Below are 83,583 nucleotides of genomic sequence, written 5' to 3'. Positions count from 1 at the left end.
ACCTAGACCTGGTAACTGCGGACCCCGGCCTTCTCTGCCCCGTCCAGCTCCGCGCCGTGGGCTTCAACGACGCGGGCGAACTCCTCCCCGTCCGGCAGGGTTACCGAGATCGCCTTTCCGTCGAAATTCTGACCGGCCTTCACCTGGACGAGCGGTGTGCCCGCGCATGCCTGCACACGACCATCGAACACCATGTAGATGCCAAAGAGGCTCCTGACGATCCAGTCACTGTCCGCATCCACGACCAGCGCCATAAGCTATGGTCATTAGAGTAACTCTTCACGACGTTTTCAGGATTTATTATGCTCCTCCATACTCTCCAACGCGGTCACGCACGTATGACCGCGCCCGCCATCCTTGCAGCAGTCGCTGTCACAATCGGCGGCATGCCCGCCGCGACAGCGGGTACCGCCACCAACGAACAACCCCAGGCGTCCTCGGACATCACCTGGGAGGACTGCCCCGAACAGGTCACCGTCGACACCGCGGAATGCGGACGCATCGACGTCCCGATGTACCACGCGGAACCCGACGGTGATCAGATCTCCGTCGGTTTCGTCCGCGTCCCCGCGTCCGATCCGGAAGCACGCCGGGGCACCTTGTTTGCGGTGCCCGGTGGCCCCGGTGACGATGGCTATTCTCAAGTCGCCACTGAGGACTACCTCCTCGACTGGCCGGACGATATGAGAGCCGAATGGGACATGGTCGCCGTCCAACCCCGCGGGCTCGTCGGTTCCACCCCACTCGACTGCGACCACGAGCCTGTGGGCGTGGACCCCGTCACCGAGAACGGCGGATACCTCCAGGCGGCCTGTGAGATCGGAACCCCCGGGTACACGGATTCGCTGAACACCTCGGAAAATGCCGATGACATCGACGCCGTCCGTGCCGCTCTGGGCGAGGAGAAGATCTCCATGATGGGTGTCAGCTACGGTTCCCATCTCGGTTCAACCTACGCCACGAAGTATCCCGAGCGCGTCGACAAACTCGTCCTCGACTCCGGTTTCGACACAGACCGCGCATGGTCGGGCGTTGCCGATGACCAGACCGGCGGATACACCGGTGCGCTCCACGACTTCGCCGAATGGGCCGCCGAGAACAATGACACCTACGGCCTTGGCGAGACCCCGTTGGAGGTCTACCAGTCCTGGTCACGAGTGGTCGTGGAAGAATCCGGAACGAATCCGACCGTCGTCCCACCGCCCGCGGAAGTCGGCGATCTTCCCCCGGGACTGCAGTGGGCCGGGCAGCCCGCGGCGGATGTCCTCACTGCCGCAGGTGAACCACGGGCACGGATCGAGAACCTCCTCCGCATGGCCACCACGCCCGGAGCCCAACAGTCCAGGTCGGTCATCATCGATGCGACCGCGCGTACCCTCCCCCAACCTGATAGCTGGGGCGAACTCGCCCTTCTCGTCAACGACACCCTGGAGGCTCCCACCGTCGAGGAAGTCGAGGAGCAACAGCAGAACGCCGACCCGGATACCAACATCCCCGCCTACATGAACGCAATGATCCGCTGCAACGAGAACCAGGTTGGCCCGGATTACCTCCGGATTCCCGAGGCACTCTGGAACGCCGAGGTCGAACAGGATCCGTTCTCCCTAACCGGTGACCTGGCGATGTCCGGCATCATGTGCTCCGGCATCGAACCGGACGCCCCCTTCGTCGACATCGACGGTTCCGCGTTGGACACCCAGCCACTCCAGATCCAGGGCACCGGAGACCCGCAGACGGTTTACAGCACCTACAAGCCCATGGCCGAGGCGATGGGCAGCCACGTGATCACCGTGGACGGCCCCGGCCACGCCCAGGTCGGCGTCGGCAACGAGGTCGTCGACGATGCCGTGGTGGAGTACCTGAGGGAGGGACGCACCGACGTGACGTCCGCACCCTCGCGTCCTGTGGGGTGAGTGACGTCAGAAGTCGCCGGACAGTCGCTCGACTGGCCGCCCGGTGGCCTCGGCGATAAGTTCGAAGTCCTTGTCCACGTGCAGGACGGTGTAGCCGCCGGATTCAGCGACTGCGGCAATGAGGAGGTCCGGAACTTTCACCGCTCGGTGATGCCAGGACTCCGCCACTCCAGGCCTTCTTCATAAGGACGTTGTCCAACACGTCCCGAGCCAGCTCGAGGGACCGGAACAAGTCGCCCTTCGTCATTCTCGGCCGGTCAGACTCTTCGGCATGGCGCGCAATCTTCCTGGTTTCCCGGCGCATGTACTCACCTCCGGGAGATCCCCATCCGAGCAGCGTACCGGTCAATGGCCTTGATGTTCTCAGGGTCAACGTTGCGGATCAGTCGGTCGTGTCATCACGTGACATCACTTCTTCACCTCGGTGGTGTGCAGCTGGTCGTCGAGGTCCTCCGGATCCAGGTTCGCATCCGAGAACGCTGAGGTCAGGGGTAGGCGCAGGTCCAGGTCCGTGCCCGGGCACAGCTCGATCTTGCCCTCGGACAGGGTGAAGTCCAGGACGTGGCCGCCGATCGTCCGGTCATCGTCGATGAAGTGCACGTGGCAGCCGGGCACCGAGATACCCTTCTCGAAGATCGGGGTGCGGAATCCGGCGATCACACCGGAGACATCGGTGAACCGTTGCTCGGCATCATCACCCACGGCCTCGGTCATCGGAGGGTACGGCTTCTCCTGCCGCACCACGGTCCGGGTGGTGACCAGGGTGAAGTGCCCGGTGATGCGGACGGCGTACATGTAGTTCGCCGAGGGGGTCATCTCGTCGATGAAGTTCGACAGGTCCGCCCGCCGGATGTTCTCCGGGGCGCGGCGCCGGATCCGGGGGACGAAGTTCGTCGCCACCGCGTAGGGGCTGCGCGCGTCCAGGTCAGCGCGGGTGGCGGTGCCGTCGTGACGCAGCTGGTAGCAGGTACCGTCGATGATCACCATCTCACCGTCGAGGGCGTCGAAGGTCCCCAATCCGAAGTTTCCCTTGCCCAGGAGCTCGCCGACGCTCATCTCACCGTCGTAGATGCCGTCGAGCAACGCGGTCATCAGCGAGTTCTGGAAGATCGTGTGCCGGGTGACGGGTGAATCGTTCATGGTCCCCAGCCTACGGGGACCGCACCGACCCGGATACCCGGAGAGATGCACCCCACACCGTCCCCCGTCCCCCACCCCGGCATATTGGCGCCCAGGGTTGGTCGCGGGGCGTGAAAACACCCCTGGGCGCCAATATGCCGACGGTTGCCGACGGCAGGACAAAGCGACCTACGCGTCAGCCTTCTCGGCGGCCTTGGCTGCGGTGACCCGCTTCTTCAGGGCGCGGAACTGCTCCCAGACCTCCTCGGGCACCTTCGGCCCCAGGAAGGTGAGGTACTCGTCATTGTCCTCGATGTCGCTGGCCCACTGCTCCGGAGGCGCGGTCAGGGAGGTGCGGATGTCCTCCTCCGGCTCCGTGACACCCTCGAGGTCCAGGTCCTCGTAGCGGGCGGTGTGGCCGACCACGGTCTCGTCGGCGTCGACCTGGCCCTCGATGCGCTCCACGATCCACTTGAGCACGCGGCTGTTCTCGCCGAAGCCGGGCCACAGGAAACGGCCGTCGTCGCCGCGGCGGAACCAGTTCACCAGGAACACGGCCGGCAGCTCGCCGCCGAGCTCATCGGCCTTCTTGCCGACGTTGATCCAGTGCTGCAGGTACTCACCGGCGTTGTAGCCGATGAACGGCAGCATGGCCATCGGGTCGTGGCGCAGGGTACCGACGGAACCCTCCTGGGCGGCGGTCTGGCCGGAGGCCATCAGCGCACCGACCATGGTGGCGTGGTTCCAGTCGTAGGTCTGGGTGACCAGCGGGACGGTGTCGGCACGGCGGCCACCGAACAGGATGGCGTCGACCTTGACACCCTTCCAGTCGTCGAACTCGGGGGCGGCGGTCGGGCACTGTGCCAGCGGCACGCAGTAGCGCGAGTTCGGGTGGGCGGCCTTGTCGTCGGAGTCGGGCGTCCAGTCGTTGCCCTTCCAGTCGATGAGGTGATCGGGGGCCTCGCCGCCGATGCCCTCCCACCAGACGTCGCCGTCGTCGGTCAGGGCGACGTTGGTGTACAGGGTGTTCCCGACATCCATGGTCTCCATGGCGATCGGGTTGGAGGAACGGCTGGTGCCCGGCGCGACGCCGAAGAAGCCGTTCTCCGGGTTCACGGCGTAGAGCTGGCCGTCCTCACGGAACTTCATCCAGGCGATGTCGTCACCGACGACCTCCGCCTTCCAGCCCGGGATGGTCGGCGTGATCATCGCGAGGTTGGTCTTGCCGCAGGCTGACGGGAAGGCGCCGAGGATGTGGTAGTCCTTGCCCTCCGGGCTGGTCAGCTTGAGGATCAGCATGTGCTCGGCGAGCCAGCCCTCCTCCTTGGCCATGACGGAGGCGATGCGCAGCGCGTAGCACTTCTTGGCCAGGATGGCGTTTCCGCCGTAGCCGGAGCCGAAGGACCAGATCTCCTTGGAGTCGGGGAACTGGGTGATGTACTTGGTGGGGTTGCAGGGCCACGCGACGTCTTCCTCGCCGGGCTCCAGCGGGGCGCCGACGCTGTGCAGGCAGCGCACGAAATCGCCGTCGTCACCGATCTTGTCGAGGGCCTCGGAACCCATGCGGGTCATGATGCCCATCGACAGCACCACGTAGGCGGAGTCGGTGAGCTGCACACCCAGCTTCGGCTCCGGGTCGGAGATGGGGCCCATGCAGAACGGCACGACGTACATCGTGCGGCCCTTCATGGAGCCTTCGAAGTGCTCGGTCATCTCGGACTTCATCGCGGCCGGCGGCGCCCAGTTGTTGGTCGGGCCGGCACCCTCCTCCTTCTCGGAGCAGATGAAGGTGCGGGACTCCACGCGGGCGACGTCCGCCGGGTTGGACCGGGCGAGGAAGCTGTTGGGGCGCTTCTCCTCGTTGAGCTTGATGATCGTCCCGGCATCCACGAGTTCACCGGTCAGCCGGTCCCACTCCTCACGGGAACCGTCGACGAACACCACGCTCTCCGGCTGGAAAAGCTCCACGGCGTCCGCGATCCACGAAAGCAGTTCCTCGTTCTTGGTGGGGGGCTGGCCGGCGAGACCGGGGATGGTCATGAGTGCTCCTGAGGGTGAGTCTGGGTATGCGTTACCCCCCAGACTAACCCCACTTCCCCCGGTCCACACATTCCCAGCCGACCGTGTTCCAGTTGTCGATTCCGTTTCCGGGGGTGGCCGGGGGGACCACTCCCCCGGTCCCCCTCCCTTCCCTGGGGTTTCCCGCGATCCCGCTGTTGTCTGGTTCGCCGTGTGAACCATTCAATGTGATTGACGACACACTGGATTCGCCCGCCATACTGGCCTGCAGACGCCACGCGGACCACCCTCCGTCGAAGGTGACGACCGACATGTAGTCCACGAGTCCGTCACCGTCGGTGTCCGAGCAGATCGTCATGCCGCTGTCGTCGGTGAGGGTCACGGACTCCTCCACACCCGGGACATCCGCGGACGCCGGCAGTGCGTAGGAGACCCCGTCGAGATCGAGCAGCAAGCCGTCGCCGGGCAGCATCCCCTCCGTCCCTTCCGCCGGTTCCAGTCCCTGCGCCCCGGGCAGGCCGTCCCAGCTGTCCCAGTCGGTCATGCCGGCACCCCCACCCGCGCGCCCGGGCCGCCGAGCGGGCCGAGCGTGTCCGCGACAGCCGGGACGTCCAGCCGTGCGACGACCTCCGTCACCGTGGCCGCCCAGTGCCGCCGCAGTGCCGCTGCCCTGCGGGACGCGTCCTGCGTCCTGCGCGCCGAACGCTGCGTCCACCACCGCGCCGCGAACGTTCCCGCCGCCACGGGGACGCCAACTGCCGCGCCCAGCACCGGCGAACCCGCCATCCTGGCCACCGCAGCGGTCACGGCCAGGCCCGCCCCCACCGACGCCATCGCCGTCACCGCGCCCGCCTGACGTCCTCCGGCCGGCGACGGGGCGGGACTCTGCCCCGCAGGGTCGATCGCCGACACGTCCGCCACCGGGAGGTGGGGCATCTCCACGCCCTGCTCCAGGACGGCGACGCTGATCCTCGCCCGGAACCCGGCGTCCAACACAGCGGCATCCCCGGGGCCGACCTCCACACCGGATCCCGGGGATCCCCCGAGCAGTTCGGTGGCGATGCGTTCCGCGGCCAGACGGACGGCGATACGCACCCGGTCGAGCCGGTCCGCGTCCGCACGCCGGGCGTCCGACGTCCATCTGCCCACATCAACCCACATGCCCTGGAGCGTGTCCCGCAGCGCGTCGATGCCGGACCCGACCGTGCCGGACCAACGGCAGACGACGACACCGGGTTCGTCGATCACCGGACTGCCCCCGGTATAGAGGACGCACACGCCCATCGCGTCACGCACGGCGCGCACCACACCGGCGTCCTCCCCGCCGCCGTCACCGGCGACGACGGCGACAACACCGTCCGCCTCACCCGGCCCGGCCCCGGCCACGAAGCGGTGCGGACCACCCTGACCTCCACCCCGCAACCCCGATGCGACCTGCTCGACCACTGCCGCATCGGGTCCGACCACGGATACAACTGCCATGACTGTCCCCCTCGGTAATTCCCTGTACCGCTGTGTTCTGCCACAATGTCAGGGATGTCTAACTCCGATAATTCCCCCGCAGAGCGGTCGGGTGGCCGCGGTCGCCCCCTGCAGACCCAGTTTAACGACGGACGCGACTATCCGCGACTGGGTAGCTTCAGTTTCCGTCGCGGCACCCTGACCGACAACCAGGAGTCACTGTGGGAGGAGAACTGGCCGAGGCTCGGTATCGAGCTCACCGATGACCGCACCGACCCCATTGACCTCGACGAATGGTTCGCACGCCCCGGCCACGACACCATCGTCGAGGTCGGGTCCGGCACCGGTACGTCCACCGCGGCCATGGCGCCGCTGGAGGAGGACACCAACGTCGTCGCCGTCGAGATCTACCGCCCGGGGCTCGCGAAACTGCTCGGCGCGGTCGTCCGCGCAGGCATCGGGAACGTCCGCATGGTCAAGGGGGACGGCGTGGAGGTGCTCCAGCGCCTGTTCGCGCCCGGGAGTCTGGCGGGGGTGCGCATTTTCTTCCCCGATCCGTGGCCGAAGGCGCGTCACCACAAGCGACGCATCATCCAGACCGGTACGCTGCACCTCATCGCGTCCCGTCTGCGACCCGGCGGCATCCTGCACGTGGCCACCGACCACGCGGACTACGCTGAATGGATCGAGGAACTGGTCACCGCCGAGGACGACCTGGAGTACCTCGGCTGGCCGGCGGAGGTCCCCGTCCTCACCGACCGGCAGATCATCACCAAGTTCGAGGGCAAGGGCCTGGACAAGGAGCACACCATCCGCGAGTACCTCTGGAGACGACGATGAGCGCGAGCAGTACCGACGCACCGGGCACCCCGGTCTACCTGCTGGTCTGGGATGCCCCGAACATCGACATGGGTCTCGGATCCATCCTCGGCGGGCGCCCCGACACCGCGCACCGGCCACGCTTCGACGCGGTCGGCCGCTGGTTGATCGGACTCGCCGAGGACGCAGACGGTGGCCCTGCCCCCGAGGCGACCGTGTTCACCAACGTCGCGCCCGGCGCCGCCAACCAGCTCCGCGGCTGGGTGGACGCCCTGCGCAACGTCGGTTTCGCGGTCTTCGCCAAGCCGAAGCTCACGGAAAGCTCCGACGTCGACCCGGACATGATCGACCACATCACACGGCGCCGGGACGAAGGCGTCCTCGCCGGTGTCGTGGTCGCCAGCGCCGACGGCCAGAACTTCCGCGAACTCCTCGAGGAGCTCGACGACTCGATCCCGGTCACCGTCCTCGGCTTCCGCGAGCACACGCACTGGGCCGTGGACAGCGACACCCTGGACTTCGTCGACCTGGAGGACATCCCGGACGTCTTCCGCGCCCCGCTGCCCCGCGTCAGCCTCGACTCCCTGCCGGACGAGGGTGCCTGGCTGCAGCCCTTCCGATCCCTCTCCGACCTCATCCGCTGACCCTGAACCGCTGAAAGGAGCCTCGTGTTCACCACGTGGGGCGACATCGCCTTCCGATTCCGCCGGATCATTCCGGCGGTCATCATCCTGCTCATCGCGGTGCTCTACCTGGGGCTCGGAACCCAGCTGGGCGACCGGATGAGCCAGGAGGGGTGGGACGACCCCAACAGCGACTCCACCAGGGCCGCCCAGATCGAGCAGGAGACCTTCGGACGCGACGACGCCGGCGACGCCGTCGTCCTCGTCCACAGCGACGGCGGCGGTGACGGTGCTGACCTGCGTGATCCCGCGCTCCAGGAGAACGTCACCAGCCAGCTCAACGCCGTCGCGACGGCGAACCAGGATGCCGTCTCCGGGGTGACCAGCTTCTTCGAGACCAACCAGGACCAGATGATCACCGAGGACGCGCAGGACGGCTCCCAGTCCGCGTTCGCCGCGATCAGCCTGCAGGGCACCGAGGACGAGGTCCTGAAGAACTTCCGGGTCATCGAGGACGACCTGCACAACATCAGCGTGGACGGCGCGACCGTGGAGATCGGCGGCGCCACCGCCGTCGCCGGGGCACTGGACTCCGGCATGGCCGACGACATCTCGCGGGCCGAGCTCATCGGTCTCCCCGTCGTCGCCCTGCTGCTCCTGGTGATCTTCGGCAGCGTGGTCGCCGCCTGCATGCCGCTGATCGTCGGCGTGCTCTCCATCCTGGGGTCGATGGGCATCCTGTCGTTCCTGGCGGGCGTCACCCAGGTCAACACCTTCTCCCAGTCGGTGGTGACGATCCTCGGTCTGGGCCTGGCCATCGACTACGGGTTGTTCATGGTCTCCCGGTTCCGCGAGGAACTCGCCGAGGGGGCGGACACCAGGACGGCGGTACGCAACACCACGGCCTCGGCGGGCAAGACCGTGGTGTTCTCCGCGCTGATGGTCGCCGTCGCCCTGTCCAGCCTGCTGATGTTCCCGCAGGCCTTCCTGAAGTCCGTGGCCTACGGGGCGATCTCCGCGGTAGGGCTCGCAGCGCTGATCAGCGTGGCCGTCCTGCCGAGCATCTTCGCGATGATCGGCCCGAACATCGACAGACTCACGATCTTCCGCCGTGGCCGCACCCGCGACGCCACCGTGCACTCCTGGTGGGGGAGGATCCCCACCTTCGCGATGAAGCACGCCAAGCTGATGGTGGTGGGCATCGTGGGCCTGCTGATCGTGCTGACCATCCCGATGACCGGAATGAAGTTCGGCGGCATCAACGAAAGCTACCTGCCGCCGGACAATGACACCCGGGTGGCGCAGAACGAGTTCGACGACGCGTTCCCGGAGTTCCGCACCGAACCGGTGAAACTGGTCGTCTCCGGCGACAACGCCGCCGTCGGTGAGGTCTACCAGCAGGCCAATGCCGTCGAGGGCCTCACCGGCGACTTCCAGGTGTCCCGCCCCACCCAGGACGGGGTGACCGTCCTGTCCGCCGGCATTGCCGACCGGGACGACAACGAGGACATCGTCACGGAGCTCCGCGGCATCGAGGGCAGTATCTCCGCCGACGCCGAGGTACTGGTCGCCGGCACCCCGGCGATGGAGGTCGAGTCACTGGAGGCGTTGTTCGACCAGCTGCCGTGGATGCTGCTGTACATCATCGCGGTGACCTTCATCCTGCTGTCGCTGATCTTCGGCTCGGTGATCCTGCCGGCCAAGGCGGTGATCATGAACATCCTGGGCACCGGCGCGACGCTCGGCATCCTGACACTGCTGTTCGTCGACGGTGTCGGGGCAGACCTGTTCAACTTCTCGCCCGGCCCGCTGATGAGCCCGGTGCTGGTACTGATCGTGGCGATCATCTACGGTCTGTCCACGGACTACGAGGTGTTCCTGGTGTCCAGGATGGTGGAGGCCAGGGCCCACGGGGCCTCCACGGCACGCGCGATCAGGTTCGGGACGGCGACGACCGGCGGCATCATCACCGCCGCGGCGCTGATCATGATCGTTGTCGCCGGGGCGTTCGCGTTCTCCGACATCGTGATGATGAAGTACATCGCCTTCGGCATGATCGCGGCATTGATCATCGATGCCACGATCATCCGCATGCTGCTGGTGCCCGCGGTGATGTACCTGCTGCGTGAGGACTGCTGGTGGGCCCCGAAGTGGATCACCAGGCTGTCGCAGAAGATCGGGCACAACGAACGGCTCGAGGGCTTCAGCTCGACGGAGACGGAAGCCGCGCCGGCGGAACCCGCGATGGCGGGGGCGTCCGCGGTCCAGTCACGCGGCCCGGTACCCGAACCCGCAGCCGGATCGGACGACACAGTCAGCCCGGACACCGCGGGCGGCTCGGACAGCTCGGACGGCCCACGCGGGGCGCACAGCGGCGAGTCCGCGTCCATCCCCTTCGATGAACTGATGCGGCGTCTGGAGCGCGAGCGTCCCGACCGGAAGAAGGGGGACTGACGCCCGCGATGACCACCCCCAGCGCCCCTCACAACTCCGCCAGCGGCACCGGCCGCTCCACATGGCGGACCATCCTCCAGTGGCTCAAGGACCCCCGCGTCCGCGCACTGATCACACTGGCCCTGCTGGCTGTCATTATCTTCCTCGCCCGTGACCACTACCACTTCCTCGAGGAGGGGTGGGAGGCCATGCTCCAGGCGAACAACTGGTACATCCTCGCCGCCGTCGTGGCCATGGGACTGTCCATGGTGGCCCAGGCCGAGGTGATCGTGGTCCTGCTGCGGTCGGCGGACGTCCCGGTGAAGCGCACCAGCGCCAACGCCCTGGCGCTGTCCGCGAACGCCTGGTCGTCCTCCTTCCCCGGCGGTCCCGCCATCTCGGCGGCGATGATCTTCCGCGAGCAGATGAAGTGGGGCGCGTCCGCCGTCGTCGCCAGCTGGTACATGGTGATCTCCGGGGCACTCTCCGGGGCGGGCATGGCCATCCTGGGTTTCGGCGCGGTGTTCTTCCTGCAGGCCAACGTCCACATATTCTCGCTGACCCTGTCGATCATCGGCCTCGCCGCGCTGACCCTGGCGGCGAACTGGGTCGCCCACCACCCGGACAAGGTCAAGGCGTGGCTGCTGAAGGTCGTGACCTGGTTCAACAGGAAGCGCCACAAGCCCGAGGACCGGTTCCACGAGCAGGTCAGCGGGTTTGCGTCCCAGCTGCAGGCGGTCGACCTGACACCGAAACGGCTCGGCTACTCCATCCTGCTCTCCCTGTTCAACTGGCTGTTCGAGATCCTCTGCCTGTTCCTCTGCATCATGGCGATCGGGGCCGAGCCGAACATCGCCGGCGCAGTGATCGCCTTCATCACCGCCAAACTCGTCGGCCAGGCGCAGATCACGCCGGGGGGCCTCGGCCCTGTGGACATCATGCTCACAGGAATGTTGGTGGGGACGGCGGGACTGTCCTCCGGCCAGGCCTTCGCCGCGGTGATCGTGTTCCGGATGATCAGCTTCGTGCTGCTGACCATCATCGGCTGGCTGGTGTTCCTCTGGACGTTCGTCCGCGCCGAGGAGGCCGAGCGAAACTCCGACGACACCTCCGGCGACGACCGGCAGTCGGGCTCGTCCACGTACGGACGCACCAGCCAGGGGCCGACCGTCCGGCAGATCACCGACGGCACCGCGGCCCGGAGGATGTACGGGCCCACAGCGCAGGACGCACCCCGCGACGTGCCGGATCCCCCGGAGATCCCGCCCTACCCGGGGTCCCGCAACTCGTGGGGTCACCCGAACTCCGGGTCCACGGACTCCGGGTCCACGGAATCCGGCGACTCCTGGGGCGGCGGCGCGTCCGACGGTCCGGGCACGCCCGGTGACCAGGAAACGCCCCCCGGTGGGGAACCCGATGGCCAGCCCGGCACCTAGGATGGACGCATGACTGACGACCGCGACACCGCAGACCGTGCCGAGCCGGCCCTCCCCCACGAGCCGGCCGGCGTCTTCTCGACCACCGCGGGCGTGGGCTCCACGGTCGCCCTGGTTCTCGACGCCATCGCCGTCCTGGTCTTCGCGCTGCTCGGTAAACTCATGCACAGCGGTGACGGGGGCTTCACCCTCGGCGGCTGGCTGCAGACCGCCTGGCCGTTCCTCCTCGGACTGGCCGTCGCCTGGGGACTTCTCTACGCGGGCAAGCTCCGGCGTGCCCCCGGGACGGGCGTGCTCATCCTGCTCTCGACATGGTTCATCGGCATCGTGGTGCGCAGCATCATCAACCTCTCGGTGGCCTGGGGCTTCGTGGTGACCTCGCTGATCTTCCTCGGCATCCTGCTCATCGGCTGGCGTGCCATCGCCTACCTGGTCACGCGTTCCCGCTGACGCTCCCCCGGGCCTCTCCTGCCCTCCACGAACTCCAGGAAGGCGGCGACCGGGGGGACGAGCTCCGCACCGGACTCCCACACGATGCCCAGTTCACGTGACCGTGTGGTCGCCAACGGCACCACCGCCATACCCGGCAACCGCAGGTTCGGGTCATCCAACGGCAGCAGTGCCACCCCCAGACCGGCGGTCACCAGACCCGCGACGGTGGTCAGCTCCATCGACTCGAACACCAGCCTCGGCCGGAAACCCGCGTCCGCGGCGAGTTCGTCGAGCAGCAGGCGCGTGCCGTAGCCCTCGAGCATCGCCACGAACGGCTCACCCGCGGCCTCGGCGAAGTCGATGGTGTCCCGTTCGGCCCACCGGTGGTTGGACGGCACCGCCAGCCCCAGGCGTTGCTCGTCGAGTTCCACCCACTCCACCTGGCCGTCCCGGATCTGGGCGTCGGGACGCGGCCCGACCAGCGCCAGGTCCGCGCGCCCCGCGAGCACCTGGTCGATGAGGTCGAGCGCAGCGCCCTGCACCAGGTCGAACCGGACGGTGGGGTGGGTGGTGCGGTAGCTCCGCAGAAGGTCAGGGACCAACCACGTCCCCAGCGAATGCATGAAGGCCAGCCGGACGGAGCCCCGCTCCGGGTCGACCATGCGCTGGACCTCCTCCACGCCGGCGTGCCAGGTGGCGCGGGTGCGGGACGCGGCGTCGGCGAGGACGGCACCGCGGTGGTTCAGGACGAGGTGCCGTCCGTGCCGGTCAAAGAGGGCCGTCCCCACCCTGCGCTCCAGTTTCGCCAGTCGGCGGGACAGGGCGGACTGGCTGATGCCGGTGGCCAGGGAGGTGTCGACCATGTTGCCGGTGTCGGCGAGGTCGATGAACCAGTCGAGGTCGGTCATGTTACCTATGCTCCAATCGGGACACAGTGACTACCTTAATGCATTTTGAGACACAACGGGGTCCGGCGAGGATGGGGGCATGACAGAGACCACCGCGGACAACACAGGTCAGCCGGACACCACCGGGCAGCCGGAACGTACCGGACAGCCGGAACGTACCGGACTCGGCCCGGGCGACCCCGGCTACCGGCGCATCATGGTCGCCGCGGCCACCGCCGGACTGGCCAGTTTCAATGCCATGTACCTCACCCAGGCGCTCCTGCCGTCACTGCACGACGGGCTCGGTGTCTCGCCCAGCACCGCCGCACTGACGGTCTCCGCGCTGACCGGCATGCTCGCGCTCGCCGTCGTCCCGGTCAGCGTCCTGTCCGAGCGGTTCGGGCGGCGGCGCGTCCTGCAGGTATCCGTTCTCACCGCCACCGCACTGAGCCTGCTCCTCGCCCTGGCGCCGGGCATCGAGTCGATGATCGTGCTGCGCGCGGTCCAGGGCATCGCGGTGGCCGGGGTGCCGGCCGTCATGATGACCTTCCTGTCCGAGGAGATCCGCGGCAACCACCTGGGCCGGGTCATGGGACTCTACATCGCCGGGACCACGCTCGGTGGACTGCTGGGACGCCTGGTGCCGTCCAGCGTGCTGGGCGTCACCGACTGGCGCGGTGCCGTCCTGGCCGGCGGCCTGGTGGCGTTCGTCCTGGCGGTGGTGTGCGCGTGGGCACTGCCACCGCAGCGCAACTTCACACCGAAGAAGATCACCCTCCGCCACGAGATCAGCGCCATGCGGCGGCACTGGCGCACCCCGTCCCTGGCAGCCCTGTTCATCCTTCCGTTCCTGATGATGGGCACCTTCGTCTCCCTCTACAACTACCTCGGGTTCCGGCTGACCGGGGAGTTCGGGCTCACCGAAGTCCTCGCCGGGATGGTGTTCATCCTGTACCTCTCGGGGACGTGGTCCTCGGCACGGGCGGGGATGCTCGTGGAGAAGTACGGGGCGGGACGCGTCCTGATCCTGAGCACCATCCTGGCGACGGTGGGCCTGCTGCTCGCCCTGGTGCCGAACCTCGCCGTGACCATCGTGGGCGTGCTGGTCTACACCGCGAGTTTCTTCGCCGTGCACTCCACCGCGTCCACCCTGGTCGGGCAGCTCGCCGACCGGGACCGGGCCGAAGCATCCTCCACCTACGTGATGAGCTACTACCTGGGGTCATCGGTGGTCGGGTGGCTGGCCGGGTACGTGTTCCACGCCGGCTGGGCACCGCTGATCGGCGTGCTCGTCGCGCTGCAGATCGCCGCCCTGGCACTGTGCGTGGTGTCCGTCCGGGCCGCGGGACGCCGCGAACGGCGCAGAACGCCACACCGGACGCCGTGAAACCGCCCGGAATCGCCCTCCGGCGACCTGCGCATATACGGGCAGGGGCAATCTAGGTCACAAAAATATCCCCATTCTTTCCAGAAAACAGTTGCCGGGGGATACGATGACCGTCAGACAGCTTCACATTCACTGACAGAGGGTCGCCGCACGTGCCCCCTCACCAACGGAGGAACGAACATGGGACACATCAAGGGTAAGCGGTTCGCCGGCGTTATGGCCGTCGGCCTGCTCGCCACGGCCGGCGTCGGCGTCGCAATGGCCCAGGGTGGCCTGTCCGCCAACCTGGCCCTGTCCAACACCATCTTCGACCAGACGGTTTCCGGGCTCGACGGAACCGGTGTCTCCATCTACGGCGGAGTCGACAACCAGCACGACGGCGACACCGCCGTCTCGAAGCTGAAGTTCGAGGACGCGACCGTCACCGACCTGTGCATGGCCGCTCCGCTGTCCCTGCCCGGCGTCGGCGACAAGAAGTTCCAGATGCTGGTGCCCGGCGACGGCTTCACCGCCGACAACCTGGTCATCGGCGCCCCCGGCCTCAATGGTGGCATGACCCTGGACAAGCCGCAGATCGGTGTGGACGCCAGCCAGCTCGACGATGAGGCCGAGGCCGGCTCCTGGGGCATCTCCGCCGACGCCATCCACGCCTTCGACCAGGTCATCAAGGCCACCTCCATCAGCGCCGACCAGCTCACCGCCGCCGGTTCCAAGGTCTCCATCGTTGATGCGGACGAGAGTGAGTGCTGATGCCTGACGATTCCACCACGCCCAAGGGCGTGAACGGGGATCAGGGCGCGACGTCCGGTGACGATGACACGCAGGTCATCGACACACAGAAGGAATCTGACCCGTCGACGGACGATGCCGCCGGATCCCGGTCCGAGAAGCTGGAGAAGCAGAACCGCCGCTTCACCACGTGGCGCAGGGGTCGGCCGTTCACCGCCGGCCTGCTGATGATGCTCGCCGGGATCGTGATCATGGTCCCGACCTACCTGGACTTCACGATCTCCAACATCCAGATCCAGATCTCCTCGATGGGTGGCGTGTCCACCCTGGTCATCGGCATCCTGCTGGTGACCTGCGGCATCATGACCTGGTTCCGTGGCGAAGGACGCATCTTCGCCGGTGTCGCCGCGATCATCCTGGCCATCCTGGCGCTGTGGCAGTCCAACTTCGGCGGCTTCGGTGTCGGACTGATCCTCGGCCTGGTCGGTGGTGCCCTGGCGCTCGCCTGGGACCCGCAGCCGAAGGCCGAGTACAAGACCGAGAAGGCCGAGCGCAAGGCCGCCAAGAAGGCGAAGAAGCAGGCCAAGAAGGAGGGCAAGGCGGCGAAAGCCGGGAAGTCCGGCGCCAAGTCCGTGATCGCGGTGACGGCCGCCCTGGCCGTCGGCGTCGGCATCCAGTCGCCGCAGGCCCGTGCCCAGATCCCCGGCCTGCCGGAGCTCGACGTCCCGGACATCGAGCTGCCGCAGTTCCCGGACCCCGGTCAAGGCGACGGCAACGGTGACGGGAATGACGGCGGCGAGGGCAACGGCGGCGAGAACAACTCGCCGAACACCCCCCGACTGCCGAACCTCCCCCGTCCAGAGCTCCCGGATCTTCCGGACCTGCCTGACCTTCCGGAACCGCCGGAGCTCGACATCGACGGCAATCGACTGCAGGGCGACCTGGACCGCACCCTTGAGGATCTCGGCGTCGAGATCCCCGGCCTGAACGTGGCACCGCCGGAGCCTGTCCCCGGCATGCAGCTGCCGAACGGCAACACGTTCACCATCCAGTCGGATGCCACGGCGATGACCCCGAACATGAAGATGTCCTACGTCACCGTCGATACGATGCAGGGGCCGAAGAAGTCGCTGCGGATCGACTCCGACCAGACGATCCTTGAGAACCTCAAGGTGCAGTTCCCCAACGCTGTCGGCACCGACAAGATGCAGGACACCCTGGGTGACACCAGCACGCTGACCGGCAATTTCCACATCTTCGTGAAGAAGCTGACGATGAAGTTGGAGTTGCTCGGCCAGGACACCATGATCCCCATCACCATCGATGCGGACTGGGCGCCGGACGACATCGCCGCCGAGCTCGCGAAGGTCGGCGTGGGCCTGCCGGACCTGCTCTCGGGCGAGACCCGGGTGCTGGACGGCCGGATGGAGACCTACCTGGTCATGGCCGACAAGATGGAGTTCCCGACCAACGAGATCAAGGACTGGGAGGATACCGGCCCCTACCACGCGGTGGACTGACCGGCTGTCTGGTCCGACTCCCCCACGTTCTCTCCTCCCCGAGCCCCGGTTGCACACCGCAACCGGGGCTTTCTCCGCGCCTGGCTTCCTGGTTCGTCCCACGGGATCCGCGGGACTATCACACTGTCAGCGATTTTCATTACGCTTCCGCAGTGCCCTGACCTGCACGTCTCAAAGTATGGGAACTGCCGAAGGTGTGAAACTCGAACGGGTGGAGTCGCTGGCCGACGGCTCGTCCTCCGCCTCCCTACGACCGCGGTGCCGACCGGCCCCGGCAGATCCGTATCCCGTCCTGCAGTGTCTCCGCCAACAGGTCCAGGTCACGCAGGTGACCGTGGGTGACCCGTAGGACGTGCCACCCCAGGTTCGCCAGACTGGTGTTCACCAGGGAGTCGCGGTCCCGCCGTCCCGCCGCCAGGTGTGCGGACCCGTCGTACTGCAGCGCCAGCTTCAGCCCAGGATGACCCAGATCCAGCCGGGCGACGATGCGTCCTGCCCCTGCGTCCCCACCGTGGACGGGATCGGACACCGACCCGTCGCCGTGCACGACCAGCTGCGAGATGAAGCCAGGGAACAACCGGCCCACGAGCAGGCGCATCATGGTCTCCATCGGCGACTCCGCCCCCTGGTCGCACAGTTTCACCAACCTGCGCAGTCTGGCCGTGTCCGTCTGGTTCAGGCATGCGTCCGGCCATGCGCCCGGGGGCACGTCGAACACCTGGCTCACCGCATCGATCAACTGCACCACGCGAACCTCACTGTCAGGCAGCCCCGTCCCAGGCAACACATTCCAGCGATGCTCCCCACGTGCCAGGGAGCGAAGACAGTCGGCCAGCGCGAGTACCGGCGGCACCATCATCAGTTCCGGACACCAGGGGTCGGGCCGGTAGACCGTCACCCCGGCGTGGACCCCCTGGTTCCGGCGCCGGGTCACGTCACCGCGGTGACTGGCCAGTCGTGGGCGCCCGCCGGACAGCACGCATGTATCCGCGTCATCGCAGAAGTACGTCAACCCCCATCCCGCCAAGGCACTCCACCCGGTCGCCACCCACCCCGGATGCTCCAGCGCGATCTTCCTGATCCGCGACACGGCCCCCATGTCGTACCCGATGCCGCGGGGATGCTGTTGACTTCCGTACCTCACCTCGTCGGGTGGGCGAAAGGCTTCGTCCGGGATCCATAATCCGTCACGCTCCGTGAAACCCGGGAGCGGATCCTCCGTTGCATGCTCACCCGCATAATGCTCCGGCGTTCCCGGCGCCCGGATGCTGCGGAAAGTGGCGGGTGTACCCACTCTTCCTGTGATGTACCCGTCCAACCCCGCACCCATGTAGGCCATGGTTTCCCTCCCGGTCCCCGTGTCAGTGCACCTGATCATAACGGGATTCCGGCGGTACGGGTGCCGAAATGGTAGCTTCGCCACCATGTCCGACCCCGACCCCCTTGTCACGCTCCTCATCGCCCCGGCCGACGAAGCACGGGTGATGGACGCGATCCGTTCAGAACTCGACCGGGTCGACGATGGGCCGACCGCGGATTCCGCGGGCCTGGAGCTGGTCGACACGGAGGACGACCCGGATCTCCGCAGGCAGTGGGGTCACGAACATCCGGACGAGCCGGTCGGCGATCGCCGGGTCCGCGAGATCGTCGGCCGTGTTTCCGGGCGGAACAGGCAGCTGGTGGGTGAGACGATCATCAATGTCATCTGCCCGCACGCCCGGTACGAAGACGAGTCCCTCGACGCCGGACGGGCGTTCACGCCGACACCCGACGAGTTCCCCTGGTCGTGCCACACCTACCTCTGGGAGGAGCCCTGAGATAGGTGTCTGTCAGATTTTCACACTGTCAGCGATTTTCATTACGCGTCCGCAGCGCCCTGACCTGCACGTCTCACTATGTGGAAATCGCAGAGGGTGTGAAAATCGGCGGGGCGGGGCGGGGCGGGTTGGAGCGCAGCGGGCAGCGGGCAGCGGGACGCCAAGCTACATCGGCATGATCGTGTGCTTCTTGGCCGGCTCCACGACCTGCTTGTCCCGCAGCAGACGCAGCGACTGCCGCAGGCGCAGCCGGGTCTGTGACGGGTCGATGACCTCGTCGATGTAACCCCGCTCGGCGGCGACGTACGGACTGGTCATGTTCGCGTTGTAGAAGTCCATGAAGGTCTTCTTCGCCGCCGGGCGCTGCTCCTCCGGCAGCGCGGCCAGCTGGCGGCCCTGGATCATCACCGCGGCACCCTCGGCGCCCATCACGGCGATCTGCGAGGTCGGCCACGCCAGGTTCACGTCCGCACCGAGGTTCTTCGACCCCATCACCGCGTAGCCGCCGCCGAAGGCCTTGCGGATCACCACGGTCATCTTCGGCACAGTGGCCTCGACGATGGCGAAGCCGAGCTTCGCGCCGCGGTGGATCAGACCGAGCTTCTCCTGCTCCGCACCGGGCAGGTAGCCGGGGGTGTCCACCACGTAGACCAGCGGCACCTCGTAGGCGTCGCAGATCCGGATGAACCGGGACGCCTTGTCGGCCGCCTCGGCGTCCAGGCACCCGGCCAGCGACATCGGCTGGTTCGCCACCACACCGACCGGCCGACCGTCGATCCGGGCGAAGCCGGTGATGATGTTCTGCCCGTAGTCCGGCTGGACCTCCAGGAAGTCCTCGTCGTCGAAGATGCGGGTCAGGACGTCCATCATGTCGTAGCCGGCGTTGGGGTCGTCGGGGATCAGGTCGGCGAGTTCGGCGTCCCGCTCCGTCGGCGCGTCCGACGGTGCGGGGTGCAGCGGCGTGGACTCGAAGGCACTGGTCGGCAGGTGCGCGAGCAATTCACGGACGTAGCCGAATGCGTCGTCCTCGTCGGCGCCGACGTACTGGATGTTGCCGTTGGCGGCCTGGACGCGTGCACCGCCGAGGTCCTGCATGGAGATCTTCTCGCCGGTGACGGACTCGATGATTTGCGGACCGGTGACGAACATCGTCGTCTGCTCCTCCACCGCGACCAGGAAGTCGGTGGTCGCCGGGGCGTACACGGCACCGCCGGCGCAGTTGCCGAGCAGGATGGAGATCTGCGGCGACTGGCCCGACAGCGGCAGTTGGCGCCGGGAGATCTCCGAGTACATCGCCAGGGACATCACGGCATCCTGGATGCGGGCGCCACCGGAGTCGTTGATGCCGATGACGGGGCAGCCGATGCGGGTGGCGAAGTCCATGACCTCGCAGACCTTGTTGCCGAATGTCTCGCCGACGGACCCGCCGTACACGGTCTTGTCGTGGGCGTAGACGGCGACGGGGCGTCCGTCGATCCGTCCGTAGCCGGTCACCACACCGTCGCCGTAGGGGGCGTCCTCCACCCCGGGGGTACGCCCCAGCGCACCGATCTCAGTGAAGGAGCCCTCGTCGAGCAGCGCGTCGATGCGCTGCCGCGGGGTGCTGCGTCCTTCGGCGTCCCGCTTCTCCCGGGCGCGCTCGCTGCCGGGATCGAGGGACTCCTCCAACCTGGAGTGCAGGTCGTCGAGCTTCTCGGCGGTCGACCGTCCGGTGCCGGGCGCGTGGTGGTCCGCGGAGGCGTCCACATCCCCGAACCAGGGGTTCTCCGGTGTTCCTGTCATGGGTTCCAGGCTATCCCAACTCGTCCAGGTGCTCAGCAACCGTGGCCCCGACAATCCCGATGGACGGCTCGTCCGGCACGGCCAGGTGGTCCCCGGCGAGCTGGACCAGCTCGACGTCCACCACACCGTCCCAGCCGCCGTCGGCGGGGATGTCGGCGAAGGACGGCTCGAGCTCAATCGCACCCTCGTGCATGCCCTCGGACTTGTAGAGGGTGACCGGCGCCTTGACCTGGCTCCAGCGCTCGAAGTCGAGGGTGTTGAGGATCCGGGTGTCCACGAAGCTAGCGCGCTGGTGCTCGAGCACCCCGGCGGCCAGGCCGTGCTCGGAGGCGTCGGTGTTCTGCAGGAACATGGTCATCATGCCGATCAACGCCTCCTCGCCCTGTTCGTCGAGCAGGTCGTGCGGGACGGGCAGCTCGATGCCGTAGGTCTTCTGCGCGAACGCGGAGTAACGGTCCCAGCGGGCGTGCATCTCCTCGGTCGTGTCCGGCGCCGGGTTCGCGGGACGCACTAGGTCCAGCAGTTCGAGGTGGCCGACGGTGACCTCCCCCGCCTGCTCGAGCCGGTGGGCGACCTCGAAGGCAAGTGCGCCGCCGAAGCTCCAGCCGCCGAGGACGACCGGGTGGCCGTCGGCGAGGGCGGTGATGTCGGCGACGTAGGCGTCCGCCCGCTCATCGAGTGTGCCCTCGATGCGCTCCACACCGTAGACGGGGACGTCCCCGGGAATACGGCGGGCCAGCGGTTCGTAGACCACGCTGGAACCGCCGGCGGGGTGGAAGACGAACACGGAGGGACGCTGCGATCCTTCCGGACGGGCGCGCAGGACGCGGATATTTCCCTCGACGGAGGTCTCGAAGACCTCCCGCACGATGTTCGCCAGCGGTTCGAGGGTCTCTGCGGCAGCGACCTGGTCCGCGGTGATCTCCGCGCCGGAGCGTTCCACGAGACGGTCGGCGATCCTCTGCGCGGTTTCGGCGTCGATTTCATTGAGTTCGCTGGTCACGCCGGCGGGGGCGCTCCCCGTGAGGGTCGCCCACGTGCCGAAGACCATGCGTTCGGACGCATCGCGCGGCGCCACACCGACGCCGCCGCCGGTGGAGGACGTGGCGGGGTCGGACGTAGCGGAGTCGGACGGTGCGGGGTCAGCCGGGGCAGACTCGGGCTCCGCCTCACCGGTCGATGCAGCGCCACCGGAGTGCCGCTCCTCGATCATCTCCTCGACCAGGGCGATGACCTCGTCCACCGAGCCGTCGCGCAGGGCCTGGACGTTCAGCGGCGGCAGGTCGAAGTCGTACTCCACCCGGTTCTTGATCCGCATGCCCATCAACGAGTCCAGCCCCAGATCGATCAGCGGCAGTTCGCCCGGCAGGTCGTCGATGTCGTAGCCCATCGACTCCGAGACGATGCCCCGGAGACGGTCGGCCGCGCTCTCGCCGGACTCCGGGTCCCAGCGTTCGGAATCATCCGCCGCCGCGTCGCCGGACCGTGACGTGGGGATCCCCGGCTGGGTCGGCTGGGCAGGCGGTGTTGCAGCTGCGCTACCTGACGCAGCACCGGACTGGTTGCCGGCGCCGTCCGACGGCCTGCCCTGCAGCGTCGGCGCGAAAGCCTCCCCGGCCAGAGCGGATGTACCGTCCGCCGCGACCGTGTGCACCAGGATCGACAGCCCACCCAACGACCGGCTGACCAGGGTGGTCACCTCCCCGTCGGTGGGCAGCGTCCCGTAGGACTCCACGGCGGAGACCTCGGATCCCGGCACCACCGCAGCGGCGGCGGCTTCGGCCACGGCGTCCACGCTGGGCACGTCGGAGACCGAGCAGGAGAAGGCGACGCGGCCGTCCGGCAGGGCGACCCGCGCACCGGGCAGCCCGGCGCGTCCGGCACCTCCACCGGGGCGCGCCTCGGTCCAGTAGCGCTGCAGGTTCCAGTGCACGCCCGGGGCGTCGGCGTAACCGTCCGCGGTTCCCGGTGTCTCGAAGGCGGCGAGGTCGACGTCCGCACCGCGGGCGTAGAGCTCGGCGATGGTCGTCAGCAGCGTGTCGCCGCTGGGCTCCTTGCGCTTGAGCAGGAACATCAGGCTGGATTCGCCGGCGTTGTGGGCGAAGGCGGTGTTCATCATCGGCATCAGGGCCACCGGGTTCGGGGAGAACTCGATGAAGGTGCGGTGCCCCTCGTCGAACAGGGCGCCGGTGGCGTCGGAGAACCACACGGTGTGGCGGGTGCAGCGCACGAAGTAGTCGGCGTCGTGCACCACGGACCCCGGTTGGTGGACCACGCCGCGGTCCACGGTGCTGTACAGCGGGGTGTGCAGTGGACGCGGTGCGATGTCGGTGATCTCCGCGTGGAGCTCGCCGAGGATCGGGTCGAGCATGCTGGTGTGACCAGCACCCTTGACCTGCATCTTCCGGGCGAACTTCCCTTCGCCCTCCAGGTACTCGACCAGGTCGGTGACGGGCTTCTCCGGCCCTCCGACCGTGGTCATGCCCGGCGCGGCGTAGACCGCGGGTTCCACTGCCGCGAACTCGGGGTGCCCGACCTTGAACTCCTCGAGCTCGACCACACCGAGCTCGATCACGGCCATGGCACCGAGCTTGTCCTCGGGCAGCAGTTCCTCACCCTCGCCCATCAGGCGGGCGCGGTGGGCGGCGACGCGCAGGGCGTCCTCCATGGACAGTCCCCCGGTCGCGTAGCCGGCGGCGATCTCGCCCATGGACTGGCCGACGACGGCGGCGGGACGCAGGCCCGCGGCGAACATCAGGTCGGTCAGCGCGATCTGGATGGCGGTGATGCCGACCTGCGCGGATTCCAGGTCGAAGTTCTGCTCGTCGTCGAGGATCTTCTCCACCAGCGACCAGCCGGCCTCGTAGTCGATGACCTCATCGATCTCGCGCAGCCGGGCGGCGAACAACGGGGACAGGCCGTAGAGCTCCTTGCCCATCTTGCGGTGCTGGGAGCCGTAGCCGGAGTACACCCACACCGCGCCCTCGCGGTCGGGGCTGTCGGCGACGGCGATACCCGCGCCCTTCTTCCCCTCGGCCAGGCGGTCGAGCCCTGCCTTCGCCTCTTCGGCGTCGTGGGCCAGGACGATGCCGCGGGAGCGCCCGTGGTTGCGTCCCGCCAGGGTGCGTGCGGTGGCGTCGGGTGTCGCCTTCGCGCCCTTCTCCCCCAGCCAGGCCGCCAGGTCGGACGCGGCGGTCCGCCGCCTCGACGGCAGCAGGCCGGACACCGGCAGCAGGTGGCCGATCCCGGCACCGTTATCCTGTGCGACGGTGCGGTCGAACAGCTCGGGACGTGGGGCGTCCAGCACGTCCGACGCAGGGGCGGCACCCTCCGGTGCGACGACCACGACGTGCGCGTTCGTCCCGCCGAAGCCGAATCCGGACACGCCCGCCACCGGCGCGCCGGAGTACTCCGGCCACTCCCGCGGATCCTCGATGACCTCGATGTGGTCACGGTCGAAGTCGATGTAGGGGTTCGGCCCGGTGTAGTTCAGCGACTGCGGCAGCACGCCGTGGCGCATGGAGGTGACGACCTTGATCACGCCGGCGACGCCGGCGGCGGCCTCCGTGTGGCCGAAGTTGGTTTTCGCGGAGCCGAGCAGCAGCGGGCTGGCGGCATCACGCCCGTTGCCGAGGACCTGGCCCAGCGCCCCGGCCTCGATCGGGTCGCCGAGGATCGTGCCGGTGCCGTGGGCCTCCACGTAGTCCACCTGGGCGGGGTCGAGCTGCGCATCGGCGTAGGCCGCCTGCAGCACCTCGACCTGGGCCTCCGGGTTCGGGGCGGTCAGGCCGTTGGAGCGTCCGTCCTGGTTGACCGCGGACCCGGCGACGACGGCGAGGATGTCGTCGCCGTCGCGGCGGGCGTCCGACAGGCGCTTGAGGACGACGACGCCGGCACCGTCGGACCGCACGATGCCGTCCGCGTCCTCGGAGAACGCGCGGATACCGCCGGTGGGGCTCAGCACACCCAGCTCAGAGAAGGCGACGGTGCCGAAGGGGTTGGCCAGGATGTTCACGCCACCGGCCAGGGCAATGGTGGACTCGCCCTCGCGCAGGGACCGCACCGCCTGGTGGATCGCCACCAGGGAGGAGGAGCAGGCCGTGTCGACCGCGACCGAGGGGCCGCGCAGGTCGAGGGCGTAGGAGATCCGGTTGGCGATGATCGAGCTCGAGTTCCCGGTCAGCGCATACGGGTGCGCCGCGCTCGGGTCAGCACCGATCAGCATGCCGTAGTCGTTGTTGGTGGTGCCCATGAACACGCCGGTACGGCTGCCGCGAAGCCGGTTGGCGGGGACGTGCGCGTCCTCCAGCGCCTCCCACGCGAGCTGCAGCAGCACGCGCTGCTGCGGGTCCATGTTCGCCGCTTCGAGCGGTGACAGGCCGAAGAACTCCGCGTCGAAGGACGCGATGTCCTCCAGGTAGCCCCCGGTGAGCTGCGCCTCGTCCATGCGGCGGACGGTTTCGGGGTCACCGGAGAATTCACTCCAGCGATCCTCCGGCAGCTCGCCCACTCCGCTGCGCCCCTGCTCGAAGAGCTTCCACATCTCCGCGACGGACTCCGCCCCGGGGTAGCGACCGGACATGCCGACGATGGCGACCTGCCGGTCCTCCGGGGTCAGTGCGGAATGCCCGGCCCCGACCGCGTCCTGCCGGAAAGCGGGACCCGACCCCGCACCGTTGACCTGCGCAATGACGTAGGACGCCAGGGCGGCGATCGTGTTGTACTCGTAGGCGACCGTGGCGTCCAGCGACACCCCGGTGAGCCGCTCCAGCTCGCCGGACAGGACAACAACGTCGCGGCTGGACAGGCCGAACTCCTCCATCAGCCGGTCGTCGGTGATCTCCGGGGCGTCCAACCCGGTGGTCGTCTGCACCCAGTCGCGCAGCCACTCCCGCATCGCCGCGGCCGTGGTTGGTACGGCACCAGCTGCGCTGTTGTTCTCGGTGTCAGACATATCGGGGAGGTTCATCCTTCGGGGTAACGGATCGAGTCGGAGAGGCGGAGGGGGCGGACGTGACTAAAGGCCACCGTCAGTATGACATCGACGGTGGCCGACGCCACGCTACACAGACTGCTGTCGAATTCTAGTCGAAGCGGCCTTCCAGGTAGAGCTTCGCGCAGACCCGGCGCGCGATCTTGCTCGCCGAGGACCGCGGGATCGTGTTCTGCTCCACGATCCGGACATCGTCGGGCTGCACACCATGGGTCGAGGTTACCGCACTTCTGATATCGGAGATGACCTTCGCATCGTTCGCCGGGTCGGCCTCCGGGTCACGCTCGGCGACGATGACCAGGCCCTCCGAGCCAGAATCCCCGGCGCTGTTCACCGCGAATGCTGCGATGACTCCGGCGGGCACGTGGCCGGCCGCCGCGGCGGTGGCGGTCGCCTCGATGTCCTGCGGGTAGTGGTTGCGTCCCGCGACGACGACCAGGTCCTTGATGCGTCCGGTGATGTAGAGCTGGCCGTCGAAGACGACCGCCAGGTCACCGGTGCGCAGCCACGCGTCATCGTCCGGCGCGTCCACCGCCTTGCCCCCGGGAAGACGGTCGGCGACGGGCAGGGAGTTTCGGAAGGTCTCGGCGGTATCCTCCTCGCGGTCGAGGTAGCCGGCGGCGATGTTGCCACCGTGCAGCCAGACCTCACCCACGGTGCCGTCCTCCACCTCCTTGCCGCTGGACGGGTCGACGATGGCCATGAACAGGGATGGGCCCGGCTCGCCGACGCTCATGATCGGCACGGCGTTGCCGGTGGCGGCCAGCTCGCCGGCCACCTCCACGGCCTGGCCGTCGTTGAGCTGGGCGCGGTCGAAGACCCTCAGCTTGGGACGGTCCTCGGTCTGCGGGGTCGTGACGAACACGGTCGCCTCCGCCAGCCCGTAGGACGGGCGCATCGTGGAGCGACGGAAGCCGGCCGGGCCGAAGACCTCGCTGAACCGGTCGACCGAGGACTGGCTGACGGCCTCGGCACCGTTGATGATGCCCTCGACGTGGCTGAGGTCGACGTCCTCCAGGTCCCCGCGCTTCGCCGGGTCGGCGTAGCGGGCGGAGAGTTCGAGGGCGAAGTTCGGCACGCCGGTGTAGACGTTGGTGAACGAGCCGTCTTCGGCTGTCTTCTCCGAGAGCTGACGGATCCAGCGTCCCGGGTCCTGGATGAAGTCACGCGGCGCCATGATGTCCTGCGGCAGCCCCAGGATCAGGACGAAGGACGACAGGATGATGCCCATGTCGTGGTGGAAGGGCAGCCAGTTGACCAGGCGCAGCGGCATCTGCAGCTGGCCGGCCTGGAAGACCTGCAGGACATTGGTGACGATGCTGCGGTGCGTCAGGACCACACCGGCCGGGGTGCGGGTCGAACCCGAGGTGTACTGCAGGAACGCCGGGTCGCCGGAGTTCGGGGCGAGCTCCGGGTTCTCCATCATCTTCATCATCGGGTTCTCCCACTCCTCGGCGAGGGAGTCCGGGAGGGCGTCCACCGTCAGGATGCGCGGGCGCTCCTTGGCCGGGGTGGCGGAGAAGTGGGAGCGGACGTGGCCGGCGGAGGTCTTGTTCGTCAGAACGACCTTCGGGGTGGAGGATTCCAGCACCGCCGTCAGGTGCGCGGCGTGCCCCGGTTCCGTCGGATCGTAGAGGGGTACCGGTACCGTCCCGGCGTACAGCGCCCCCATGAACCCGAAGAGGTACTCGGGGCTGTTGTTGGCCAGGATCGCGACCCGGTCCCCGCGCTCGGTGACCTGCTGCAGCCGGACGCACACCGCCTTGATGCGGGTGTTGGTCTCGGCGCGGGTCCAGGTGACGGTCTCACCCTCGGCGCTGTCGCCGTAGTCGTGGAAGGTGATCAGCGGGTTGTCCGTGGAACCCTCCATCTGCGCCATGGTGTACAGCATTTCGCACATGGCGGACAGCGACAGCTGGTCCGGGATGACGATCTCCCCGTTCTCGTCGTAGAACTGCCCCATCGCGTCGCTGATGTCCATCAAAAATCCCTTCGTCTCGGAGGTTGTCCGTGTGATCCTGCGTGATTTCTTTCCAGAAGAAACCCTATCGCTTCACCGCGGCGGTTGGGGGATTATCGCCCCTCGTTCACGATGTCGCGCACCCAGCCCGTGATCCACTCAGGCACGGTGCCGCCGCCGTCGACGACCCCACCGTTGCTGGAGTACTGGGCGTGGATTCTGTTCGCGTCAATGAGATCGTGCGCGCGCTGGATCGCATTACCCACGTCGCGCGGGGCGCTGCACACCAGATCCGCCGGGGCGCAGAACTGCAGGGTACGGTCCTGCAGCTCACCGAAGTCCTGGGGACGGGGCCCCCGCATGGAGGCGCCCGGGACGATGGGCTGCACCAGGGGCTCGACCGAGCTCAGCGCGATCTCCGCGCCGATGCCCTCCACCTCGGGGCTCCCGATCAGCTCGCCCTTGCCGTCCTCACGGCGCCCGTCGGCGACCAGTGCGACGCCGGCCAGGGCGTCCGCGGGTACGGCGGAGTCGCCGTTGCCGATGGCGGTGGCCAGGTCACCGGACAGGACGGCACCCTGGCTGAATCCGACGATGATCATCCGGGTCTGCGGGCAGGCCTCGTTGGTGGAGACCATCTCGGCCTCGAGCTTGCTGTAGCCCTCGTTGCGGGAGTCGTCGTAGGACTTCTCCTGCAGTGCGCCGACGTTGCGGAACTCGGCACTGTAGGGCAGCGTCCAGCTCTCCAGTTGTCCACCGTCGACACCGTCGCCGAACTCCTCCTGCAGGGGCTGGGTGACGTTGAGCAGCAGGGAATGGGGGCGGGAGGACGGATGGATCGGGTCATCGTCGGCGGTGGACTCCCAGGTGCCGGGCGCGGAGAACAGGGCGTATGCCGGGCACGACTCTGGCTGGTCGGGCTGGTCGGTGCCGGTGGGTCCCGGCCCCGGTCCGGGCCCCGGACCTGCGGAGTCATCGGAGTCACGGCTCATCCAGGTGCCGACGCCGAGGACGAGCACGACGGCGAGCACCAGGGCTGCGGCGATGGTGAGGAACTTTCTCATGCCGTGTCAGCGTACCCGGTCAGGCTGGCAGGCTGCTGGGAGCACTGTGTTAACTCGCGTTGACCTGTGTCACATGCGTTCCTTTCAGCATGGCGGTCAACGCGGGCTCACTCCTCGCCGGAGTCATCCTCCGGGTCCTCCAGCGAACCGGTGACGTTCCCGTCCGCGTCCATCGTGACTGTGCCCTCCTCGAAGACCGCCTCACGGCTGCCGTCCGAGTTGACCGTCTCGTCCTCGACGAGGAAGCCGTAGGGCCCGCTCTCGTGATTGGTCGCGGCGTAGAAGTCCAGGACCCCACTGTGGAAGATCAGCACCGCACCGTGCTCCTGCGACCAGTAGATGACGCCGTTGTCGTAGTTACGGTAACGACCGGACGTTCCAGCCGGGGACTCACGGGTGGTGCCATAGTCCTTCCCCTCCCCGAGCCGGGACTTCTGCGCAGAGGTCAGGGAATCGAACTTCTCCTGGATGGCACCGGCCTCCTCGGTGACGTTCCCATCCGCGTCCGCCCGCAGCGTCCCGTTCTCGAAGACCGCCTCACGGCTGCCGTCGGCGTTGATCACCTCGTCCTCCACGAGGAAGCCGAGGTCACCACCCTCGAAGCCCTGTTCACGGTAGGCATCGTAGATCGGACCGTGGTACAGGACAGACGTCCCGTGATTCTGCGCCCAGTAGATGACACCATTGTCGAAATCGGTGTAGTTGCCGGGCACATGCGTGGTGCCGTGGTCACCGGTCGGGAAACCCAGCCGGTTGCGGTCCCCGGCACCCAGATCCAGGTAGCGCTCGGCAATGGCCCCGTGCAGCAGGCGGACATCGCCGTCCGGGGTGCGCACCGCGATACCGTTCTCGAAGTCCTGCACCTGGCCGGTCTCGCCACCGATGGTGATGTCGCGCTCCTCGGAAACCGGGTAGCCCCAGGGACCCCACTCGTATTCCGTCGTACCCCACTTCTCGAAGATGTCGTCCCTCATCGTGACCGGGCCCGCATCACCCTGGACGGCGTGCCAGTAGATGTGACCGTTCTCGAAGTGTGCCCAGGCGCCGTCATCGCGTCCCCGGGAATCCGGGGCCGTCGGCCATCCGAGCCAGGAGTCCGGGCCGCCGACCTCGCGGTACTTGCCACTGGTACGGCCCCACGTGGCAATGGCCTCGTCCTCGCCGGCCTCAGGATCATCCAGCTCACCACCCTTGAGGTAGAGCACACCGCCGCGGAAGTCCTGCGCGGTACCGTTGACCTCACCGTCATCGTCGGTGATCTCGTAGACCTCGCTGATGCAGTCGCCGAGGTCGTAGTTGTTCTCGTTGTCCCTGTAGCGCTCGACGGCCTCGTCGAACTTGCCGGTGGCCTCGCACTCGACCGAGCCGTCGGACTCGTCGAGCCCCAGGGACTCGGCCATGGGCCCCCAGGTCTGCATCATCTCGTACTCCCAATAGGGCCAGATGTGCGTTCCGTTGGGACGGAACTTCGAGATCACGTCCACCCCAGCGAGCTTCGCCGCATTCACGAAGGTCTGGCTGGTGACACGGGACGCCGCCTCCATGCCGCCACCCTGGATATTGTCCGGGCTCCCCGGGATCTGGGTGTCCTCGTCCCACGCGCCGGCCGTACCGTTGCCGGCGGCGACGTAGACGCGCGTCCCCTCCCTCTTGAAGTTGCGCACGAGCAGCTTCGGATCGTGCGCGTACCACTCCGCCGAGTAGTACGGCCCCCACATCTTCGTCGCGTCGAATCCGGCCTGCCCGGCGATCATGCCGAAAGCGTTCGCCATGCCCGGCGACGTCGAATCCAGGTAGCCGGAGAAGGACGCGGCGAAGTCGAACATCTCCGCATTGCGCCCCGCCAGCACCATCGCACCGGTCGCGCCCATCGACAGGCCATTGACCGCGCGGCGCTCATTGGTGCGCCAGCCCTGCTCCAGGATCGGAGGCAGTTCCTTGGTCAGGAAGGTCTCCCACTGGAAGTTCTTGCCGCCGTCCGGGGCCTGCCAGTCGGTGAAGAACGAGCCACCGCCGCCGATGGGCAGCACGAGGTTGACGTTCTTGTCGGCGTAGAACCGCACCGCGTCCGAGGCATAGGACCAGGCGGACTCGTTCTCGTCACTGTAGAGCGGGCCGAGCTGCCACACGGACGGGAAGGTCTTGTCCGGCTGGCTGTACCAGTCGCGTGCCAGGTGGACCTGAACCTTGACGGTCTCCTCCGGCATGGCCGCGGAGTTGATGTGGAGTTTCACCCACCGGTCGGTGATCCACTCGACCTTCTCCACGGACACTCCGTCAGGCAGGTCCGGGAGGTTCTGCTCGGTGGTCCGCATCGGGGCACGGTCCGGGGCTGGGCCCGGGTCCATGAACGCCAGCGGTGAATCGCTGGGCGGGACGACACCACGGGCGTTGTCCGGCATGTCCCGGACTTCCGGGGCATCCTGCTCGGCGTCCTGCTCTGCGTCCTGGTCGGCGTCCTGCGCGGCGGCGGGCGTCACGGCGACAACGGTGGAGGCGGCGAGGGCGAGGCTGGCGATGAGTGCGGTTGCCCTGGCACCGGGGGTGCCCAGGGCAGACGTGGTCCGACGACGGGTCGGATGCATAGGGGTCTCCTTCTCGGAAAAGTCAGTGGAGACAGTGTAGCGGCCCTACAGCCCTGAACACAGCATAAGTCCCCACCAATCCCCGGAAACACCACGACATCTCATGCGCCACTCAGGTCACATAGGTGATGTGGTCGACATCGGGGAAGGCACCGGCGCGCGAGAGCCCGCCATCGCAGGCGGTCAGGCGCCCTCGAAGAATGTCGCTCCGGCCCCCGGGAGCGACACTCTGCGATGGCACTGTGCACCTTCCGATGTCACCCCGGCACCCCCCATTCCCGGGCCTATCCGCAGTAGTGCGCCTCCGCGGCCTCGGCGATGATACGCCCGGCCTCCTCCGGATCAACGTCGGTGATGCCCTGCACCTCGAGCTGGCCGGCGATCATCGGCACCGCGAAGCTGTCGCGGCCCTCGTCGTTCGCCAGGCACTGCTCGTGGCCCGAGGCGATGATCTGATCCTCGATGTCACTGTCCTCGACGTCGATGCCGTTGTCCTTGAGCTGGGACAGGAACGCGTCGTCCTGCCCGGTGCGCGGTGCGGCCTCGCCCTGCGGGTCGACCTCCTCGACCTCGCCGTCCTGCGGGGAGGGATCGCCACCGTTGTCGGCCGCCGGATCCTCGTCCTCGGACGGTGCCGCCGATGCGGAGGTGTCCGGGGCGTCAGAACCCGCGGACGTGGCGGAGCCCTCCGTGGACCCGGCGTCCGAGGCCACGCTCGGGACGTCGGTGGAGTCATTGTCCACGGTGGAGTCGCCGCCGCAGGCCGCGAGCGAGCCCGCGAACAGCATGCCCGCCGCAGCCAGGGACATCTTCTTCAGCGCGCTCATGCTCATCGCGGATCCTTCTCGATGTTGCCGTTGACCTCGCGGATCTCGCCGTGCTCGAACTCCACGCGCTCACCGCCGGACGGGATGGACTCCTGGTCGGACGTCGGGAAGCCGAACCGTCCCTGCTCGTGGTTGTCCTCGCCCCAGGCGTCGAAGATCTTGCCCTTCTTGATGATGTTCGCGCCGGCGGAGGCGGACCAGTAGATGTTGCCGTCCTCGAACTGCGAGAATGCGCCACCCCTGATCCCGATCTCATCGGACGTCGGGAAGCCGACCCCGGAGTCCTGCGGGCCGCCGGCCTCCAGGTACTTCTCGGCGATCTTGCCCTGGACCATGTGGACCTTGCCGTCCTTGTCGCGCACGGCCACACCGTTCTGGAATTCCTGGATGGCGCCGCCGCCGTCGACCTGTTCGGCCGGGGCGGTCGGGAAACCGTAGGGCCCGGTCTCCCAATCGGACTTGCCCCACGCATCGATGACGTCCTTCTTCACCGGCACCGCGCCGAGCTCGGGGGTCCAGTAGATCGCGCCCTCCTCGAAGTTCTGCAGGAAGCCGCCCTTGATCTTCACCTCTTCACCGGTCGGGTAGCCCAGCCAGCTGTTGGAGCCGCCCATCTCGGAGTAACGGGCGCCGATGCGTCCCCATGCGGCGAAGGCCTTGTCCTCGTCCTTCTTCCAGTAGACGCGGCCGTCGCTGAAGTCCTGGACCTTGCCGCCGTCCGCGCCGTCGTACTCGTCGGTGGTGCAGGTTCCGAGGTCGTGGCTGCGCTGGCGCTTCTCGGCCTCGGCGATCTTGCCGACCGCCTTGCAGTCCACACCGCGGTCCTCCTCGGACAGGCCGAAGGTCTGGGCGATGTAGGGCCAGGACTGCGTCATCTCGTACTGCCAGTAGGGCCAGTCGTGGGTGCCGGACGGACGGTACTTGGCGATCACGTCCACACCCTCCTCCTTCGCCGCATTGACGAAGGTCTGGGTGGTCATCCGGGACATGGCCTCCAGGCCGAATGCCGCCGGGTTCGCCGGGAAGCCCGGGATGTCGCCGACCTCGTCGTAGGGCCCCGCGTTGCCGTTGCCCGCCGAGGCGTAGACGGTCGTGTCCTTCAGCTTGTCGGCGTGCTGCTTCGGGTCGTTCTCGTCCCACCGGGGTCCGCCGTAGGGGCCCCACATCTTCTGTGCGTCGTAGCCGGCCCCCTCGTTGGTGGCGTAGTTGATCGCCTGCGGGATACCGGTGGACGTGGTGTCGAGGTAGCCGGAGTAGGAGCCGACGAACTGGAAGAGGCCGGGGTTGTGCTGCGCCAGGTTCACCGCGGCGGTACCGCCCATGGAGATACCGGTGATCGCACGCTGCTCGGTGGTGCGCCAGCCCTCACGCAGGACGGCGGGGAGCTCCTGGGTCAGGAAGGTCTCCCACTTGTAGGTTTTCCCGTCCTCGGGCTGCTCGTCCCAGTCGGTGTAGAAGGACGAGTTTCCGCCGACGGGCATGACCACGTTGACGTTCTTGTCGGCGTAGAACTGCTGGATGTTTGTCATCAGCGTCCAGCCGGACTCGTCGTCGCGGGCACGCAGCCCGTCGAGGCTCCAGATCGACGGGAAGTCCCGGTCGGGCTGGCTGTACCAGTCACGGGCCAGCAGGATCTGGACCATGACCGGCTCCTCCGGCATGGACGGGGTGTTGATGTAGACGTTGGCCCAACGGTCGGAGATCCACTCGACGCGGTCGACGTCCACCCCGTCCGGCAGGCCGGGCAGGTCCTGTCCGGTGACGTCCTGGGGGACGCGCTCGGGGATCTCGTCCGGTTCGAGGTAGCTCGTGCCGGAGCCGGGGCTCGGAACCTGCGCGACGGCGGGGGTGGTCAGCGGCATGGCCAGCGCGATGGAGAGCGGAACCGCCAGAACGGCGGCGCCGATACGCCGCGACGTGCGGTTGACAGGGGACTTCCCGTAACGGGTGTTCGCGGCGATTCGCATGGTGGTTGCGTTCTTCCTTCGTGTGAGCAGTCTCTTGGCGATGGTGTCAGCGCGCCGACGGTGCGGGTGCACCACCGGTCCGCCGGGGCGGCAGCGGGTTCCCCTCCCGCTGCCGGGCCCCGGCCGGGACCAGGATCCGGCCAGTGTGTACTAGATGTATGTGATTAGGTCACCGGTCATTATGGCAACCAGCAGGACGAAACCCTGGACAACACGCCACAACTTTCAAGTTTTACTTGAGACTTAGGTTCTGTCCTGGAGCTTAGCACCGGCGGACCTAGGCGAGAACCAGCAACCAGATCGCGATGTGGTGCAGCCCCCCGGCCACGATCGTCGCGGCATGGAACACCTCGTGGAACCCGAACCACCGTGCCGACGGGTTCGGGACCTTCATCCCGTAGATCACCGCCCCCGCGGTGTACACCAGTCCCCCCAGGATGATCAGCAGGCCCGGCGCCAACGGCATCCCGTCGACGAAGCCCCCGATCTTCAGCAGCGCCAGCCACCCCAGCGCCAGGTAGACCACCACGTCCACCCAGCGCGGATGACCGATCCAGAACACGTTCAACGCGACCGCGGCGATGGCCAGCACCCAGCACACCGGCAGTATCCACAGGCCATCCGCGAAATCGTCGAAGGAGAAGACCGCCACCGGGCCGTAGGTACCGGCGATGAAGACGGCGATCATCGAGTGGTCCGCCCGCCGCCACGCCTGGACGGTCGTCACACTGCGCCACGGTGCGCGGTGGTACAACGCCGACACGGTGAACAGGCCGATCAGGCACAGGGTGTACAGGCCGGTGATCCAGGACAGCGCGGCGGTCCCGTGCAGGACGAAGGACGCGACGGTCAGTGCGGTGCCTGTACCGCCGAAGTACCATGCGGCGTTCTCGTGCAGACGCCCCCTGAGGTACGGCCGCTCGCCCCGGTCGATGGGGCGGGTCCGGGAAAGCCGTGGGCCATGTGGCGCTGATTCTGGATCCATAGTGACCCAGTGTAGAACGCAGAGGAACCCCGGAGGGTGAAATCTCTGTCGGATTCCACACTCCGGGGTTCACGCAGGTCAGCGTTTCACACGCGCGTCAACACGTGACCTTTCCGGCCCGGTAGCAGATATTCAGGGCGTCGAGGATCTCCGGACGCGCCTTCTGCAGCTCCGGCTTCCACAGCGTCCAGTTGTGGACACCGGTCGCCGGGTAGCTCACGTTCACACGGGCACCGGCCGCGCGGGCCGCCAGCTCGAAGGTGGCGGTGGTCCCGCGGGACGCCCACTCCAGTCCGATGCCGGCGACGCCGCCGGCCGGGTCGGCCATGAAGTCGTCGCGGGGGCCGGGGATGCCGCCCGCGGCGGAGATGTGCACCGGCAGACCGCTCAGCTTCGGGGCGTTGAGCAGCGGATCGTTCTCGAACCGGGTCGGGTGGAACGGGTGGCCCCACATGTCCCAGACGTTCGCACCGGGGTTACCCTCGCCCATGGCGAACTGCAGTGCCATGTACATCCCCGGGTAGGTGGTGTTCAGGTAGCCGGACAGCGACGTGGCCTGCTTGAACTGGCTGCGGTGGCGGGAGGCCAGGTTGATCGCGGCGGTGCCGCCCATCGACAGGCCGACAATCGCGTTGCGGGTCGGGCTGATGCCGAAGCCGCTCTGCAGCTGGGCCGGCAGCTCCCTGGTCAGGAAGGTCTCCCACCGGGGCTTCAGCGGCCCCTTGGAGCCGTGGTGCGGACCGACCCAGTCCGCGTAGAACTGCGACGGGCCGCCGACGGGCATGACCACGTTGACGTCGTCATTGACGAAGTCACGGTGCGCCGTGCCCTGCTTGGTCCAGCCGTTCCAGTCCTGGCGGGCGCGCAGACCGTCCAGCAGGTAGATCGCGGCGTTGCTGTTCGAGCGCTTGATCTGGACCTGGATCTCCTGGCCCATCGCGTTCGAGTAGAACCAGCAGTTCTGGACGTAGTAGTTGTCGTTGCTCCAGCGACACTTATTCGGACCGAGATTGGCACGGTCGTCGGCTGCCGCACTCGGCGCAGCAACGGTCGCGATACCCAGGGCGGTACCGATGGCCACGATGAGAGCCAGGATCTTACGGCCCATCGTCCCGGTCCCGGACCGGTGCTTTCCGGCGGCAGTCTTCATGTTTTCCTTTGCAAGCGTCTCTTGAATCAAGCCATTGGCGTCCCAGCGTACTTAGGGACGCAAACATCACCGCAGGGACGTTACCAAACAGTGATCTTCTCCACCAAGTAATCGGGGGAACGCCCCGGGGTGTTACACCCGACCCCCCCCGCACACCGGGTCTAGGTGATCGCGGGGATCAGGTAGACGGCCACCGCGATGACCGCCACCCAGGCCAACGCCAGGACCTGCAGCGTCCGGTCGTTCAACGCGATCTCGTCCGGCGCCCCGCCCTCCCCGCGGTCGACGTCCGCGGCGTACCGCAGGATCGCCACGGTGAACGGCACCATGGACACCTGGTACCAGACCGAGGCGTGCCCTGGGTGCTGCTGGCTCATGTCGAAACCCCACAGCGCGTAGAACACAACGACCGCGGTGGCGGACATCGTCCACACGAACCGCAGGTAGGTGGGGGTGTAGCTCTCCAACGACTTACGGATCTTCGCCCCGGAACGGATCGAGAGCTTCAGCTCGGCGTAACGCTTCCCGGCGGCCATGAACAGTGAGCCGAAGGCGGCGATCAGCAGGAACCACTGGGACAGTTCGATGTCGGCGGCCACGCCACCGGCCATCGTCCGCAGCATGAACCCGGAGGAGACCAGCGCGATGTCGATCACCGGCTGGTGCTTCCAACCGAAGCAGTAGCCGAGCTGCAGGGCGATGTACACGCCGATGACGATCGCCAGCGACACCCCGTTGGACGCCAGGAGACTCAACCCCAGCGCAGCGACGATCAGGATCACCGCCATCGCGTAGGCCAGGCCCACCGGAAGCACGCCGGCCGCGATCGGGCGGAAGCGCTTGGTGGGGTGCTGACGGTCGGACTCCACGTCCTTGGCGTCGTTGACCAGGTAGATCGACGATGCGCCGAGGCAGAACACCACGAAAGCGATGAGGATGTCGGTGATGACCGTGCCGTCGAACAGCAGCTCCCCGCCGGCGGCCGCGGGAGCGGCGACGACGAGGACGTTCTTCACCCACTGCTTGGGGCGCAGCGCCTTGAACATCGCCTCCGGCAGGTTCCTCGGCGCCTTCGGGGTCTTGGCCTCCGCGTCCGACGCGCCATCCGTCTCCGGCTGCGCGTAGGTCCGGTCCTCCCACTCCGCGGGCTCCTCCAGCCCCGAGGTGTGCGGTTCGGAGCCGATCAACACCGGTCGTTCATTGGTGTCCTGGCCCTCCGCCGGATCGAACTCGGGGTCGGTACCGTCAGATCCGGGGCGCGTCATCGGTTGTTCTCCTTCACGGTTCTCACAGTACTGTGCACGGCGCGCTCTGTGGCGATTCCGAGGGCGACCCCGGCGAGGACGTCGGTGGGGTAGTGTACCCCGAGCACCAGGCGGGAGAGCATCATCACCGGAATGCCCGCCAGCGGCAGCGGCGAACCGGTGATCCTGCACAGCGAGACCAGTGCGGCCGCCGTGGAGGTCGAGTGCGAGGACGGGAAACTCAGCCGGGACGGGGTGCCCACACCCACGCGGATACGGGGGTCGCTGGGCCGCTTGCGCCGCACGACCCGCTTCAGGACGACCGACGCCGCGTGTGAGGTGAAGGCGGACGCCCCGAGCTCGAGCCAGCGGTCCCGCTGTTCGGGCCGCTTCAGGTTGACCGCGGCACCTGCCCCGGCCAGCGCGAACCAGCCCAGGGCGTGCTCACCGAAGTGGCTCAGGCCGCGGGCACCGGCCTGCACGGTGGAGGCGGGGTCGGGGGTGTCCCCTGACCCGCCCAGCAGAGCGTCCTGCAGCGTGACGAGGACGTCCGCCTCACGCTCACTCATCCGTGGTCTCCTGCGCACCGTCCTGCGCAGCATCCGGCTCGAAGATCCTCGCCCAGGCATCCACGCTGGTCAGCTCCGGGTGTGCGACGCGGTAACGCTGCCGCATCTCGTCGAAGCGGGTCATGACCTCCTTCTGCAGGCGCATCGACTCCTTGACCAGATCCTTCGCCTTCTCGCGGTCACGCTTGCGGAACACCACACCGCGGCCGTCGGCGGTGGTCACGGTGACGCCGTCGAGACGCCCCAGCGAGAACCAGCGTGCCTCGATCGGGGGGAGGTTGACCTGCGGGACGTCGTGGAAGTGGGGGTCCTCGGGACGCAGGTTGTTCACCACGACCTTCGCCAGACGGCTCACCTTCTTCGCCGCCGACAGCGGGATGTCGGTGAGCTTCGCCGGTCCACCGGCGGGCGGGGGGAGTTCCGCGGCGGACGGGACGACGACGGCGTCCGGGAACTCCTTGCGCAGCGCGTTGATGCGCGGCAGGGCCGTCCCCAGGATGTCGAAGAGCTGGTCCGGGCCGGCGAGGAAGTCCTTCATGGCCTCGTTCTGGATGGCCACGGTGGAGTACTCCAGGCACATGATGTGCTTGGCGGTGGCCTTCGTCATCGAGGTGATGATGCCGTTCGGGCTGCCCTCGTGCTGCAGCGCGGCGACGATCAGCCGGTTGCGCAGGTGGAAGTAGGCCTGCCAGTCGATGGCGTCGTCCTTGTCGGACCAGGCCATGTGCCAGATCGCGATGCCGGGCCAGGAGGCGGTCGGGAAACCGTGGTCACGGGCGCGCAGCCCGAACTCACCGTCGTCCCACTTGATGAACAGCGGCAGCGGCTGGCCGACAGTGTCGGCGACCACGCGCGGGATCATGCACATCCACCAGCCGTTGTAGTCGGCGTCGATACGGCGGTGCAGGTCCTTGGAGTCCACGTACTCGCCCGACGGGGTCTCCCCGTACTCGCCGCGGTCGCGCAGCGGGTGGTTGTAGAAGTCGTGGTCGTAGTGGGTGTGCGGCGCGGCGGTCCACATGAAGCTGCCGCGGTCGATGATCTCGCCCATGGTGTGCAGGTGGGAGCGCTCCTGCAGGTTCAGCATCTGCCCGCCGACGAGCATCGGGGAGGCCGCGTAGCGGGACGCCGCCAGCGAGCGCAGGACGCTGTCCGGCTCGATGGCGATGTCATCGTCCATGTACAGGATGAAGGGGCTGTCGGTGCCGCGCTCCGGATGGCGGGCCTCGTACATGATGCGGGAGTACCCGCCGGAGCCGCCGAGGTTGCCCTGCTCCGGCATGCGCAGACGCTCACCGTAGTGGGCCTCGACCGCCGGGAAGCCCGGCTGGTCCTTCGGGTGCTTCGTTCCCTGGTCGGGCATGATCAGGGCGTCCACCACGGAATCCACGACTGGGTCGGAGGACAGCGCCTCCAGCGCGGCGACGGCGTCCTCCGGACGGTTGAACGTCGGGATGCCGACCGTCACCCGGGGCTCGCGGGCGGGGAGGACGTCCCCGGCACGCAGCGTGTTCCGCTCCCCGGTGACCTGGTCGACGACGACGGTGTCGGAGACCAGGGCCTGGCCCTCGGCGTCCTGCGTGGCGTACCAGCCCGCGTGGTGGATCGTGGTCTCCGACTCACAGGTGATGTCGAACCAGATCCAGCCGCCGTCCTCGAACGGGGCCAGGGACACGGTGAACTCCGCCAGTCCGTGGCCGGCGTCGTCGACCTCGACAATGCCGCCGGTGACGGCGATGCGGGAACCGTCGATCTTGGAACGGTAGATGTCGATGCGTGCGTCTCCGGTGAGCTCGACGCGGAGCTGCACCTCCTCCAGCTGGCTCCAGCGGCGCCAGTAGGACGCCGGGAATCCATTGAAGTAGGTCTCGAAGCTGACCTCGGCGCCGGCGGGAATACGCGCCGACGTGCGCCCCAGGGCGGTGACGCGGCCCTGGGAACCTTCGTCCTCCACGATGTAGAGGGACCGGACGTCCCGCGGTTCACCGCGCTTCGGCAGAATCACGCGGGCCAGTCGCCGCGGATCAAACTGCTGGTCGTCCCCGGTTTCCCGGGTCGGCTCCTCCTGCAGGTCAGGGGTGTCGCTCATCTCAGTGGTTGCGCTCATGTATTTCTACGCCGGCCTCCGTTAGACAGTTGTACGCCGACGATTATTCACCATAGGGGGGCTCCGGGCGTAGTCGGACGCGCTGCAAGGCCCTGTGAGTCGGCTGTGGGTTCAGCAAGGACGCTGCTCCTACACACTGTCGTCGACGTCCTGACCGGTCCTGTCGGCAACATCGTCACAGGTGTCCCGGTCGTCATTCCTGCACATCAGCATCCAGTCACCATCGGAGACCCCGACGAGCACGTCCCGGGACTGGTTCTCCCCCTCGAAGAATCCCATGTCCTCGAGCGCATCGCCGTCAGCGTCCCACACCAGGAGATCATCGTCGGGGCCGCAGACGGTGCCGTCAACACCCTGTTCGTCCGAGGGCTCCATGCAGTGCAGGTCCCATGCGTCCATCTGCTCAACGGCATCATCGATACTCTCCCAGCCCTCGTAGTCCCGGGCGGCGGCCTCGGACTCCTCAGCCTCCCGTTCCGCTTCCGCAGCCTGTCGGTCGGCCTCCTCCTGCGCTTCGTCCTGTTGCCCCCGGGAGAATTCCTCGACGGTCTGCGCGCCGTCCAATGCATCGGTGGTGAGCCCGAAGCCGGGAATGACCCGGTCGCAGTTGTCACCGGTGTTGATGCAGTATCCGGCGAAACCGTCCCCGTCGACGGTCCGGTACATGTCGCCGTACACGGTATCGTCGATGGCCCCTTCCCCGTCACGTTCCTTCGAGGTGTCGATGGCCGCCTGAGCAGCGGCCTCACCCGACTCCACCGTGTCCGTCCCGAAGACCACGAAGGTCGGATCTTCCGCGACCTTGTCGGCACCGGGGCTACAGGCCAGGCCCCCACTGAAACCGCTGTTCTGATCCTCGTCGGGGTTCTCGACGCAGTCGTAGCCCAGTTCCCCGGCTTTGTCGACGATCGCGGAGTAGTCGACTGATTCCCCCTCGGACGAGGATGCACCGGCCGAGTCACTGCCGGAGTCATCACTGCACGCGGCCAGGCTCACTGCAGTGACAACTGCCGCAGCCGCCGCAATTATACGGGCTGGGGCATGTGAATTGAATGTTGCTCTTTGGTTTTTCATGGGTACACCTCACCACGACGACTGACCCTTCGGGAACGATCAGCGGAACTTCTCGACCCCGCCCGGTTCCAAGCGCCGCATGCAGGACCGATGACGAGTGGCGGCCCGCTTGTGCAGGTGTGAAGCACATAACGGGTCCACCATGCCGGATCTTGATTTAGTATCAAAACCATGGACGCCCCGATACTCTCCCAGGACGATCTCCGTTTCCTCCTCCACGACTGGCTCCACGTCGGGGACCTCACCGGCCACGAGCGCTTCTCCGAGCATTCCCGGGAGACCTTCGACGCGATGCTCGACGCGTCCCGTGACCTGGCGGAGACCTGGTTCCGTCCGCACATGCGTGCCTCCGACCTGGAGGAACCGACCTTCGACGGCGCGACGGTGACCACCCACGGGGCGATCGCGCCCGCGCTCGCCGCCTTCGCCGAATCCGGTCTCGTGTCCGCCACCTTCAGCGCCGAGCACGGGGGCATCGATCTGCCGTTGACGGTGTCCCGGGCCTGCTTCGCCTGGATCCAGGCCGCCAACATCGCCACCGCCGCCTACCCCATGCTGACCATGGCCAACGCCGCTCTGCTCCTGGAGTACGGCACCCCGGAACAGGTGGCGACCTACGCCGAACCCCAGCTGCGCGGAGAGTTCTCGGGAACGATGTGCCTTTCCGAACCACACGCCGGATCCTCGCTGTCGGATGTGAGGACACGGGCCCGGCGCGATCCGGACGGTGGGTGGCGGATCACCGGGACGAAGATGTGGATCTCCGGCGGCGACCACGAGATGACCGGGAACATCATCCACCTCGTCCTGGCACGCACCGGCGCCGCCGGGGACGGGGTGAAGGGGCTGAGTCTGTTCATCGTCCCCAAGACCCTCGCCGACGGCCCGTACGCCGGGGAGCGCAATGACGTCGTCCTCGCCGGGCTGAACCACAAGATGGGCTACCGCGGCACCACGAACACCCTGCTCAACTTCGGGGAGGGGACCCACAGGCCCGGTGGCGCGTCCGGCCCGGACGGCGCTGTCGGCTACCTCGTCGGCGAGGAGGGCCACGGACTGCAGTACATGTTCCACATGATGAACGAGGCCCGCATCGGGGTCGGCACGGGCGCCGCCGCACTGGCGGCGACCGGGTACCTGGAGTCCCTGGAGTACGCGAGAACGCGGCCGCAGGGGCGCCCGGCGGGGGCCAAGGACCCGGCGCAGCCGCAGGTGCCCATCATCGAGCACGCCGACGTGCGGCGAATGCTGCTGGCACAGAAATCCTACGCCGAAGGGTCGATGGCCCTGTGCCTGTACGCGGCGCACCTCGTGGACCTGGCGGCGGTATCGTCCGGGGACGAGCGGAAGGGCCACGAACTACTCCTGGACGTCCTGACGCCCGTCGTGAAGAGCTGGCCCTCCCAGTACGGCCCCGCGGCCAACGACCTGGCGATCCAGGTGCTCGGCGGGGCCGGTTACACCCGGGACTACAACGTGGAGCAGTTCTACCGCGACAACCGGCTCAACCCGATCCATGAGGGCACCCACGGCATCCAGGGCCAGGACCTGCTCGGACGCAAGGTCACCATGAAGAACGGTGCCGGGCTGCGGCTGCTGGCCCAGCGGATCATGGAGACGGTCTCCTCCACGTCGGAGACCTTCCCGGAGTGGTCCGCGGCACTGGAGTCCCGGGTGGACGCCCTGATGCGCGCGACCTCCGCACTGTGGGCGGACCTGGACGTTCCGCTGGCGTTCTCCCACGCCACGGACTACCTGGAGGCCACCGGGCACATCGTGGTCGCATGGCTGTGGCTGGACATGGCCGTCGTCGCCCGGGACACCGGATCCCCCCTGGCCGCGGGTAAGGAGGCGGCGGCGTCCTACTTCTTCTCCCGGGAACTGCCGAAGGCCGATCCGGTGCTGGAGAGGCTGGCGCACCCCGACCGGCTGCTCGCCGACCTGGACCCGTCAGTGTTCTGAGGCGCCGGCCCGGGCCCCTGGGGTCACTCCCCCAGCATCTGCGCCCGGACCTCCACGCGGCGCACCTTGCCCAGCTGGTCGGCCGGCAGCTCACCGAACACCTGGAAGACGTGCGGCACCTTGTACCGGGCCAACCCCTGGCGGCAGTGGTCCTTGAGCACCTCCTCATCCAGGCGCGCACCCGGCGCGAGGACGACCCCGGCGGCCACGGTCTCCGACCCGTCCGACCGTGGCAGTCCCACCACGCTGGCCTGTCCCACAGACGGGTGCTCCGAGAGCACCTCCTCGACCTCAGCGGGGTAGACGTTGAAACCGCCGGTGACGATCATCTCCTTGATCCGTGAGACGATCCTCACGAACCCGTCGGACTCCATCACGGCCATGTCTCCGGTGCGGAACCAGTCTCCGGGAGTATCCCCGTCCCCGACGAAAGCGCCCTCGTTGGCGTCCGGCCGGTTGAGGTATCCCCCGAATACCTGCGGACCGCGCACCACGAGTTCACCGGCCTCACCGGAGGGCATGACCCGGGTCGGGTCGTCCTGCGACACAACCCTCACCTGCGTGTCGGGGAAGGGAATGCCCACGTACCCGGGGCGGCGGTCGGCACTCATCGGGTTGCCGAGGACGATCGGCGAGGTCTCGGTGAGTCCGTAGCCCTCGACGAGAAGGCCGCCGGTCATGTTCTCCCACCGCTTCACGACCTCCACCGGCAGGCTCGACGCGCCCGAGAAGCTGGCCCTCACCCCCGAAATGTCGATGCCCCGGTCCTCCGCGAGGTCCATGATCGTCTGGTACAGCGCCGGGACGCCCGGGATCCACGTCGGCCTCTGCTTCTTCATCGCCGTCGCCAGCAGGGGCTTCTCCGGGGCGGGCAGGAGGATCACCGTGCCACCGATCAGCGGCCCGAGGGTGATGTTCATCGTCAGCCCGTAGGCGTGGAAGATCGGCAGGGCCGCGAGCATCCGCTCCGGCTCCCTGCCCTCGCCCAACCCCGGCACCCATTCGCGGCCCTCGATGATCACGGCGCACAGATTCGCGTGGCTCAGCCCCGCGCCCTTGGGACTGCCGGTGGTACCGGAGGTGTAGAGCACCAGCGCGATGTCCTCCGGGGTCACCCCGGCGGTCTCGATGAGCGCACGCCCCTCGGACTCCGAGGCGTCCTGCACCAGGTCGGACCATTCCGTGAGCCCGTCGGTGTCGCCCGCGAGCTTGTCGCGCATCGCCCTGACCGGCTTGACCGGCAGCTTCAGGGCGCCCCGCAGGTACCAGGGCATCGCGCGGGTGATCGTCACCGGGATGATCTGCTCCAGCGGGGTGACGGTGCGCAGTTCGCGGGCAACGTCCACCGCCTTGTCCCAGAAGATTCCGACCTTCGCACCGTGGTCCTTGAAGGCGACGGCGAGTTCGCGGGCGGTGTACAGCGGGTTGTGGAGCGTGGCTGTCGCCCCGAGGGAGACCACGGCGTAGAAGCTGACCAGTGCCTGGGGACAGTTCGGCAGGGCGATGGCGACCTTGTCGCCTTTGCGCACACCACGGTTGTGCAGCATCGCCGCGCACTGGCGGACCTGCCGCCCGTACTCCCCGTAGGTGACGCTCATGCCGAAGAAGGTCATGGCCGGGCGCTTCGGCCACGTCCGCACGGCATGGTCGAACACCTCGGCGAGGGTGCGTTCGTGGTCCGCCGTGTAGTCGAGTTCGGGACGGACCCAGTCGGGGTAGTGCTCGAGCCAGGGCCTGTCGTTCCGGGCGGGTTCAGAGGTGGAGGGGGTGTTCTCACTCATGGTCACTGAGGCTACGCCCGGGGGTGCACCACTGGGGAGGACCGTTACGGTAGTGGGTATGGCATCGACGTTGCGCACGGGCTTTCCGCTCCTCGCCTGCACTGCGCTCCTCCTCACGGGGTGTGCACAGAGCGAGGGGACGGACGATTCCGGCGATCCAGCCCCGGCCACCGGCACGGATAAAGTCACCGTCACAGAGACCGTGCCCGGGGCAGCAACGGAACCACCACCGCCACCGGCCGAGCCGTCCCGACCCTCCTGCGAGGACACTGCCCCCACCAACCCCCTCGGCGGCGGTGACCCCCTCCCCGTGCGCTCCGCGGATGCCATGGCGCATGAGAGCCCAGCGGACGTCCACTTCCACTACTCCGTCAGCGATGACCAGATGGACCCGTGCATGCCGCTGAGCTGGGTGACGCTGGCCGGGACGAACGGAACTGACGGGCCAGGCATGACGTCCGGCAGCACAAGGGAGACCATCGCCTTCTTCGGCGACGGTCAGCTGGTCACCGACCCCGCCCCGATCCTTGCCCGGCACATCGACTCCGTGGACCGCATCGACGACAGCACGGTCCGGGTGAACTACGAGTTCTACGACGTCAATGGAGCACCCGCGGCCAGCGGGGTATTCACCCCGGGCAGCGCGACGTTCCACTGGGACGGCGAACAGTTGACAGTCACGGAGAACTCGATTCCGGTCGAACTCAACGAGCAGGCGGAGACGCTGGAGCTGGGGTAGTCGCATTGCGGCGTAGCATGGAGTGGGACACGTCACACCACCGGAAGGGGCCGTCATGTCCACCTGGATAAACCCGTACCTGATGTTCCGCGACACCGCCGCGGAGGCGCTGGACTTCTACCAGTCGGTCTTCGGCGGGACGGCCGAGACCCTCACCTTCGGTCAGGCCGGCGCGTCCGACGATGACAGCCGTGCCCATCTGGTCATGCACGGCCACCTGGAGACCGCGGACGGCTGGACCTTCATGGCCTGCGACACCGCGGAGAATAACCCCAGGGACTTCGCGTCCCCGTCGGTTGTCCTCAGTGTCGGCGGTTCGGCCGGGGAGTACGACAAGGTCGCCGGCTGGTTCGACGCCCTCGCCGACGGCGGAAGCATCACCCTCGCCCTGGAGAAGCAGCAGTGGGGAGACTGGCTCGGCCAGCTCCGCGACCGCTTCGGCGTCGCCTGGATGGTGAGCATCGAGGCCGATTAGCCCGACGCAGCTCAACCAGCCGCACCAGCCGCGTCGTCGAACACCCCCCGCACGCAGGACGTCGCCTGCCCGATGTCCGACCCCGTCATTGCCATCCACCGCAGCACGCCGCCGACGAGATTGGTGACCATGACGGCGTCCTCCTCGATGCTCGACGCGCCCCGCATACCGCCCTGCCGTCCCAGCCGCAGCGCCACCAACTCCCGGATCTCCTCGTCGATCGCGGAGATCCGCGCGGCCTGCGCCGCCAGGAGGGTCGGAGTGGTGCTGATGACCTTCATACGCTCGCGCTCGGGCGCTGAGTCCGGGAGCCTGATGACGCGGAGCACATCGGTGAGCACCGGGCCGTCGGCGAGAATGAACTCGCGGGCGGCCTTCTCGTCGATGCGCGGGTCGTCATGGCCGAGCAGCGCATCCTCCTTGACGGGGAAGTGGTTGAAGAATGTGCGCTGACTGATACCGGCGCGCTCGCAGATCTGGTCAACTGTCGTGGCGTCGTACCCCTGTTCCAGTGCGAGCTGAAGGGCGGCCTCCTCAATGGAGGCGATGGTGGTTGCTGCCCGTGGACCCGGCATGACAGTCCTACTTTCGACTCTCGGCAATGTGATCGCGGTCGGTCCCGCACATCCCCCAATGTCTCACACCGGGGGTTCCGGTCACCGCATTCGCAACATTTGACACGATTCCGGAATATGCAGATACTGTAGTTAGTTATTGCAGTTACTGCACATCGTGAAAGGGGTCGTCGTGACCACAACTGCCACAGCACCAGCGCCGGTGCTCCTCACCAAACGGCGCATCTGGCTGATCTTCAGCGCGTTGATGGCCGGAATGCTCCTCGCCAGCCTCGACCAGACCATCGTCTCCACCGCCATGCCCACCATCGTCGGCGACCTGGGCGGCGTGGAGCACCAGGTGTGGATCACCACGTCCTACCTGCTGGCCACCACCATCGTCATGCCGATCTACGGCAAGTTCGGCGACATCATCGGACGCCGTAACCTCTTCCTCGCCGCCATCAGCATCTTCACCGTCGCCTCACTGCTGTGTGCCGTCGCGACCAACTTCTGGGCCTTCGTCGTCTTCCGTGCCCTGCAGGGTTTCGGCGGTGGCGGTCTGATGATCCTCTCCCAGGCGATCATGGCGGACATCGTCCCCGCCAAGGAACGCGGCAAGTACATGGGCGCACTCGGCGCCGTCTTCGGCCTCTCCTCCGTGGCCGGTCCGCTGCTCGGCGGCTTCTTCGTCGACCACCTCACCTGGCAGTGGGGCTTCTGGATCAATATCCCGATTGGTGTTGCCGCGCTGGTCATCGCCATCACCACCCTGAAGCTCCCCAGCAAGAAGGCCCGGAAGAGCATCGACTGGCTCGGCGTCCTGCTGCTGTCGGTGACCACCACCTGCCTGATCTTCTTCACCGATTTCGGTGGCGACGACGCCTACGGCTGGACCTCGTCCACCACGCTCGCCTGGGGTGCCGGCATGCTCGTCGCCGGCGGACTGTTCATCCTGACCGAGTCCCGCGCCGAGGACCCGGTGATCCCCCTGAGCCTGTTCCGCAACAGGATCTTCGTGCAGACCGCGGTCATCGGGCTGAGCCTCGGCGTCGCGATGTTCGCGACCATCGGTTTCATGCCGACGTTCCTGCAGATGGCCTCCGGCACCTCCGCGGCCTCCTCGGGCCTGCTGATGATCCCGATGATGGCTGCCATGATGCTGACCTCAGTCGGCTCCGGTTTCCTGCTGCCGAAGGTCTCCCGCTACCGGGTGTTCCCCATCGTCGGCCTGGCCGTCACCATCGGTGCGTTGCTGCTGATGACGACAATCTCGGCGGACACCTCGATCCCGGTCATCTGTTCCTACCTGGCACTGTTCGGCTTCGGGTTGGGACTGTTCATGCAGATCATCGTCCTGCTGGCGCAGAACTCCGTGCCGGCCGACCAGGTCGGTACGGCCACCAGCACCAACAACTACTTCCGTGAGGTCGGCTCCACCCTGGGCACCGCGGTCTTCGGCGCGTTCTTCACATCGCGGCTGACCAGCGGCCTGACGGACGTGTTCACCGAGTCCGGCGCCAGTGCGGACGATGCCGCTGCCGCCACCTCGACCATCCAGCCCGAGGCCCTGAACAGCATGCCGGACACCGTACGCGACGGCATTGTCGGCGCTTACGCGGACGCCCTGGCCCCTGTGTTCTGGTACGTCATTCCGTTCCTGGTCCTCGCACTGGTCGTCTCCCTGTTCCTCAAGGAGATCCCCCTGCAGGACGAGGCGGGCATGGTCGCCCGTGGTGAAGCCGTCGCCGGGGACGAGGCGGAACGGCTGGAGGCTGCCCAGCTGGAAGCCGAGCGGTCTGCCGGGCACGACGGTGTCGAAGGTCAGGACCGGGCAGTTCCGAGGCAATAGCCAGGCCCTGTCACAGGTGAGGTGCTGGAGGCGCGGTCGATCGGAATGTGCGCGACAATCCGCGGTCGTTGCCGCCGCAGGGGAAGACCTACGGAATCGCGGAGTACCGCGAAAAGTCGCGACTCAACGGGTGACGGCGAACCCGGCGTCCCACCCGATCTTCTCGGATGCGGCGAGGGTGAGCTGAAGGAATCCGACAGACTCGAGCTCACGGGCACGGGACAATGCTCCCGCGTCAACCGCAGCGAGTCCGCCCGCCTCGATCGCAGCGATGAGGCCATTCTTGGCGTCAGCATCGTCGCCGGCAATGAGGACGGTGGTGGGCAACCCGCCGACCGTCCCTGCGGCGAGCGTGGCGGCGAAGGTGGTGTTGAACGCCTTGACGACCTTCGCATCCGGCAGTGAAGCCTGCAGCTCTGCGGCGGCGGAGCTGTCCGCCGGGACCACCAGAGAATCGAAGGTCTCGAAGTCGAGCGGGTTGGTGATGTCGACCACGGTCTTGCCGGCGAGCTGGGCGCCGTAGGTTTCAGCGATCGTCGCGAGCGCGCCGTAGGGGACAGCGAAGATCACGATGTCCCCGTCGATGCTCGCCCCGGTATCCTTGCTGCCGATGTGCTGGACGGTTGCCCCGCCCTTGGCGATTACCCCGTCGATCGCCTGTCCCATGTTCCCGCTGCCGAAGATGGTGATGGTGCTCATTGGTTCCTCCCGGATCCGCTGGTGAGTTAGATCGAGATATATGCAGTGACTGACGTGGCTGACGTCACTGACATCTCCACCATATACACGGATCTACGGGTGGCCCGGGGCTCCGGCTACAGCAGCGGGGAGACCTTGTTCTCGTACATGGTCAACGCCGAACCGATCGCCATGTGCATGTCCAGGTACTGGTAGGTGCCCAGGCGTCCACCGAAGAACACCTTGTTCGTGTCAGTTTCGGTATCCGCCAACTCGCGGTAGCGCAGCAGCTTCTCCCGGTCCTCCGGGGTGTTGATCGGGTAGTACGGCTCGTCCTCACCCTCGGCGAAGCGGCTGAACTCCTTCATGATCACCGTCTTGTCGTTCGGGTAGTTCTTGCGCTCCGGGTGGAAGTGGCGGAACTCGTGGATGCGGGTGAACGGGACGTCCGCATCGTTGTAGTTCATCACCGGGGTGCCCTGGAAATCACCGGTTTCCAGCACCTCCGTCTCGAAGTCGAGGGTGCGCCAGCCCAGCTTCCCCTCGCTGTAACCGAAGTAGAGGTCCAGCGGCCCGGTGTAGACCACCGGCGCGTCCGGCGACGCGTCCTGGATCCCGGAGCGCGCGTCGAACCAGTCCGTGTCCAGGCGCACCTCGATGTTCGGGTGCGAGGCCATGTTCTCCAGCCAGGCCGTGTAGCCCTCGACCGGCAGCCCCTCGTAGGTGTCGTTGAAGTAGCGGTTGTTGAAGGTGTAGCGCACCGGCAGCCGGGAGATGTTCGCCGCCGGCAGCTCCTTCGGGTCGGTCTGCCACTGCTTGGCGGTGTAGTCACGGACGAAAGCCTCGTAGAGGGGACGCCCGATCAGGGAGATACCCTTCTCCTCCAGGTTCGCGGCGTCCTCCGGGTTCAGCCCGTCGGTCTGCTCCTGGATCAGCTCCCGCGCCTCGGACGGACTGTAGTACCGGCCGAAGAACTGGTTGATCAGGCCCAGGCCCATGGGGAACTGGTAGGCGGTGCCGTCATGCATCGCGAAGACACGGTGCTGGTAGTCCGTGAAATCGGTGAACTTGTTGACGTAGTCCCACACCTTCTTGTTGGAGGTGTGGAACAGGTGGGCACCGTACTTGTGGATCTCGATGCCGGTCTCCGGCTCGGCCTCCGAGTACGCGTTGCCCCCGATGTGGCTGCGGCGCTCAATGACAAGCACCTTCTTGTCCTGCTGGCTCGCGGCGCGCTCCGCGACGGTCAGTCCGAAGAATCCGCTGCCGACAACGATCAGATCGTATTCGTTACTGTCGCTCATGGTGAGTCAGGGTACAGGGCACACCCCTCCGCCGTGCGGAGCCATGCCGGTCGTCCCTGTTGAATGCCTGTCGGTACGATGGTGCCCCATGAGTTCCCGCGCCGTCGAATTGCCGACCACCATGCCCGCCGTCGCCGTCACCGGCGAGTTTCCCGTCGATGATCCGCAGTGCCTGACGGATGTCGTCGTCCCCCTGCCCACGGTGGGACCCCGCGACCTGTTGGTCGAGGTCCAGGCCGTGTCCGTCAACCCGATCGACACGAAGATGCGCCGCCGCGCCGCAGACGCGGTGGGACGCGGCGAGCAGCCGATCCTGGGATACGACGCCGCCGGCGTGGTCCAGGCCGTGGGCGAGGACGTGACCCGGTTCATCCCCGGTGACCGCGTGTTCTACGCCGGCAGCCAGCTGCGTGACGGGACGAATGCCAAGTACCACGCGGTGGACGAGCGCATCGTGGGCCACCGTCCGAAGACCTGCTCGGCGGTGGAGGCCGCGTCCCTGCCGCTGACGGCCCTGACCGCCTGGGAGGCACTGTTCGACCGTCTGGGCGCATCGATCGACTCGAACGGCTCCCTGCTGATCCTGGGTGGTGCCGGCGGCGTGCCGAGCATCATGATCCAGCTGGCCAGGGCGCTGACGGGGCTGACCGTGATCGCCACCGCCTCGCGCGAGGAGTCCCGGGACTGGGTCGTGGAGATGGGCGCGCACGAGGTCGTGGACCACCGGCGCAACCTCGCCGACCAGGTCCTGGACCTGGAGCCCGACGGCATCGACTTCGTGTTCACCACCCACACCACCGGGCATTCGGGGGATCTCGCGGAGATGATGTCGCCGCAGTCGCACCTGTGCCTCATCGACGACCCGGAGGACTTCGACCTGCTGGCGTTCAAGAAGAAGTCGATCGCGGTGCACTGGGAGTCGATGTTCACCCGCGTCGTCTTCGACACCGAGGACCTCGACGAGCAGGGGATCATCCTGGACCGGGTCGCGGAGATGGTGGACGACGGACGCCTGATCTCCACGCTCGGCGAGACGATGATCGGGTTGACCGCGTCCACCCTGGCGGAGGCGCACCGCGAGGTAGAGCGCGGGCACGTCACCGGCAAGCTCGCTGTGCGGGTGTAGGACGTGCCTCTCCTCACCTGAACCTGAACTTTCGCACTTCCAGCGAGCCGAAGGACACGGCCACCTGGGGTTTTACGGGGGCGATCGACTGGCGCGGTGCGAAAGTTAGGTCGTATCCCCGGCTCAGAACCAGCGCTCGAGAACGACCGCCACCCCGTCCTCGTCATTGGTCGCGGTGCGGTGGTCGGCGATGGCGGCGACCTCGTCGACCGCGTTGCCCATGGCCACGCCCAGCCCCGCCCAGCGCAGCATGGCCACGTCATTGGGCATGTCACCGAAGGTCACGACCTCCGCCGGGTCGATCGCGGGAACGGCAGGCACGTCAACGGCACCGCTGGCACCGCCGGCCCCGCCTGCGTCGCCCAGCGCATGCGCCAGCCCGGACAGCTTCGTGACCCCGGGCCGGTTTATCTCGAGCAGACCACCGTGGAAGGACCACGTCACGTCCGCCAACGCCGGATCCACCACCGGCGCCACCAGGTCGCACAGCTCGGCGCTTCCGACCTGTTCATGACGCACCAGCAGCTTCACCGCCGGCTTGGCGAACAGCGTGGAATGCTGCTCCACGGAATGCTCCACCGACTCCCACGCGTGCGGGTAGGTCTCCTCCACCGCGAACAACTCCGCCGCACGGTCAAAGGCGCTGGCCCCGGCGCGTTCCACGGCGAAGGTCACCGGGGGCAGGCCGCGGGCAGCAAGGACCGGGGACGTGGCGTCCTGCACGGCGGCCACCACCTCCTCCAGCACGGGGGCGGAGAGCTCGGCGGCGTAGGTGATCCGGTCGCTGGCGGAGTCGTAGACCACCGCGCCGTTCGCGCAGACGCACGTCGGACGGATCCCCAACTGCTCGATGACCGGCAGCATCCACCGTGCGGGCCGTCCGGACGCCGGGATGAACCGCACACCTGATGCGACCAGGCGTCCGACCACGTCACGGGTCCGCGGCGACACCCGGTCGGCGGAGGTCACCAATGTGCCGTCCAGGTCACTGACGACCAGGGACGGGGCAGCGGTGTGCGTGCCCTCGGACACGGTGGGAAGGGACACTAGCGTCCCAGCTTCTTCCTGATTTTGCCGATCAGGGTGGTGGGAGCGGCCGCAGCTTCCGGGTTCGCAGCGAGTTCAGCTTCCCGGGCGGCGCGTTCCTCGCGGCGCTTCTCTGCGTCCGCCCGGTCCTTCTCCGTGGCCTCCTCCAAGGTCGGCGCAGATCCGCCCAACGACGCGGGCATCCAGTACTCCCCCTCCGGGAAGGGGCCGAACAACTCGTCGTAACGGGTGCGCACATCGTCCAGCCGGGTCACCATCGCGTCATGCAGCCGGTCGGTGGCCTCGCGGGAAGTGCCGTCCAGGGAGACCGGCTCGCCCACGGAGATGATCAGGGAGGCATTCCTCATCCACCACCGCGGCTTGCGGCCCTTCGTCCAGATCCGCTGCGAGCCCCAGAGCACCACGGGGATCAGCGGGACGCCCGCGTCCTGCGCGATGCGTGCGGCACCGTCCTTGAATTCCTTGATCTCGAAGGACCGGGAGATCGTCGCCTCCGGGAAGATGCCGATCAGGTCGCCGCCGGCGGCGCGCGAGGTGGCCTCACGGACCGAAGCCGCACCGTCGGCGCGGTCGACCGGGATGTGGTGGCAGCCGGACATCGCGGGGCCGGCGACCGGGTTGTCCCAGATCTCTTTCTTCGCCATGAAGCGGATCAGCCGCTTGCCGTGGAAGGCGGCGGGCACCCCGCCGAACACGAAGTCCCAGTAGCCGGTGTGGTTCACCGCGAGCACCGCCCCACCGCTGGCCGGGATGCGCTCCGGGTGCTGGATCTCCACGGAGAGGTGCTGCATGTGCCGCATCCAGAGCTTCGCGAAGGGGATGATGATGCGCCCGTAGAACAGTTCCTTCGATTCCGGGTGCACCGGTGCGTCGGGCACACCGCCCGGGAGCTCGAAGCCCTTGGGAATCCACATGCCGGTTACTTCTCCTTCGGGGAGTCTGGAGTCAGGACGTCCTTGCCGATGAACGGGCGCAGCGCCTCAGGGACCACGACCGAGCCGTCCGCCTGCTGGTTGTTCTCCAGGATGGCCACGAGCCAGCGGGTGGTCGCCAGGGTGCCGTTGAGCGTGGCGGCGGTCTGCGCCTTACCGTCCTCATCACGGTAGCGGGTCTTCAGACGCCGCGCCTGGAAAGTGGTGCAGTTCGAGGTGGACGTCAGCTCACGGTAGGTCTCCTGGGTCGGCACCCAGGCCTCGGTGTCGTACTTGCGGGACGCCGAGGAGCCCAGGTCACCGCCGGCGACATCGATCACCCGGTAGGGGACGTTCACCGCGGCGAGCATGTCCTTCTCCATGGCGAGCAGCTCCCGGTGCTGTGCCTCCGCGTCCTCCGGCCTGCAGTAGACGAACATCTCGACCTTGTCGAACTGGTGGACGCGCAGGATACCGCGGGTGTCCTTGCCGTAGGACCCGGCCTCACGGCGGAAGCAGGACGACCAGCCGGCGTAGCGGACGGGTCCGTCCTTCAGGTCGATGATCTCGTCCTTGTGGTAGCCGGCGAGCGCGACCTCGGAGGTACCGACGAGGTACATGTCATCGGCCTCGAGGCGGTAGATCTCGTCGGCGTGCGCGCCGAGGAACCCGGTGCCGGCCATGATCTCCGGGCGCACCAGCACCGGCGGGATCATCAGGGTGAAACCGTGGTCGCGGGCCTTCTGCGCGGCGAGCTGCAGCAGGCCGAGCTGCAGCAGGGCGCCGTCGCCGGTGAGGAAGTAGAAGCGGGCACCGGAGACCTTCGCCCCGCGCTCCATGTCGATCAGCCCCAGCGACTCGCCGAGCTCCAGGTGGTCCTTCGGCTCGAAGTCGAACTGCGCGGGCTCGCCGATGTGCTCCAGGACGACGAAATCGTCCTCCCCGCCGGCGGGGGCGCCGGTGACGACGTTGGACAGCTGCATCTGCAGGTCGTGGACGGCCTGCTCGGCCCCGGTCTGCTCGGCGTCGAGTTCCTTGGCCTTCGCGGAGTAGACCTGCCCCTCCTCGCGCAGGGCGTCCCGTTCCTCCGGCGTCGCGTCCTTCATCCTCTTGCCCATGGACTTGGAGAAGGCCTTCGCCTCGGTACGGGCTGCATCGGCCGCGCCGATGGCCTCGCGGCGGTGCTGGTCCGCCTCCAGGAGCTGGTCCACCAGGGACGGGTCCTCACCACGGGTGCGCTGGGATTCTCGGACTGTGTCGGGGTTCTCCCGGAGGAACTTGAGATCAATCATGCCCATTAGCTTAGCTATAGTGGTTACAGCCCTGCCGGAGATGTCCGGTCCTCGTGAGAGAATGCCTGTTATGCCGACTGACCGTACCGACAGTTCCGACCGTCCCGAAAGTCCTGACGCCGCGCAGCCCCGGAAGTTCCGGAAGCGCCGCAGGACGCTCGCAGTCATGCTCACCGCCGCCCTCGCGGGTGGAGTCGGCGCGGCCGCCTACGAATCCTTCGCCCCCCAGGGATCGTCCGTGGTGGCGCAGGGCGGGTCCTCCACAACGGAGGAACCGGAACCGGTCGCGTTCACCGACGCGGACACCGGCGACTGCGTGAACTGGACACAGGACGGCGAGATCGCCACGGACTTCACCGTGGTCGACTGCGCCGAGCCGCACCGCTTCGAGGTGGCGACACGCGAGGATCTGTCGCAGTACCCCACCAGCGAATTCGGTCCGGACGCACCGCAGCCCGACCTGGAGCGCCAGGGCCAGCTGACGGCCGACCTGTGTGCCGGCCCCACGCGCAGCTACCTCGACGGACGGCTGGACCCGCAGGGCCGCTACGCCGTTGCCCCGATCCTCCCTCCCGGGGCCGCATGGGACGACGGGGACAGGACGATGATCTGCGGCGTCGCCGTCCCGGAGGGCGACGGCCAGTACACCGAGGCCACCGGACGCGCCGCCGAGACGGACCAGTCCACGGCGGTGCCCGACGAGACCTGCGTGCGGGCCCAGGGCGACACGGTGAACTCGGTGCCGTGCGACCAGCCCTACTCCTGGCAGGTGACCTCCGTGGTGAACCTCGGCGAGGAGTTCGGGGCGCAGCCGGACGCGCCGTGGCCGAACCTGGAGCAGCAGGGCGAGTTCCTGGACGAGGTGTGCACCCGGGCCGGGATCGACTTCCTCAACGGCGAGCCCGGCGGCAATGACGAGGCCCTCTACCAGTCCACGCTGACACCGTTCTGGACGACGCTGCCGCAGGAGTCGTGGAACGCTGGGTCGCGGACCGTGAACTGCGCACTGACGAAGGCCCGTGAGGACGACTCCTTCGCCGACCTGCGCGGGGACACCCGCCAGGAGTTCACGGTGGACGGGGAGCCCAAGGAGGATCCCCCGCGGCGCCGTCCCGTGCAGGACGACGACAACGCCGACAGCGATGCCGGTGCCGATACCCCCACCCCGGCCCCTGCACCCTAGCCGTCCACCGGCCGCGCCGGTGTTCGGCCACTGCTGGACTTTCGCACTCCCACCCCTTCCCACGATGTGATACTTGCAGGTCAGACCACTTCTGGCCGCTCCCGGGGCTTTGCTGGAGTGCGAAAGTTCGGCGGTGCGAAGCATTAGAATGGGCGCTGAATGCCCACCCACGACGAACCGAGGAGTTTCATGGTCGAGGTCACCGACGAGGAGTTCGAGGAACTCGTCGACCACGGTCTACGTTTGATCCCCCGTCAGCTGCTCGATGCCCTCGACAATGTCGCCATCGTTGTCGAGGACCACAACGGGGAGGATCCGACGCTGCTCGGGCTGTACCACGGTGTGGCGCTGACCGACCGTTCCGTGGAGTGGCCGACTTTCCTCCCCGACAAGATCAGCATCTACAAGGATGCGCTCTGCGACTACTGCCACACCCGTGACCAGCTGGTCGAGGAGGTGGCGGTCACGGTCGTCCACGAGATCGGACACCATTTCGGCATCGACGACGAACGCCTCCACGACCTCGGCTGGGGCTGACCCCGGCACTTACGGGCCGTTCAGTCCGCCCAATCCCCTGTCACCCCCGCGGGGGTTCGCCCAGACCGGCCCAGTCGGTGACCTTCCACCCCTCCTGCACCGCATCACTGAAGGCAGGGGCCGTCGGGGCGGCCAGGGCCGCGAGATCCGGCACACCGAGGTCCGGCACCTCCAGTTCGACACGGCCGGTGTTGGGGAGCAGCGTGTCGACCGCGAACTGCGGCTGGACGCGGCCCAGGTAGGCGGCCACCAGACGGATCACCGCCCCGTGGCTCACCACCGCCAGGTCGGAGCCCTCCCGCTGCACCGCCGCCAGCATCGGCAGCAGCGAGTCAAGGTAGCGTCCGACCACCGCCTCCCCGTCCAGGGCACCCGGCATCGGCTGCGACAGCGATCCACCGAGCCACCGGTGGAACGTGAGGTGGTAGTCGTGGTGCGCCTCCTCGTCGACGCGCATCTCGTAGCGTCCGGCGGGGATCTCCGAGATCCCGGGCACCGCACCGGGCATGACCAGGGGCGGGGAACTCACGAAGGAGGTGTCGAGGGACGTGGCGTCCCGCCCGCCACCGCCGAAGGCCGCCGGTGCCGCGGCCGTGGCCGACGAGGACGGCCCCTCGATCTGGTCGTGGGCCAGCCCGTCCGTGATCGTGACGGAGGCCGCGAGCGACGACGCGAAGTCACTGCCGGGGGACGTCGGGGCCAGGGACAGTCCCAGCTCCGCGCCGGCGGCGGAGATCCCGGCGGCGGTCTGGCGGGCCCGCAGGGCCTCGGATGAGACCAGGGCGAGCGGGGCGTCCAGCCCGCCGACCGTCTCGGAGGCGAGGAGCTCACCGGCTGCGCGCGCCTGTGACCAACCGAGATCGGTCAGCGCGGCTCCGGGCAGCGCGGTGTCGAGGGCATGCCGGATGTTCGAGGTGGTCTGCCCGTGGCGGATGAGCAGCAGGCGGCTCACGAGTGCCGACCCCCCTTCAGGTTGCGGACCCATTCCCGCGAATCGTCGTAGTCGGGTGGCACGGACCCGGCAGGGCCGGACACTCCCCCGACCCAGCCCTCCTGCGGCCAGGAGCCGAGGAACCGGATCCTGTCGCAGAAGCGGTGCAGCCCGGCGAGGGCCTCGGCCACCGCTTCGTCCTCGATGTGGCCGACGAGTTCGACGTGGAAATTGTAGGTCCCGGCCTTCTCGCGGGTGGGCCGGGATTCGATCCGCGACATGTCCACCCGCCGGGTCGCGAGCTCGAACAATGCCATGACCAGCGACGCCGGCACGTTCGGCACCTGCAGGACGATGGCGGTGCGGTCGTGGCCCGTGCGCGGTGTGGGTTGCTGGGGGCGTCCGACGAGCACGAAGCGGGTACGCGCACCCGCAACGTCGGCGACGTCCTCGGCCAGGGCGTCCAGCCCGTGGATCTGACCGGCGCGGGCGGGGGCCGCGGCGGCATCCGCGGTGCCGTCCTTCACGGCGGCTGCCGCCGCGCCGTTGGAGGTGGAGGGGACGAAGGTCGCAGTGGGAAGGTGCTCGGAGAGCCACCCACGGACCTGCGCCTCGGCGACCGGGTGGGTGGTGACGGTCCCGATGTCCTCCAGCCGGGTGCCGGGTCGCACGAGGATGGAGAAAACGACGGGGACGTCATGCTCGCGCAGGATCAGCAGGGGGTCCCCGGTGGCCAGGGAGTCGAAGGTCTGGGTCACGGGCCCGTCCACACTGGATTCCAGCGCGACGACCGCCTTGTCGACCTCGCCACTGCGCACCAGGTCGAGCGCTGTGGCGGGTGAGTCGACGGCCCGGTGGACGACATCCGCCGGGAGGTGCCCGCCGTCCGTGAGGTTCAGGACGGCCTGCTCGGTGAAGGTACCGCGCGGGCCGAGGTAGGCAACGGTGGTCCCGTTGTCGTTGGTTTCGCTCATGACCCCAACCTACCGGTGGTTCCTGTGGGCGGCGGTAGTGTGGCGGCATGGAAAGCGGGACGGATGCCGTGGCGTTGCGGCTGCACCGGGTGTGCGTGCGCACGGGACTGTCGCCCGCGGAGCTGGGGGTGGCTCGTCTCTACGACCGTGCGCACGTGGACCCGGACGCTTTCGGCCCGTTGCGCGGACTGGATGTGCTGGTCAAGGACCTGAACCGGGTCGCAGGCGAGATCGTAACCTTCGGTGCCGCCGAGCACGCTGTGGTGGCGTCCGAGTCGGACGGGGCCGCAGTGCGGCTTCTCGGGGACGGGGCACGACTGGTCGGCGCGAGCGTGTCGGCGGAGTTCGGGGCGACCGTGTACACGGAGCCGGTGGCAGGCCCGGGACCGGTGAACCCCATCGATGCACGGTGGACCACCGGTGGGTCGTCCTCCGGTGCGGCGGTGGCGGTCGCCCGCGGGATCGTGGACGTGGCGCACGCCAGCGACGGCGGCGGGTCGATCCGGGTGCCCGCGGCGAGTGTGGGGCTGCCCGGCCTGAAGCCGCGGCACGAGGTGTTCGCATCCGACGGCGCTGTGCCGAACCCGGCGGCGCAGGGATTCATCGCCGGTGACCTGGACCTGACGGCGCGGGCGTACGGACTGTCGGAATCAGCGGCACCATGGCGGGGGTCTGTGTCGCGCCGGACCGGCGCATCGGGCACGGGGCTGCGTGTGGGGCACACGAATGCGCCCTTCCATTCGCCGGCGCCGGTGGACCCCACGGTGGCGAATGCGACGACGGCGGCCGCGGCGCTGCTGGTCACGCATCCGGGGGTGTCCGGGGTGTCACCCCTGCCGCCGCCGTACGGGGTGGAGCGCTTCGGGGTGTTCTCGAAGGTGATGGCCGCCCGGTGCCGTGGTCTGCCGGAACCGACGACGGTGATGCCGCGCTGGCTGCGGGATCAGGGACGGGCGTTGTCGGACGCGGATCTGGCGGCCGCGACATCGGCGGTGCGGGAACTGCCTGCGCTTGTTGAGCAGGCCTGGTCCGAGTTCGATGTGGTGGTCACGCCGATGCTGTCGACCGCTCCGCCGACGGTGGGTTCCTTCTCCCGGTTGTCCCCGGCGGAGGATTTCGCCGCGCAGACGGCGTGGACTCCCTGGGCGACACTGTGGAACCTGACCGGGTGGTCCGGGTTGTCGGTGCCGTTGGTCCCCGGGGCGTCGTCGGGACGCTGGCCCGTCTCCGTGCATCTGGGTGCCGTGTCCGACCGGGTGAGTGCACCCGAGCTGCTGGATCTAGGGGCACACCTGCAGGACACGGTGGCCGCGCAGATCGCCGCGGATCCGGACGTGCTGTCGACGGCGACGGTGGGGGTGCCATGACACCCACGGACAAGCGCGCACTGCGGTGGGAGATCGTCATTGTCCTGGCTGTGACGTTCGGGGCGTCCGGTCTCCGGTCCCTCCTGCGGCTCCTGGAGGTCGCGGCCATGCCGGAGGACCTCAATGACCAGTCCACCACCCTCAACGCCCGGCAGTCCACGCTCGCCTGGCTCGACCCCGCCTTCCAACTGATCTCCTCCGGTGTGCTGTTCGCCTGGGGCGGGCTCGCCGTCTTCCTGCTGATCAGGCATCTTCCCCCGGCCCTCGGCACGCTGGGCACACCGGGGAAACCACTCGAATTGGCGTTGCGTCCCCGGTGGCGCGATCTTCTGCCCGGCGCGGGCCTCGCCGCCCTGATCGGGCTGCCGGGGCTGGCCTTCTACGTCGGGGCGGTCCAGCTCGGACTGTCGAGGGAGGTCATCCCCACCGGGCTGGACCGCAGTATCCAGGACCTCGTACTGCTGGTCGTGAACTCCTGGGCCAACGGGTTCGCCGAGGAGATCCTGGTCGTGGCCTGGCTGTGCTGCCGGCTGCGGCAGCTGAAGGTCCCCTGGGCGTGGGTCTTCGTCGCCTCCGCGATCCTGCGCGGCAGCTACCACCTGTACCAGGGTTATTCCGCCGGCCTGGGCAACATGCTGATGGGCGTGATCTTCGTCTACGTCTTCTACCGCACCGGCAGGGTGTGGCCACTGGTCATCGCCCACGGGCTGATCGACACCGTCGCCTTCGTGGGCTACCAGGTGATCGGGTCGACTCCTGGACTGTAGAGAACAGCATCACGGCATCCGAGGTTGGTGCAGGCCACCCCACACCAACCTCAAATGCCGCGATGCCGGGCAGGGGCGACGGCGCGTGACTGCGGATCAGCCGTGGACGGCGAGCTCCCGCTTCACGACTTTGCCGATCGCGTTGCGCGGCAGCGGGCAGTCGATGATGACGACGTCCCGCGGGATCGCCGGCTTCATGAAGTGGTCCTCCACGTACTGGCGGACCTCGTCCTCCGAGACGTCCGTCGAGCCGTCCGCAACCACGTAGGCCTTCACCCGCTGGAACTTCTCGTCGTCGTCCACACCCACGCAGTAGGACTCCGCGACCCCGGCGAGGCGGTCGATGATGTCCGACACCGAGGCGGGCCAGATGTTCTCGCCACCCACGATGATCATGTCGTTGTTGCGCCCGAGCACGCGCAGGCGACCGGTCTCCGGGTCGATGACACCCTTGTCGCCCAGGTCGATCATGCCGTCGCGGTACTCGGCCTTGTCGCGGTCGCCGAGGTAGCCCTTCATCGACAAGGCGTTGATCGCGTGGATGATGCCGACCTCGCCCGGGGCAACCTCCTTGCCGGTCTCCGGATCAAGCACCTCGAGACGACCGTTCCACACCGGGTAACCGGCGGTGTTCGGGTCCGCGGCCAGGTCCTCCGGTCCGGCGAACGCCACCAGCAGACCCTCGGTGGAGCCGTAGCCACTGGACACGATGTTGCCGTAGCGCTCCTGCAGACCCACCACGAGATCCTCGCTCATGGCATTTCCGGCGTTCATGATCCAGGTCATCGAGGACGTGTCATAGGACCCGTCGTCGGCTGCCAGGACGTCCTTCAGGAACACCGCGGAGCTGATCGTTCCGGTGCACTTGTAGTCCTGGATCTGCTTCAGCACGTTCTTCGGCTCGAAAACACGCTGGGTGACAAGGGTGCAACCCGCCACAATCGCCAGGACGGACGCGCCCCAGCCGAGGACGTGGAACAGGCTCGCGGTGAGCTGCAGGCGGTCGCCGGCCTTGACCCCCAGGCCGTTCAGTGCCGGGCCCAGCACGCCGACCGGGAAGGATGGCTCGGTGTGGGACACCGCCTTCGGGGTGCCGCTCGTGCCGGACGACATCAGGATGATGCCGCCCTGCGTCGGACGCTTCGGGAAGGAGTCGTCGTGCTTGCCCGGCGAGGTCCAGAACTCCTCGATCGTCGGGTAGTCGAAGTCGTTGCGGTACCCCTCCGCGGCGTCCGCGTGGATCAGGGTGCAGCCGAAATCGGTGAGGTCCTCAGGGAAGCGGTCGTCGAACTCCGAATCCACGAATATCGCGTCCAGCTTGTGCTCCTCGACGATGGAGGCGAGCTGGTTCCTGCTGGCGCCGACATTCAGCAGGAACACGGTGTAGCCCAGGTAGCCCTTGGCCACCAGCGGCGTGAAGAAGCCGCGGCCGTTGCGGGCCATGATGCCGACCCGGCTGTCCGGCCCGATACCGTGGCTGGCCAGGGTGTGCGCCGTCAGACGACCCCGGTTTGCGAGTTCCTGGTAGGTCAGTTCCCCCTGGTCGTCGACGAGGACGAGGCGGTCCGGGAATCTGGCCGCCGAGCCCTCGAGGAGCCCGGCGAGGCTGGTCCCGTAGCGACCCAGTGCCTTGGCGACACCGAGCCCGCCGGCGGGTGTGGATCCCTTGAGGAAGCCCGTGTCCAGGAAGGCCTTGGCACCCCTGATGCCGCCTTTGAGGTCGTAGGACAGCTGCTCGAACACTGCCCCTCCTTTCTGTGGTGGTGCACTGCTGTTCGTTTGTTCTCTGACTGGTCCGGAACTTCAGATCTGAAGCGGACAAACTACTTTCGGTAACCATACCGGCTGCGGGTGATGAAACGTTACCGAACCGGGGAATCCCGTGTTCGAGCACCCGCGACCCGAGCTTTCAACAGCGCCGACGCGCATCCCGGGCACCAGTGGCACCATAGGTAACTCCAGTCACTTTAGCCACAAGGGTTACATTCTGCCGGATTGTCGGTTAAAGTCACGTTACTGTAACGTCGTTCCCCTGGAGAACGGTTTAGACGACTGGACTGAACACAGGCCTGTCGGGGAGACGCAGGGTCTCGACACACGTTTCACGAGAGGACCACCGAAGCAATGAGTTCACGACACAGCGCATCCCCCAGCGCCCGGACGCGCACAGGACGGAAGATCGCCGGACTGGCCGCGGCGGCCGTCGCCACCGTCGCCGCACTGTCCGGCACCCTGCTGTCCGCACCGGAGAGCCAGGCAGCTCCCGGCAACACCGTGGTCCTCGGCGACTCGGTGGTGGCGAACCCGGACCTCTACAACTTCCTCGCCGGCAAGGGTCTCCCTCTCCCCGACCCCATCCTGAGCGGCTCCGGCTGCGGCACGGACAACCGGTTCGCCAACGCCTACCGCAGCGCCAAGGGCGGCGCGGTCGACAACTTCAGCTGCGCCGGATCATCCTACCGCACCGGTGGCATGCGCATCTCCACCCAGGCCGACAAGGCCCGGACCGCCGGCAAACTGAACGGCAGCACCGGCGAGGTCGTCATCTGGGCGGGCACCAACGACACCTACCCCTACGTGCTCAACGACAAGCTTCCGGTGCCGAAGATCGAGAGCAACCTGCGCGGCTCCGTCGAGCGGACCGTCGCCCACGTCAAGCGCCTCGCGCCGAACGCCAACGTCAAGGTGCTCGGCATGCCGCACATCTCCAACGGTGCCGGCCAGGTCTGCCCGGTCAACCTCGTCCCCGGTGTCCAGGTGCCGAGCGCCCTCATCCAGGTCGGCGACCTGGAGTGGGCACTGGAGCGTGGCCTGCGTGACGGCGCCAACAAGGCCGGCGGGCAGTTCGTGAGCCTGAAGCCGGTCAGCCGCGGCCACGAAATGTGCTCCAACGACAGGTGGGTCACCGGCATCATCGACACCACCTCGCAGCGCCGCAACCTGCCGCTGCACATGACCGACGTGGGACTGCGCGCCGTCGGACGGGAAGCCGCGAACGCCTAGCGGTCCACGGCATCCGGCAGCGTCCGACGATGCCCCGCACGCGGAAGAAACCCCGGACGGTGGAATCAGGATTCCACCGTCCGGGGTTTCCCGTGTGCGGGAGGGCGGCGCCCCGTCAGAAGGCGCAGGCACCCCGGTCCGCTTCGGGATGGATCAGCGGGCACACGAAAGTGAGGTAGGGGAGCGCGACAGCAGCGTACGATCCGACGATCGTGCTGCCGATCGCCTGCTGCGCGTACGGGTGGAGCGATTCATAGGAGCCCTGGACGCTCGGCGGAAGACCCTGCGCGGACGCCGACGGGGCGACCGACAGTGCGGTACCGGCGGCCAGGAGCGTGGCCGCCGCTGCGGTGGTCACACGGCGAAGAAGACTGCGGTTCGTGCGCTGGGCGGAGTGGGTGGCGTACGAAGGCATGGGGATTCCTTTCCGATGGGATGAGTGCCTCTTGTATTTCCCATCGAAACAGAGTGCAGCGTGTTAACGCCGCTTCTTCTGCGAGCCCTTCTCCTTCCCTTTCCTCCTGGTCTTCGTCGCAGTCTTCTTCTCCGCATCCTCAGCGGCAGCTGCCTCCCGCGCTGCGGCGTTCGCCGCCTGCACCACGGGAATCATCCCCAGGATCACCACGCCGAACGGGACGATCCCCACCGCGGTGACCCACCCCGCCTCCACGGTGATGCCAAGCAGGATGATCACCAGAGCCACCACGGAGGTCAGCAGCGAGATTTTCCTCGTCAACGGCACAGCGGCCCCGTGCCCTGCAGCCCATGCCGCGTCGCTCAGCTTCGTCGCCTTCGTCCGGATACCCACGGCACCCGACCTCGGCAGGTCGCCACGCGCCCCCGCCTTCGAGACCGACGACATCACAATGGCAATCACGACCGCCATCACCGCGGGAAACGCCACCGCCATCAACTGCTCACCCATGAATCCCACTCTACGTGGCCGCCGAACTCATCCCGCAGGATGACCCGTGCCGTGAACCCCGGCCGCTAAGCTGTGCTCATGCCCCAGTACCCCGACGACGACAACATCGCCCGTGACAAGTACGGCCGCCCCGTCCTCGACCGCTACGGTCGCCCGGTGCAGCGCCGGTCGTCAGCACCGATTCCGCCTCCCGCGGACTCCACACGCGTCCTGGGGGACGGCGCGCAGGGGCAGGACGCGCCCCTTGGCCGGCACCGCCGTGCCGGGGAAGCCAACGGGCAATCCGGGTCCGGCCAGCCGGAACCGCCCCGGTACCGGCGCCAGCCCGAGCAGCCGCCCCGGGCCGTCCCCTACGAGCAGCAGCCGCACCAGATGCAGCCCCGGCAGTACCAGGACCGGCCCGGCCCAGGGCAGGGGCAGAGTCAGGGTCAGTACCCGCCCCAGCAGCCTCCGCAACAACCGCAGCAGCGTCCCAGTCGCCCCGACCGACCGCCGAAGCAGCGCAGACCCCGCCGACGCCGCCGGTTCCGGCCGCTGCGGTTCGTCGGCGTCCTGCTGCTGGTCATCATCCTGGTCGCCGGTGGCATGGCCTGGTGGGTGGACTCCAGCATCAACCGCGTTGACGCACTCTCCGGCTACGAGGGCCAGGTCAGCGGAACCTCCGGCTCGAACTGGCTGCTCGTCGGCTCGGATTCGCGCGAGGGGATGAGCGAGGAGGACGGTGAGCGCTACGCGGCCGGCGACCTCTCCGACGAAGGCAGCCGCACGGACACGATCATCGTGGTGCATGTGCCGTCGTTCGGCGGGAAACCGACCATGGTGTCCATCCCCCGCGACTCCTACGTCGAGGTCCCCGGCTACGGCATGGACAAGATCAACTCGGCGTTCTCCTACGGCGGCCCGCAACTACTGCAGCAGACCGTGGAACAGGCCACCGGCCTGCGCATGGACCACTACATGGAGATCGGCTTCGGCGGCTTCGGCAGTATCGTCGACGCCGTCGGCGGCGTGGAACTCTGCCCGGCCGAACCGATCGAGGACCCCATGGCCGGCCTCAGCCTCGAGGCCGGCTGCCAGGAGATGGACGGACCGACCGCTCTCGGGTACGTCCGCACCCGCTACACCTCGGCCTCGGGCGACCTGGACCGGGTCGAGCGCCAGCGCGAGTTCCTCTCCGCGGTGGTCTCCAAGGTCGGCTCCTTCGGGACACTGGCGAACCCCTTCCGCGCGGTCCCGCTGATGAACGCCTTCACCGACGCCCTGACCGTGGACGAGGGCGACCATGTGTGGCACCTGGCCTGGCTGGCGTTCGGGATGATCCGGGGCGCCGAGCAGGAGACCGTCCCCGTCGGCGGCTTCGCCGACACCGACGTCGGCAACGTGGTGCAGTGGGACGAGAACGCCGCCGAGGAGCTGTTCAGCGACCTGCGGTAGCGTGGTCGCGCAGTGCCACGGTGTTGCGGTGTCACAGTGCTGCAGTCCCACGGTGCTGCGGCGCCGCCCCGGCCCCGTGTCACCGAAGTTTCGCACCGCCGCGGCGGATCAGCCAGCCGCCGCAGCGCCCTGACCTGCGGTTCCCACAGGTTGGGATGGGTACACAGTGCGAAAGTTCGTGCAGTAGAGGCGACGGGCATCGGCGACCAACTCTCACCGCTCAGCCCGTCAGGAGCGGGATTAGTTGATGATCTGGGCGGTGTCGTCGTCGCGGAGCGCGGCGAGGCGTTCCCGCCAGGTTCGGAGGGCTCCGGGGCTGAGTCTGGTCCAGCCGGTGACCTCACGGACGATCCGCAGGGGTGCGGTGCTGCGGTAGGACCGGGTGGGGTTGCCGGGGAACTTCTTGTCGGTCACGTTCGGATCGTTCTCGAACACGCCGGTCGGCTCGACTTCATACACATGCGGTGTTGCGTCGAGCGCCGCGATCTCAGCGGCCAGGCCCGCGCCGTCCGGCAGCGCGGTGAAGTAGATGTGGTTCATGACGACCGTAGGCCGGTAGTTCGACGGGAACCCCGCCGTCAACAGATCACCAGGCTGCAATTTCGCCCGGGTGCCGTGGAAGAACGGTCCCTCATCAAGTACCTCGTTCACCTCTCACATACTACGAACACCCCTCGGCAGGTCAAGTCCGTTTGGGTGGAGTACCTGATCAGTGACTCTCCGAGATCCAGGAGATCAGTCCAGGGCGGCCAGGGCGGCGTCGTAGTCCGGTTCGGTGGTGATCTCCGGGACCAGCTGCGAGTGCAGCACCGTGCCGTCGGCGTCGAGGACCAGAACCGCCCGGCCCAGCAGGCCGGCCAGCGGGGAATCCTCCAGGGTCACGCCGAAGTCCTCACCGAAGGACGAGCGGAACGCCGAGGTCGCCACGACGTTCTCGATGCCCTCCGCGGCGCAGAAGCGTCCCAGGGCGAAGGGAAGGTCCTTGGACACGGACACCACGGTGGCATTGTCCAACCCGGCGGCGCGCTTGTTGAACTCGCGCTCCGAAGCCGCGCACACGCCGGTGTCGACGGAGGGGAAAATGTTCAGAACCACGCGCTTGCCGAGCAGGGAATCGCCGTGGACGTCCTTGAGCTCGGCGGAGACGGTGGTGAAGTTCGGCGCCTTGGTCCCGACTTCGGGAAGGTCGCCGACAGTGTGGGCAGGGTTTCCATCAAATGCGGTATCAGCCATGCCCCCGTTTCTACACGATAACTACCGGATGGTGACCTCACGGGCGATGATCGTCTGCCGGGACTTCTGCTCGTCCGCGGTGAGCTGGCCGTCCGAACCTGCGCCGGTCGAGGCCAGGGCTTCCGCCAGCTTCTTCTCCAGCACCGCCAGCGGCGCGGCGAACTCGGACGGGTCCATCGTGTTGTCCAGGTCGAACACCGGCACCAGGATGCCGTGGGTGCGGAACACCCCGGCGAAGCGGGTGCCCTCGCCGAGGTTCAGGCCGTCGGCGGCGTGCACACGGGCGAGTGCGGGCAGCAGCTGCGCCTCGGTTTCCGGGCGTACCCAGCGGATGTGCGCCTTCTCGCCCGGGTCGATCCACCATGCCGAGCCGGTGACCTCCGCGTCCACCCGCACGCTGGGCAGGACCGAGTCATTGGCCTGCTGCAGGGATGCGGCGACCTGCGGATTGTCCCGCTGCCCCTCGGTCAGCCACCAGTTGAAGTCGTCCTCCACGGTGATCTCCGGGGTCTGCGCCACGTCCAGCAGGTCGGAGAGTGCGGGCTCGGAGCCGTCGGACACGGCAACCTCCAGCGTGCTGCCCGGCTCTGCGGTCCGTGCCCAGTCCAGCGCGAAGGCCAGGTCGCGGTTCGGGTTGTCGCCGCGGTGCTGCGTCTGCAGGGCGACCAGGGCTTCACCACCCTCGTCCTCGGCGCGGACCAGGGCTGCCGCAGCACCCGGCAGGACGGTGCAGATGATCACCGGGCGGTCGAAGTCCGCTGCCCCGGTCTGCGCGGTAACTGCGGTGAAGTACGCGGACGGCACGAACTCCTGCAACGCGATCAGGTCGGTCTCGGCGGCGAAGCCGTCGTAGGGGCGGGGGTCGCGCTCCAGCGCGGCACGCTCCGCGGCGCGCTTCGCGAGCTTCGCCTGACGGCGGCTCATGCCCTCGGGCAGGTCGGCGTCAGCGTTCTTGTTCTTCCTGTTCTTCTTAGCCACGCGCACAGTCTATCGTGTGCAACGGACACGGCGGGGACCACCGTGCCAGGCAGGGCTGTGAGGGGTACGTCCGTCACCGGATGGCGATGGCCCCGCGCGTGACCTCACGCGCCCGGTCCGGGTAGTCCGTGGCGACCCACTCCACCCCGTGGCGGTACGCCCACAGCAGGTCGTCCTCCCGGTTCGCGGTGAACAGGTAGGTGTTGGACGCGTCCCCCACCACCGCCCCCGGCGCGACGCGTGCGCGGTACACGGAGAAGCCCTGGGACGGGGCGACGGCCGCGTGTTCGGCATGGCGCAGCGCCATCCACAACCGGTACTCCTTTCGCAGGTAGATGCGGTGGATGTGCGGGTTGATGTCCCGGAACCGGGCCAGTGACCCGTGGTCGAAGGAGATCAGGTGCACCAGGTCACTGCGGTCCAGGCCCATGCCGTGGAGCTCGCGGTTGAAGGCGGTCTCCAGTTGCCCGGCGCGCTCGCCACGGGATCCCAGCCTCTTGGTCTCCACGAAGAGTTCGGGCCGGTAGTCGGCACTCTGCTGGTCGAGGGTGAAATCCAGGAGCTCGCGGAGGGTGAGGATCTGCTGGGGCCGTTCGGGCGTCCCGAAGTTCAGCTCCTTCAGTTCAGCCAGCGGCTTCCCGGCGACGGCGCCGGAGCCGTCGGAGGTGCGGTCGACCGTGGCGTCGTGGATGATGACGGGCACGCCGTCCGCACTGAGCCGGATGTCACACTCGAAGCCGTCGGCGTGGAGGTCAGCGGCGTGTTCGTAGGCGTCGGGGGTCAGTTCTGGACGGTAGCCGCTGGCGCCGCGGTGCGCGATGATCTTCACGTCCCTCATTCTTGTCCCCCGGACCCCGGGTGTCACCCGTGGGGGAGAAACCTTGGTCAACCTTTCACCCGCTGTTCAACTGGGGTACCTGTATCATCAGGGATCGTGACTGATTCCGAGGCGGCAGTGAAAGACACCGCGCTGGTGTTCGAGGGCGGGGCAATGCGCACCGCCTTCTCCTCGGCGATGGTGCAGGCGCTGCTGGAGGCCGGGATCCGGTTCGACTGGACCTACGGCAACTCCGCCTCGGCCGTGCACGTGGCGACGTACCTGTCGCAGGACGTCCGCCTCGCCCGCGAGTACTTCACGGTCTTCCCCGGCGACCCGTTGTTCGGCGGGATCCGGCCGTTCCTGCGGGGGGACGGCTTCTTCAACGCGCGTTACATCTTCGGACCGGACGCCATGGTCGAGGACCGCAGCATGGTGCCGAACTGGGATGCGATCAGCGCGAACCCCGGGAACTTCCGCATCTCCGGGTTCAACGGCCGCACCGGTGAGACGGTGCACTGGTCACGCGATGACATGCATGGCCTGGACGATTTCCTGCGCCACGCCCGCGCCTCAGCGTCACTGCCGATCATCATGCCGCCCACGAAGATCGGGACGGAGATCTTCTTCGACGGGGCCTTCGGCCCGACCGGCGGCATCCCGGTGGACTCCGCCATCGAGATGGAGGGGTTCGACCGTTTCCTGGTGGTCATGACACGCACGCGGTCCTACCGCAAGAGCCAGACCCGGTTCACCTGGTTCGTGAAGAAGGCGTTCCCGCAGTACCCGGCGCTGGCGAAGTCGATGCTGGACCGGCACGCCCGCTACAACCGCACGCGCGACTGGGTGTACGAGCAGGAACGGCTGGGCAAAGCCTATATTTTCGCCCCGCACCGGATGCCGCTCGGCAACGGGACGCGCAAACTCAACGAACTCGCCGAGACCTACGAGGCAGGTCTGGCGCAGGCACGCGAGGAAATGCCGTTGATCAGGCGTTTCCTGGGCGCGTAGTTACTCCAGAACCCCGGCGTCCTGCATCACCTGCTGCAGGGTGTCCGCCGAGTGGGCGAACTGGCCCTGTTCGGTGTCGTCGAGATCCAGTTCAATGACCTCGCGGATGCCGTTCCTGTTGATGACCGCAGGTGTCCCGATGTACAGGGCGGGGGCGTCGCCGCGGCCGTATATCCCCTCGACCAGGGCTGACACCGGCAGGACCACGTCCTCGTTCTGCAGGACGGCCCGGGTGATGCGGGCGAGACCGACGCCGATCCCGAAGCTCGTGGAGCCCTTCGCGTTGATGATCTCGTAGGCCGCGTCCCGGGTACGGCGGAAGATGTCCCCGACCTCCTCCTCGCCCTGCGGCAGCTTCGCAAGGCGCACCGGCAGGGGCACTCCGGCCACCGACCCCGCTGACAGGACGGGCAGTTCGGTGTCACCGTGCTCGCCGATGACGTAGGAGTGCACCGACGTCGGCGACACCTGGAAGTACTCACCGAGTGCGGAGCGCAGCCGGGCGGTGTCCAGGACCGTCCCGGAGCCGATGACCTGGCTGGAGGGCACGCCGGCGAACTGCCAGGTGGCGTAGCTGAGGATGTCGACCGGGTTGGTCGCCACGAGGTAGATCCCGTCGAAGCCGGAACCCTTCACCTTCCCGACGATGTCGCGGAAGATCGCCACGTTCTTGTCGACGAGGTCGATGCGGGTCTCCCCCGGTTTCTGCGCGGCCCCGGCGCAGATGCAGACCAGTGTCGCCCCGGCGCAGTCCGCGTACCCGCCCTGGGTCACGCGTGTGTTGTGCCCGGCCCACGGAACGGCGTGTTTCAGGTCCTGGACGTGGCCCCAGGTCTTCCGTTCGTCAACGTCGATGATGACCAGGTCATCGCACAACCCCTGGTTCACCAGGGCGTAGGCGTAGGCCACGCCGACGTCCCCCGCTCCGATCAGGACAATCCGTGTCGTTTTCAGGGACTTCATGATGTCTACCTCCGGAAATTCTCGGGTTTGCTGATGGGCCGACCGACGGGGTGAATCAATTCCCACGGTACGCAGATGACGGAGAACCTGCTGGTCGTCGGCCCTTTCCAGGGGTAGCAGATTTGTTCTTATGATTGAACTCTTTTCTTAGCGATGCTGATCATTGCGAGGGTGGTGGAAACTGACCACACTGGGGGACGGAACAAACGATTACGACAGAAAGGACAATCAGGACATGGCCGTCTACGAGCTCCCTGACCTCCCCTACGATTACGACGCGCTTGAGCCGCACATCTCCGCGGAGATCATGCAGCTGCACCACGACAAGCACCACGCCACCTACGTCGCTGGCGCGAACACCGCCCTCGAGGCGCTTGAGAAGGCACGCGAGGAGGGAACCAACCCGGACCAGATCCGCGCCCTGTCGAAGAACCTGGCCTTCAACCTGGGTGGCCACACCAACCACTCCATCTTCTGGAAGAACCTCTCCCCGAACGGTGGCGGCGAGCCGACCGGCGAGCTGGCCGAGGCCATCAACAAGGACTTCGGTTCCTTCGAGAAGTTCAAGGACCAGTTCTCCTCCGCAGCACTGGGCCTCTACGGCTCCGGCTGGGCCGTGCTGGGCTACGACACGATCAGCGGCAAGCTCGTTGTCGAGCAGCTGACCGACCAGCAGGGCAACACCTCGATCAACCTGAAGCCGCTGCTGCTGCTCGATATGTGGGAGCACGCCTTCTACCTGCAGTACAAGAACGTCAAGCCGGACTACGTCAAGGCCGTCTGGAACGTCTTCAACTGGGACGACGTCGCCGAGCGCTTCGCCGCCGCGAAGGCCTAGGCTCACGGCTCACGTAGCTGGTCCACAGGTTTGACCTGCGGACCATCCCAGCAGCCCCAGCGTCCAGGGGTGTCACCACTTTTTCGGTGGGATACACTCTCTGCGACCTGGGGTTCTGCTGTGTCTGACGGCAGGAGAGCGGTAGTAGGTCCGGTGGCGCGTCACCCCCGGTGGCACGGGTAAACTAGGCGCGGTGGGAAAGAAGCAGAAGCACGGCGCAACACCGGCCACCCTCGCCCTGGAGAGGGCCGGGGTGGACTTCAGCGTCCGCACCTTCGAGCACACCAGCGGCGTCACCGACTTCGGATCGGAGGCGGCCGACGCCCTGGGGGAGGAGGGGTTCACCGCCGACCGGATCTGCAAGACGCTCCTGGTCAGCCTCGACGGCGGCGGGCGGGACGGACAGTTGGGTGTCACCATTGTCCCGGTGACGATGACACTCGACCTCAAAGCCGTGGCCGGTGCCTTCGGCGCGAAGAAGGCAACGATGGCGGACCCACGGGCCGCCGAACGGTCCACCGGCTACGTCGTCGGGGGGATCAGCCCCTTCGGGCAGAAGAAACGCCTGGCCACCGTACTGGAGGAATCAGCCACGGAGCACACGACGATACTCGTCTCCGGGGGGCGCCGCGGTCTCGACATCGAGATCTCCCCCTCCGACCTGGTGCGCGTCCTGGATGCCACGGCCGCCCCCATCGACCGCTGACACGAACTACCCGCAGGTCACGCCCGTAGCGTGGACGGGGCAGTACCCGTTGGGGTTCTTGTCCAGGTACTGCTGGTGCTCATCCTCGGCGAGGTAATACGCCCCGGCCGGCGTCGCGGCCAGCGGCGTGATCTCCGTGGTGATCTCCCCGTACCCAGCCTCGGCCAGTTTCTCGCCGTACGCCACGACCTCCTCCGCGGCGACCTTCTCCTGCTTCTCGGTGACCGGGTAGATCACCGACCTGTACTGTGACCCGACGTCGTTGCCCTGCCGGTCGCCCTGGGTCGGGTCGTGGTTCTCCAGGGCGGTGCGGATGATGGATCGCACGTCCACCACCGACGGATCGTAGATCACGTCGACAACCTCGGAATGGCCGGTGCGTCCGGTGCACACCTCCCGGTAGGTGGGGTTCCGTGTGTAGCCGCCGGCGTAGCCGACGGAGGTGGACTCCACCCCGTCGAGCTGCCAGAGGAGCTTCTCCGCACCCCAGAAACAGCCGAGTCCGAGCACGATGTGCTCCTGGCCGTCCTTCCACGGTCCGGCGATCGGTGTGCCGAGGACGGTGTGCGGTTTCGGCTCGGGCAGGACGGGATGGCGTCCGCCGGACAGTGCCGTCTCGGCGGTCGGACGTTCCGCCTGGTAGGCGGAACCGGAGTTGGCGGCGTTCATTGCGAGGATACGGTCGAGGAAGCTCATACTTTCTCCAACGGTTGGGACAGCGACGGGATTCCCGGGGCGCCGAGCCGCAGCCACCGTCGGACGGCGGCGGTGGCGTAGCAGTCGTCGGCGTTGTAACGCTCCAGGGTACGCTGCGCCACCGATGACCCGGTGGAACTGCCCACAGCGACCTCGAACAGGTCCACCGCGGCGCGGCCGTCGACCTCCTGCTGGCTGAAGGTGAACCCGGCCAACGGCGCCACCGCCTTGAGTCCCAGCGACGAGTTCGCCACAACCGCGGCCCTGACCAGGGCGAAGACGTCAACCCATTCCTCTGACGCCAGGAATGCGTTGACCTCGTCCAGGGTCGGCATCACCACGGACCCGCCGGCGGTGGCGTAGACCGTCCCGCCGAATCGTCCCGCGTAGTGCCGTAACCAGTGGTTCTCGCCCTGCTTCGAGTAGCAGTAGGCACGGAAGGGGCGGCCGTCGGCGAGTGCGGCGGACCGGCGTGCCATCAGCCACGTCCAGAAGGCGGCGACGTGGCGTCCCCCGTCGGGTGCGATCCCGAAGTCGGTAAAGGAGCGGTACACCGCACCGTCGAAGGTGCCCCACAGGAATGTGCCCCGGCTGGGGTGGGCCTCCATGTCGACGTCGATCTCGACGGCGCCGGCGAGCTCGGCGGTCATCGGCGGACCGTCGTCCCCCGGCGAGGGCATCCGGAACCCGTGCCCGCACCACAGGTCACGGCGGGTGATCCATCGCCGCAACGGCCTACGCAGGTAGCCGATGCCGGCCATCCATGCCGTGGCCAGGGCGGACACCTCGCCGGCCTCCGCCTCGGCCAGCTGCCCCAGGGTCCCGATGCCGCGCTCGCGCCATTCGGTGGCCTTGTCACCGGGGAGCATCAGGGACAGGTCGCCGCTGCGGAGCAGGCGGGCACGGCAGTGGTTGTGGAACTCGCACCCGGAGCACTCCTTGACCCGTACCGGCTCGTCCGGCACCGGAGCCTCGAGGGCCCGCTTCAGGCCGGGAACCACCCGCTCGGCCGGAATCACCAGGCAGGCCTGGAACGGTCGGGGTCCCGCGCCGATGAACCCCACGGCGCCGGACGCCATGCCGAGCACCCCGAGCAGGGTGTGGGCGACGGCCACGCGCTGGGAGTCGACCGGGGTACTGCGGTGTTTCAGGGTGACGGGCAGCGGCGTCGCCAAGCCCAGGGCGGCGACGTCCACCAGCCGGACACCGGAGCGTTTCGTGCCCGGTGATGCCACGGTGTGTGCGGTGACGGCGACGGGCATGTACGTCATGTCCGTGGTGGGGCCCGCCCCACTGTCGGTGCGGACCAGCAGGTCGATGTCGCAGGCCAGCGGACCATCGGCGAGGCGGGCGCCGGTGATCAACCGCGCGCCGGACGCCAACGCCTCCAGCGTCTGCTCCTCCTGCGTACCGTCCGCCGCGACGTCCACGCGGGTGGGGACCAGACGCTCGCCGATCCGGGGCACCGTCGGCAGGGCATCCCATACTGCCTGACGCCGCAGCCGGGCCCGGTGCCGGCTGCCGAGGCGTCCCGCGACGGCGGCGGCGGAGAGCTCCGGGTGGACACGCCCGGACTCCGCGGCACGGTTGAGGACGCGCCGGTGCCGGCAACCGGTCAGGTCCGCCGGCGTCACCGGTGCCGCCGGTGCCGCCGATAAGCTGGAGTCATTCGTCACAATGCCCCCATACTATTGACTAGAGTAGTGGCGGAGAAAACTGCACGAGCCACGAACCACAAGCAATCAGTTACGGGAGTCCAAGCACCATGGGAGTTTTCAGTTCGGCGCGTCGGCGCCGCCACGAGAAGAAGGCGACCTACAAGGCCGCCAAGGTCCAGGCCAAGACCGAGGCCCGTGAGTACGCGAAGCTCGACGCCAAAAAGGAGCAGTACCTGCAGAAGATGGCCCGCAAGGTCCGCAAGCAGGACGCCAAGCAGCTCAAGTCGCAGCACAAGCACGACGAGAAGATGGCGACGGCCACCGTCGAGAAGATCAAGGCCGGCCGTTTCAATGCCTCCAATGTGCTGCGGTACACCGGTGCACTGCGGCTGCTGCTCCCGGTGGTAATTCCATTGGCCTACCGTGGACTCACCCAGTTCTCCCAGGGGAAGGGGGCGCTTTCCGGACTGAAGGGTTCCGGGGCGAATGCATCTTTCGTCGGAGTCGGCGCGCCGCAACGTGCACGGATTGCCGATCTTCGGTCCCGAATTGAACGGGGTGATGTTCCTTCCGGTTTCACGAAGGACGCGACCGAACGTCTGGATGAACTCGAGAATTCCCTCGACAATGCCTCCGGGATGTCCGATTCCCAGGTGAGCAATCTCACGTCCAGTGTTTCCACGGAACTTGACCTGTTTGACCGGCAGCTCGCTGAAAAGGTCTAAAGAGGTTTGAAATAGCGTGACAATTACCCCGGCAATCGGTTACACTTTCGGGCAACAACAGCAATCAACCGTGAGGAATCCCATGGCCCGCAAGGAAGTAACCCAGTTTTTCGATGATCTTGACGGAACCGCACTGACGTCGGACGACGTGGTTGTGACCGAGTTCTCCTACAAGGGAACCGAGTACGTCCTGGATCTCTCGGACGCCAACGCCCAGAAGTTCGCCGAGGTGCTGGAGCCCTACATCGCCGTCAGCACCAAGGTGGGCAAGGCCGGCGGACGTCCCCGTGGCCGTGCCGCGGCCAGCGGCCCGAAGTCGGACCCGAACCGTAACCGCCGTATCCGCGAATGGGCACGCAGCCAGGGCCGTGAGGTCTCCACCCGTGGCCAGATCTCCCACGACGTCATCGAGGCGTACGAGGCGGCGAACCCGGCGGACCGCTGATCCCCGCCTGATCTACAGCATCCCGGACTCCCGCGCTGCGGCGACCGCCGAGGTCCTCGAACGGACCCCGAGCTTGTCGTAGATATGGACGAGATGCGACTTCACGGTTGCCTCGGAGAGGAACAGTTCCACTCCGATGGCCCGGTTCGATTTTCCCTCCGCGACGGCCTGGAGAACCTGGAGTTCCCGGGCCGACAACGTTGTCGCAGGTTCCCGGTCACGGTGTCGCAGGCGATTAGCCACCGAACCCGACATCGCCGTGGTTCCCTTCGCCGCCGAACGGACCGCGGAAATCAATTCCGTCGGCGGCGCATCCTTGAGAAGATATCCCACGGCACCGGCTTCGACAGCCCCAAGAATGTCGACGTCGGTGTCGTAGTTCGTCACGACAAGAACATTCGGCGGATGATCCACTCCCGGAAGTTCACGAATTCTGGCAGTTGCCTGTGCGCCGGTTTCCACCTCGTGCCCGGCGGCCCCCGCGCCGAAACGGAGATCCATGAGAATAACGTCGATTGCATTGCCGGCGGTTACCGCCTTCACCGCGGCATCAGCGGTATCGACTTCCCCGACAATCTCAATGTCCTCCGCGCTTTCCAGGACCGCCCGCAGGCCCATTCGGACAATCTCGTGGTCGTCCGCCAGCAGTACACGGATCATGGCTGGTCTCCTGTCGGTGTGGGTGGATCCGTCTCCGATTCTAATGGCACGCTGACAGCCACTGCCGCGCCGTGCCCCGGGGTGGACTCGAACTCCACGGTGCCCCCGATGTCCGCCGCGCGGCGCTGCATCGTCGACAGCCCGATGTGCCCCTCCCCTGCCCGTTCCTGCAACCGGGCCATCACTCCGTCCACGTCAAAGCCCCGTCCATCGTCCACGATGTCCAGCCGCACCGTCCCCGGCGCGGTCGACAGGGTCAGCCGCGCCCGCGTCGCCCCGGAATGGTGCCGCACGTTCGACACCGCCGACTGGGCGATCCGCAACAGCACCGCCTCCACCACGATCGGCAGGTCGGCGTCCCTGCCGCTGTCCTCGGCGTCCACGCTGACGTCCAGACCGTCCCCGCTCGCCGCGTCCGCGAGCCGGCGCAGTGCGTCCGGCAGTGATCCGGCCTCCAGGTCCGGGGGTTGCAGGGCGGAGATCATCGCCCTGGTCTCGCGGAGGTTCTCGGCCGCCGCGTGGCGTGCGAGCTGCAGCTTGTCGACCGCCGGGGAACCGTCCGGGATGTCCCGCTCCGCCGCATGCAGCAGCATCTGGATGCTCGACAGGCCCTGCGCGACCGTGTCATGGATCTCATGCGCCAGACGCTGCCGCTCGGCGACGACACCTGCCTCCCTCTCCGATTCAGCGAGCAGTCCGCGCGTCCGGATGAGTTCGTCGATCAACCGCCGGCGGTCCTCACTGACCGCGTAGATCCCCTCCACCGCGATGCCGATCGCGATCGCCACCAGCCCCGACAGGACCGGCCCCAGCACCGCCCCCATGCTCGGGCCGGCCACCGCCACGGACAGTCCCGCCGCCACGACCATCACCACTGACGTCGCAATGATGCCCCACCACATCGGCAGCAGATGCAGGTACAGCACGAACAGGGGGATCGCGAGGTACGCGGAGGCGGCCTCCTGCATCGCCAGCAGGACCCACAGGGCCGTCAGCGTGGTCAACCATGCCACCCTCGCCGGCAGCGGAGCCACGATCGGTCGCGCCAGCCCGACCGCAGCCACCAGGGCAAATGGCACGGCGGTGATGACGACCAGGGTCGTCGACCCGCCATCACGTCCGGCCGACGCCCACACCGTCACCGCCAGCAGCAATCCGAGCAGTACCGCGATACCACCCCTGATCAGTGCTGAATCCCGAGCCGCCACGTCCTTGTCCATGGGAACACAGTATCCTCGACACGTGGAGTTCATCGAGTACCCGGTATCCGCAGTGATGAAACTGTGGCATATGGCGCTGACCGCGCTGGGGATGCAGGACGCTCCGGCGTGGACGCTGTCCATCGTGCTGCTGGTCGTCACGATCCGGCTGATCCTGCTGCCGTTCGCCTACCGTGCCTACCGGTCAACCCGGCTGCTGGTGAACCTGCGTCCGGCGATGACCGCGCTGGACGCCGAGTACGCCGACCGGTTCAGCGCGGCGGACCGTAAGGAGCTGCTGCAGAAACGCCGTGACCTCCAGAAATCCCACGGCTACCGCGTGCGGGACGGCTGCATCCCGATCCTCATCCAGTTCCCGTTCTTCATCGGCCTCTACCGGATCCTCCTCCAGGTCGCCCGCCCGGCCAACCTGGAGGCATCGACCTTCCCCGGTGTCGGCGTGCTCAGCGGCGAGGACGTGGCACACTTCCTCGAGGCAGAGATCTTCGGCATCCCGCTCTCTGCGTACGTGGCGATGCCGGACTCGCAGTTCACCCTGCTGGGGACCGACGGGTCGGACGTCCTCCGGTTCGCCCTGCCGTTGTGCATCGCCGCCGCCGTGTTCACCAGCTTGAACATGGCCTACTCGATCTACCGCAACTGGATGACGCTGGACGAGAACAACGGCACGGCCCGCGGGCTGTTCAAGATCATGTTCGTGCTGGCCGCGGTGGCCGTCGCGGTGCCTCTACTGTTCGGTCTGCTCGGGCCCGCCCCCGTGGCGATCCTGTGCTACTGGGTGATGAACAACCTGTGGACGATGGTGCAGAACGTGAGCCTGCACGTGATCCTGGACAGGCAGGTGCCGTACACCGACGAGTTCCGTGACCACCGGCGCGAGGTCGGCGAGGCGCGCAAGGCCCGTCACCGGGAGATCCGCGAGGCGCGGGACGGGCTGAAGCAACGGTCCGGTGACCGTGCCGCCCGGATCCGTGAGCTGGACCGGACGATCAAGCGCTCATCGGTGGATTCCGTGCGCACCGACGCAGCCAGCGAGCGCGAGGCCCTGCTGGACGAGGACGCCCTGGACCACGAGACGGTCGAGGAGTTCACGAACCGGGAGAAACGGGAGCAGGAGGAACGGAAGAGGGCGCGGCGGGAGGCCCAGCGTGCCGACCGTCAGGCCCGCGCTGAGCGTGCTGCGGCCAAGAAGGCGGGGGCGTCGGAGGAGCCCGAGGGGGCGGAGGACGGCGAGGCGTCTCCGGAGGACAACGACCCGTCTTCAGCCGGGAGCACCCAGGTCGCGGATGCCGGGGCGTCCACCGGGTCCCCCGGCGAACCCGCCTCACCGAGAACCATTGACGACGAGACGGCCCCCTACCGCGGACGTCACCGTCTCGGTAACTGACCTCGCGTCAGCTCACTGTGCCCCCGCATCCATCCCGGGTCGCCCGCTCCAGGGCGGTTTCGCCGCCGGAACCGCACTGGGGTGGCGGTCTCAGATCGAGTACATCATTGGTGCGGTGTACAGCAGCTGCTTCGCCAGTTCGCGGGCGGTCTCCAGCGGCGACACCGTCTTGCTCATCTTCGCCCCCGCGATTCCCCCGTCCAGGAACACCATCAGTTGATCGGCCAACGTCCTGGAAGCGTAGCCGAATTTCTCGGTGAGCAGATCCGCCATCGTGTCGCGGCACCACCGGCGGTGTTCCAGTGCGGCCTCACGGATCCGGTACTCACTGTCGGTCTCCGGACGCGGGTACTCGCTCGCCGCGTTCTGGAAGTGGGACCCCCGGAAATTCTCCCTCGGCTGGTCGGCGATGCACATGTCGAAGAACGCGAGGATCCTGTCCTCCGGCTTCGGGCGCTCCTCGCACATCGTCTCCCAGTGGGCACGCCACGAGGTGTCGAGCTCCCTGATGTAGTCGACGACGAGATTGTCCTTCGATCCGAACAGGGAGTAAAGGCTGGCTTTCGCCACGTCAGCATCCCGCAGGATCCGGTCGATGCCGATCACCCGGATTCCTTCGGTGGTGAACAGTTCCGTGGCGCTGGCCAGTAGACGCTGGCGCGGGCCCGGACGGTTACGCCGCCGGGAACCCGACTTCGCCGAGGACTTCCCCTTCGAGGCCGGGGAGCCGGACATGCCACTGCCGTCGGTCGTCGTGGAACCGGAGCCGGCCATGTCTTCCCTCCATGAGTACGGGTGTTTGCTGCGTGCCAAGTTTACACAAGCAATGCACCACCGCCGACGGTGCGTCGGCGGCGGTGCGTCGCGGGGCTGCGCCCCCGCGTCCTACTTCTTGGACGTCGGACGAACGACCATCATCGGGCACGGTGCGTACTGCAGCAGCGCGCGCGAGGTGGAGCCCAGGAGCATGCCGCGGAAACCGCCGCGACCGTGCGAGCCGAGCACCAGAAGCTGGGCGTCGTCGGCGTTCTCCTTCAGGACCTGGATCGGACGGTCGCGCTCGACGACCTCCTCGATCTCAACGTCCGGGTACTTCTCCCTGTACGGGGCGAGCTCGTCGTCCAGGATCTTGCGCTCCTGGGCCGACATGGAGTCCAGCTGACTCTGCACAGCGGCCAGACCAACGAGGCTGGTCTGCACCTGGGCGTCGGCCCAGCTGTGCACCGCACGCAGCGGCGCCTTCCGGGCGTCGGCCTCACGGAACGCGTAGGCCAGGGCTTCACGGGAGATGTCCGAGCCGTCCACACCGACGACAACGGGACCGTACTTGGTCTCCGGGCTGACGTCATTGTCCTTGCGGACGACGACCACCGGTGACGCGGCGTGCGCGACGACGGCGGAGGACACGGAGCCCAGCACCAGACCCGACAGGCCACCGAGGCCGCGGGAGCCCATCACCACGATGTCGGCGTCCTCCGACATCTGCAGCAGCAGGTCAATCGGGGTCGACTCGGCGATGTAGTGGCTGACCGGGATGTCCTCGGAGAAGGCGCGGACTTGGTCGCGGGCGTTGTTGATCTTGTCCATCGCCTCGTTCTCGAGCTCGTCGTAGAGCTCCTGGGGCGGGACCATGCCGTCGGCGTACATGAACTGGGGCATGGTGTACGCGGTGACGAGCTTCAGCGGGGCGTTGCGCTTGACGGCTGCGTTCGCCGCCCATGCGACGGCCGCGGCGCCGGCATCAGACCCGTCGACAGCGACGACGATTTCATTGGTGGCCTTGGTGTCCGACATCACGGACCCCTTTCTGGTTGGGGACTTTTCTCTACCCACCATTATCCCCCCACCGGCGACGTTTCCGCAGAAACCCTCCCATTCAGGGGTAGCCACATCGGGCGCACCCGAATGATAGGGTGGGGTGAGCGGGGGTAGCAGAGTCGGACAGGCCCCACCTACTGAAGCGGGTTCGGGACTCCCGGGGCGTTGCTCGGGTAGAACAGTTCATAGATGAACTGGAAGCCGTCCAGGATGGCCCGGCCGATTCCGGTCTGAAGGAAGTCAGTGACTGCAGAAAGATCCATGGACAGGAGCTTAGCCTGAGGAACCCACCGCTTCCAATAGCTGACGGGCTGAATCCGTCGCGTGTGCGGGTGGAGACCGCCGGCACCGCGCGGACAATTGTCCGGCATCTCATTGACACCCAGCAGCACCACGATCCGACGGACGACGATGCCGCCCTCATCGCGCGTTTCTCCGCAGGTCTGGTGCGTCTCGACGACGGCACGCGTCTGTCGCCGTCGTCGGTGGTGCCGGCAGGCCAGTTCATCTGGTTCTACCGGCGTCCCGCCCCTGAACGCCGGGTCCCCGGCGAGCTGACGGAGATACACCGTGACGACCACCTGCTCGTTGTCGACAAGCCGCCGTTCATGTCGACGCTGCCGCGTGGGCAGCACATCACCGAGACTGCCGTTGTCCGCGCACGGAGGCAGTTCGGGATCGCGGCACTCTCCCCGGCGCACCGCCTGGACCGGCTCACACGGGGCGTCCTGCTCTTCACGGCGGATCCTAAGGTGCGCGGCGCGTACCAGCGCCTCTTCGAGTCTCGGGAGGTCGTCAAGACGTACACGGCGGTCACGCCGTTTCCTGACGGGTGGGCCGACGCGTTCACGTCCGGACACCTCCCTGTCCCGGAGGGCGCACTGTCGTGCGGCAGCGCGGCCACCACGCTCCCGGTACCCTCGCCTGCTGCCCCCTGGTTGTTGCGGCACCGCATGATCAAGCTCCGGGGACGCATGGCGACCTACCTGGAGGATGGCGGGCCGAACAGTGAGACTCGCGTCACCGGGATCCGCCCGGTGACCGCCGATGGGCGGGACGCTGTGGAGTGGAACCTCGAGCCCCACAGTGGCAGGACACACCAGCTCCGGGTGAACATGAGGTTGTTCGGTGTCCCGATCGTCAACGATCCGCTCTACGGGCCGTTGTCCGATGCGGCGTTGTGGGACGTGGACGCTGCCATGCCGTTCGTGCCCGCCGTATCGGACGAGGACTTCTCCCTCCCGATGGCGCTGACAGCCGCGTCCATGCGGTTCGTGGACCCGTTCACCGGCGATGACCGGGATTTCCGCAGCAGGTGGACACGCGACCGCGGATGACCACGGACTGAGCAGGTACCGCAAGCGAGCGGCTGTCTGCTGGATCTACAGGTTAGCGGTGCAGCGCCGGGAATCCTCAGGGACGGTACCCGGCGCCAGCGCGTCCCGGACGATATCGAAGGCGTGCGGTGAATACATCATTGTGCTGTGGTCGGACTGGTCGATGGCGCAGGTGTCCTGCAGTGTGACGTTGTTGACCTCCGAACCCGGCCCTGCCTCGAGGAACGTCGCGTTGTAGGGGGTCGACACCTGGTCGTTGACGGTGCCGATGACGGTGTAGTCGACGCCGGGTACGGTGTCCCCTCCTTCGTTCAGCGCGGTGATGAACGGGGACCCCACGAGCTGCTGCATTCCGGCCTCACCGACGATGTAGTCCAACGCCAAATCGATGTCGGCACCGGTCGCGGAGACGGTGTCGTAGAGTTCCGAAATGCCGTTCATGGTTGTGCCGTGGTTGGTGGCCCCCAGGGTGACGATGTGATTCGTGTTTTCTGCGCCGCCGTTGAATTTCGTGTACTGGCGGGCGACCACACCGGCTTGTGAATGACCGACGAGGTTGACCTGCTCCGCGCCGGTAATGGCGAGGACGCGGTCAACGAACCCACCGATCTCCACAGCGGACTCTGCGATGTCACCTGCGGCGAAGGCGTTGGACGGAAGCGACTGCACGCCGCCCTTCTCCTCAATAGACGCCCCGCCGAAGTTCGTGGAGTAGACGCAGTGCCCGTCCGCCTTGAGTTCGGCGGACAATCCCCCGAATGCATTGAAGGCGCTGCCCCAGGTGCCGTGTATCAGGACCACGGGATTCGGGTGCTGTTCAGTGGGTGCGCAGCTCCAGTCATTGGCGCCCGGCGGATCCCGATGGGGATCCTGCATGCTGATGTTGCCTGCCTGCTCTGGCGTGACAGGGTGCGCAGGACGTGGCGCCTGCTCAACGCCGTGCACCGGATCCACTGTCAATGGGTCGACGACCGCGGTTCCTGCTGCCGCCGGCGACAGGGCCGCGGACGCAAGAAGGGCAGAGAGGCCCAGCGCGAGGACCCTGGTACGCCCCCGACCGGATGTACTTTTGATGTTCGACATAAAAGAAACTTACGTGAACCGATCAGGTTTGGGGTAGTTTCACGGACTCCCGAGGCCCCGGCCCCCGGCGGTGGGGCGGTTGGCATCCCCGAATCCACCCCGGACTGCCACCACACCACCCGAAACGTGACGACTCCCACCCCCACCCCACAGCGCAACACCGCCAGGCGTCCAATCCCCCGGGCACACGCACAACCCCCCGAGGCACGCACACGAAAAAGGTGTGGCCCCGACCACCAACCCCAAAAAAACGGGGCCAGCGGC

General features: G+C 67.5%; 73 protein-coding genes and 1 pseudogene. 28 read left to right on the top strand and 46 right to left on the bottom strand.

The annotated features are described in order from the left end of the window. Window positions 1–2: 2 nt before the first annotated feature. Window positions 3–254, bottom strand: coding sequence for a hypothetical protein (locus ACTIL2_RS04005; protein ID WP_442336164.1), 252 nt, complete (start codon window positions 252–254; stop codon window positions 3–5). 132 nt (window positions 255–386) lie between these two features. Between ACTIL2_RS04005 and ACTIL2_RS04000 the strand changes: the two genes are divergently transcribed. Then, window positions 387–1,913, top strand: a complete 1,527-nt coding sequence (locus ACTIL2_RS04000; RefSeq protein ID WP_442336163.1) for an alpha/beta fold hydrolase — start codon at window positions 387–389, stop codon at window positions 1,911–1,913. 6 nt (window positions 1,914–1,919) lie between these two features. Here ACTIL2_RS04000 and ACTIL2_RS03995 read toward each other — a convergent pair. The 5 genes and pseudogenes from ACTIL2_RS03995 to ACTIL2_RS03975 form a co-directional block, all read right to left on the bottom strand. After that, a pseudogene (locus ACTIL2_RS03995) lies at window positions 1,920–2,054 on the bottom strand (VapC toxin family PIN domain ribonuclease); the annotation flags it as partial. Between the two features lie 267 nt (window positions 2,055–2,321). Further along, a complete protein-coding gene (gene budA, locus ACTIL2_RS03990; RefSeq protein ID WP_442336162.1) occupies window positions 2,322–3,053 on the bottom strand; it encodes an acetolactate decarboxylase in 732 nt (243 codons plus the stop codon). A gap of 168 nt (window positions 3,054–3,221) precedes the next feature. Continuing rightward, the gene (locus ACTIL2_RS03985; RefSeq protein ID WP_442336161.1) at window positions 3,222–5,072 is read right to left on the bottom strand and encodes a phosphoenolpyruvate carboxykinase (GTP); all 1,851 of its coding nucleotides are present in this window, start codon (window positions 5,070–5,072) and stop codon (window positions 3,222–3,224) included. 43 nt (window positions 5,073–5,115) lie between these two features. Continuing rightward, window positions 5,116–5,595, bottom strand: coding sequence for a DUF6802 family protein (locus ACTIL2_RS03980; RefSeq protein ID WP_442336160.1), 480 nt, complete (start codon window positions 5,593–5,595; stop codon window positions 5,116–5,118). Continuing rightward, the gene (locus tag ACTIL2_RS03975) at window positions 5,592–6,533 is read right to left on the bottom strand and encodes a hypothetical protein (protein WP_442336159.1); all 942 of its coding nucleotides are present in this window, start codon (window positions 6,531–6,533) and stop codon (window positions 5,592–5,594) included. The genes ACTIL2_RS03980 and ACTIL2_RS03975 overlap by 4 nt, the downstream gene beginning before the upstream one ends. 45 nt (window positions 6,534–6,578) lie before the next feature. Between ACTIL2_RS03975 and trmB the strand changes: the two genes are divergently transcribed. Genes trmB through ACTIL2_RS03950 form a run of 5 tightly spaced genes read left to right on the top strand, consistent with a single transcriptional unit; the run spans window position 6,579 to window position 12,273 of the window. Beyond that, entirely contained in the window at window positions 6,579–7,352 is a 774-nt protein-coding gene (trmB, locus tag ACTIL2_RS03970) for a tRNA (guanosine(46)-N7)-methyltransferase TrmB (RefSeq protein WP_442336158.1), read from the top strand. After that, window positions 7,349–7,975: an NYN domain-containing protein gene (locus ACTIL2_RS03965; protein WP_442336157.1), complete on the top strand. Its 627-nt coding sequence runs from the start codon at window positions 7,349–7,351 to the stop codon at window positions 7,973–7,975. The genes trmB and ACTIL2_RS03965 overlap by 4 nt, the downstream gene beginning before the upstream one ends. 24 nt (window positions 7,976–7,999) lie before the next feature. Then, window positions 8,000–10,408: an MMPL family transporter gene (locus ACTIL2_RS03960; RefSeq protein ID WP_442336156.1), complete on the top strand. Its 2,409-nt coding sequence runs from the start codon at window positions 8,000–8,002 to the stop codon at window positions 10,406–10,408. An 8-nt stretch (window positions 10,409–10,416) separates the two neighbouring features. Next, window positions 10,417–11,823, top strand: coding sequence for a lysylphosphatidylglycerol synthase transmembrane domain-containing protein (locus ACTIL2_RS03955; RefSeq protein WP_442336155.1), 1,407 nt, complete (start codon window positions 10,417–10,419; stop codon window positions 11,821–11,823). A 9-nt stretch (window positions 11,824–11,832) separates the two neighbouring features. Continuing rightward, on the top strand, window positions 11,833–12,273 hold the full coding sequence (locus ACTIL2_RS03950; RefSeq protein WP_442336154.1) for a DUF3054 domain-containing protein: 441 nt from the start codon (window positions 11,833–11,835) through the stop codon (window positions 12,271–12,273). On the opposite strand, the gene ACTIL2_RS03945 is transcribed toward ACTIL2_RS03950, so the two are convergent. Further along, window positions 12,249–13,163: a LysR family transcriptional regulator gene (locus ACTIL2_RS03945; protein ID WP_442336153.1), complete on the bottom strand. Its 915-nt coding sequence runs from the start codon at window positions 13,161–13,163 to the stop codon at window positions 12,249–12,251. The genes ACTIL2_RS03950 and ACTIL2_RS03945 overlap by 25 nt on opposite strands. 79 nt (window positions 13,164–13,242) lie before the next feature. On the opposite strand from ACTIL2_RS03945, the gene ACTIL2_RS03940 reads away from it, so the two are divergent. The 3 genes from ACTIL2_RS03940 to ACTIL2_RS03930 all read left to right on the top strand — a co-directional run bounded on the left by ACTIL2_RS03940 (window position 13,243) and on the right by ACTIL2_RS03930 (window position 16,778). After that, window positions 13,243–14,529, top strand: coding sequence for an MFS transporter (locus tag ACTIL2_RS03940; protein ID WP_442336152.1), 1,287 nt, complete (start codon window positions 13,243–13,245; stop codon window positions 14,527–14,529). A gap of 180 nt (window positions 14,530–14,709) precedes the next feature. Next, entirely contained in the window at window positions 14,710–15,279 is a 570-nt protein-coding gene (locus tag ACTIL2_RS03935; RefSeq protein WP_442336151.1) for a DUF6230 family protein, read from the top strand. Further along, a complete protein-coding gene (locus ACTIL2_RS03930) occupies window positions 15,279–16,778 on the top strand; it encodes a DUF6114 domain-containing protein (protein WP_442336150.1) in 1,500 nt (499 codons plus the stop codon). Before ACTIL2_RS03935 ends, ACTIL2_RS03930 begins: the two co-directional genes overlap by 1 nt. Window positions 16,779–17,025: 247 nt before the next feature. Here ACTIL2_RS03930 and ACTIL2_RS03925 read toward each other — a convergent pair whose 3' ends face one another. Beyond that, entirely contained in the window at window positions 17,026–17,877 is an 852-nt protein-coding gene (locus ACTIL2_RS03925) for a hypothetical protein (RefSeq protein WP_442336149.1), read from the bottom strand. Between the two features lie 325 nt (window positions 17,878–18,202). Between ACTIL2_RS03925 and ACTIL2_RS03920 the strand changes: the two genes are divergently transcribed. Beyond that, complete coding sequence (locus ACTIL2_RS03920) at window positions 18,203–18,595, top strand: hypothetical protein (protein ID WP_442336148.1); 393 nt, start codon at window positions 18,203–18,205, stop codon at window positions 18,593–18,595. Between the two features lie 165 nt (window positions 18,596–18,760). Here ACTIL2_RS03920 and ACTIL2_RS03915 read toward each other — a convergent pair whose 3' ends face one another. The 13 genes from ACTIL2_RS03915 to ACTIL2_RS03855 form a co-directional block, all read right to left on the bottom strand. Next, window positions 18,761–20,377 (bottom strand): acyl-CoA carboxylase subunit beta, encoded by a 1,617-nt coding sequence (locus tag ACTIL2_RS03915; protein WP_442336147.1) that lies wholly within the window; start codon window positions 20,375–20,377, stop codon window positions 18,761–18,763. Between the two features lie 10 nt (window positions 20,378–20,387). Then, window positions 20,388–25,331: a polyketide synthase Pks13 gene (pks13, locus tag ACTIL2_RS03910; RefSeq protein ID WP_442336146.1), complete on the bottom strand. Its 4,944-nt coding sequence runs from the start codon at window positions 25,329–25,331 to the stop codon at window positions 20,388–20,390. 130 nt (window positions 25,332–25,461) lie between these two features. After that, a complete protein-coding gene (locus tag ACTIL2_RS03905; RefSeq protein ID WP_442336145.1) occupies window positions 25,462–27,351 on the bottom strand; it encodes a FadD32-like long-chain-fatty-acid--AMP ligase in 1,890 nt (629 codons plus the stop codon). A gap of 92 nt (window positions 27,352–27,443) precedes the next feature. Beyond that, on the bottom strand, window positions 27,444–28,394 hold the full coding sequence (locus ACTIL2_RS03900; RefSeq protein ID WP_442336144.1) for a cutinase family protein: 951 nt from the start codon (window positions 28,392–28,394) through the stop codon (window positions 27,444–27,446). Between the two features lie 107 nt (window positions 28,395–28,501). Further along, a complete protein-coding gene (locus tag ACTIL2_RS03895) occupies window positions 28,502–30,979 on the bottom strand; it encodes an alpha/beta hydrolase-fold protein (protein ID WP_442336143.1) in 2,478 nt (825 codons plus the stop codon). Between the two features lie 284 nt (window positions 30,980–31,263). Next, a complete protein-coding gene (locus tag ACTIL2_RS03890) occupies window positions 31,264–31,806 on the bottom strand; it encodes a DUF732 domain-containing protein (protein ID WP_442336142.1) in 543 nt (180 codons plus the stop codon). Between the two features lie 2 nt (window positions 31,807–31,808). Continuing rightward, the gene (locus ACTIL2_RS03885; RefSeq protein WP_442336141.1) at window positions 31,809–33,773 is read right to left on the bottom strand and encodes an alpha/beta hydrolase-fold protein; all 1,965 of its coding nucleotides are present in this window, start codon (window positions 33,771–33,773) and stop codon (window positions 31,809–31,811) included. A gap of 277 nt (window positions 33,774–34,050) precedes the next feature. After that, complete coding sequence (gene trhA / locus ACTIL2_RS03880; RefSeq protein WP_442336140.1) at window positions 34,051–34,758, bottom strand: PAQR family membrane homeostasis protein TrhA; 708 nt, start codon at window positions 34,756–34,758, stop codon at window positions 34,051–34,053. Window positions 34,759–34,855: 97 nt separating this feature from the next. Then, entirely contained in the window at window positions 34,856–35,908 is a 1,053-nt protein-coding gene (locus tag ACTIL2_RS03875; RefSeq protein ID WP_442336139.1) for an alpha/beta hydrolase, read from the bottom strand. 161 nt (window positions 35,909–36,069) lie between these two features. After that, entirely contained in the window at window positions 36,070–37,173 is a 1,104-nt protein-coding gene (locus ACTIL2_RS03870) for a decaprenyl-phosphate phosphoribosyltransferase (protein WP_442336138.1), read from the bottom strand. Then, complete coding sequence (locus ACTIL2_RS03865) at window positions 37,170–37,721, bottom strand: phosphatase PAP2 family protein (RefSeq protein WP_442336137.1); 552 nt, start codon at window positions 37,719–37,721, stop codon at window positions 37,170–37,172. The genes ACTIL2_RS03870 and ACTIL2_RS03865 overlap by 4 nt, the downstream gene beginning before the upstream one ends. Beyond that, complete coding sequence (locus ACTIL2_RS03860) at window positions 37,714–39,810, bottom strand: glycosyltransferase (protein ID WP_442336167.1); 2,097 nt, start codon at window positions 39,808–39,810, stop codon at window positions 37,714–37,716. The genes ACTIL2_RS03865 and ACTIL2_RS03860 overlap by 8 nt, the downstream gene beginning before the upstream one ends. 147 nt (window positions 39,811–39,957) lie before the next feature. Continuing rightward, the gene (locus ACTIL2_RS03855) at window positions 39,958–40,824 is read right to left on the bottom strand and encodes a hypothetical protein (RefSeq protein ID WP_442336136.1); all 867 of its coding nucleotides are present in this window, start codon (window positions 40,822–40,824) and stop codon (window positions 39,958–39,960) included. Between the two features lie 249 nt (window positions 40,825–41,073). On the opposite strand from ACTIL2_RS03855, the gene ACTIL2_RS03850 reads away from it, so the two are divergent. Then, window positions 41,074–42,864, top strand: coding sequence for an acyl-CoA dehydrogenase (locus ACTIL2_RS03850; RefSeq protein WP_442336135.1), 1,791 nt, complete (start codon window positions 41,074–41,076; stop codon window positions 42,862–42,864). A 23-nt stretch (window positions 42,865–42,887) separates the two neighbouring features. Here the strand turns inward: ACTIL2_RS03850 and ACTIL2_RS03845 are convergent, their stop codons facing one another. Continuing rightward, window positions 42,888–44,645: a long-chain-fatty-acid--CoA ligase gene (locus ACTIL2_RS03845; RefSeq protein WP_442336134.1), complete on the bottom strand. Its 1,758-nt coding sequence runs from the start codon at window positions 44,643–44,645 to the stop codon at window positions 42,888–42,890. Between the two features lie 58 nt (window positions 44,646–44,703). Here ACTIL2_RS03845 and ACTIL2_RS03840 point away from each other — a divergent pair, with 58 nt between their 5' ends. Together ACTIL2_RS03840 and ACTIL2_RS03835 are read left to right on the top strand one after the other, a co-directional pair. Further along, window positions 44,704–45,384: an LppP/LprE family lipoprotein gene (locus tag ACTIL2_RS03840; RefSeq protein ID WP_442336133.1), complete on the top strand. Its 681-nt coding sequence runs from the start codon at window positions 44,704–44,706 to the stop codon at window positions 45,382–45,384. A gap of 55 nt (window positions 45,385–45,439) precedes the next feature. After that, window positions 45,440–45,859, top strand: a complete 420-nt coding sequence (locus ACTIL2_RS03835) for a VOC family protein (RefSeq protein ID WP_442336132.1) — start codon at window positions 45,440–45,442, stop codon at window positions 45,857–45,859. An 11-nt stretch (window positions 45,860–45,870) separates the two neighbouring features. Here ACTIL2_RS03835 and ACTIL2_RS03830 read toward each other — a convergent pair whose 3' ends face one another. Further along, on the bottom strand, window positions 45,871–46,434 hold the full coding sequence (locus ACTIL2_RS03830; protein WP_442336131.1) for a TetR/AcrR family transcriptional regulator: 564 nt from the start codon (window positions 46,432–46,434) through the stop codon (window positions 45,871–45,873). A 172-nt stretch (window positions 46,435–46,606) separates the two neighbouring features. Here ACTIL2_RS03830 and ACTIL2_RS03825 point away from each other — a divergent pair, with 172 nt between their 5' ends. Then, window positions 46,607–48,265, top strand: coding sequence for an MDR family MFS transporter (locus tag ACTIL2_RS03825; protein WP_442336130.1), 1,659 nt, complete (start codon window positions 46,607–46,609; stop codon window positions 48,263–48,265). A 123-nt stretch (window positions 48,266–48,388) separates the two neighbouring features. Here ACTIL2_RS03825 and ACTIL2_RS03820 read toward each other — a convergent pair whose 3' ends face one another. Together ACTIL2_RS03820 and glf are read right to left on the bottom strand one after the other, a co-directional pair. Beyond that, entirely contained in the window at window positions 48,389–48,964 is a 576-nt protein-coding gene (locus ACTIL2_RS03820; RefSeq protein WP_442336129.1) for an NADPH-dependent F420 reductase, read from the bottom strand. 116 nt (window positions 48,965–49,080) lie between these two features. Next, window positions 49,081–50,247, bottom strand: coding sequence for a UDP-galactopyranose mutase (gene glf, locus ACTIL2_RS03815; RefSeq protein WP_442336128.1), 1,167 nt, complete (start codon window positions 50,245–50,247; stop codon window positions 49,081–49,083). Window positions 50,248–50,335: 88 nt separating this feature from the next. Between glf and ACTIL2_RS03810 the strand changes: the two genes are divergently transcribed. After that, window positions 50,336–51,373, top strand: a complete 1,038-nt coding sequence (locus ACTIL2_RS03810; protein ID WP_442336127.1) for a zinc-binding alcohol dehydrogenase family protein — start codon at window positions 50,336–50,338, stop codon at window positions 51,371–51,373. Between the two features lie 123 nt (window positions 51,374–51,496). Here the strand turns inward: ACTIL2_RS03810 and ACTIL2_RS03805 are convergent, their stop codons facing one another. From ACTIL2_RS03805 to serS, 3 genes are read right to left on the bottom strand one after another with little or no spacing between them, the layout of a single operon-like run. Further along, the gene (locus ACTIL2_RS03805) at window positions 51,497–52,420 is read right to left on the bottom strand and encodes an HAD family hydrolase (protein ID WP_442336126.1); all 924 of its coding nucleotides are present in this window, start codon (window positions 52,418–52,420) and stop codon (window positions 51,497–51,499) included. Further along, window positions 52,420–53,334, bottom strand: coding sequence for a lysophospholipid acyltransferase family protein (locus ACTIL2_RS03800; protein ID WP_442336125.1), 915 nt, complete (start codon window positions 53,332–53,334; stop codon window positions 52,420–52,422). The genes ACTIL2_RS03805 and ACTIL2_RS03800 overlap by 1 nt, the downstream gene beginning before the upstream one ends. A gap of 5 nt (window positions 53,335–53,339) precedes the next feature. Beyond that, window positions 53,340–54,623, bottom strand: coding sequence for a serine--tRNA ligase (gene serS / locus ACTIL2_RS03795; protein ID WP_442336124.1), 1,284 nt, complete (start codon window positions 54,621–54,623; stop codon window positions 53,340–53,342). A gap of 70 nt (window positions 54,624–54,693) precedes the next feature. Here serS and ACTIL2_RS03790 point away from each other — a divergent pair, with 70 nt between their 5' ends. Continuing rightward, window positions 54,694–55,806, top strand: coding sequence for a septum formation family protein (locus ACTIL2_RS03790; RefSeq protein WP_442336123.1), 1,113 nt, complete (start codon window positions 54,694–54,696; stop codon window positions 55,804–55,806). Window positions 55,807–55,995: 189 nt separating this feature from the next. Continuing rightward, window positions 55,996–56,343 (top strand): metallopeptidase family protein, encoded by a 348-nt coding sequence (locus tag ACTIL2_RS03785; RefSeq protein WP_442336166.1) that lies wholly within the window; start codon window positions 55,996–55,998, stop codon window positions 56,341–56,343. 40 nt (window positions 56,344–56,383) lie between these two features. Here the strand turns inward: ACTIL2_RS03785 and ACTIL2_RS03780 are convergent, their stop codons facing one another. Then, window positions 56,384–57,295 (bottom strand): histidine phosphatase family protein, encoded by a 912-nt coding sequence (locus tag ACTIL2_RS03780; RefSeq protein ID WP_442336122.1) that lies wholly within the window; start codon window positions 57,293–57,295, stop codon window positions 56,384–56,386. Beyond that, window positions 57,292–58,248: a prephenate dehydratase gene (gene pheA, locus ACTIL2_RS03775; protein ID WP_442336121.1), complete on the bottom strand. Its 957-nt coding sequence runs from the start codon at window positions 58,246–58,248 to the stop codon at window positions 57,292–57,294. Before pheA ends, ACTIL2_RS03780 begins: the two co-directional genes overlap by 4 nt. 47 nt (window positions 58,249–58,295) lie before the next feature. Here pheA and ACTIL2_RS03770 point away from each other — a divergent pair, with 47 nt between their 5' ends. Next, on the top strand, window positions 58,296–59,615 hold the full coding sequence (locus ACTIL2_RS03770) for an amidase family protein (RefSeq protein ID WP_442336120.1): 1,320 nt from the start codon (window positions 58,296–58,298) through the stop codon (window positions 59,613–59,615). Then, a complete protein-coding gene (locus ACTIL2_RS03765) occupies window positions 59,612–60,382 on the top strand; it encodes a CPBP family intramembrane glutamic endopeptidase (protein WP_442336119.1) in 771 nt (256 codons plus the stop codon). The genes ACTIL2_RS03770 and ACTIL2_RS03765 overlap by 4 nt, the downstream gene beginning before the upstream one ends. Window positions 60,383–60,478: 96 nt before the next feature. Here ACTIL2_RS03765 and ACTIL2_RS03760 read toward each other — a convergent pair whose 3' ends face one another. Then, window positions 60,479–62,125 (bottom strand): AMP-binding protein, encoded by a 1,647-nt coding sequence (locus tag ACTIL2_RS03760; RefSeq protein ID WP_442336118.1) that lies wholly within the window; start codon window positions 62,123–62,125, stop codon window positions 60,479–60,481. A 381-nt stretch (window positions 62,126–62,506) separates the two neighbouring features. On the opposite strand from ACTIL2_RS03760, the gene ACTIL2_RS03755 reads away from it, so the two are divergent. After that, a complete protein-coding gene (locus ACTIL2_RS03755) occupies window positions 62,507–63,385 on the top strand; it encodes a GDSL-type esterase/lipase family protein (RefSeq protein ID WP_442336117.1) in 879 nt (292 codons plus the stop codon). A gap of 115 nt (window positions 63,386–63,500) precedes the next feature. Here ACTIL2_RS03755 and ACTIL2_RS03750 read toward each other — a convergent pair whose 3' ends face one another. Both ACTIL2_RS03750 and ACTIL2_RS03745 read right to left on the bottom strand, forming a co-directional pair. Beyond that, window positions 63,501–63,800 (bottom strand): hypothetical protein, encoded by a 300-nt coding sequence (locus ACTIL2_RS03750; protein WP_442336116.1) that lies wholly within the window; start codon window positions 63,798–63,800, stop codon window positions 63,501–63,503. 63 nt (window positions 63,801–63,863) lie between these two features. Further along, the gene (locus ACTIL2_RS03745; protein ID WP_442336115.1) at window positions 63,864–64,310 is read right to left on the bottom strand and encodes an SdpI family protein; all 447 of its coding nucleotides are present in this window, start codon (window positions 64,308–64,310) and stop codon (window positions 63,864–63,866) included. A gap of 78 nt (window positions 64,311–64,388) precedes the next feature. On the opposite strand from ACTIL2_RS03745, the gene ACTIL2_RS03740 reads away from it, so the two are divergent. Beyond that, window positions 64,389–65,744, top strand: a complete 1,356-nt coding sequence (locus ACTIL2_RS03740) for an LCP family protein (RefSeq protein ID WP_442336114.1) — start codon at window positions 64,389–64,391, stop codon at window positions 65,742–65,744. A 240-nt stretch (window positions 65,745–65,984) separates the two neighbouring features. Here ACTIL2_RS03740 and arr read toward each other — a convergent pair whose 3' ends face one another. The 4 genes from arr to ACTIL2_RS03720 form a co-directional block, all read right to left on the bottom strand. Continuing rightward, a complete protein-coding gene (gene arr, locus ACTIL2_RS03735; RefSeq protein WP_442336113.1) occupies window positions 65,985–66,395 on the bottom strand; it encodes an NAD(+)--rifampin ADP-ribosyltransferase in 411 nt (136 codons plus the stop codon). A gap of 84 nt (window positions 66,396–66,479) precedes the next feature. Continuing rightward, the gene (gene tpx / locus ACTIL2_RS03730) at window positions 66,480–66,977 is read right to left on the bottom strand and encodes a thiol peroxidase (protein WP_442336112.1); all 498 of its coding nucleotides are present in this window, start codon (window positions 66,975–66,977) and stop codon (window positions 66,480–66,482) included. Between the two features lie 21 nt (window positions 66,978–66,998). Next, window positions 66,999–67,955, bottom strand: a complete 957-nt coding sequence (locus ACTIL2_RS03725; protein ID WP_442336111.1) for a DUF5926 family protein — start codon at window positions 67,953–67,955, stop codon at window positions 66,999–67,001. Window positions 67,956–68,028: 73 nt separating this feature from the next. Then, window positions 68,029–68,793, bottom strand: coding sequence for a glycerophosphodiester phosphodiesterase (locus ACTIL2_RS03720; RefSeq protein WP_442336110.1), 765 nt, complete (start codon window positions 68,791–68,793; stop codon window positions 68,029–68,031). 96 nt (window positions 68,794–68,889) lie between these two features. Here ACTIL2_RS03720 and ACTIL2_RS03715 point away from each other — a divergent pair, with 96 nt between their 5' ends. Next, a complete protein-coding gene (locus ACTIL2_RS03715; protein ID WP_442336109.1) occupies window positions 68,890–69,783 on the top strand; it encodes a patatin-like phospholipase family protein in 894 nt (297 codons plus the stop codon). On the opposite strand, the gene ACTIL2_RS03710 is transcribed toward ACTIL2_RS03715, so the two are convergent. Continuing rightward, window positions 69,784–70,746 carry an L-lactate dehydrogenase gene (locus ACTIL2_RS03710; protein WP_442336108.1) on the bottom strand — a complete coding sequence of 321 codons (963 nt, stop codon included), beginning with the start codon at window positions 70,744–70,746 and terminating at the stop codon, window positions 69,784–69,786. Window positions 70,747–70,981: 235 nt separating this feature from the next. Here ACTIL2_RS03710 and ACTIL2_RS03705 point away from each other — a divergent pair, with 235 nt between their 5' ends. Next, window positions 70,982–71,584, top strand: coding sequence for a superoxide dismutase (locus tag ACTIL2_RS03705; RefSeq protein WP_442336107.1), 603 nt, complete (start codon window positions 70,982–70,984; stop codon window positions 71,582–71,584). A 193-nt stretch (window positions 71,585–71,777) separates the two neighbouring features. Then, the gene (ybaK, locus tag ACTIL2_RS03700) at window positions 71,778–72,290 is read left to right on the top strand and encodes a Cys-tRNA(Pro) deacylase (RefSeq protein WP_442336106.1); all 513 of its coding nucleotides are present in this window, start codon (window positions 71,778–71,780) and stop codon (window positions 72,288–72,290) included. Window positions 72,291–72,296: 6 nt separating this feature from the next. On the opposite strand, the gene msrA is transcribed toward ybaK, so the two are convergent. Continuing rightward, window positions 72,297–72,986, bottom strand: a complete 690-nt coding sequence (msrA, locus tag ACTIL2_RS03695) for a peptide-methionine (S)-S-oxide reductase MsrA (protein ID WP_442336105.1) — start codon at window positions 72,984–72,986, stop codon at window positions 72,297–72,299. After that, complete coding sequence (locus tag ACTIL2_RS03690; protein WP_442336104.1) at window positions 72,983–74,662, bottom strand: ribonuclease H-like domain-containing protein; 1,680 nt, start codon at window positions 74,660–74,662, stop codon at window positions 72,983–72,985. The genes msrA and ACTIL2_RS03690 overlap by 4 nt, the downstream gene beginning before the upstream one ends. Before the next feature lie 89 nt (window positions 74,663–74,751). Here ACTIL2_RS03690 and ACTIL2_RS03685 point away from each other — a divergent pair, with 89 nt between their 5' ends. Next, complete coding sequence (locus ACTIL2_RS03685) at window positions 74,752–75,369, top strand: DUF6474 family protein (protein ID WP_442336103.1); 618 nt, start codon at window positions 74,752–74,754, stop codon at window positions 75,367–75,369. A gap of 82 nt (window positions 75,370–75,451) precedes the next feature. Then, window positions 75,452–75,814, top strand: coding sequence for a histone-like nucleoid-structuring protein Lsr2 (locus tag ACTIL2_RS03680; RefSeq protein ID WP_442336102.1), 363 nt, complete (start codon window positions 75,452–75,454; stop codon window positions 75,812–75,814). 12 nt (window positions 75,815–75,826) lie between these two features. Here ACTIL2_RS03680 and ACTIL2_RS03675 read toward each other — a convergent pair whose 3' ends face one another. Then, on the bottom strand, window positions 75,827–76,474 hold the full coding sequence (locus ACTIL2_RS03675) for a LuxR C-terminal-related transcriptional regulator (protein WP_442336101.1): 648 nt from the start codon (window positions 76,472–76,474) through the stop codon (window positions 75,827–75,829). Beyond that, window positions 76,471–77,694, bottom strand: coding sequence for a sensor histidine kinase (locus ACTIL2_RS03670; protein ID WP_442336100.1), 1,224 nt, complete (start codon window positions 77,692–77,694; stop codon window positions 76,471–76,473). The genes ACTIL2_RS03675 and ACTIL2_RS03670 overlap by 4 nt, the downstream gene beginning before the upstream one ends. A gap of 22 nt (window positions 77,695–77,716) precedes the next feature. Here ACTIL2_RS03670 and yidC point away from each other — a divergent pair, with 22 nt between their 5' ends. Next, window positions 77,717–79,081, top strand: coding sequence for a membrane protein insertase YidC (gene yidC / locus ACTIL2_RS03665; RefSeq protein WP_442336099.1), 1,365 nt, complete (start codon window positions 77,717–77,719; stop codon window positions 79,079–79,081). 90 nt (window positions 79,082–79,171) lie between these two features. On the opposite strand, the gene ACTIL2_RS03660 is transcribed toward yidC, so the two are convergent. The 3 genes from ACTIL2_RS03660 to ACTIL2_RS03650 all read right to left on the bottom strand — a co-directional run bounded on the left by ACTIL2_RS03660 (window position 79,172) and on the right by ACTIL2_RS03650 (window position 81,162). Continuing rightward, on the bottom strand, window positions 79,172–79,816 hold the full coding sequence (locus ACTIL2_RS03660) for a TetR/AcrR family transcriptional regulator (RefSeq protein WP_442336165.1): 645 nt from the start codon (window positions 79,814–79,816) through the stop codon (window positions 79,172–79,174). A 150-nt stretch (window positions 79,817–79,966) separates the two neighbouring features. Next, on the bottom strand, window positions 79,967–80,875 hold the full coding sequence (locus ACTIL2_RS03655; protein WP_442336098.1) for a universal stress protein: 909 nt from the start codon (window positions 80,873–80,875) through the stop codon (window positions 79,967–79,969). Between the two features lie 158 nt (window positions 80,876–81,033). Further along, window positions 81,034–81,162, bottom strand: coding sequence for a hypothetical protein (locus tag ACTIL2_RS03650; protein ID WP_442336097.1), 129 nt, complete (start codon window positions 81,160–81,162; stop codon window positions 81,034–81,036). A gap of 63 nt (window positions 81,163–81,225) precedes the next feature. On the opposite strand from ACTIL2_RS03650, the gene ACTIL2_RS03645 reads away from it, so the two are divergent. Beyond that, window positions 81,226–82,236: a pseudouridine synthase gene (locus ACTIL2_RS03645; RefSeq protein WP_442336096.1), complete on the top strand. Its 1,011-nt coding sequence runs from the start codon at window positions 81,226–81,228 to the stop codon at window positions 82,234–82,236. Window positions 82,237–82,281: 45 nt separating this feature from the next. Here ACTIL2_RS03645 and ACTIL2_RS03640 read toward each other — a convergent pair whose 3' ends face one another. Then, window positions 82,282–83,319 carry an esterase/lipase family protein gene (locus tag ACTIL2_RS03640; protein WP_442336095.1) on the bottom strand — a complete coding sequence of 346 codons (1,038 nt, stop codon included), beginning with the start codon at window positions 83,317–83,319 and terminating at the stop codon, window positions 82,282–82,284. Window positions 83,320–83,583: the final 264 nt, after the last annotated feature.

This window comes from Corynebacterium sp. (assembly GCF_052107835.1).
GTDB lineage: Bacteria > Actinomycetota > Actinomycetes > Mycobacteriales > Mycobacteriaceae > Corynebacterium.
This window is presented reverse-complemented; position numbering and strand designations above follow the sequence as displayed.

Bases quoted from the DNA above. Each gene is read 5' to 3' on its own strand.
- ACTIL2_RS04005 (WP_442336164.1), bottom strand. From the start codon at position 254: ATGGCGCTGGTCGTGGATGCGGACAGTGACTGGATCGTCAGGAGCCTC.
- ACTIL2_RS04000 (WP_442336163.1), top strand. From the start codon at position 387: ATGCCCGCCGCGACAGCGGGTACCGCCACCAACGAACAACCCCAGGCG.
- budA (WP_442336162.1), bottom strand. From the start codon at position 3,053: ATGAACGATTCACCCGTCACCCGGCACACGATCTTCCAGAACTCGCTG.
- ACTIL2_RS03985 (WP_442336161.1), bottom strand. From the start codon at position 5,072: ATGACCATCCCCGGTCTCGCCGGCCAGCCCCCCACCAAGAACGAGGAA.
- ACTIL2_RS03980 (WP_442336160.1), bottom strand. From the start codon at position 5,595: ATGACCGACTGGGACAGCTGGGACGGCCTGCCCGGGGCGCAGGGACTG.
- ACTIL2_RS03975 (WP_442336159.1), bottom strand. From the start codon at position 6,533: ATGGCAGTTGTATCCGTGGTCGGACCCGATGCGGCAGTGGTCGAGCAG.
- trmB (WP_442336158.1), top strand. From the start codon at position 6,579: ATGTCAGGGATGTCTAACTCCGATAATTCCCCCGCAGAGCGGTCGGGT.
- ACTIL2_RS03965 (WP_442336157.1), top strand. From the start codon at position 7,349: ATGAGCGCGAGCAGTACCGACGCACCGGGCACCCCGGTCTACCTGCTG.
- ACTIL2_RS03955 (WP_442336155.1), top strand. From the start codon at position 10,417: ATGACCACCCCCAGCGCCCCTCACAACTCCGCCAGCGGCACCGGCCGC.
- ACTIL2_RS03950 (WP_442336154.1), top strand. From the start codon at position 11,833: ATGACTGACGACCGCGACACCGCAGACCGTGCCGAGCCGGCCCTCCCC.
- ACTIL2_RS03945 (WP_442336153.1), bottom strand. From the start codon at position 13,163: ATGACCGACCTCGACTGGTTCATCGACCTCGCCGACACCGGCAACATG.
- ACTIL2_RS03940 (WP_442336152.1), top strand. From the start codon at position 13,243: ATGACAGAGACCACCGCGGACAACACAGGTCAGCCGGACACCACCGGG.
- ACTIL2_RS03935 (WP_442336151.1), top strand. From the start codon at position 14,710: ATGGGACACATCAAGGGTAAGCGGTTCGCCGGCGTTATGGCCGTCGGC.
- ACTIL2_RS03930 (WP_442336150.1), top strand. From the start codon at position 15,279: ATGCCTGACGATTCCACCACGCCCAAGGGCGTGAACGGGGATCAGGGC.
- ACTIL2_RS03925 (WP_442336149.1), bottom strand. From the start codon at position 17,877: ATGGGGGCCGTGTCGCGGATCAGGAAGATCGCGCTGGAGCATCCGGGG.
- ACTIL2_RS03920 (WP_442336148.1), top strand. From the start codon at position 18,203: ATGTCCGACCCCGACCCCCTTGTCACGCTCCTCATCGCCCCGGCCGAC.
- ACTIL2_RS03915 (WP_442336147.1), bottom strand. From the start codon at position 20,377: ATGACAGGAACACCGGAGAACCCCTGGTTCGGGGATGTGGACGCCTCC.
- pks13 (WP_442336146.1), bottom strand. From the start codon at position 25,331: ATGTCTGACACCGAGAACAACAGCGCAGCTGGTGCCGTACCAACCACG.
- ACTIL2_RS03905 (WP_442336145.1), bottom strand. From the start codon at position 27,351: ATGGACATCAGCGACGCGATGGGGCAGTTCTACGACGAGAACGGGGAG.
- ACTIL2_RS03900 (WP_442336144.1), bottom strand. From the start codon at position 28,394: ATGAGAAAGTTCCTCACCATCGCCGCAGCCCTGGTGCTCGCCGTCGTG.
- ACTIL2_RS03895 (WP_442336143.1), bottom strand. From the start codon at position 30,979: ATGCATCCGACCCGTCGTCGGACCACGTCTGCCCTGGGCACCCCCGGT.
- ACTIL2_RS03890 (WP_442336142.1), bottom strand. From the start codon at position 31,806: ATGAGCGCGCTGAAGAAGATGTCCCTGGCTGCGGCGGGCATGCTGTTC.
- ACTIL2_RS03885 (WP_442336141.1), bottom strand. From the start codon at position 33,773: ATGCGAATCGCCGCGAACACCCGTTACGGGAAGTCCCCTGTCAACCGC.
- trhA (WP_442336140.1), bottom strand. From the start codon at position 34,758: ATGGATCCAGAATCAGCGCCACATGGCCCACGGCTTTCCCGGACCCGC.
- ACTIL2_RS03875 (WP_442336139.1), bottom strand. From the start codon at position 35,908: ATGAAGACTGCCGCCGGAAAGCACCGGTCCGGGACCGGGACGATGGGC.
- ACTIL2_RS03870 (WP_442336138.1), bottom strand. From the start codon at position 37,173: ATGACGCGCCCCGGATCTGACGGTACCGACCCCGAGTTCGATCCGGCG.
- ACTIL2_RS03865 (WP_442336137.1), bottom strand. From the start codon at position 37,721: ATGAGTGAGCGTGAGGCGGACGTCCTCGTCACGCTGCAGGACGCTCTG.
- ACTIL2_RS03860 (WP_442336167.1), bottom strand. From the start codon at position 39,810: ATGAGCGACACCCCTGACCTGCAGGAGGAGCCGACCCGGGAAACCGGG.
- ACTIL2_RS03850 (WP_442336135.1), top strand. From the start codon at position 41,074: ATGGACGCCCCGATACTCTCCCAGGACGATCTCCGTTTCCTCCTCCAC.
- ACTIL2_RS03845 (WP_442336134.1), bottom strand. From the start codon at position 44,645: ATGAGTGAGAACACCCCCTCCACCTCTGAACCCGCCCGGAACGACAGG.
- ACTIL2_RS03840 (WP_442336133.1), top strand. From the start codon at position 44,704: ATGGCATCGACGTTGCGCACGGGCTTTCCGCTCCTCGCCTGCACTGCG.
- ACTIL2_RS03835 (WP_442336132.1), top strand. From the start codon at position 45,440: ATGTCCACCTGGATAAACCCGTACCTGATGTTCCGCGACACCGCCGCG.
- ACTIL2_RS03830 (WP_442336131.1), bottom strand. From the start codon at position 46,434: ATGCCGGGTCCACGGGCAGCAACCACCATCGCCTCCATTGAGGAGGCC.
- ACTIL2_RS03820 (WP_442336129.1), bottom strand. From the start codon at position 48,964: ATGAGCACCATCACCATCTTCGGCAGCGGGAACATGGGACAGGCGATC.
- glf (WP_442336128.1), bottom strand. From the start codon at position 50,247: ATGAGCGACAGTAACGAATACGATCTGATCGTTGTCGGCAGCGGATTC.
- ACTIL2_RS03810 (WP_442336127.1), top strand. From the start codon at position 50,336: ATGAGTTCCCGCGCCGTCGAATTGCCGACCACCATGCCCGCCGTCGCC.
- ACTIL2_RS03800 (WP_442336125.1), bottom strand. From the start codon at position 53,334: ATGTGGATTCCCAAGGGCTTCGAGCTCCCGGGCGGTGTGCCCGACGCA.
- serS (WP_442336124.1), bottom strand. From the start codon at position 54,623: ATGATTGATCTCAAGTTCCTCCGGGAGAACCCCGACACAGTCCGAGAA.
- ACTIL2_RS03790 (WP_442336123.1), top strand. From the start codon at position 54,694: ATGCCGACTGACCGTACCGACAGTTCCGACCGTCCCGAAAGTCCTGAC.
- ACTIL2_RS03785 (WP_442336166.1), top strand. From the start codon at position 55,996: ATGGTCGAGGTCACCGACGAGGAGTTCGAGGAACTCGTCGACCACGGT.
- pheA (WP_442336121.1), bottom strand. From the start codon at position 58,248: ATGAGCGAAACCAACGACAACGGGACCACCGTTGCCTACCTCGGCCCG.
- ACTIL2_RS03770 (WP_442336120.1), top strand. From the start codon at position 58,296: ATGGAAAGCGGGACGGATGCCGTGGCGTTGCGGCTGCACCGGGTGTGC.
- ACTIL2_RS03765 (WP_442336119.1), top strand. From the start codon at position 59,612: ATGACACCCACGGACAAGCGCGCACTGCGGTGGGAGATCGTCATTGTC.
- ACTIL2_RS03755 (WP_442336117.1), top strand. From the start codon at position 62,507: ATGAGTTCACGACACAGCGCATCCCCCAGCGCCCGGACGCGCACAGGA.
- ACTIL2_RS03750 (WP_442336116.1), bottom strand. From the start codon at position 63,800: ATGCCTTCGTACGCCACCCACTCCGCCCAGCGCACGAACCGCAGTCTT.
- ACTIL2_RS03745 (WP_442336115.1), bottom strand. From the start codon at position 64,310: ATGGGTGAGCAGTTGATGGCGGTGGCGTTTCCCGCGGTGATGGCGGTC.
- ACTIL2_RS03740 (WP_442336114.1), top strand. From the start codon at position 64,389: ATGCCCCAGTACCCCGACGACGACAACATCGCCCGTGACAAGTACGGC.
- tpx (WP_442336112.1), bottom strand. From the start codon at position 66,977: ATGGCTGATACCGCATTTGATGGAAACCCTGCCCACACTGTCGGCGAC.
- ACTIL2_RS03720 (WP_442336110.1), bottom strand. From the start codon at position 68,793: ATGAGGGACGTGAAGATCATCGCGCACCGCGGCGCCAGCGGCTACCGT.
- ACTIL2_RS03710 (WP_442336108.1), bottom strand. From the start codon at position 70,746: ATGAAGTCCCTGAAAACGACACGGATTGTCCTGATCGGAGCGGGGGAC.
- ACTIL2_RS03705 (WP_442336107.1), top strand. From the start codon at position 70,982: ATGGCCGTCTACGAGCTCCCTGACCTCCCCTACGATTACGACGCGCTT.
- msrA (WP_442336105.1), bottom strand. From the start codon at position 72,986: ATGAGCTTCCTCGACCGTATCCTCGCAATGAACGCCGCCAACTCCGGT.
- ACTIL2_RS03685 (WP_442336103.1), top strand. From the start codon at position 74,752: ATGGGAGTTTTCAGTTCGGCGCGTCGGCGCCGCCACGAGAAGAAGGCG.
- ACTIL2_RS03680 (WP_442336102.1), top strand. From the start codon at position 75,452: ATGGCCCGCAAGGAAGTAACCCAGTTTTTCGATGATCTTGACGGAACC.
- ACTIL2_RS03675 (WP_442336101.1), bottom strand. From the start codon at position 76,474: ATGATCCGTGTACTGCTGGCGGACGACCACGAGATTGTCCGAATGGGC.
- ACTIL2_RS03670 (WP_442336100.1), bottom strand. From the start codon at position 77,694: ATGGACAAGGACGTGGCGGCTCGGGATTCAGCACTGATCAGGGGTGGT.
- ACTIL2_RS03660 (WP_442336165.1), bottom strand. From the start codon at position 79,816: ATGTCCGGCTCCCCGGCCTCGAAGGGGAAGTCCTCGGCGAAGTCGGGT.
- ACTIL2_RS03655 (WP_442336098.1), bottom strand. From the start codon at position 80,875: ATGTCGGACACCAAGGCCACCAATGAAATCGTCGTCGCTGTCGACGGG.
- ACTIL2_RS03650 (WP_442336097.1), bottom strand. From the start codon at position 81,162: ATGGATCTTTCTGCAGTCACTGACTTCCTTCAGACCGGAATCGGCCGG.
- ACTIL2_RS03640 (WP_442336095.1), bottom strand. From the start codon at position 83,319: ATGTCGAACATCAAAAGTACATCCGGTCGGGGGCGTACCAGGGTCCTC.